This window comes from Pseudomonas sp. NPDC087185 (assembly GCF_044744955.1).
Lineage (GTDB): Bacteria > Pseudomonadota > Gammaproteobacteria > Pseudomonadales > Pseudomonadaceae > Aquipseudomonas.
On sequence record NZ_JBIUZK010000006.1, the window covers coordinates 340747 to 452744 of the forward strand.

Below are 111998 nucleotides of genomic sequence, written 5' to 3' on the forward strand. Positions count from 1 at the left end.
ATCGCGTAGAAGGGCGTGAAGTACCATACCGGCGCGATGTGCTCAGGTGTCTTGAACGCGTTGGCCTGCTCAAAGTTGGGCTTTTCCAGGAAGTAGCCACCCATTTCCGGGAAGAAGAACACCACCGCACAGAACACGAAGAGAAACACTACCACCCCGACAATGTCCTTGACGGTGTAGTACGGGTGGAACGGGATGCCGTCGAGCGGGATACCGTTCTCGTCCTTTTTCTTCTTGATATCCACCCCATCCGGGTTGTTCGAACCCACTTCGTGCAGGGCCAGGATGTGCAGCACGACCAGGCCGAGTATGACGATCGGCAAGGCCACCACGTGCAGGGCGAAGAAGCGGTTCAAGGTAATGCCGGAAATCAGGTAGTCACCGCGGATCCACTGGGTGAGATCGCCGCCGATCACCGGGATTGCGCCGAACAGCGAGATGATCACCTGGGCGCCCCAGTACGACATTTGCCCCCATGGCAGCAGATACCCCATGAAGGCCTCGGCCATCAGCGCCAGGTAGATCAGCATGCCGAACAGCCACACCAGCTCGCGCGGCTTCTGGTACGAGCCGTAGAGCAGGCCGCGGAACATGTGCAGGTAAACCACGATGAAGAACGCCGAGGCACCGGTGGAATGGAGGTAGCGCAGGATCCAGCCGTACTCCACGTCACGCATGATGTACTCGACCGAGGCGAACGCCTCTTCCGCCGAAGGCGTGAAACTCATGGTCAGCCAAACGCCGGTGACGATCTGGTTGACCAGCACCAGCAGGGCCAGCGAGCCAAAGAAATACAGGAAGTTGAAGTTCTTGGGCGCGTAGTACTTGCTCAGGTGGTCTTCCCACATCTTGGTGGCGGGGAAGCGAGCATCAATCCAGTCCATGAACTTGCTCATCATGCTTTCTCCTGGTCGACGCCGATGACGACGATATCATCCGACTCGTAAGAGTGCGGCGGCACTGGCAGGTTGAGAGGCGCTGGCTGCGACTTGTAGACCCGCCCAGCCAGGTCGTAGTGGGAGCCGTGGCAGGGGCAGAAGTAGCCACCCACCCACTTCGGCCCCAAGTCAGCGGGCGCGACCTCCGGGCGGAAGGTCGGCGAGCAACCCAGATGGGTGCACAGGCCGACGAGAATGAGCAGTTCCGGCTTGATCGAGCGGACTTCCGGGTCGACGTAGGCGGGCTGCACCGACGCCTTCGATTCAGGGTCGGAGAGCTCTGCGGTGATCTTCTTCAGATTGCCAAGGATCTCCTGCGTTCGCCGTACGATAAATACGGGCTGGCCACGCCACTCGGCAACCATCTGCTGCCCGGGCTCGACCTTGGCGATATTGACCTTCACCGGTGCGCCGGCCGCCTTCGCCTTGGCACTGGGAAACCATGACCCCACGAACGGTACCGCAGCCCCCACTGCCCCCGCTGCCCCGACCACGGATGTCGCGGCTACGAGGAAGCGGCGCCGGCCTGCGTTGACGCCGTCATTGCTCATTCAGTCCTCTCCCATCAGCTTGCTTGGCCTGTTGGACCAGGCCTGTACTTAGGTAATGTCTGTGGCACTAAAAATTGGTCGCCATGGTAAGAAACAAATCCACACAGTGACAAGGTGATTGGCCTGGGATCGGCTACAACCCTCGCTTTGCTTGATCTGCGTCTATGTGGCGGGCCACCACGGACATGCTGACAGGTTAGTTCAAGACATAAAAAAAGCCCGGTTCCAAGGAACCGGGCTTTTTCGACTGCCGAAGCGGTATTAACGCTTGGAGTACTGAGGACGCTTACGCGCTTTACGCAGACCCACTTTCTTACGCTCGACTTCACGAGCGTCGCGGGTGACGTAGCCAGCACGACGCAGAGCGCCACGCAGGGTTTCGTCGTATTCCATCAGAGCGCGGGTGATACCGTGACGGATCGCACCGGCTTGACCGCTGACACCACCACCAGCAACGGTGACGTAGATGTCGAACTTCTCGGTGGTCTCGGTCAGCTCCAGCGGCTGGCGAACAACCATGCGAGCAGTTTCACGACCGAAGAACACGTCCAGAGAACGGTTGTTGATGGAGATGTTACCAGTACCCGGACGCAGGAAAACGCGAGCGGTTGCGGTCTTGCGACGGCCAGTGCCGTAATTTTGAGTCGCCGACATAATGAACTATCCCGTTAGATCTTCAGTTCTTGAGGCTGCTGAGCAGTGTGTGGGTGAGCAGCACCCGCGTACACTTTCAGCTTACGGTACATGTCGCGACCCAGCGGGTTCTTCGGCAGCATGCCTTTGACCGCGGTTTCGATAACACGCTCAGGGGCTTTGGCGATCAACTTCTCGAAGTTGATTTCCTTGATGCCGCCTGGGAAGCCGGAGTGGGAGTAGTACATTTTGTCGGAAGACTTGGCGCCAGTTACACGGATCTGCTCGGCGTTGATGACGACGATGTAGTCGCCGGTGTCAACGTGAGGGGTGTATTCTGGTTTGTGTTTGCCACGCAGACGGCTAGCGATTTCGGTAGCCAGACGACCCAGGGTCTGGCCAGCGGCGTCGACTACGAACCACTCGCGCTTTACTGTTTCCGGTTTAGCAGTAAAAGTTTTCATTCTCTAAAGCCTCAGAGGCCGCCCAGCGAAAAATAGACGGCGAATCTTACTGGATAGTGCACAGCTTGCCAAGGGCAAGCGCGCAGCCGAACACAGACGCTTTTGGGGGCTCGGGTCGGGCACGCCAATGTTCGACGGGGTTCTTCCTGCGTGGTGGTGCATCACTTCCGCCACACGGAGAGGTGCCGAATTATCCAGATTGCGCGAAAAATTTCAACCTGCTTTTATGGGCTTCTTTACCAAGGAGTGTTTTCCCGATGGAATACCGCAAGCTCGGCCGTACCGATCTCGACGTCAGCGCCCTGTGCCTGGGCACCATGACCTGGGGCGAGCAGAACGACGAGGCCGAGGCCTTCGCGCAGATCAACCGCGCCAAAGCCGGCGGGGTCAACTTCATCGACACCGCCGAGATGTACCCGGTGCCCCCGCGCCCCGAGACCTACGCCGCCACCGAGCAGATCATCGGCAACTGGTTTCGCCAGCACGGCGATCGCGACGACTGGATCCTCGCCAGCAAGGTCGCCGGCCCCGGCAACGGCATCAGCCATATCCGTGACGGCCAGCTCAAGCACAACCGCCAGCACATCGTCGCGGCGCTGGAGGCCAGCCTGGAGCGCCTGAACACCGACCGCATCGACCTGTACCAATTGCACTGGCCGGAGCGCAGCACCAATTTCTTCGGCAAGCTGGGCTATCAGCATCTGCCGCAGGACCACTTCACCCCGCTGGAGGAAACCCTGGAGGTGCTCGACGAGCAGGTGCGTGCGGGCAAGATCCGCCACATCGGCCTGTCCAACGAAACGCCCTGGGGCACCATGAAGTTCCTGCAGCTGGCAGAAAGCCGCGGCTGGCCACGTGCGGTATCGATCCAGAACCCGTACAACTTGCTCAACCGCAGCTTCGAAGTGGGCCTGGCGGAGGTTGCCATTCGCGAGCAATGTGGCCTGCTGGCCTACTCGCCGCTGGCCTTCGGCATGCTCTCGGGCAAATACGAGAACGGCGCCCGGCCGGAAAAAGGCCGCCTGACCCTCTTCAACCGCTTCGCCCGTTATTCCAACCCACAGACCGTGGCAGCCTGCAGCCGCTACGTGCAGCTGGCCCAGGCGCATGGCCTGGACCCGGCGCAGATGGCCCTGGCCTTCGTCACGCGCCAACCGTTCGTGACCAGCAACATCATCGGTGCGACCAACCTGGTGCAGTTGGAGAGCAACCTCAAGAGCGTGGAGCTGAACCTCAGCGATGAACTGCTGGCGGCGATCGAGGCGATTCATCAGGAGCAGCCGAACCCGGCGCCTTGACTGGACGGCCAGCTCAATTCTGCGGGGTAGACACAATCGCCAAAAAATAAGACGATCCAGCCGGTGATTGACCACTCTACCCTATAAGAACAATGACAATGATGTTTACCCAACCCTCCGCGTCGTTGCGGCGCGTCAGCATCCTGGCCATTGACAAGGTGTTCGCTTCGACCTTGATGCAGGCCAAGGACTTTTTCCACCTCGCCAGCCTGCGCTACAGCAAGCAGCTGGGCCTGGGCTTGCAGCCCATGTTCGAGATCAGTTTGGTGAGCCCGGACGGCCAGCCGGTGGACAGCTTCAGCAACGTGCAGTTGCCGGTCGACGGCGGCCTGGACGATGCCGATGTGATCATCCTCCCGGCGTTCTGGGAAGACTTCGACAACCTGCTGCAACAGTATCCACAAGTGCTGCCCTGGTTACGCGAGCAGCATGCCCGCGGCGCCGTGCTCTGCGCCGAGGCCAGCGGGGTATTCTGGCTGGCCGAGTCGGGCCTGCTCGACGGCAAGGAAGCGACCACCTACTGGCGCTTCTTCGCCAGCTTCGCCGAGCGTTTCCCGAAAATCCGGCTGAACCAGGACAAGCATCTGACCGATGCCGACAACCTCTACTGCGCCGGCGGCACCACCTCGGCCTGCGACCTGTACATCTACCTGATCGAGCGCTTCTGCGGGGCCAACGTGGCGCGCGCCGTGGCCCGCGACATCCTCTACGAGGTGCAGCGCAACTACACGCCTGGGCGCATGGGTTTCGGCGGGCAGAAGCTGCACCAGGACCTGATCATCCTGCAGATCCAGCACTGGCTGGAGGAGCACTTCGCCGACAAGTTCCGCTTCGAGGATGTGGCCCGCAACCACGGCATGAGCATCCGCAACTTCATGCGTCGCTTCCAGGGTGCGACGGGCGACAAGCCGTTGCATTACCTGCAGCGGCTACGCATCGAAACGGCCAAGGGGCTGCTGTCGAGCACGCGCAAGAGCATCAAGACCATCAGCTATGAGGTCGGCTATGACGATGCGAGCTTCTTTGCGCGGTTGTTCCGCCAGCACACGGAGTTGTCGCCGAACCAGTATCGGCAGCAGTTCATGCAAGAGGCCTGAAATGGCTGGGGCCGCTGTGGGAGCGGGCTTGTCCCGCGAAGCGGCCAACGCGGTGACTGGCACCGGCTTCGCCGGTGTTCGCGGGACAAGCCCGCTCCCACAACTGTAATGATTACGGCTTGTGCGCGCGCGACAGGAATTCGTGCGACTGCATTTCCAGTAACCGGCTCAGGGTACGCTGGAACTCGAACACCAGCCGCCCGCCGGTGTACAGGTCCTTGAGCTCCACTTCAGCCGAGATGATCAGCTTGACGTTGCGGTCGTAGAATTCGTCCACCATGTTGATGAAGCGCCGGGCAATGTCGTCGGTGGTGACGCTCATCTGCTCGACGTTGCTCAGCAGCACGGCGTGGAAGATCTTGCCCAACTCGATGTAGTCGTTCTGGCTGCGAGGACCGTCGCACAGGGCGCGGAAGTCGAACCAGGCGACATCGTCACAGGTACGCAAGGCGTGAATCGGCCGGTTCTCGATCATCAGCACGTCATTGTCGACGGCCTGGGTGCACTCCGGCGTCAGCGCCTTGAAGCTCGCGCGCATGCTCTGCTCGGCGGCCTCGTTCAGCGGGAAGTGGAACAGTTCGGCCTGCTCCAGGTGACGCAGGCGGTAGTCGACGCCGCTGTCGACGTTCACCACGTCGGTGTACTGCTTGATCATGGCGATAGCCGGCAGGAAGCGCGCGCGCTGCAGGCCGTCCTTGTACAGGCCGTCGGGGACGATGTTGGAGGTCGCCACCAGCGATACGCCGTTCTTGAACAGTTCCTCCATCAGGGTGCCAAGGATCATGGCATCGGTGATGTCGGACACGAAGAATTCGTCGAAACAGATCACCTTGGCTTCTTCACTGAAGCGCTTGGCGATCAGGGTCAGCGGGTTCTTCTCACCCTTGAGGGTCTTCATTTCCTCGTGCACGCGCTTCATGAAGCGGTGAAAGTGCGTGCGCATCTTCTGCTTGAACGGCAGCGCCTCAAAGAAGGTATCGACCAAGTAAGTCTTGCCGCGGCCAACCCCGCCCCAGAAATACAGCCCTTTGACCGGCGTCTGCTCCTTCTTGCCGAACAACTTGCCGAACACGCCGGGCTTGTTGTTCTGCGCAGCCACCAGGTCGTCGTACAGACGCTGGAGGTGACGCACCGCAGTTTCCTGCGCCGCGTCATGGAAGAAGTCGGGACGTTTCAGATCTGCTTGATATCGTTCTAGGGGCGTCATGATTTCGTTAGCGAGGCAACAAAAAACGGGCCGTCACTGTAGCGACCGGCCCGCATAATGGCAATCAGACTTGCGGCGAAATGCCTCAGTCCTGCTGTGGCGCCAAGGCCTCACGCAGGCTCTGAACGGCCGTGTCACGGGCCTCGGCGCTGTCGAACTGCGGCCCGTCGGCAACCTGTTCGCCATGCAGCCACAGGCTGAAGCCCAGGCCTTCGACACGCACGTCAGCCTCGCCACCTTGCTGCAACTGCTTGCTCACCGCACCCGCGCTCTTGCCGTCGGCGAAGCTGCGCGACAGCAGCAATTGCTCGCCATCAGCGGCCAGCAGGCGGAAGCGGAAGCTGCCGTCCTCATCACGGAAGCTGACAAAGCGCGCGCTTTTGGCGGCCTTTTTCTTCACTTCGGTGTTGGCCTGCACACTGCTGCGGAACGAACGCAGGCCAACGGCCTCGCGCAGTTGCTCGAGGAACGGCGTGGCGATCTTGCGGGCCTTGGCGGCGCCGGCCAGCAGGATGTCTTCGAGGTCTGAGGGGCGCGAAATCAGCTGATGGTAGTGCTCGCGCTTCTCGGCCAACTGCCCGTCGAGCAGCTGGAACAGGCGCTGCTTGGCCTCGCCCCAGCCCAGGCCCTGCAGCAGTTCTTCGCGGAACTCGGCGCATTGCGCGGGCGACGAGAAAGCCTGGAACAGCGTGAACAGGTGCGAGTTGTCCGGGTCCTTGGCTTCGCCAGGTGCGCGCGAGTCGGTGACGATACGCGAGATGGCGTCTTTCATGTCTTTGGCGCTGGTGAACAGCGGGATGGTGTTGTCGTAGCTCTTGGACATCTTGCGACCGTCCAGGCCCGGCAACGTCGCCACGCTCTCCTCGATCACCGCCTCAGGCATGGCGAAGAAGTCCTTGCCCTGGCCGAACAAGTGGTTGAAGCGCTGGCCGATATCGCGGGCCATTTCCACGTGCTGGATCTGGTCGCGGCCGACCGGCACCTTGTGCGCATTGAACATCAGGATGTCCGCGGCCATCAGCACCGGGTAGCTGTACAGGCCCATGGTCACGCCCGCATCCGGGTCTTCGCCGCCCTCGAGGTTCTTGTCTACCGAGGCCTTGTAGGCGTGCGCACGGTTGAGCAGGCCCTTGGCCGCGACGCAGGTCAGCAGCCAAGTCAGTTCGGGGATCTCGGGGATATCGGACTGGCGGTAGAAAGTCACCTTGGCCGGGTCCAGGCCACCGGCCAGCCAGGTGGCGGCAATTTCCAGGCGCGAACGCTGGATGCGCAGCGGGTCGTCGCACTTGATCAGGGCGTGGTAGTCAGCCAGGAAGTAGAACGAATCGACACCCGGCTGCTGGCTGGCGACGATGGCCGGGCGGATGGCGCCGGCGTAGTTGCCCAGGTGCGGGGTGCCGGTGGTGGTGATACCGGTGAGAATGCGCGTGGTCATGGGTGTTCGCTTATTCAGGCTTGGCTCAATTCGAAAGGCGCGGCAGCAGCAGATCCTTCAGATCGGTCAGCTTGCCATGGAAGAAGTGTCCGCATTCTGCCACTTTCAGCAGCTCATGGGGGCGCGGCAGGGCGTCGGACCATTCGTAAACCAGCTGCGGCGCGACGACTTCATCGGCGTCGGGCTGCACCACGGTAATCGGGCAGCGCTGCGGCAGCGGGAACTCCGCAGTCAGGCGCATCACCGCCGGGGCAATCATGAACAGCTGTTGCAGTGCGACACCGGCGCTTTCCAGGCGGCCTGCCAGGCTGGTGGCGACAAAGCCACCGAATGAAAAGCCCATCAGCACCAGCGGCAGTTGCGGGTGTTTTTCGCGCAGCCAGGCGGCAGCGGCTTCGGCGTCGGCCACCTCGCCAGCGCCCATGTCATGGCCCCCGGCGCTCTGGCCAACGCCGCGGTAGTTGAAGCGCAGGGTCACGTAACCCGCGTCGCGGGCCGTGCGCTGCAGGGTCGAGACCACCTTGTTGAGCATGGTGCCGCCCTGGACCGGGTTGGGGTGACAGATCAGTACCGCGCCACGGGCGTCGGCCACGTCCAGGTACAAGGCTTCCAGCTGGCCGACGGGGCCATCGATGAACAAGGGGGTTTCGCGGACAAGCAAGGCACTAACTCCGTGACCTCGAAGGGGGTCGATTCGTCTAGGTGAGGAATTCTGTTCTGATTTGCGATCGCTCGCGGTATACAGCGCAGGTCTGAGCCGTTAACGTAAAGCAAAGCCGTTTATAGAGGAAGGACTCGTGGAACTCTCGCTCCTTGTTTGGTTGTTGCCAACCCTGGCCCTGGTCATCGGTGTGGCGGTCGGTTTCATCGTGGCCCGCCTGCTGCCCAATGCGGCGCCCAGCAACACGCAGCGCCAACTGGATGATATCCAGAAGCGCTTCGACAGCTACCAGAACGAAGTGGTCACCCACTTCAACAGCACCGCCATGCTGGTCAAGAAACTGACCCAGAGCTACCAGGACGTTCAGGATCATCTGGCCGAAGGCGCCAACAGCCTGGCCCTTGACGACGTCACCCGCCAGCGCCTGCTGGCTGCCCTGCATTCCGAAGCGGCCCAGGGCCCACGTGACCGCCTGACGCCGCCACGCGACACCGCCGAAGTGCCGCGTGACTATGCGCCAAAGACGCCGAACTCGCCGGGCATGCTCGATGAGAGCTACGGGCTCAAGCGCTGAGCTGCTGACATGAACAAGGCCTCGCGAGAGGCCTTGTTATTGGGCTGGTTTTACCGGCCTCTTCGCGTGCAAGCCCGCTCCCACAGAAAGACCAGTGCCCTTGAGGCCCCCGCTGTACCTGTAGCAGCCGGCTTGCCGGCGATAGGGCCAGCCCAGGCCACTTATCTGCAAGCCCCCAACGCCTGCTCCACATCCGCGATCAAGTCCTCTACATCCTCCAACCCCACCGACAACCGCACCAACCCCTCTGAGATGCCATGATGCGCCCGCTCCTGCGGCGTATAGCTCGAATGCGTCATGCTCGCCGGGTGCTGGGCCAGCGACTCGGCATCGCCCAAACTCACCGCCCGCGCGAACAGCTGCAAGGCATTCATGAAGCGCCGCCCCGCATCGATCCCGCCCTTGAGCTCGAAGGCAATCATCCCCCCCGGCAAACGCATCTGCCGCTGGGCCAATTCGTACTGCGCGAACGACGGCAGCCCCGGATAGTGAATCAGCTCGACCTGCGGCTGACGCGCCAGAAACTCGGCCACCTGCTGGGCATTGGCGCAATGGCGGTCCATGCGCAACGCCAAGGTCTTGATGCCGCGCATCAACAGCGAAGCGTCCTGCGGCGACAGCACCGCGCCGGTCATATCTTTCAGCCCTTCCAGACGAATCCGGTCGATCAGCGCCTTGCGCCCGATCACCATGCCCGCAGTGATATCCCCATGGCCGCTCAGGTATTTGGTCGCGGAATGCACCACCAGGTCGGCACCCATTTCCAGAGGCCGCTGCAAATAAGGGGTGCAATACGTGTTGTCGACCACGATATGCACGTCATGCCCACGCGCGGCGTCGGCCACCGCTGCGATATCGACCAGTTGCATGTTGGGGTTGGCCGGCGTTTCGAAGTAGATCATCCGTGTCTTGCGGTTGATTGCTGCCTTGAGTGCCTTGATATCGTTGAGGTCGACGTGATGAATCTTTACCCCGAACTCGCCGATGCCATGGTGCAGGAAGGCAAACGTGCAGCCATACAACGTACGCCCGACGATCAGCTCGTCGCCCGGCCGTAGTAGCGTCCACATCGTCGAAGTGATGGCCCCCATCCCCGACGCCAATGCCAGCCCCGCCTCGCCCCCTTCCAGTGATGCCATGCGCTGTTCCAGCAACGCCAACGTCGGGTTGGAAATGCGACTGTAGACGTGCCCGCCCTCCTCCCCGGCAAAGCACGCCGCACCGTATTCGACGGTAGAGAAGGCATAAGTAGCAGTCTGATACACCGGCGGCACCAAGGCGCCGCCGTGGGAAAGCGGGTCGTAGCCGTGATGAATGGCACGTGTGGAGAAACCGTTGTTGTTATGGGAGTCGCGCATGGCAACAGCCTCTGGTGGTTTGCTATAAGCTTATGCCACCGAGCTGCCCGATTTTTTCCAAAATTGCCCACGCTTTTGCGGATGTATTGGAACAAAAAAAACAAAAAGTACACCAGGAGGGCAAACCATGCCTGCAAGCCTCGACCGCACCGACCGCGCCCTGCTCGCCGCCCTGCAGGACAACGCCCGCCTCACCGTCTCCGAACTTGCCGATCAGGTAGCACTGACCACCTCGCCCTGCTGGCGGCGGGTCAAACTGCTGGAGGATAACGGCTACATCACCGGCTACCAGGCGATTCTTTCGCCCAAGTCGCTGGGGTTTGGGGTGACCGCCTTCGTCAGCATCATGATGGATTCGCATACCAAGGCCATGGCGTTGGCATTCGAGAAGCGGCTGATGGAAATTCCCGAAATCGTGGCCTGCCACAACATCTCCGGGCGCTATGACTTCTTGCTGGAAATCCTGGCGCGGGACCTGGAATCATTTGGCGAATTTACCCGAGAAGTGCTGCAGCGGTTGCCGGGGGTGAAGGAGATTTATTCGAGTTTTTCTTACAAGGCTGTTAAGGAAAAGCGGTTAATTCCGGTATCTGAATCACATATCTGAATCGGATCTTTCAAAGCGGTGAGATGATTCCCACTGATTGACAGACCGCGCCTGACATACACGAAAAAACGGCCGTAGCACGCTTGCCATGTAGCGATTAGGAAGATGACTACATGGCTCAAAATGAAACCGTCAATTTTGGTGAACCCTTCCGTGATTCGCGCAGTGCGCTGCATCTGAACGAGGGTGTCTGGACGCGCGCGCAAGCTCCAGACCGAGTGTCCTTCAGCCCGTTGCCCCCGTTAACCGGGACCGGCTATGGGGGCTGGGGGCTGGATGCAGGGCGGCCTCGAGGTACTGGAGGGCCTAGCCCTTTCGCCCAGGAGAAAGGCTGGCGAACGGTTTTCGGCGAGGAGTTTACTGCCGTCAACACTATCCACGCCGAACAATATGCACCCGCTCTTGAGCAGCTGCCTGCGCAAATCAGCGTTGAGCGCGCAGCCGTCGAACAACAGGCAATCGCGGGAGCTGCGGGTCACCCTGTCCAGCATCTTGGGCTACGCCAGCAGCTGACCACGACGAGCTTGCAACCCGAACATCGTCGGTCCACTTTCCAAGCCACAAACCGAGGCACTGCAAGACCTCGTCAATGAACAGGCCACCCGCCGTGCCGGCGTGCTTTGGGCGGATTACCACCGGGCACTGACGCTCACAGAGTCCATTCGCTATTTGCAGCAGTTCAGCACGGCCATGGCGAACCTCACTCAGCGAGCAATGGAAGTGGAACAACTGCAGACAAGGCTTGCAGCCGAACGTGCAGCGGCCGAGGAGGCCGTACGTCGTGGCTGTAGCCATTCTTTCGGCAGCATGGCCTTCGACGCTGGGTAACGCAGAAAGGCGCTACCTGATCAGCCCCCCCCTTTCCAGCCTTTCTCCGCCTGGCGGGCCCGACCTGGCAGCCCTTGCCCTTTCGTCAGCAAGCGTAGACGTGCCTTATTTACTGGCGGGTAGTGAAGAAGAAAACGACATCGGCTTATACGTGGTGCCTGGTGGGAAACCGGTCGCCTTAAGGGCGGCGGCCTTTGACGCAGAACGTCAGGTTTACAGCCTTGCGCTCGACAACCCTCAGCGCATCCTGACGTGGACACCGGCCAGCGCGCCTGGAGGTGATGACAACAGCTCCACAAGCCTGCCGTCACTTTTCGAGAAAAACTCTGGAAAATTGTAGCAAATGACCCCGAGCTCTCAGGGCAGTTTTCCAAACAGAACATTATTCGCATGCGGGAAAATGGGCACGCTCCCAGAGCAAGAAACCCCGACGTTTATGGAAAAAAGAAGAGTTTTGAGCTGCATCATGTAGTGCCAATCAGCGAAGGCGGCGAGGTGTATGACATCGACAATTTAAGGGTTGTCACGCCAGCGGCTCATCATAAGATTCATTATTGAGACAAGTCATGAGTATCAAGCCCAACTACAGCGATTATACAGAGTTGGAGTTCATTGAGTTTTTGAAGGAAATCTATCGCGCCAATGCCGAGGAGCCAGATGAGATACTAGATCCATTGCTGGAGCACTTTTCTGCAGTGACCGAGCACCCTAGCGGTACAGACCTGATTTACTGGCCTGAAAATGATGAGCAGGGTGAGCTTGAAGCAGTTCTGAGCATTATCAAAGCGTGGCGTGCAGCTAACGGAAAACCTGGATTCAAGGAAAACTGAACGTACACCCCGCTCCGGCGGGGTGCCTCCCTTTGGAGTGAGAACACTCCTACAAACTCTTCAAAAAGAACCTACATCCAATGTAGCACGGTGAATATTTCCATCCTAAACAAGCACAACCATGATCTCGATATCACTTCAATAGAGAGACGCGGACATGGCATTCCCACTCCCCGAGCACATCGCAAACAAGCTTGCTGAGCAAACCTTCGAAAACTTTGACGATTTCTCCCAAGCCTTCTGGATGGCAATCGCCGAAGACCCCATCTACTCCCACCAATTCATCCCCTCCCAGCTCAACCGCATCAAACAGGGCTGGCCTCCCCGCGCGCCCTTCCGTGATACCGCAAAAGGCCTGCGTTCTTACCAGATCTGCCACCTCACCCCACCCGAATTCGGCGGCCTGATGTATGACGCCGACAACCTGCGCATCATGAGCGTCATGCAGTACGCGCTCTCTTCGGAGGTGGCGTGGTGATCAGCCAGAAACAAAACCTCGCGGACTACACCTATGCCGAGTTCGAGTCCGTAGTGGAAGAATTGCTGCAGGCTGCCGTCACCTAAGCTTGGCAAGATCGCCTGCTGGAGCACTTCATCGCGGTAGCAGGGCACCCCGACGGCTCGGACCTCATCTACTACACCGGAACCGCACACGAATGCTGCGCCGAGCAGGTGATCGCACAGGTGGTGGCTTGGCGAAAATCGCAGGGACTTGCCTTGTTCAAGGATACGAAATGAGAAAAACTGCACTCTTGTTGATCTCGATTTTGTCAGGATGTGTCCATGGGAGACCCTGCTTTTACCTGATAAGCAGGACCTGAAGTTCGCTTGCGACATGGCCCCCGATAAACAAGGGTGCGAGAGGCGAAGCGACTACGATCAGCATTTCAAATCGATTGAGGGCAAGAAGGCCAGCTGGATCGAGGCTGTTGAATAGCGGCTTGGTCAACAGCGTGATCAGATCGGAGAGCGGTCATGAGCAGTGAGGTACAGCGGTATGAAAACGACTTAAAACGAAAGGTACAGCAAGCACTGAACAACTATCCGGAACTGGTGCGACAAATACGGATAGTGAGCGATTGCGGGGATTTCTTTGTGCGCAGCAGTCGTGATGGTACCTCCTCAGGGGCTGAATAGACCCTTCAAGCACAACCTAGACCGAGCCAGCCCTTTCAACTTGTGCAACTGGCAACCCGTAACGGGTAGTGAGCCATGCACGCTTCATAAACAAAAAACCCCGCCGAAGCGGGGTTTTGCATGGCAGCCAGTACTTAGATCGCGCCACGCTGACGCAGCACATCCAGCACCAACTTCACGCCTTCGTCGACACTAGTGTTCTGGGTATCGATCACCAGGTCTGCATCCAGCGGCACATCGAACGGGAAGCTTTCACCCGGGATGTTGTCGCCACCGGCAGCGTACAGGCCCTGCGGGTCGCGCTCACGGCAGGCCATTGGCGAGGCCTGGACGTACACGGTGATCAGGCGCTCCTTGCCGATCAGCGCCTTGGCCTGTTCGCGGCCTTCGGCATCCGGGGCCACGAACGCAGCCAGGGTCAGCAGGCCGGCTTCGTTGAACTGGCGCGCCACATGGGCGGCGCGGCGCCAGTTCTCGGTGCGGCCGGCGCGGTCCTGCGGCAAGCCCTTGTTCAGGTCATGGCGCAGGTTTTGGCCATCGAGCACGTACACCGCACGGCCCATGTCGAACAGCTTGCGCTCGACCGCGTAGGCCAGGGTGCTCTTGCCAGCGCCGGACAGGCCGCTGAACAGCACGGTGGCTGGCTGCTGACCAAAGCGCAGGGCACGTTCTTCAGTGGCCACGTGGGCCTGCTTGCCGTGCTGGCCGGTGCTGCCGTGCGGCAGGACTGGCGGAGCGATGATCATGCCGGCGCCGACGGTGCCGTTGGTCAGGCGGTCGATGACGATGAACGCACCGGTGGTGCGGTTGCTGTCATAGCCGTCCAGGGCGATGGCGCTGTCCAGCGACACCTTGACGCGACCGATCTCGTTCAGCTGCAGCGCACTGGCCGCATCCTTCTCGAGGGTGTTCACATCGACCTTGTGGGTGATGCTGGCAATCGAGCCCGGCACGTAGCTGGTGGCGCGCTTGATGTCGTATTTCTTGCCCGGCAGCATGGGTTCTTCGGCCATCCATACCAGCATGGCGTCGAACTGGTCGGTCACTGGCGGGACGTTGTCGGCATGCACCAGCAGGTCGCCACGGGAGATGTCGATCTCGTCTTCCATGGTGAGGGTCACGGCCTGGCCTGGGCCGGCATTCTCCAGTTCACCTTCGTAGGTGACGATGGACTTGACCCGGCTGCTCTTGCCCGACGGCAGCACGACGATTTCGTCACCCTTGTGCACCACGCCGCTGGCGAGGGTGCCGGCGAAGCCGCGGAAGTTCAGGTTAGGACGGTTGACGTACTGCACCGGGAAACGCAAGTCGGTGAAGTTGCGGTCGGCCGCAACTTCGACGGTTTCAAGAATTTCCATCAACGCAGGGCCGGTGTACCACGGCGAACGCTCGCTGCGGTTGACCACGTTATCGCCCTTGAGCGCAGACATCGGCACGAAGTGCAGGCTGCTCGGGGTCAGGTTGATGGCCTCGGCGAACTTCAGGTAGTCGGCCTTGATTGCCTCGAAGACGCCTTCATCAAAGCCTTTGAGGTCCATCTTGTTGACCGCGACGACGATGTGCTTGATGCCCAGCAACGAGGCGATGTAGCTGTGCCGGCGGGTCTGGGTCTGCACGCCGTAGCGCGCATCGACCAGGATGATCGCCAGGTCGCAGGTGGACGCACCGGTGGCCATGTTGCGGGTGTACTGCTCGTGGCCCGGGGTGTCGGCGATGATGAACTTGCGCTTGGCGGTGGAGAAGTAGCGGTAGGCGACATCGATGGTGATGCCCTGCTCACGCTCGGCCTGCAGGCCATCGACCAGCAGCGCCAGGTCGACTTCTTCACCGGTGGTGCCGGACTTCTTCGAATCACGGGTGATGGCTTCGAGGTGGTCCTCGTAGATCATCTTGGAGTCGTGCAGCAGGCGCCCGATCAGGGTGCTCTTGCCATCATCGACGTTGCCGCAGGTCAGGAAACGCAGCAGTTCCTTGCGCTCGTGCTGGGCCAGGTAGGCGAGGATGTCCTCGCTGATCAGATCAGATTGGTGCGACATGGAGTAACCCTGAAATTAGAAGTAGCCTTGGCGTTTCTTGTCTTCCATGGAACCGGCGCCATCGTGGTCGATGACACGGCCCTGGCGTTCGGACGTTCGGGTCAGGAGCATTTCCTGAATGATGTCCGTCAGGGTCTCGGCTTCCGACTCGACAGCACCCGTCAACGGGTAGCAGCCCAGGGTACGGAAACGCACCTTCTTCTTGACGATGCGGGCTTTCTCTTCCTCGGAGAGGTGCTCGAGGATGCGCTCGTCGTCGATCATGATCAGGGTGCCGTTTTTCTCGATGACTTCACGCTCGGCGGCGAAGTACAGCGGCACGATCGGGATGCCTTCGAGGTAGATGTACTGCCAGATGTCCAACTCGGTCCAGTTCGACAGCGGGAAGACACGGATCGACTCGCCCTTGTTGACCTTGCCGTTGTACACGTTCCACAGCTCGGGGCGCTGGTTTTTCGGGTCCCAGCGGTGCTTGCTGTCGCGGAACGAGTACACACGTTCCTTGGCCCGCGATTTCTCTTCGTCGCGGCGGGCACCGCCGAAGGCGGCGTCGAAACCATGCTTGTCCAGCGCCTGTTTCAGGCCCTGGGTCTTCATGATGTCGGTGTGCTTGGAGCTGCCATGGGTGAACGGGTTGATGCCCTGCGCCACACCCTCTGGGTTGACGTGGGTGATCAGCTCCAGGCCCATTTCCTCGACCATCTTGTCGCGGAAGCTGTACATCTCCTGGAATTTCCACTGGGTGTCGACGTGCATCACCGGGAACGGCAGCTTGCCCGGGAAGAAGGCCTTGCGCGCCAGGTGCAGCATCACGGCGGAATCCTTGCCGATCGAGTACAGCATCACCGGGTTGTCGAACTCGGCTGCCACCTCGCGGATGATGTGGATGCTTTCCGCCTCCAGCTGTTTCAAGTGCGTCAGTTTGTCGACCATGGCTACTCACGAAAAACGATCTTATGGACGGCCTGCGGGCCGTGTTCGAGCGAGCCACTTTATCACAGCGGCTGATTCTATTTAGGCGGCGGGCTAGATCGAAAAGGTCTAACGATATGACTGGGGGTTTGGCCCGCAGGGCGGGCTATTCGCGTGCAAGCCCGCCCCCACAGATTCTGTGTCGCCAACAATCCTGTGGAGCGGGCTTGCCCGCGAAGAGGCCGATGCAGTCCTCAGATCGGGTTCGGGCAATCGATGAACACGTGCTCCACGGCAAACCGCCGGGCCAGGTAATCCCCCAGCGCCTGCACACCGTAACGCTCGGTGGCATGGTGCCCGGCGGCAATGAAGCTGACGCCGTTTTCGCGGGCACTGTGGTAGGTCTGCTCGGACGCCTCGCCACTGATGAACAAGTCCACCCCCGCAGCAATCGCGGTGTCGATATAGCCCTGCCCGCCGCCGGTGCACCAGCCGACTCGACGGATCATTGCCTCACCTTCTACCAGCAGCGGCTCACGCCCCATGACTTCCTGTACCCGACGGGCAAAATCCCGCGCGGTCATCGGCTCGGCCAGCGAGCCGACCAGCCCGACTACCTTGGGGTTCTCAGGGTCAAGCGGCCCTTCCACGGTAATGTCCAGTTGCCGTGCCAGTTGCACGTTGTTGCCGACGTCCGGGTGCACATCCAAGGGCAGGTGAAACGCCAGCAGACTCATGTCGTGCTTGAGCAGTGTTTTCAGTCGACGCTGCTTGATCCCGGTGATGCACGGGTTCTCACCCTTCCAGAAGTAACCGTGGTGCACCAGCACCAGGTCGGCCCCGACCTCGACCGCCGCATCCAGCAGCGCCTGGCTGGCGGTGACGCCGCTGACGATGCGGCTGACCTGCGGCCGGCCCTCGACCTGCAGGCCATTGGGGCAGTAATCCTGGATTTTCGCACTGTCCAGGTAGCGCTCGGCTTCCTCGACCAGGGTATTGAGGGCGACGGCCATGGAAAATCTCCTCGAAATCTGCACGTTCAACGGGAGTAACGCCCGTATAATGGCCGCCATTATGGGCCGTCGCCGGCGTTGGGGAAACCGGTGTATGATCGCGCGCGCTTGCGCCCCGTCGCGCCACCATGGCCCTCGCTCACTCCCAGGATTCGTTCATGTTCAAGGCTTTGCGTTACTTTGGCTGGCCCCTGCTCACCGGCATTCTGATCGCCATGCTGATCATCCAGCGCTTCCCGCAATGGGTCGGCCTACCCAGCCAGGACGTCAACCTGCAACAGGCACCGCAGACCACGCAGATCATGCAGGGCCCGGTGTCATACGCCGATGCCGTGACACTCGCCGCGCCAGCGGTAGTCAACCTGTACACCACCAAGGTGGTGAACAAGAGCTCGCACCCGCTGTTCGAAGACCCGCAGTTCCGCCGCTTCTTCGGCGACAACCTGCCCAAGCAGCGGCGTTGGGAATCGAGCCTGGGCTCGGCGGTGATCATGAGCCCCGAGGGCTACCTGCTGACCAACAACCACGTCACCAGCGGCGCCGACCAGATCGTCGTGGCGCTCAAGGACGGCCGCGAAACCCTTGCCCGGGTGATCGGCAGCGACCCCGAAACCGACCTCGCGGTATTGAAGATCGACCTCAAGAGCCTGCCGGCGATCACCATCGGCCGCTCCGACAATATCCACATCGGTGACGTCACCCTGGCCATCGGCAACCCCTTTGGCGTCGGCCAGACCGTCACCATGGGCATCATCAGCGCCACCGGCCGCAACCAGCTGGGCCTGAACAACTACGAAGACTTCATCCAGACCGACGCGGCGATCAACCCCGGCAACTCCGGCGGTGCGCTGGTCGATGCCAACGGCAACCTGGTCGGCATCAACACGGCGATCTTCTCCAAGTCCGGCGGCTCGCAGGGCATCGGCTTCGCCATCCCGGTCAAGCTGGCACTGGAAGTGATGAAGTCGATCGTCGAGCATGGCCAAGTGATCCGTGGCTGGCTGGGGATCGAAGTACAACCGCTGAGCCAGGAGCTGGCCGAGTCGTTCGGCATGCAGGGGCGCCCGGGTATCGTGGTGGCGGGGATCTTCCGCGACGGCCCGGCGCAGAAAGCCGGGTTGCAGCTGGGTGACGTGATCCTCAGCATCAATGGCGAGCCGGCCGGTGACGGTCGCAAGTCGATGAACCAGGTGGCACGCATCAAGCCCAACGAGAAGATCACCATCGAGGTGATGCGCAACGGGCAGCAGCTGAAGCTGATTGCCGAGGTGGGGCTGCGACCACCACCTGCTCCGGCAGCACCCAAGGAAGAAGAAAAGTAAGACCGTAAATGGGGGCTGCTTTGCAGCCCCCATTGCATCAGTGCAGGATCTGGCTTAAGAACAGCTTGGTCCGGTCACTGCGCGGCCGGTCGAAGAAATCGTCCGGCGCCGCCTGCTCCACGATCTCGCCCTTGTCCATGAAGATCACCCGGTTCGCCACGGTGCGGGCAAAGCCCATCTCGTGGGTCACGCAGAGCATGGTCATGCCGTCTTCGGCCAGGCCGACCATGGTGTCGAGCACTTCCTTGACCATCTCCGGGTCCAGCGCCGAGGTCGGCTCGTCGAACAGCATGATCTTCGGCTTCATGCACAGCGCCCGGGCAATCGCCACGCGCTGCTGCTGGCCACCGGACAACTGCCCCGGGAACTTGTGCGCCTGCTCCGGAATACGTACCCGCTCCAAGTAGTGCATGGCAATTTCCTCGGCCTTGCGCCGCGGCATCTTGCGCACCCACATGGGCGCCAGGGTGCAGTTTTCGAGGATGGTCAGGTGCGGGAACAGGTTGAAGTGCTGGAACACCATGCCCACTTCACGGCGGATCGCCTCGATCTGCTTGAGGTCATTGGTCAGCTCCACGCCATCGACCACGATGCGGCCCTGCTGGTGCTCTTCCAGGCGGTTGAGGCAGCGGATGGTGGTGGACTTGCCCGAGCCGGACGGCCCGCACAACACGATGCGCTCGCCCTGACGCACGTTCAGGTTGATGTCCTTGAGCACATGGAACTGGCCGTACCATTTATTCACGCCCTGCATCTGGATGATGCCTTCGGGGCCGGCAGGCTGCTTGATCGCTTCACTCATTTCGAAACTCCTAACGCTTGTGGCCAGTGTCCAGCTTGCGCTCCAGGTGCATGGAGTAGCGGGACATACCGAAACAGAAGATCCAGAACACCAGGGCCGCAAATACATAGCCCTCGGTGGCCATGCCCAGCCAGGCCGGGTCGGCGGCGGCTTGCTTGACGCTGTTGAGCAGGTCGAACAGGCCGATGATGATCACCAGGCTGGTGTCCTTGAACAGGGCGATGAAGGTGTTGACGATGCCAGGGATCACCAGCTTCAGGGCCTGCGGCAGGATCACCAGGCCCATCGAACGCCAGTAGCCCAGGCCCATGGCCGCGGCCGCCTCGTATTGCCCCTTGGGGATGGCCTGCAGGCCGCCGCGTACCACCTCGGCGATGTACGCCGACTGGAACAGGATCACGCCGATCATGGCCCGCAGCAGCTTGTCGAAGCTCATGCCTTCGGGCAGGAACAACGGCAGCATCACCGATGACATGAACAGCACGGTGATCAACGGCACACCCCGCCAGAACTCGATGAAGGTCACGCAGACCACCTTCACTGCCGGCATCCGCGAACGCCGGCCAAGGGCCAGCAAAATACCCAGCGGCAAGGCGCCGACGATGCCCACGGTGGCAATCACCAGGGTCAGCATCAGCCCGCCCCACTGGCTGGTCGGTACGCTTTCCAGGCCCAGGTACCCGCCGTGCAACAGCGTGTAGGCGAGGACCGGGTACAACACCAGGAAGCCCAGGCCGTAAACGGCCTTGCGCGGGAAACGCTTGATGAACAGCGGCGCCGCGCCAAGCACGGCAAGCCACACGGTCAGGTCCACGCGCCAGCGCAACTCGGCCGGGTAGTAGCCATACATGAACTGGCCAAAGCGCTGCTGGATGAACACCCAGCAGGCGCCCTCCTTGGTGCAGTCGGCGCGGGTGGTACCGACCCAGTTGGCGTCGATCAACGCCCACTGCACCAGCGGCGGCACGATCAGCCATACCAGGTACACCGCGAACAGGGTCAGCAAGGTGTTGAGCCAACTGGAGAACAGGTTGGCACGCATCCAGGCGAGCACGCCGACGGTTTTCACCGGTGGCGGCATGTCAGGTTTGAAAACATGAGCATTCACGGGCGTATCCTCACCGCTCGATCAGCGCAATGCGCTTGTTGTACCAGTTCATCAGCAGCGAAATGCTGATGCTGATGGCGAGATAGACACTCATGGTGATGGCAATCACCTCGATGGCCTGGCCGGTTTGATTGAGCACGGTGCCGGCAAACAGCGAGACCATCTCCGGGTAGCCGATACCGGCCGCCAGCGACGAGTTCTTCGCCAGGTTCAGGTATTGGCTGGTCAGCGGCGGAATGATCACCCGCAGTGCCTGGGGGATGATCACCTTGCGCAGTGTCGGGCCTTCGCGCAGGCCGAGCGAACGGGCCGCTTCGGTCTGGCCATGGCTGACCGAGCGAATACCGGAACGCACGATCTCGGCGATGAACGCTGCTGTATAGATAGTCAACGCCAGGGTGAGTGCCAGCAGTTCGGGGATCAGCACCCAGCCGCCCACGAAGTTGAAGCCCTTGAGCTCCGGAACTTCCCAGTGCACGGGGCTACCGAACAGCAGTGCACACAGGCCCGGAATGGCCAGCAGCAATGCCAGCCCCACCCAGAACTTGTGGAACGGCTCGCCGGTCTCGTTGAAGCGTTTGTTGGCATACCGCACCATCACCACGATGGCCACGATCGCCAGCGCTACGGCAATGACGAACGGCCAGAAGCCGTCGGCCATGGAGGCACCGGGCATGTTCAGGCCGCGGTTGCTGATGAAGAACAGGTCGTCGATGTTGATGCTGCCCCGTGGCCCCGGCAGGGTCAGGAACACCGCGAAGTACCAGAACAGGATCTGTAGCAGCGGCGGGATATTGCGGAAAGTCTCCACATAAACCGTCGCCAGCTTGTTGATCATCCAGTTCGGTGACAGGCGCGCCACACCGATGATGAACCCCAGGATCGTCGCCAGGATGACACCGATGAAGGTCACCAACAGGGTATTGAGCAGGCCGATGACGAACACCCGCGCGTAGCTGTCGGACTCCACATAGGGGATCAGATGCTGGGCGATGCCGAAGCCGGCACTGCGGTCGAGGAAGTCGAAACCGGAGGTGATACCCCGGTGCTGCAGGTTGGTTTGCGTGTTGTGGAACAGGTACCAGCCCAGGCCCACCACGAAGACGATCGTGAGAACCTGGAACAGCCACGCGCGCACACGCGGATCGTTCAGGGATAGCCCCTTTTGTGCGCCGATTCGATTTTGCATGAAGTGCCCCGGACAGTAGGGATTCGAACAGCCTGCGGCGGCGGGATGCCGCCGCAGGGGGCAACCATCAGCGCACAGGTGGCGCGTACTGGATGCCGCCGTTGTTCCACAGGGCGTTCATGCCACGGTCGATCTTCAGGTCGGTGTCTTTGCCAAGGTTCTTCTCGAACACTTCGCCATAGTTGCCGACTTGCTTGACGATCTGCACTACCCAGTCCTTGGGCAGCTTGAGGTCCTTGCCGTACTCACCGTCAGCGCCGAGCAAGCGGGCGTTGTCCGGGTTCTTGGTGGACTTGGCTTCAGCCTCGACAGTCTTCGAGGTGATGCCCGCCTCTTCGGCATTGAGCATGGCGAACAGGGTCCACTTGACGATGCTGAACCACTCCTCGTCGCCTTTGCGCACCACTGGGCCCAGAGGTTCCTTGGAGATGGTTTCCGGCAACACTACATAGTCGGTCGGTGCGGCCAGCTTGGAGCGCTGGGCGAACAGCTGCGACTTGTCCGAAGTCAGCACGTCGCAACGACCGGATTCCAGCGACTTGGCGCTCTCGTCGGACGTATCGAAGGTGATCGGGGTGTACTTCAGGCCATTGGCGCGGAAGTAGTCGGAAACGTTCAGTTCGGTGGTAGTGCCGGCCTGGATGCAGATGGTCGCGCCATCGAGTTCCTTGGCGCTGGAAACACCGAGCTTCTTGTTGACCAGGAAGCCCACGCCGTCATAGTAGGTGACACCGGCAAACACCAGGCCCATGCCGGCATCGCGCGAGCTGGTCCAGGTGGTGTTGCGCGACAGCACGTCGACTTCGCCGGACTGCAGCGCAGTAAAGCGCTCCTTGGCGTTGAGCTGGCTGAACTTGACCTTGGTCGCATCGCCGAATACGGCAGCGGCCACCGCGCGGCAGACGTCGGCGTCGATACCGACGATCTTGCCCTGGGCATCAGGTACCGAGAAGCCAGGAAGACCGTCGCTCACGCCACACTGGACGAAGCCCTTTTTCTTGACCGCATCGAGGGTGGCGCCGGCCTGGGCGGTGCTCACGGCGCCCAGCGCGGCGGCAGCGGTGAGGACTGCCAGGGTGGTTTTCAACATCTTCATTCACAACCTCCAAATCGCTCTTGTTGTACCGAGCCGGAATTGCACCGCACCCTTTTGAGGCGCATCCGACCCGTGTTGGCTTGTTATTGGGTCACTTGGCGCAATGGACTGTTCTGTGACAGCCTTCGCGAGCAAAGGGTGTTACCGTCTGGGTTTATCCCTTCGCAGCGAAGGTTCCATAGCAAACCGCGTACCACAGTTAGACGCTGTAGCGTTTAAGCAGTCGTCAAGTAGGAAAAGTTGTATCGTTGCGACATTCTTTTTCTGACAATCAATACTTACGCCTCTTTTCTACGCACTACGTAACAAGGCACGCACACTTTCGGAGCAGTCATGACCAACCCGCTGATTCTCGAACCACAGAAAACCGCAGATGCCTGTGTGATCTGGTTGCACGGCCTGGGCGCCGACCGTTACGACTTCCTACCTGTGGCCGAATTCATGCAGGAGCGCCTGCTCACCACCCGTTTCGTCATGCCCCAGGCGCCCACCCGGCCGGTGACGATCAACGGCGGCTATGCCATGCCCAGCTGGTATGACATCAAGGCCATGACCCCGGCCCGCGCCATCGACGAAGCCCAGCTGGAAGCCTCGGCCGATCAGATCATCGGCCTGATCGAGGCCGAGCGGGCCAAAGGCATCGATTTGGCGCGGATCATCCTGGCTGGTTTCTCCCAGGGCGGCGCCGTGGTGCTGCACACGGCTTATATAAAGTGGCAAGAAGCGCTAGGCGGCGTGATTGCGTTGTCCACCTATGCCCCGACCTTCAATGACAGCCACCAGCTGAGCGCCTGCCAACAGCGCACCCCGGCCCTGTGCCTGCACGGTGTGCACGACCCGGTGGTAATCCCGTCCATGGGCCGCACTGCCTTCGAGTACCTGAACACCTGGGGCGTGGCCGCACGCTGGCAGGAATACCCGATGGAACACGAAGTGGTGGTCGAAGAGCTGAGCGACATCCACGACTGGTTGAGCAAGCAGCTGCAATAAGCAGGCTCTCATGTAGTTGTGGGCCTATTCCGCTACGCCGCGCCCGGATCTTGCATTACACTGCCCGGCGTACATTCCTTAATCAGTTGATGAGACGATCGTGCTCAAGGCACTTAAAAAAATATTCGGCAAGGGAGACGCCGCGCCTCAGGCCGTCGCTCCTGCTGCCAGCGTCACGCCGCCCGCGCCCGCCGCGGCCCCCGTGGCTCAGCCCGAGCCGCAGCCTGCGCCGCCGCGCGCCAAACCCGCAGCCGCCGCCCACGCCGAAACGGCCGTCGCCGCGCCCGTTGCCGACAAACCGGCCAAGGAAAAACCGCGCCGCGAACGCAAGCCCAAACCCCAGGCCAGCTTGTGGAAGCCTGAAGACTTCGTGGTCGAGCCGCAGGAAGGCAAGACCCGCTTCCACGACTTCAAGCTGTCCAACGAGGTGATGCACGCCATCCACGACCTGGGCTTCCCGTACTGCACGCCGATCCAGGCCCAGGTGCTGGGTTACACCCTGCGTGGCCAGGACGCCATCGGCCGGGCCCAGACCGGCACCGGCAAGACCGCCGCGTTCCTCATTTCGATCATCTCCCAGCTGCAGCAGACCCCACCGCCCAAGGAGCGCTACATGGGCGAGCCGCGCGCGTTGATCATCGCGCCGACCCGCGAGCTGGTGGTACAGATCGCCAAGGACGCTGCTGCCCTGACCAAGTACACCGGCCTGAACGTCATGACGTTCGTCGGCGGCATGGACTTCGACAAACAGCTCAAGTCCTTGGAAGCGCGCCACTGCGACATCCTGGTGGCCACCCCGGGCCGCTTGCTAGACTTCAACCAGCGCGGCGACGTGCACCTGGACATGGTCGAAGTGATGGTGCTGGACGAAGCCGACCGCATGCTCGACATGGGCTTCATCCCGCAGGTACGGCAGATCATCCGCCAGACCCCACCGAAGAGCGAGCGCCAGACACTGCTGTTCTCCGCCACCTTCACCGATGACGTGATGAACCTGGCCAAGCAGTGGACCACCGACCCTGCGATCGTCGAGATCGAGCCGGAAAACGTCGCCAGCGAAACCGTCGAGCAGCATGTGTACGCGGTAGCCGGCAGCGACAAGTACAAGCTGCTGTACAACCTGGTGACCGAGCAGAAGTGGGAACGGGTGATGGTGTTCGCCAACCGCAAGGACGAAGTGCGGCGCATCGAGGAAAAACTGGTGCGCGACGGCATCAATGCCGCCCAGCTGTCCGGCGACGTGCCGCAGCACAAGCGTATCCGCACCCTGGAGAGCTTCCGCGAAGGCCGCATCACCGTGCTGGTTGCCACCGACGTGGCAGGGCGTGGGATTCACATTGATGGGATCAGCCACGTGATCAACTTCACCCTGCCGGAAGATCCGGATGATTACGTGCACCGCATTGGCCGTACCGGCCGCGCCGGGACCAGTGGTGTGTCGATCAGCTTTGCCGGGGAGGATGACTCCTACCAGCTGCCGGCGATCGAAGCGCTGCTGGGGCGCAAGATCAAGTGCGAGATGCCGCCGGATGAGCTGCTCAAGCCGGTGCCGCGCAAGCATCATTGATAGCGGGGGCTGCTTTGCAGCCCAATCGCCGGCAAGCCGGGGCAAGGCCCCGGCCATCCAATCAGGGCTTACCAGCGCCCCGCCGCATCCTGGTCGCTCTGCTTGCCTTCCACCCACCGCGGCCCTTCTTGGGTGTTCTCCTTCTTCCAGAACGGCGCCCGGGTCTTCAAGTAATCCATGATGAAATTGCAGGCATCGAACGCCGCCTGCCGATGGGCACTGGCCACGCCGACGAACACAATCGGCTCCCCCGGCTCCAGTGCACCAATACGATGCAACACCTCGACCTTCAGCAACGGCCAGCGCTGCTCGGCCTCGACCACGATCTTGGCCAGGGCTTTCTCGGTCATGCCTGGGTAATGTTCGAGGAACATCCCCGCCACGTCCCGACCCTCGTTGAAATCACGCACATAGCCGACAAAGCCGACCACGGCGCCCACACCGACATTGGCGGCGTGCATGGCATTGACCTCAGCGCCTGGGTCGAACGCCGTTTGCTGTACTCGAACGGCCATGCTCAGCCTCCGGTGACCGGTGGGAAGAATGCAACTTCATCGCCCTCGCCCACTGGCTCATGAAGCTTGCACAGCTCCTGATTGCGCGCGCACATCAGGTTCTGATCATTCAGGACCTCATAGGCTTCACCCTTGGCAATCAGGGCCTTGCGCACATCGTCCAGCACATCGAACTGACCTTCCAGTACCTTGGCTTCAGCCCCAAGCACTTCACGATAACGGGCGAAGAACACCACATGAACCTTCATCACGCCTCCACCTTGTAGTGGCCGCTCTTGCCGCCGAGTTTCTCCAGCAGGCGCACCTGCTCGATGACCATGCCCTTGTCCACGGCCTTGCACATGTCGTAGATCGTCAGCGCGGCGACGCTGGCGGCGGTCAGTGCTTCCATCTCCACACCGGTCTGTCCGGCCAGCTTGCAGCGGGCGACGATGCGCACGGCATCCGCGCCTTCGGCGCTGAGCTCGACCTTGACGCTGGTCAGCATCAGCGGATGGCACAGCGGGATCAGGTCGCTGGTCTTCTTCGCCGCCTGGATACCGGCAATGCGCGCCACGGCGAACACATCGCCCTTGGGGTGCTCACCGTCGACGATCATCTGCAAGGTCTGCGGCAACATGCGCACCCGCGCTTCGGCAACGGCCTCGCGCTCGGTCACGGCCTTTTCAGTGACGTCGACCATGTTGGCGCGCCCCTGGGAATCAAGATGAGTCAACACTGCTCTGCTCCTGTGAAGGGAACACAGAGTTTAAACCTGTGGGTCAGTTTTTGCTGAAAAATTACTCCTCTGAGAAACTGGCGCACCCCGAAAAAATCAGACGTTTTTATGTGCATTAATGCGTGGAAAACATCCAAGCGCCTGAAATTAATGTTTTTAATATCACGGAAAATTCCTACCCTCCACTCAAAATTTTCCTACCTTCATATACGGTTGACTTCCACAACATGGAAATTATTCTTACCTGCGAAGTCACGCCGACTTCCACAACAAAATTAGGAACTAACTATGAAAAAGGTCACATTGCAGAGCCACCTTAGCGCGTTGTCCAACAACGCCTATCACATCCTTGTAGCTCGATTTGATCATGTAAAAGCACTGGTGGATTAATCCGCAACCTGGGCAGTGCGCGCCTGCCCAGGACCATAAGAAAATAAAAACGAGGGCAAAATGAAAAAATACCAGCTAAACGAAGACATCGTCTTCACTGTGAAAAAAGGCGTGTTCGCTCTATGGAATTTGACGAATGGCGAGCAATACCAGATTTACGACAAAAAATATTTGGATAGAATTTACGAACTAACAACCTTATCAGACTACCGCTCCGCCACTGACAGCATCGACGAAGAACTCATCGACGCTGGCATACTAGAGCTGGCAACGTTTGACAAGGCGAGTGAAAATCCACGCCAACAATGGGGATGGGACGAGATCGCAAAGATCTTCCATTTGGGTACAAAACACAATTTCCCGTGCGACTTGTCTAATGATTCAGAGAATCCAGAGGCTGCTTACATAGATTTTTGCGAGAGTATCTCCGCCAACATACCTCCGATTCACATAGAGCGGACTGGAGCTGTAATAAGCTTACCTAACCCATGTTTAATAGAGCTAGAGTCTTCATTACTGAGCACACTAAAAAATAGAAAAACCAGCCGCCATTTCAAATGTTTAGACACCAATTTAAAAATTGTTTCGGACTTATTATTCACCACTTTTGGCAAGTTTCATGGGGACACGCATGAAGAGGCATTGGCCGCGCGCGGAATAAAAACCATTGGCTATAGACGTTCATCACCTAGCGCCGGTTGCCTACAAGCTACAGAAGCTTATCTCATTGCACTTAACGTCCAAGGGCTTGAGAAAGGTGTTTATCATTATAGACCACAAGATCATGCATTATCCCTCATCAAAAATGATATCGTCGATCTGAGTAAAACATTATGCCATCAAACATTTGCCACAGATGCATCCTTCCTTATAGCCATGACGTCTAGGTTTGACAAGCTCTGGTGGAAATATCCTCACTCAAGAGCATACCGATCAGCTCTAATGGAGGTTGGCCATCTCTCTCAGACTTTCAATTTATCGGCAACAGCGTATAAGTTGAACACTTGGATCAGCGGGTACTTCATCGACGACATGCTCAATAAGTTATTGGAAGTAGACGGTATCAACGAACACTCCCTCTTCGTAATGGCTAGCGGCCCTGGTTATTCAGATCCTATCTCTCCTAATATGCAGAAACTAATATAGGAGCTCGTTCTCACATGGACAATACGCAGCTGCGTCACGAAGCCTCCGAAATCGAACGAAGAGTAGGCGACGGGCTTTTCAACAATCAACAGCTTACTCGTTCAGCAGCGGCATACAAAAAAAGTCTTAGCCTTGACAAAAACAACATAAAGACACTTAACAATTTTGGCGCACTTTGCGAACAAATAGGAGACACAGAAAGATCTATCGAGCTCTACAGAAAAGCCTGTTTGCAATTAAACAACGAAACAAAAAACGCCCACATATACTACAGAAACTTGGCACGTGCCTGCCACTCGATCAAAAAAATCAACCTAGGTCTCTGGGCGTACGAAAAAGCTATAGAGTCAGAAGACTCTACAAGTTATGAAATCGCAGTGAATTATCTAGACCTGCTGTCCAGCGTCACCGTAAATACCATCAATAAGCAAACATTACTAACACTAGAAAAAATTTCCACCATTGAAAAAATTGATTTTGAATTACTGTCACACGTTTACTATAAGCATTTATTCACAGGCTCAACTATAGACTCTTCAGAAGCCAATTGGCCATCGAAACTCGCAGCACACTTGCTCGAATATAAATTTTCATTTCAAGTTCTAAAAACTCAGATCATTACCAACCCTATACTTGAGGATCTACTCGAACGCTCAAAAGAATACTCATCCGAGCTCGACAAACAGACTCAATCCTTGCTATCCGAAGTTATTGACGCTCAACACCACTTATCACAACACACCTTCAACACTTACGACCATAAATCATGCCAGACAACTTCGAGCAACCGAATCACATTAAAATTACATATCCGAAAACCGAGGGGACAGAACCAGTCTCTTAATAGGCTTGTCCACGAGACCACCGGAGACCCTCTTCGATCATTCTACGAATCAAACCCTTATCCAAAATGGACATATTTACCACACCATACACCCAGCACAACTTACGATTACTTCTCCACAACCGGACTGATCAACACGAATAAGCGTTCGCCTAAAGCCAAAATACTGATTGCGGGTTGCGGGACAGGCCGCCATGCAATTCAGATGGCTCTCAACTATCCAGACGCTCAAATATTTGGAATAGACATAAGTTTATCAAGCCTGCAATTCGCCAACGCAATGAAACAGAAGCACGACATTGAAAATGTCAGCTTTATCCATTGTAGCATTTTCGACATATCAACCCTTAAAATAAAGTTCCACATAATTGAATGCATTGGAGTTTTACACCACCTCAAGCAACCTTCCAGATGTATCAAAGCTCTGTTGATGGCGCTACACAGAGACGGAATCATAAAGCTCGGCCTCTATAGCAAGACAGCTAGAACATCCATTGAAACCTTAAAGAAGAAATGCAGCGAACACAAAATAGCGTACTCTCCAGAAAATCTTATGGCAATAAGGAAGCTTGCCCAAACTCAATATCCTAACGAAATGAAGAGCATCATCTGGTCGAGAGATTTTTTCTCTCACCAAGGGTGCATGGATCTCTTATTCAATCCCTATGAAGATAGCTATACCCCAAAAAGAATTTACGACCTTCTCCGGACATACAACCTAGATTTTTGCGGATTCGAAACTTATCACCCCCACGCCCCCTTCTTTACAAAATTTAATAGTGGAGACGACCTGAGAGACTTATTTCACAAGTGGCACATATTTGAGTCGGTGAACCCCACATTTTTTTCAGACATGTACCTGTTTTGGATCAAGCCAAGGAATACTCATGAGAATCGTAAGTTATAATATCGGTCACGATGGTCAAATTTGCCTAATCGAAAACAACAAACTGGTATTTAGTTACGAAGCTGAAAAGGACAATAACCCCAGGTATTCATCCAACTCCCCCAGCGACCTTTTAAAATTCCTCACATCGATCAACAATGAATATGATGCAATAGCCATAAGTGGCTGGGCGAAAGGGCATGACCCTCGAAATGATCCGATCGACGGGGGATATCTTGGCCTAGGCTACAGCACCAAATTCAACAACAACATGACATGGGTCTACTGCAGCCACGAACTCTCGCACATAATATGCTCATATGCATTATCAAAGCATGCAGACATTTCCGACTGTTATGTTCTTCTACTGGAAGGATTTATTGGCAGCCTCTACTACATCAACCAAGACCTACAAGTCAAATGCCTTGAGAATATCATTCAAAGCCCTGGTCTCAGATACTCCTTTGCATTTGGGATAGCTGACCCACATTTCAACCTGCCCAAAGGTTACTGCCGCTTGGGCGACGCGGGAAAAATGATGGCGCTTGCTGGCCTTGGCAACCACTCCCGAACGAGCAGAGACGAACAACGCGTGCTCGACTACCTAATCGCCCCCTCTTCTCCTATAGATACTTTTTCAAAATCCGACTTTATAGACTCCAAATACTATAATATCGGCCCGCACAGCCAACCCTTCTGCGACCTTGCAAAGAAAATATCTAATGCACTATTCGAATATATAAGATCCAAAACACTTCCGCACATAAAAAAGAAAATCCCATTATTAATCTCCGGCGGATGCGGTTTAAACTGCGACTGGAATAGAAAGTGGGAAGAGAGCGGCGTGTTTTCGGAGGTATTCGTCCCACCCTGCACCAATGACACTGGTGTGGCTATCGGGGCAGCTGCGCTGGCGCAGAAACTATTAACTGGACGGTGTGGCTTGAAATGGAGTGTTTATTCAGGTCAACCCTTCTTACTCGAGCAAAACTCTACTACAAGGTCCTCCTATAATCCTTCCCCACTCCAGCCTCACACAATTTGCAAAAAAATGCTTGAAGGGGAAATAATCTGTTGGATACAGGGGCGTTGTGAAATTGGCCCAAGAGCACTAGGCAATCGTTCGATATTGGCATCCCCGTTCTCTAAGACAACCACGCAAAGATTGAACAAACTAAAACAGAGAGGAAACTACCGACCTATAGCACCAATATGTCTAGAGAAAGATGCACCGTTACATTTTGAAAACTGCAAATCCAGCAAGTACATGCTGTCATTCTACAAAGTGATAAACCCAAGACTTCAAGCTATCACTCATGCCGACGGCACCGCTCGCGTTCAGACTGTCACTTCTGAGGACAACCCCACACTTTACAGTCTACTGAAAACCTTCAAAAAACTCAGCGGCACTGGGGTTTTATGCAATACATCACTCAATTTCAGCGGCGCGGGCTTCATTAACAATAGATTTGACTTAGAAAAATTCTGCACTCATAACGATATCTCTACATTTGTAATTGATGACATCATGTATACAAAAATGGAGTGACGGTTATGCAAACCTTGGCAACCAGACAGTATTGCTTTCTGTACGGAATACGGCTGTGTAGCTCTGCGACAGTTTGGCTTGATTTTATCCTGATATTTTCGACGCTCACTTTCATATTTAATGTACATGCCCATACTTTAGCACTTGCAGCAGCACTGTATGGCGTGCCCTCGCTAATATTCGGCCCCTATATTGGATCATTATCTGATCGCTATTCACCACGTGCAATTATCGCCGTTAGCTTTTGCATCAGAGCCATTACTGCAACCTGTCTTCTACTCGCTTCAAACCTTGAAATGTTTTTGCTCTTCATAAGCCTTAAAGGACTATCCAACCTTGGATCAACTCCAGCTGAAATCGTACTAACCACTCGACTCCTCCCCCCCCAAAGCATAATAAAAAATACATCATTAATCAGCATCACCGATCAGACCATTAAAATAATAGCACCCCTTGCTGCTGGATTATCAATCACTTGGAGCAATAGCACTTACGGGTTTCTAATTTCTGCAGGCATCAGCCTAACTGGACTGATCTTCGTATGGCTATTGAGGCCAGAAAAAACACATAAGGAAAATTTTGACGAAACTAAGCAAAAACCCAACCTGCACGAGATACTACATTTTTTTGTATCTCATAAGACTGCTCAAGCATTTCTTTTATGCATGCTAATTCAATCAGCAGCGCTGGGTATTTATGACTCTTTGCTAAGTCTTCTCATGAAAGAACTGAGCCTAAGCTCTGCTTCGTTCGGTCAGATAGTAAGCGCAACGGCAATTGGTGGAATTATAGCTGGGTTTGCTTTCCCGCAGATTTACAGACGGCACTTTCTACTTTGCGCGACTGTCGCCTCCTTTATTTTTGGCGTTTGCTTATGCGTGGTAGCCACTGTAGGTCTAAATCCTGAGATAATCAAACCTTACTCATTTCCGATTCTTTTCCTGATTGCTGGTTTTTCATATGGACTAACATCCCAAGGCTTTACGTCGACCCTCCAACTTACATGTCCCAGCAGAATACTGGGCACAGCATTTTCTACTGCGAGAAGCTGTGCAATCTCCCTGTTTATTGTCCTGCCAGCTGCAGGCGCATGGTTGGCAGGAATCACCAGTACAGCCAGCGTCATCATGACAGCTGGATTATTGACGCTCATCAGCGGTGCCATTTTGCACATCTATTACCTAACACATGAAGCATCGGATGTCGCGTAACGGTTGCAAGCCTGTAGAAACAGGCTTGCAACTTTGGTTACCAATTTACAGATGCGACTCGGCATACTCGGCCAGCACCGAGCGCGGCACGCCCTGCAGGGTGATGTGCACGCCGTGGGGGAAGTCCTTGAAGCGCTCGGTCAGGTAGGTGAGGCCCGAGCTGGTCGCGGACAGGTAGGGGGTGTCGATCTGCGCCAGGTTGCCCAGGCAGACCACCTTGGAACCAGAGCCGGCACGGGTGATGATGGTTTTCATCTGGTGGGGCGTGAGGTTCTGGCATTCGTCGATCAGGATCAGGCTCTGCTGGAAGCTGCGGCCACGGATGTAGTTCAGCGATTTGAACTGCAGCGGTACCCGCTCGAGGATGTACTCGACGCTGCCATGGGTGCTCTCATCATCCATGTGCAAGGCTTCGAGGTTGTCGGTGATGGCGCCGAGCCACGGCTCCATCTTCTCCGCTTCGGTGCCTGGCAGAAAGCCGATCTCCTGGTCCAGCCCCTGCACGCTGCGGGTGGCGATGATGCGCCGGTAGCGTTTGCTGACCATGGTCTGCTCGATGGCTGCAGCCAGGGCCAGGATGGTCTTGCCGGAGCCGGCGGCGCCGGTCAGGTTGACCAGGTGGATGTCCGGGTCGAGCAGCGCGAACAGCGCCAGGCTCTGGTGGATATCGCGCGGCTTGAGGCCCCAGGCCTCCTGGTGCAGCAGCGGTTCCTGGTGCAGGTCGAGCAGCAGCAACTCGTCGTTGCGAATGCCCTTGATCCAGCCGACGAAACCCTGCTCATCGATGATGAACTCATTGATATGCACAGCCGGCAGGTTGTCGATCATCTGCACCCGATGCCAGGTGCGGCCCCGCTCCTGACGGGTGTCGACCTTGCTGACCCGGTCCCAGAACGAGCCAGTGACCGAGTGGTAGCCCTTGGAAAGCAGTGACACGTCATCGACCAGTTGGTCGGTGCTGTAGTCCTCGGCCGCGATACCACAGGCGCGCGCCTTGAGGCGCATGTTGATGTCTTTGGTGACCAGTACCACGTCGAAATCGGTGCGCCGGGCCCGCACTTCGAGCAACTGGTTGATGATGATGTTGTCGTTGAGGGTTTCCGGCAGCAGCTTGTTCGGCTCGTTGCGCGGGGTCATCAGGATGGACAGGAAGCCCTTGGGCCCACTCTTGTTACGCTGGATCGGCACGCCCTGCTCGACATCACTGGGCGAGGCGTCACCGAGCGTCTGGTCGATCAGGCGGATGGCCTGGCGACATTCGGCGGCGATGGTCTGTTTACCGGTCTTGAGCTTGTCGAGTTCCTCCAGCACCGTCATCGGAATGGCGACGTGGTGCTCCTCGAAGTTGAGTAATGCGTTGGGGTCGTGAATCAGGACGTTGGTATCGAGCACATAGAGGATTGGCTTGCTGGAGGAAGGGTTGCGTCCTTGGTCATCCATACTCGGTCACCTTATGTCGAAGCCACACGGCGCGGTCTGCTGCGCCGCAGAGTGACTGCCGTGCTCCCCGTATCCGCGTTGCTACGGGCGGGAAGTGAACCTGGCAAGGTGGGCTTGGATGACGCCACCTGTGCTGCAGGAATCGGCTGTCTGGTTTCTTCATACCGCAAAAACGATGAATAAAAAAAGCATTTTTACGTGTTGGTGAAGTTTATTTTTCCGAATGACGAACAGGCCTTGGCGGTGGCACCAGACGGGACTACAGTCAAAAGTCAGACACGTTATTCTTGATCGCCATATTCGTGGCAATCCCCCCAACCGATGCCGCTTTGCACGGTATTGTGCAGCAACCATTCCACCGCCGGCTGTGCCTTGGGCAGGCTGTCATGGAACTGAATCACGCCTTTGCGCCACAGCAACATCAAGGTCATCACGCGTTGTGCCGAGGCTTGCGCGGTCAACGGGCCGTCATCCTGGGCATCGATATCCCATAGCGACACGCGCAACTGCTGGCTGGCCATGAACGCTTCACCATCGGCCCGGCGCTGCCCATAAGGTGGACGGAACAGCGGCACGTACTGCGCCGGCAGGTCGGCCTGGACCCTTGCCTGGCTGCGCTTGAGCGAGTCCTGCCAGCCATTCCACTGGGCGTGTGAGCGGTATTCCCAGCCCTGGATGCCCACGCATTGCCCTTTATAGAGTTGGCCCAGCGCATTCGCGGCGCCAGCATCGCGGCGCTGCTGCAAACGGTTACCCAACACGAAGAAGGTCCCCTGCAGCTTCTGCTTGCGCAGGTAAGCGGTCAGCGTATCGGTGCTACTGCCTTGCGGGCCGGGGCCACCGACGAAAGTCAGGAGGAACATACGGTCGTTGAGTTCATCGCCGCTGCGCTCGCGGCTCGACAGGCGCTCGACCTCGCTACTGGTCTGCGGCGACAACGCCGCCTTGCGCAACTGTTCATCCAGATAGCGCACATGGAACTGGTGGCTGGGCTCGACCCATGCGGTGTAGAACGTGCCGACATCGGAGGCGAACGTCGCGGCCTTTGTACGCAAATCAGCCATGGAATCGACCAGGTAGCAAAACGACGCGTCCTGCTCGCAACTGCGCTGGGCTTGCTGATAACCCTGCCATAAACGCTGCCACATGCTCGCCCGCAGTGCCCGCACCTTCTGCAGGTTGATCTGTCGCAAGCCCAAACGCGCGGCCAGTGCGCCATCATCGAGCAGCTCGCTTTCGTGCAGCACCTGGGCAAACGACAAGATTTCCGCGCGCGAGGCAACGTCGAACAGCGCCGGGCTGGCCAGCTGCTCCGGCCACAGGCTGCGGTCCAGGCTGGCCGGGGGAAGGGGGGCGGCCTGGGCGGCCAGGCTCAGGAATGAGGCCAGCAAGGCAGCGGCAATGCGCACGATCGGACTCTCCGTGACAGCGAAACGCGCACTATAGCGCCTGCTCAAACGATGGTCTGTGTCTATTGTCGCCATAGTTTGGCGTTACCTCCCCTCAATCCGTAGAATCCCCGGCAACGATTCCAGGAGCCGACCCGATGCTGACGGTGATTTCCCCCGCCAAGACCCTCGACTACGACACCCCGCCGGTGACCGAGCGTTTCACCCTGCCGCAGTACCTGGATGACTCCCAGGAGCTGATCGTGCAGCTGCGCGAGCTGTCGCCGGCGCAGATCAGCGAACTGATGCACCTGTCGGACAAGCTCGCCGGCCTCAACGCCGCGCGCTTCGGCAGCTGGACACCGGACTTCACCCCGGCCAATGCCAAGCAAGCGCTTTTGGCCTTCAAGGGCGACGTGTACACCGGCCTGGACGCTGAAACCCTCGGCGAAGAGGACTTCACCTACGCCCAGCAGCACCTGCGCATGCTGTCCGGCCTATACGGCCTGCTGCGCCCACTCGACCTGATGCAGCCTTACCGCCTGGAAATGGGCACCAAGCTGGCCAATGCCCGCGGCAAGGACCTGTACGCCTTCTGGGGCACGCGCATCAGCGAATGGCTCAACCAGGCCTTGGCCGACCAGGGCGACGACCTCCTGCTGAACCTGGCCAGCAACGAGTACTTCAGCGCAGTGAAACGCAGCGCACTCAAGGGCCGGGTGATCAACGTCGACTTCAAGGACCTGAAAAACGGCCAGTACAAGATCATCAGCTTCTACGCCAAAAAAGCCCGCGGAATGATGAGCCGTTTCGTGATCCAGGAGCGGGTCAATGATCCGGAGCAACTGAAGCAGTTCGATGTGCAGGGCTACTACTACAGTGCCGAGCAGTCCAAGCCTGATCATCTGGTGTTCCTGCGCGATCAGCCTGCCGATTGATCGGCATAGTGCCTGCCTGTGGGGTCCGGCTTGCCGGCTATAGGGTCGCAACGCGGCCCTCCTACGGAACCCACCCATAACCCGCAGTGCCTACCTGCCGCTGTCGCAGCGCCAGCAATGCCTGCCAACGCTTTGGCATTGGCCAGTTCCCCCTGCGTGATGCGTAACCCATCACTCCGCCCAGGCGCCTGCCCCCCTGCAATTGCTCTTCGGCACAGCTCCAAGTGAGCGTCCGATGGGGTTAACGACCACCCCGGTAACCCTTAGCTTTCGCATGGCGTTGCAGTGTTTGCGAATGTGAGCATGCACCACCCATGGGCACGCATCACCGCGCCAAAACGCCAACAAAACGGCGCCAATAAACCGTCGGACTGACCTCTATCGCCAAACGTCATAAGACCGTTCGTGCTTTTTTGACGAATTTTGAAAAAATTTTTTTCATGCTGGCATAAAAACATCTCCCTTCAGGTTCGCCCTTTATATACAGGGGTGAAGCACCCGCGTGCTATCAATATGAAAGTATTTGCCACTGAAGAATTATTTAGAAATCTTTCATCGACGCGAAACCGACCCAGGAACTTCTCCTACAACCTACCGCTCATAGTGCCGTAACGAATTTCATGCCCCATCGGTGTGAGAGATGACTTACAGATGACAACGGCAGGTATCCGCTACCCGCCAGGGAGAAGTTAGACAGGCACTACGGGTGTCCCCGAATGCCCTGTCACTGCAGGAGAGACGCGCCCCCTACAATTCGTCCTAGTGGTTGATTTCAAAGGATTTATCCACTTGAAAGAACAAGCACAGCAACGCGCCAAGTAGCGCTTTGCAATAAAGACGGCTGCATTTTAGGGCACGCCTTTTAATTATTGGCCTTTGACTGCCAACTTTGAGTGCATAACTTTGTGCGCTCCGGACTTATATGCCTGCGCTCGGCGAAGTGTGCATTTCGCCATGGACCCGTGCGCCTGAAAACTGTTGTTAATCAACCCAGTCCGGCTCTTCCCGGAAGAGCTGACGTGATAAACACATGAGGTGATAGCGATGCGTATCAGCATCTTTGGTTTGGGTTATGTGGGTGCGGTCTGTGCAGGCTGCCTGACGGCGCGAGGCCATGACGTGATTGGTGTGGACGTGTCCAGCACCAAGATCGACCTGATCAACCAGGGCAAGTCGCCCATCGTCGAACCTGGCCTGGAAGCACTGCTGCAACAAGGCATCGCCAACGGCCGCCTGCGTGGCACCACCGACTTCGCCGAGGCCATCCGCGCCAGCGACGTGTCGATGATCTGCGTCGGCACCCCCAGCAAGAAAAACGGCGACCTGGGCCTGGAGTACATCGAGTCGGTATGCCGTGAAATCGGCTATGTGCTGCGCGATACCAACCGCCGCCACACCATCGTGGTACGCAGCACCGTGCTGCCGGGCACCGTCAAGAACGTGGTCATCCCGATCCTCGAAGACTGCTCGGGCAAGAAAGCCGGCGTCGACTTCGGCGTTGCGGTCAACCCTGAGTTCCTGCGTGAAAGCACTGCGATCAAGGACTACGACTACCCCCCGATGACCGTCATCGGCGAATTGGACAGCGCCAGCGGCGACGTGCTGCAAAGCCTGTACGAAGAGCTCGACGCTCCGATCATCCGCAAGCCGATCGAAGTGGCCGAGATGATCAAGTACACGTGCAACGTCTGGCACGCCACCAAGGTCACCTTCGCCAACGAGATCGGCAACATCGCCAAGGCCGTCGGTGTCGATGGCCGCGACGTGATGGACGTGGTCTGCCAGGACAAGACACTGAACCTGTCGCAGTACTACATGCGCCCAGGGTTTGCCTTCGGTGGCTCGTGCCTGCCCAAGGACGTGCGCGCCCTCACCTACCGTGCCGCCAGCCTCGACGTGCGTGCGCCGCTGCTCGATTCGCTGATGCGCAGCAACGAGTCCCAAGTGCAGAACGCCTTCGAGCTGATCGAAGCCCACGACAAACGCAAGATTGCCCTGCTCGGCCTGAGCTTCAAGGCCGGCACCGACGACCTGCGTGAAAGCCCGCTGGTGGAACTGGCCGAGCGCTTGATCGGCAAGGGCTACCAGTTGGATATCTACGACGAGAACGTCGAGTACGCCCGCGTCCATGGGGCGAACAAAGAGTACATCGAGTCGAAGATCCCGCATGTCTCGTCGCTGCTCAACGCCGACTTCCAGAAGGTTATCGACAACGCCGACATCATCGTCCTGGGCAACCGTGACGAGCAATTCCGCGCCCTTGCCCAGCAAGCGCCGGCCGGCAAGCAAGTGATCGACCTGGTTGGCTTCATGGGCAAATCGACCTGCTCGACCAGCCGCACCGAAGGCATCTGCTGGTAAGCCCTCGGCCGGGCAGCGCGGGGTGCTCTGTACAGAGCCTGCGCGCTGCCCTTCCCCCAAGAATTCTCCACGGATGCTGAACATGCAAAGGCTCCAGACAGTGCTGTTGCAGTGCGCCGGTTGGCTGCTCTACATGAGCCTGCTCATGTTGATCGCCCTGGCCCTGCCGGCCGATATCTTCGACTCGCAGTCGAAGCACTTCATCTTCCTGGTCGGCGCAGTCGGCATCTGGCGCTACTCCATGGGCGCCACCCATTTCATTCGCGGCATGATCTTCCTCTACGGCGTCTACCCGTACCTGCGCCGCAAGGTGCAGAAGATGGGCGCGGCCGCAGACCCGTCGCACGTGTACCTGATGGTCACCAGCTTTCGTATCGAAGCGCTGACCACCGCCCAGGTGTACAGCTCGGTGATCCACGAAGCGATCAACTGTGGCTACCCGACCACCGTGGTCTGCTCGCTGGTGGAAATGTCCGATGAGCTGCTGGTCAAGAGCCTGTGGGCCAAGTACAACCCGCCCGCCCACGTGAAACTCGACATCGTGCGTATTGCCGGTACCGGCAAGCGCGACGGCCTGGCCTATGGCTTCCGCGCCATCTCGCGGATGCTGCCGGACGAGAACGCCGTGGTCGCGGTGATCGACGGCGACACCGTGCTGGCCGATGGCGTGGTACGCAAGACCGTGCCGTGGTTCAAGCTGTACCCCAACGTCGGTGGCCTGACCACCAACGAATTCTGCGAAGTGCGCGGCGGCTACATCATGAGCGAGTGGCACAAGCTGCGCTTCGCCCAGCGCCACATCAACATGTGTTCGATGGCACTGAGCAAGCGCGTGTTGACCATGACCGGGCGCATGTCGATGTTCCGCGCAAGCGTGGTGACCAACCCCGAGTTCATCGCCGACGTCGAAAGCGACTCGCTGATGCACTGGCGCCTGGGCCGCTTCAAGTTCCTCACCGGTGACGACAAGTCCAGCTGGTTCAGCCTGATGCGCCTGGGCTACGACACCTTCTACGTGCCAGACGCCGCCATCAATACGGTCGAGCACCCGCCGGAGAAGAGCTTCCTCAAGGCCAGCCGCAAGCTGATGTACCGCTGGTACGGCAACAACCTGCGGCAGAACTCCCGTGCCCTTGGCCTGGGCGTCCGCCGCCTGGGGCTGTTCACCAGCATCGTGCTGTTCGACCAGCGCGTGTCGATGTGGACCAGCCTGCTGGGCCTGACCGTGGCGGTGATCGCCAGCCTCAAATTCGGCATGGGCTTCTTGCTGGTGTACCTGCTGTGGATCGGCATCACCCGCCTGATCCTCACCATCATGCTGCTGTGCTCGGGCCACAACGTCGGCCCGGCCTATCCGCTGATTCTTTATTACAACCAGATCGTCGGCGCACTGATGAAGATCTACGTGTTCTTCCGCCTCGACAAGCAGTCCTGGACGCGTCAGCCCACTGCCCTCAAGCGTGACCTCGCCAGTTTTCAACAATGGTTCAACACCTGGTCCTCGCGGACCATGACCTTCTCGGCAGCCAGCATCTTCGTCGCTGTGCTGTTCATGGTCGTGTGAGCCCAACCCGGATCGGATTAACAGGAACAAACCACCATGAATACCGCCGTGAACGTCAATGTCGTGCATGAGTCCGAAGCCCAGCGCCAACACGCCCGGGTGCGCATCCCAGCCAAGCTGCGCTTCCTGGATGCCGAGCGCCAAACCCATGAAGTGAAGGTCGACGACCTCTCCGCCGGTGGCCTGAGCTTCCACACCAAGCAACAGCTGTCGGTGGGCGACGTGCTGCGCGGGCGCCTGCAATTCGTGGTCGACAACCTCGGGCTGTCGATGGACATCGAGTTCCAGGTGCGCTCCTACAACACCGCCAACGGCCGTACCGGTGCCCAATTCCAGAACCTTGAGCCACGCGACATCGCCACCCTGCGCCATATCATCACCAGCCACCTGTCCGGTGAACTGATCAGCATCGGCGATGTGCTTAGCACCCTGCAGCGCGACAATTTCACCAAGGCGCGCAAGCAGAAGGACGGCGGCTCGGGCCTGTCCGCCTTCGGCCGCCTGAAGGCGGTGAGCGTCACCCTCGGCGTATTCGTGGTCGGTGTGGCCGCCTTCGGCTTCGTTGCCAAGTCGCTGTACGGCATGTACTTCGTCAGCCATGCCGAAGCCGGCGTGGTCGCGGTACCGACCACCAACGTCACCATGCCGCGCGACGGCACCGTGAACAGCCTGGTCGAGAGCGGTGGCCTGGTGGTGAAAGGCGCACCACTGGCGAGCTTCAGCACCAGCATGCTGGACATGCTCAAGGGCCACCTGGACGATTCGCAGCTTGAACCGGCCAAGGTCGAGGAACTGTTCGGCAAGCAACTGTCCGGCACCCTCACCAGCCCTTGCGATTGCGTGGTCGCCCGCCAACTGGTGGACGACGGCCAGTACGCCGCCAAGGGCCAGCCGATCTTCCAGCTGGTGCCGCGCACCACCAATCCGATGGTCGAGGCGCGTTTCAGCTACCGCCAGTTCGATGAGGTCAAGCCAGGTACCCGGGTCAACTTCCAGGTGGCCGGCGAAGACGAAGTGCGCACTGGCCAGATCGTCAGCAGCACCAGCCTGGACAGCGAAAACCTGGCCTCCGACATCCGCGTGCAGATCAAACCCGACAGCGGCCTGCCGGCAGAACTCGCCGGGCGCCCGGCCTCGGTCAACAGCGACCGTGGCCCTTCGCTCAACTGGCTGATCGACAAAGCCGTGGCCCGTGGTCTGTAAGAGGATCCTGCGATGATTCCCCATAAGAAAAGCGCAAGCCTGGGCCTCTGTGCCCTGGCCGCGGCGATCGCCCTGGCCGGCTGTGCAGGCCTGCCCGACCAGCGCCTGGCGAACGAGGCCCTGAAGCGCGGCGACACCGCGCTGGCCGAGCGCAACTACAAGGCCTTGGCCGACCTGGGCTACAGCGACGCGCAAGTAGGCCTGGCCGATATCAAGGTCTCCACCGGCGACCCGGAGCAGTTCAAGGAAGCCGAGGCGACCTACCGCGCGGCGGCCGCTACGTCGCCCCGCGCCCAGGTACGCCTTGGCCGCTTGCTGGTGGCCAAACCCGACAGCACCCAGGCCGAGCGCGAAGAAGCCGAGACGTTGCTCAAGCTCGCCGCGCAACAAGGCGAACAGAAAACCCTGATCCCCCTGGCGATGCTTTACCTGCTGTACCCGCAGAGCTTCCCCAAGGTCAACGCCCAGCAACAGATCGACCAGTGGCAGGCTGCCGGCTACCCGGAAGCAGGCCTCGCGCAGATCCTGCTGTATCGCACCCAGGGCACCTACGACCAGAACCTCGACAACGTCGAGAAGCTCTGCAAGCAAGCCCTCGACAGCATGGACGTGTGCTACGCGGAACTGGCCACCGTGTACCAGAAGCGTGGCCAGGCCGACCAGCAGGCCGCCCTGCTGCAACAGCTGAAGTCCGCTTATGCCCGCGGCGCCGTGCCGGCCACCCGCGTCGACAATGTTGCCCGTGTGTTGGCCGACCGCAACCTAGGCCAGACCGACGAGAAAACCGCCAAGGCCCTGCTCGAACACGTCGCCCCAGCCAACCCGGCCTCCTGGGTCAGCCTGGCGCAACTGGTCTACGACTTCCCCGAACTGGGCGACACCGACCAGTTGATGGCCTACATCGACAAGGGCCGCGCAGCCGAACAGCCACGCGCTGAACTGTTGCTGGGCCGCCTGTACTACGAAGGCAAGGCCGTACCGGCCGATGCCGAAAAAGCCCAGCAGCACCTGCAAGCCGCCGCCGCTGCCGGGGAAGTCAGCGCCGACTACTACCTCGGCCAGCTGTACCGCCGTGGCTACCTGGGCGACGTCGAGCCGCAAAAGGCGGTCGACCACCTGCTCAGCGCCGCCCGTGGCGGCCAGAACAGCGCCGACTATGCCCTCGCCCAGCTGTTCAGCGAAGGCCACGGCATCCGCCCCGAACCGACCAACGCCTGGGTGTTCGCGCAACTGTCGCAGGCCAACCCAACGCCGCAATCGACAGAACTGCTGCAACAACTCGACCAGCAACTCACGCCTGACGAGCGCAGCCAGGCGCAGAACCTGCTGGCGCAGGAAAAGCAGGCACGCGGCAGCATGGCCCAGGTCGGCAACAGCACCCTGGCCATCGAGGCCCTGCAAGACGACGACAAAGAAGTAGACGCTGAGGACTCGCTATGACGCTCAATCCCTTCGTGAAAGCCGGCATCGGCCTGAGCTTCGCACTGTTGTGGTCCTGCCCGACCCTGGCCGACATGACCGCGCAGAAGAACTTCGGCCTGGACGTGAAGATTACCGGCCAATCGGAAGACGACCGCGACCTCGGCACCCGCTCCGGCGGCGACGTCAACGGCCTGGGCCTCGACCTACGCCCCTGGGTCTATGGCGAGCGCGGTAACTGGAGCGCCTACGCCATGGGCCAGGCCGTCGCCGCTACTGACACCATCGAAACCGACACCCTGCGCCAGAACGACGACGGCACCACCACCGACACCGGTGACGACAGCCGCAAACCGGACAAGAACTACCTGGCCATGCGCGAATTCTGGGTCGGCTACAGCGGCCTCACGCAGTACCCCGGCGAGCAACTGCGCCTGGGCCGCCAGCGCCTGCGCAGCGACGACGGCATGTGGCGCGACACCAACATCGAAGCGCTGAACTGGACCTTTGACACCACCCTGCTCAAAGCCGACCTGGGTGTGGCCCAGCGCTTCAGCGAGTACCGCACCGACCTCACCGAGCTGGCCCCGGAAGACAAAGACCGCACGCACATCTACGGTAACGTCGCCACGCAGTGGACCCCTGGCCACTGGGTTGGCCTGCGCGCCCACCACACCCATGACAGCGGCAGCCTGAAAAACCCTGGCGAAACCGTCGATGCGCTGGACAAGACCCGCACCGGCGACCTCACCTGGCTGGGCTTGGAAGCCAACAGCGACGCCTACAACTGGCGCAACGATCACACCGTCAACTACTGGGGCAGCCTGACCTGGCTGACCGGTGATCGCGACAAGCTCAGCAGCCAGCAGGTCGGCGACGACCAGGTGGCCACCGGCAAACAAAGCGGTGACGTCAACGCCTGGGCCACCGACCTCGGCATCCGCCTGCGCCTGGACCCCAACTGGCAGGTTGGCGCGGCCTACGCCCGTGGCAGCGGCGGCGGTGGCGACGACGGTTCGAACAACTTCGAGCAGACCGGCCTCGAGAGCAACCGCTCCAACTTCACCGGCACCCGCTCGCGCGTGCACCGCTTCGGCGAGGCCTTCCGCGGCGAGCTGGGCAACCTGCAGGCCGCCACTCTGTTCGCCTCCTGGCAGCTGCGCGATGACTACGACGCCAGCTTCATCTACCACAAGTTCTGGCGTGTCGACGGCTCGCAGAACATTGGTTCCAGCGGCATCAACGCGGCGGTCAACGACAACGGTGTGAGCCGTCCGCTGATCAACGGCGAAAAAGACCTCGGCCAGGAAATGGACGTGGTCGTCACCAAGTACTTCAAGCAAGGCCTGCTACCGGCTTCGATGAGCCAGGCGATCGACGAACCGTCCGCCCTGGTGCGCCTGCGCGCCGGTGTGTTCAAGCCGGGCGACGCTTATGGCAAGGAAGCGGACTCGTACATGCACCGCGCCTTCGTCGACGTGATCTGGCGCTTCTGAGGCCAGGAGAGGAACGAAGCACATGAACCTTCACCCGCACTTACGTCACAGCCTCCTGGCCAGCGCACTGCTGCTGGCCAGCGGCTTGGCCGTCGCCGCCGAACCTGCGGTCATCGCCAAGGAACTGCAGCAAGCCAAGACCTACACCGTGGCCAGCGCGCCGACCGAGCCGCTGCACATGGACCCGCCGAAGCTGCCCGACCTCAGCGGCTACACCGCCGACGCCGTGCAGAAGAAGATCGACCGCCGCCACAAGGGCAAGGTCAGCGTGCGCCGCATGCTGCAGGAAGAGTCGTTGAAGGAATTCATCGGCGGCGACAACAAGGCTGCCGAGTGGGTGCAGCGCCAGCATGGCATCCCGCAGGCGATCTTCGTCGATGACGGCCACGTCGATTTGGTCGAGCTGAGCAAGAAAGTGCCCAAGCAGTACCTCAGTGAAGTCGAGCCGGGTGTCTACCTGGCGCGTTTGCCGATCGTGGTCGGGCAGAAGGGCATCCTCGAAATCGACGGCAAGGTCAAGCAACTGCGCCTGTCCCAGGAAGGCGGCGCGTTTCTGGTCAACGACGGCAAGCTGTTCGTCAGCGACACTCAGGTCACCGGCTGGCGCGAGAAAGACAACGGCCCGGCGACCTTCCGCTCGCCGAATGAATTCCGCCCGTTCCTGTTGTCGTGGGGCGGCACCGAGACCTACATCGTCAACACCAAGATGGCCAGCTTCGGCTACGCCAAGTCCAAGTCGTACGGCGTGAGCATTTCGCAGTACACGCCGAACATGGCCAAGCGCATGGGCCGCCCGGAACCCACCGGCTGGATCATCGGCTCGGAGTTCAGCGACATGTGGTACGGCTTCTACTGCTACGAGACGCAGGACTTCGTGGTCAAGGACAGTACCTACCGAGACAACATCGTCTACGGCATCGACCCACACGACCGTTCGCACCGCCTGATCATCGCCGGCAATACCGTGTATGGCACCAAGAAAAAGCACGGGATCATCGTTTCGCGTGAGGTCAACGACAGCTGGATCATCAACAACAAGAGCTACGACAACAAGCTCTCGGGCGTTGTGATCGACCGTAACAGCGTGAACAACCTGATCGCCTACAACGAGATCTACCGTAACCACACCGACGGCATCACCTTGTACGAAAGCGGCGACAACCTGATCTGGGGCAACAAGCTGATCAACAACCGCCGCCACGGCATCCGCGTGCGTAACAGCGTGAACATCCGCCTGTACGAAAACGTTGCCATGGCCAACGGCCTGGTCGGCGTGTACGGGCACATCAAGGACCTGTCCGACACCGACCGTGACATCGCCCTCGACCCGTTCGACACCAAGGTTTCGTTGATCGTGGTCGGCGGCGAACTGGCGGCCAACGGCTCCGGCCCGCTGTCGATCGACTCGCCACTGTCGGTCGAGCTGTACAAGGTGTCCATGCTCGCCCCGCGCAAAGCCAACGGCATCAGCCTCAACGGCATCCTCGGCGAGCGCCAGGACGAAATCCTCGACCTGCTGGTGCGCCAGCAGAAGGCCGTGCTGATCGACCCGGTCGAACGCCAGACCGAAATGATCGATTAAGGAAGCCCAGACCATGACCCCACACCTGATCAAACTGCTGGGCCTGTCCGCTGCCCTTCTGGCCATCAGCCAGGGCGTGCGCGCCGATGAAGTGAAGGCCCCGGCCTTCACCGCCGAGCCTTGCTGCCAGCTGTGCCCCGAAGCGCATGACGCCAGCCGCTACACCACCCGGTACCAGCAGAACTTCACCACGCTGGTGCAGGCCCAGGGCGACTGGCTGTTCCGTACCCGCGAAGACCTGCGCACCGAATTCAACACCACGCCGGCCGGCTACAAGCGCTTGCAGCAGGTGCACGATGCGTTCAAGAAGCGTGGCGTGGAACTGGTCGTGGTCTACCAGCCGACCCGTGGCCTGGTGAACCGCAACATGCTCAAGCCGGCCGAGAAAGCCGCCTTCGATTACCAGAAGGCCCTGGGCAATTACCAGGCCATGCTCAAGCGCTTCGCCAGCATGGGCTACAACGTGCCCGACCTGTCGCCGCTGACCAACGAGCAATTGGCTGCCGCCGACCAGGGCAAGGACTTCTACTTCCGCGGTGACCAGCACTGGACGCCCTACGGCGCCGAACGCGCGGCCAAGATCGTGGCCGACACCGTGCACAAGATGCCGGCCTTCGAGGGCATCCCACGCAAGGAATTCGAAACCACCAAGTCCGGGCGCATGGGCAAGACCGGCACCCTGCACAACGTTGCCGGCCAGCTGTGCAATACCAGCTACGCGGTGCAGTACATGGACCAGTTCGCCACCGAACCGAAAGGCTCGAGCGGCGGTGGCGACGACCTGTTCGGTGACAGTGGCAACGCGCAGATCACCTTGGTCGGCACCAGCCACAGCGGCAAGAACTACAACTTCTCGGGCTTCCTCGAACAGTACATCGGTGCCGACGTGCTCAACGTCGCCTTCCCTGGTGGCGGCCTGGAAGGTTCGATGATCCAGTACCTGGGCAGCGAAGAATTCCAGAACAACCCGCCGAAGATCTTGGTCTGGGAATTCTCGCCACTGTATCGCCTGGACCAGGAAACCATCTGGCGGCAGATCCTCGGCCTGCTCGACGATGGCTGTGACGCGCGCCCGGCACTGATGAGCGCCAGCACCGCGCTCAAGCCCGGCAAGAACGAGCTGATGGTCAACGGCAAGGGCGGCGTGATCAAGGACCTGATCAACCGCAACCTGCAGATGGACATCAAGTTCGAAGACCCTTCGGTGAAGGTGCTGCAGGCGACCCTCTGGTACCTCAACGGCCGCCACGAAGACATCAAGCTGGAGAAACCGGAGACCTCCGACACCGACGGCCGCTTCGTCTTCCAGATGCGCGAGGACGAAGATTGGGCCAGCCAGAACCTCCTGGCCCTGGAAGTTCAGGGGCCGGAAAAAGGCACCCTGAACGTCGAGGCCAAACTCTGCAAACGCAACAACTTCGCCGTGCCAGCGCAGACCGCGCAAGCCGGCCAGTGAGGCGACCATGACGACCTTCAAGCGAATCTTCCGCCCAACCCTGCTCGCTTTGGCCCTGTTTGGCAGTGCCGCGCACGCCGCGCTGGTACCGCCCCAGGGTTACTACGAGGGGATTGAAAAGCTCAAGACCAAGGACGGTAACTTCCGCTGCGAAGCGGCGCCCAAGCCCTACACCGGCGCGCTGCAGTTTCGCAGCAAGTACGAAGGCTCGGACCAGGCGCGGGCGACCCTGAACCTGGACTCGGAACAAGCCTTCCGCGACTCGACCAAGGACATCACCACGCTTGAGCGCGGCATTGCCAAGATGGTCAACCAGTACATGCGCGACGGCCGCCCGGCGCAGCTCGACTGCGCCCTGACGTGGCTGGGCACCTGGGCGCGCGCCGATGCGCTGATGTCGACCAACTACAACCACACCGGCAAGTCCATGCGCAAATGGGCACTGGGCAGCATGAGCGGTTCGTGGTTGCGCCTGAAGTTCTCCAACTCGCAGCCACTGGCCGCGCACCAGGCCGAGGCCGAGCTGATCGAGAAGTGGTTCGCCCGCCTCGCCGAACAGACCGTGCGCGACTGGAGCAACCTGCCGCTGGCGAAGATCAACAACCACAGCTACTGGGCGGCCTGGTCGGTGATGGCCACCGCCGTGGCCACCGACCGCCGCGACTTGTTCGACTGGGCGGTGAAGGAATACAAGGTCGGCGCCAACCAGATCGACGACCAAGGCTTCCTGCCTAACGAAATCAAACGCAAGCAGCGCGCCCTGGCCTACCACAACTATGCCCTGCCGCCGCTGGCGATGATCGCCAGCTTCGCCAAGGCCAACGACGTGGACCTGCGCAGTGAAAACAACTTCGCCCTGCAACGCCTGGGCGAAGGCGTGCTGTACGGCGCCCGCGACCCGCGCCACTTCGCCGAGCGTGCCGGTGAAAAACAGGACATGAAAGACCTCAAGGTCGACAGCAAGTACGCCTGGCTCGAACCCTGGTGCGCGCTGTACCAGTGCGTCGGCGACACGCTGCAGCGCAAGCACGGGATGCAGCCGTTCGACAGCTTCAGGCTGGGCGGCAACCTGACCCGGGTCTATGACCCGAGCGCGGCTTCGAAGAAATAACGCAAAACCCTGTGGGAGCCGGCTTGCCGGCGATGGGCCGCGAGGCGGCCCCTGACTACCGCTGGGCAAGGCTGTCGCCTTGCATCGACGGCAAGCCAGCTCCCACAGGAATACGAGGTGCCCTCCGGTTCTTGGACTGGGGGGTTTGGGGGGCGCTTTGCCCTGGATGCTGTGAACAACTTAGGAGAACCGGGATGGTCTTCTCGTCCAACGTGTTCCTGTTCCTGTTCTTGCCGATCTTTCTCGGCCTGTACTACCTGAGCGGGCAACGCTATCGCAACCTGCTGCTGCTGGTCGCCAGCTACATCTTCTACGCCTGGTGGCGGGTGGACTTCCTCGCCCTGTTCGCCGGCGTGACCCTGTGGAACTACTGGATCGGCCTGAAAGTCGGCGCCGCCGGCGTGCGCACCAAGCCGGCCCAGCGCTGGCTGCTGCTCGGCGTGGGCGTGGACCTGGCGATCCTCGGCTACTTCAAGTACGCCAACTTCGGCGTCGACAGCCTGAACGCGATTGTCAGCTCGTTTGGCCTGGAGCCGTTCATCCTGACCCACGTGCTGCTGCCGATCGGTATCTCGTTCTACATCTTCGAGTCGATCAGCTACATCATCGACGTGTACCGCGGCGACACCCCGGCCACCCGCAACCTGATCGACTTCGCAGCGTTCGTGGCGATCTTCCCGCACCTGATCGCCGGCCCCGTGCTGCGCTTCAAGGACCTGGTCGACCAGTTCAACAACCGCACCCACACCCTGGACAAGTTCTCCGAAGGCTGCACCCGCTTCATGCAGGGTTTCATCAAGAAAGTGTTCATCGCCGACACCCTGGCGGTGGTCGCAGACCATTGCTTCGCCCTGCAGAACCCGACCACCGGCGACGCCTGGCTCGGCGCCCTGGCCTACACCGCGCAGCTGTACTTCGACTTCTCCGGCTACAGCGACATGGCCATCGGCCTCGGCCTGATGATGGGCTTCCGCTTCATGGAGAACTTCAAGCAACCGTACATCAGCCAGTCGATCACCGAGTTCTGGCGCCGCTGGCACATCAGCCTTTCCACCTGGCTGCGCGACTACCTGTACATCACCCTGGGCGGTAACCGCAAAGGCACGTTCAACACCTACCGCAACCTGTTCCTGACCATGCTGCTGGGCGGCCTGTGGCACGGCGCCAACTTCACCTACATCATCTGGGGCGCCTGGCACGGCATGTGGCTGGCGATTGAACGCGCGCTGGGCCTGGACACCAACCCGCAGCGTTTCAACCCGGTGAAGTGGGCCTTCACCTTCCTGCTGGTGGTCGTCGGCTGGGTGATCTTCCGCGCCGAAAACCTGCACGTGGCAGGCCGCATGTACGGCGCCATGTTCAGCTTCGGCGAATGGCAGCTGTCCGAGCTCAACCGCGCCCAGCTCACCGGCCTGCAAGTGGCCACCCTGGTCATCGCCTACCTCACCCTGGCGTTCTTCGGCCTGCGCGATTTCTACCGAAACGCCAAGCCGACGCCCACTGCGACCCCGGTGCAGGTCAACGCTGACGGCTCGATCGGCCTGGACTGGACCCGGGTAATGACCCGCGCGCTGATCCTGCTGCTGTTCGCCGCCTCGATTCTCAAGCTTTCGGCGCAGAGCTACTCGCCGTTCCTTTACTTCCAGTTCTGAGGTTGATGACCATGACCCGGACATTACGTATCACCTATTCCCTGTCGTTCCTCGGCCTGCTGGTGGGCATGGGCGCCTGGTCCACCGGTGGCCTGCAAAGCTTCCAGCGCACCGAGCAGATGACCCTGCTCAATGGCAAGCTGGCCAAGGCCGCCGAGACCCACTACGACGCTGAATTCCCGATCAAGCGCCTGGGCACCAACCTCTGGGCCGCGCTGGACTTCAAGCTGTTCAACGAAGGCCGTCCCGGCGTGGTGCTGGGCCGTGACCAGTGGCTGTTCAGCGACGAGGAGTTCAAGCCCACCGCCGGCGCCGACCAGCTGATGCAGGAAAACCTGGCGCTGATCCGTGGCGTACGCGACACCCTGCAAAAGCACGGCAGCCAGCTGGTGCTGGCAATCGTGCCGGCCAAGGCGCGGGTCTACTCGGAATACGTCGGCAAGGAGCTGCCCGCCAGCCTGCATGACGACCTGTACAACCAGTTCCATGCCCAGGCCCGTCAGGCCAACGTGTTCGCCCCGGACCTGATGGCACCCATGGAGCAGGCCAAGGCCCGCGGCCAGGTGTTCCTGCGCACCGACACCCACTGGACGCCAATGGGCGCGGAGGTTGCTGCACAAGCGCTGGCCGAGGCGGTCAGCCGCCAGAGCCTGCTCAACGGCGACCCACAGGCCTTCATTACCGAGGCAGGCAACACCGCACCGTACAAGGGTGACCTGACCAACTTCCTGCCGCTCGACCCGCTGTTCAGCAACCTGTTGCCGACCCCGGACAACCTGCAGCAACGCACCACGCGCCCGGTCGAAGCCGAAGGCGACGCCGGCGACGCGCTGTTCGCCGACAGCCAGATCCCGGTCGCGCTGGTGGGCACCAGCTACAGCGCCAACCCGCACTGGAACTTCCTCGGTGCCCTGCAGCAAGCCCTGCGCAGCGACGTTGCCAACTACGCCGAAGACGGCCACGGCCCACTGTTGCCGATGCTCAAGTACCTGCAAAGCGATGCCTTCAAGAACGCCGCGCCACAAGTGGTGGTGTGGGAGTTCCCTGAACGTTATCTGCCCATGAAAAACGACCTCAGCAGCTTCGATCCGCAGTGGATCGCGCAGCTGAAAAACTCCCGTAAATCCGAAGAAAACCTGGCCCTGTCGTCCACCCGGACGAACCACTGATTGATAGAGAGGAACACGCACATGACTACCAAGACTTCCATTGCCAAAGCCCTCACCCTCGCGGCCGGCCTTTCCCTTGCTTCGATGCAGGCCTTCGCCGGCGCCGATGCTGCGCTGTACGGCCCGACCGCACCGAAAGGCTCGACCTTCGTGCGCCTGTACAACGCGGCAGGGGCACCCGCTGCAGCCAGCGTCGGCAACACCCAGATCAAGCAGGTCGGTGCCCAGGCCAGCAGCGACTTCAGCTTCCTGCCAGGCGGTGACTACACCGCCCAGGTCGGCGGCAAGAGCGTGCCGGTGAAGCTGGCCTCGGACAAGTACTACACCCTGGTCAACAACGGCAGTGGCACCCCGCAGCTGATTGAAGAGCCGCCGTTCAAGAACAAGCAGAAAGCCCTGGTGCGCGTGCAGAACCTCAGCGACCAGTCGCTCACCCTGAAGACCGCCGACGGCAAGACCGAAGTCGTCACCCCGGTGGCTGCCAAAGGCCGCGGCGAGCGTGAAATCAACCCGGTCAAGGTCAACCTGGCCCTGTTTGCAGGCGACAAGAAAGTCAGCGACGTCAAACCCGTCGCGCTGGAGCGCGGCGAAGCGGCCGTGCTGTACGTCACCGGCTCCGGCAGCAGCCTGTCGCCGGTCTGGGTCACCCGCCCAGTCTCCACCAACTGATCCACTGCCTCTTTAACGACCTTATTGGAGAAACAACATGATCCCGGTAATTCTTTCTGGTGGTAGCGGTTCCCGTCTGTGGCCTCTGTCGCGCAAGCAGTTCCCCAAGCAGTTCCTGGCGCTGACCGGTGAGCACACGCTATTCCAGCAAACCCTCGAACGCCTGGTGTTCGAGGGCATGGACGCGCCCATCGTGGTCTGCAACAAGGACCACAAGTTCATCGTCCAGGAACAACTCGCCGCCCTGAAGCTTGAGACCCAGGGCATCCTGATGGAGCCGTTCGGCCGCAACACCGCACCTGCGGTGGCGCTGACTGCCATGAAGTTGGTCAACGAAGGCCGCGATGACCTGATGCTGGTGCTGCCGGCCGACCACGTGATCGATGACCAGAAAGCCCTGCAACGTGCCCTGGCCCTGGCCACCGTGGCCGCCGAGCGTGGCGAGATGGTGCTGTTCGGCGTGCCGGCGACCAAGCCTGAAACCGGCTATGGCTATATCCGCTCCAGCCAGGACGCCCTGCTGCCCGAAGGCGTGGCGCGGGTCGCGCAGTTCGTCGAGAAGCCCGATGAAAAACGCGCCGCCGAATTCGTCCAGGCTGGTGGCTATTTCTGGAACAGCGGCATGTTCCTGTTCCGCGCGAGCCGCTTCCTCGAAGAACTGAAGAAGCACGATGCCGACATCTACGACACCTGCGTGCTGGCCCTCGAACGCAGCGACGAAGACGGCGATGTGCTGAGTATCGACGAAGCCACCTTCGCCTGCTGCCCGGACAACTCCATCGACTACGCGGTAATGGAAAAGACCCAACGCGCCTGCGTGGTGCCGATGTCGGCGGGCTGGAGCGATGTAGGTTGCTGGTCGTCGCTGTGGGACGTGCACGAGAAAGACGCGGACGGCAACGTCACCAAGGGTGATGTGGTGGTGCAGGACAGCCGCAACTGCATGATCCATGGCAACGGCAAGCTGGTGTCGGTGATTGGCCTGGAAAACATCGTCGTGGTCGAGACCAAGGACGCGATGATGATTGCCCACAAGGACAAGGTCCAGGGCGTCAAGCAGATGGTCAAGACCCTCGACGAGCAAGGCCGCAGCGAAACCCAGAACCACCTCGAAGTGTATCGCCCATGGGGCTCGTACGACTCGGTGGACATGGGCGGCCGCTTCCAGGTCAAGCACATCACCGTCAAGCCGGGCGCCAGTCTGTCGCTGCAGATGCACCACCACCGCGCCGAGCACTGGATCGTGGTGTCCGGCACCGCCGAGGTGACCTGCGACGAGAACGTGTTCCTGCTCACCGAGAACCAGTCCACCTACATCCCGATCGCCTCGGTCCACCGCCTGCGCAACCCCGGCAAGATCCCGCTGGAAATCATCGAAGTGCAGTCCGGTAGCTACCTGGGCGAGGATGACATCGAGCGTTTCGAGGATGTCTATGGGCGCACGTCCACCCCGGTTGAGCGGGGCGTGTCGGTGAAGACCATCGCGCAGTAAGCAACACCCAGGGGCCGCGATGCGGCCCCTTCTCTTTTGAGGCCTCCACGATTTGGCGCTACGATGGTCAGACCTGCGCAACCAAGGTCTGAACACGCCATGATCATCGGCGCCTTCCTCATCCTCACCTGGCTGGTACTGCTGCTGCGCTACCCGGCCAAGGCCCTGCCGATCTCGCTGGCCGCCATTTGCGGCCTGGCGCTGGTAGCGCTGTTCGTGGTCTGGCAAGACAGCCGCGAAGCCTCGCAGCTGGCGCGTCTGGACTTGCGCCTGAGCTACGCTCCCGAACAATGCCCCACCGACCGCGCCCTGCTCGTGCGCATGAAGAACGGCAACAAGGCGCCGCTCACCGAACTGCGTTGGCGGGTGGGTGCGTACGCACCGGGCGATACAGTCAACCTTGCCGAAAACACCTACAGTGCACCCCGCTATCGCGGCCCGGGCGAGCTGCAACCGGGGGCCGAGTGGAAGGATTGCCTGCCGCTGCCGCCGCTGCGCTCCGGCTATCGGCCGCAAACACTGGAGTTTCGTGCCGAGCATCTGCAAGGTACATTCGCCAATTGATTCAGCGCCTGTGCCGGCGCCTTCGCGGGGCGAACCCGCGAAGAGGCCGGCACAGGCAACACAACGCTCTCAGACTCAAGGCCTCCCCTCATGCCCACCGTCCTGATCACCGGTTGTTCCAGCGGCATCGGCCGCGCCCTGGCCGAAGCCTTCCGCGACGCCGGCCACGAAGTCTGGGCCACCGCCCGCAAAGGCGAAGATGTCGAGCACCTGGCCGCCGCCGGCTTCATCGCCCGGCAACTGGACGTCAATGACGGCGAAGCCCTGACGCGCCTGGCCGAAGAGCTGGAAGCACGCCACGGCCGCCTCGACATCCTGGTCAACAACGCCGGCTACGGAGCCATGGGGCCCCTGCTCGATGGCGGTGTGGAGGCCATGCGCCAACAGTTCGAAACCAATGTATTTGCCGTGATCGGCGTGACCCGAGCCCTGTTCCCGCTGCTGCGCCGTGCCCGCGGGCTGGTGGTCAACATCGGCAGTGTGTCAGGTGTGCTGGTCACGCCCTTCGCAGGCGCCTACTGCGCTTCCAAGGCCGCCGTGCATGCGCTCAGCGATGCCCTGCGCCTGGAGCTGGCACCGTTCGCTATCAGGGTGATGGAAGTGCAACCCGGCGCGATTGCCTCGCAGTTCGCCAACAACGCCCAGCGCCAGGCCGACCAGGTGGTGGCGGCAGAATCTGCATGGTGGCCATTGCGCGAGCATATCCAGGCCCGTGCCCGCGCCTCGCAAGACCGGCCCACCTGCGCTGCGGAGTTTGCTCAGGGGCTGCTGGCCGCCACGCGCAAATCGCCTGTGCCAGCCCTGGTGCGGCTGGGCAATGGCAGCACGGCGTTGCCGTTGCTGGCGCGTTGCTTGCCGCGGCGGTTACTCGACTGGGTGCTGCGCAAACGCTTCGGGCTGCTGCGGCCACTCTGATCCACGGCCCAGGTCGATCACCTGGCCCCACTTGCGCTCGGCCATCCCCCGGGCGTAGTGGCGTTCAAGACGCCGCGCAACGTCGGGCTGAACGTTATTGACCAGGATATCGGTGTGCGGCACCTGCTCCAGCAAGGTCTGCACACCCCGCTCGCAGCCCAGGTCTGCGACGACACCAATGATCCGCGCCCTGGGCAATTGCTCACGGACGGCCTTCAGCGCCGCATCGACCTGTGCCTGGGTGCAGTCGTTCAGCACCACCTCAGCGCCTGCAGTGGCAAGCTCGATGGCCGTGCAAACGCCCTGCCCCGCCATTGAACCGCTGATCAGTGCACGCTTGCCGTTGAGGGAGAGGTGCATGGCTGCCTCCGTTTGCTCACGCCTGCTTCGCCGGCTGCGCGTCGAACGCCTGCCAACCGCCGCCCAGGGCCTTGTACAGCCCGACCAGCGCCTGCGACACCGCCGCCGAACTGTCGATCCACTGCTCTTCGCTGGCCAGCAGCGCACTCTGCACGGTCAGCACATTGAGAAAGTCCACAGCCCCTTCCACGTACTGGCGCTGGGCCGTTTCCAGGGCGATGCGGTTCTGTCGCACGGCCTCGGCCAAATGGTCGCGGCGCAATTGGCTGGCGTTGTACAGGCGCAGCACATCGTCAATCTCGTGCCAGGCACCGAGCACCACCTTGCGGTAGTTCAGCGCCGCCTCCTGCTGCTGCGCCTCACGCAGCTCAAGCGTGCCCTTGAGCCGCCCCCCCTCGAAGATCGGCAACGACAGCTGCGGGCCGAAGGCGAAGCGGCGCGAATCCCAGGCGCCGAAATCCGACAGTTGCATGGCCTGGAAGCCGACGCTGCCGGACAGGCGGATGCTCGGGTAGAAGTCCGCCTTGGCCACGCCAATGCTGGCCGTGGCCGCATGCAGGCGCGCCTCGGCCTGGCGAATGTCCGGGCGGCGTTCGGCCAGTTCGGACGGCAGACCAATCGCGAATTGTTGCTGCGGCGCAGGCAGTTCGCCGCCCTCCAGCAACTGTGCCTGCAGGCTGCGCGGCGGTTCGGCCGCCAACAGGCTGAGGGCGTTGATCAGGTCATCGCGGCGGGCCTCCAGGCTCGGCAGACGCGCTTCGATCGAGGCGACCTGGGCACTGGCCTGGGCGACGTCGAGCCGGGTGGCAACACCTTCGGCCTGGCGATCCTGGGACAACTTCAGGCTGTGCTGCGCCACCTTCAGGTTGTCGCGGGTGACATCGAGGGTGTGCTGCACGGCGCGCAGCTGAATGTAATTGCCGGCCGTTTCCGAGAGCAGCGCCAGCAACACACCACGCCGATCGTTCTCAGCCACTTCCACCGTCGCATCGGCGGCTTCCACCTGGCGCCGCACCCGGCCCCAGAGGTCCAGCTCCCAACCGGCGACCAGGTCGCCCTGCCACAGGTTGAACGCCGACTTGCCGGCATTGCCGGACGGGTCGCTCAAGCCCTCGGCGCTGTTGCGGGCACGGCTGTAGCCGGCATTCACATCAACCGACGGTGCTTCATCAGCCGCCACCGTGCTGCGCAGGGCGCGGCTTTGCAACAACCGCGCGCTGGCGATCTGCAGGTCGAGGTTGCGCTCGGCAACCTGCTGGATCAGCGCGCTCAGGCGGGCATCGTGGAACGTCTCCCACCAGCGCAGTTGCAGCGGTTCGGCCTGTGGCTGGCTTGCGGCCGACTCACCTTGCAACGGCGCCCACTGCTGTGGCGCCTGGCTGTCCGGGCGCTGGAAGTCCGGCCCGAGGGTGCAGCCGGCCATCAGCACGGCCAGCAACAAGGGGCTCAAGCGTAATGCAGGTTTCATCGTGCACTCACCTCTTTGCCGGCAAGTTTGTCGCCGTGGGTGTCGATGGTCGCTTCCACCGACATGCCCACACGCAGGCGCTCGAGCAACGGCTGGCCGTCATCGAAGACGATCTTCACCGGGATGCGCTGCACCACCTTGGTGAAGTTGCCGGTGGCGTTGTCGGGCTTGACCGCAGCGAAGGTCACGCCGGTGGCCGGCGCGATGCTTTCGACATGGCCTTTGAGGGTTTCGCCGGCGAAGGTATCGACGCTGATGCTGACTGGCTGACCCGGTTGCACGTGGGTCAGCTGGGTCTCCTGGAAGTTGCCGACCACATAGGCATGCTGCAACGGCACCACCGACAGCAGGCGCGCGCCCGGGTTGACGAAAGCGCCCACGCGCAGCGCACGCTCGCCAACCATGCCATCCACGGGCGCTGTGATGCGGGTGTAGGACAGGTCCAGCTGAGCTTTTTCAAGGCCCGCTTCGGCGCGTTTCAACTGGCCGTCGGCGCTGGCCACCTGGGCGCTGAGGATGTCCACCTGCTTGCGTGTGGCCACCAGCGCTGCCTGGGTGTTGGCCAGGCGCGCACGGGCCTGGTCGACCCGGCTCCGCGCCTGCTGAGCGTTCTGCACTGTGCCGGCGCCCTGCTCGGCGAGGCGGCTGTAGCGATTGACTTCGTGGTCGGCGAACGACGCTTCGGCCTGGGCCGCCTTCACCGCCGCCTCGGCCTGGGCGATCAGCGCCGCCTGGCGCTCCAGGGTGGCGCGGGCATCGGCGCTCTGCGCCTTGGCCACCAGCAATTGAGCCTGGGCGGCGTCCAGCGCGGCCTGGTAATCGCGGGCGTCGATGGTCGCTAGCAATTGGCCGGCCTGGACTTGCTGGTTGTCTTCAACCAGCACTTCCTTGATGAAGCCAGCCACTTTGGGCGCGACCACGGTGTAGTCGGCGATCACATAGGCGTCGTTGGTACGCTGGCGGTGATCACTGCCGAACATCCAGGGGCCGACGATGCCGGCCAGCACGGCCACGGCAAGCACCGAGCCGATCAAGAGGGTTTTGCGGTTGTTGGTCATGTTCAGTGTCTCGAATTCATCCAGGGTTCAGGCCACCGCACGCGGCGGATAGACCCGGGTAGGCACGAAAGGAATCAGGCAGATCAGCGCCACAGCGATGCAGGCCATGACCAGATAGAGGTCGGCCGAGGTCAGCACCAGCGCCTGGTCATGGATGCGTTTGGCGAGGCCGGCAGCGTTGTCGTCGATCAGCGGGGCATTGCCCAGGCTGTCCACCAGGTGGTTGGAATGAAAGTGCCGACGCAGCGTACCCAGGGCGTCCAGCAGGCCACCGGCGATGACCGCAGCCAGGCCCTTCACGGTGTTGAACCAACTGGAGGCGAACGGGCCTTCCTGTGGGGTCATGCCATTGGTGGACAACATCAGCAGTGGCAACACCGCCATCGGCTGGCCGAACACCTGCAGCAGGTAGAACGGGTAGAAGTCGCCACGGATCCACTCGGAGGTCAGCAGGCTGCTGCCGACGCACGACACCGCCAGCATCGCCAGCCCCGTGGCCAGCACCCAGCGGCAGTCCACTGCGCGGAGGTTGCACAGTGCGGCCGTGAGCGGCAGGGCGATCAACTGCGGCATGGCTACCAGCATCATCAGAGGGCTGGTTTGCGCCGGGCGATAACCCTGTATCTGCGCAAGGTAGGCCGATGGAATGCTGCTCACGCCGGACAACACGATCAGCACGCCGGCCAAGGTCACCAGGGCAAAGCTCAGGTTACGCCGCGACAGCATCCGCAGTTGGAAGAACGGCAGCGGCTCGGACCATTCGTTGTACAGAAACAGCACCAGCAGCAGCAGGCCGCCGCCGAGCAGCCAGCAGATCAGTTGCGAGTCGAACCAACCCCAGCGGTCCCCCAGCGAGAGGCCCAGGACGATGCAACTGATTGCTGGCAGGCCGAGCAGTACACCTCGCCAGTCGAACTGCTTGAACCGCTCCAGGCGCAACGGGTCCTGCGGCAAGCCCCAGCCAACACAGAACATGGCCAGCGCCGAGGGCAGGATGATCTGCCAGAACGCCCACTGCCAACCGACGTATTCGGTCCACAACCCGGCCAATGGCGTGCCAAGGTTTGGGCCAAAGGTGGCGGTCAGGGCATAGCAGGCCAAGCCGTAGACCTTGATGCCCGGCGGCAGAAAACGCAGCGCCACGCTCATCAGCATGGGTGGCAAGGCACCCGAGGCAAACCCCTGGAGAATGCGCAGCAGCATCAGGCTGTGCAGGTTGGGGGCGAACGGTTGCAGCAGGCCGAGCACGGCGAATAGGCCGACCGCGCCAAGGGTGAAGCGACGCAGGGAAAAGGTGGTGGCCAGCCACGGCGCGAAGGCCATCGCCGAGACCGATGCGGCGCTGTACACCGCCAGCAGCCAGGCGCCCTCGTCGGCACCGATGCCCATGGCGCCGCGGATATCGGCCAGGGAAATCTTGGTCACCGACTCGTTGAGGCCGGCACAAAGAACCGCCAACAACACGCCGAACAGCCCCACCACCACCCGCAGGCCGAACGCCGTCTGCGCGGGGGCGGCCGGCGCAGGGGCGGCGGCGATCACGGCAGCAGGCGCGGACAGGGAACTCATGGGTAGACATCTCCAGCAACAAATTTTCAGCTGGAGCAAGTCTAAGAAGGTCGAATGCTTACGAAAACTGACTTCTCGGCAGGTTTATGTTGCGCCTGACGCAATCCGCATCATGGGTCCACGCTGCAACACGCTTTCAAGGTCTGGCGCAACCAGCGGTGCGCCGGGTCATTGTGGAAACGCGGGTGCCATGCCTGCAGCACATTCACCCGCTCCAGCGGCACCGGGATTTCAAAGGAACGCAGCGGCAAGCCCAGCTTGTGCACGCTATTGAGGATGTTGGCCGGCATCGGCAGGATCAGGTCTGAATCCGGCAGCGAGAACAGCGCCGAGTGGAAGCTCGGGGTGATCAGCGCCACGCGCCGCTGCACCTTGAAACTGGCCAGCTCCACATCAATCGGCCCATTGGCGCGGCCACGCCGGGACACGCTGATCTGTGGATAACTGGCAAAGCTCTGTGGCGTGATCGGCTGGTCGAAGATCGGGTGGTCACGCCGCGCCAAGCCCACATAGTAGGTCTGGAACAGGCTCTGCACCTTGATCTCCGGGCCCAGGTCGACGGTCGAGCTGATGATCAGGTCGGTGCGCCCGTCGCGCAGCACGCTGTCGTCATCGCCGCCTGGGCTTTCCGGTACGAAACGCAGCACGGTGCGCGGTGCCTGCTCGTGCATCCGGCGCAACAGCATGGCCCCGTAGAGGGCGATGAACAGGTCGTTGGTGCGGATATTGAACGCCCGGTCGAGCTTGGGCAGGTCGACTTCATCGGCACTGCGGAACACCTGCCCGGCCTGCTCCACCAGCACTGCCACCTGCTCGCGCAACGCCAGCGCCCGTGGCGTCGGCACCAGGCCCCGGCCGGCACGCACCAGGATCGGGTCACCGAGGGCTTCGCGGATACGCCCCAGGGTCCGGCTCATTGCCGCCGGGCTCAGGTTCATGCGCTGCGCCGCACCGACCACGCTGCCTTCATCGAGCAGGGCGTCGAGGGCGACGAGCAGGTTCATGTCCGGGAGATGCATGGCCGATTTCCGTGGCGGTTGTGGGAATGGCGATATTAACAGGTCGGATGATTGCACCAGACGCAATGCGGTCGTGCGTGGTGGGGCATTTATCTCAATACCTCAATAGGCCATAAGTGATGCAGTGACGCTACTGGCCCCTTCGCGGGACAAGCCCGCTTCCACAGGCACATGACTGATCTCAAGGATTATGCAGCTAACTGTGGGAGCGGGCTTGCCCCGCGAAAGGGCCAGTACAGACAACCCATCAGCCTGCTTCAGCAAGGATCCCGCATGCCCAGCCCCGTCCTGATCGCCATCGACGCCTCCCCCGCCTCCACCGCCCTGCTCACCCTCGCCCGCCGCTACTGCCGCTCTGATGAACACGAACTGCATGTGTTGCTGGCCATCGACTCGACCTTCGCCGTGCACGACAAGCCCGCGCCCTACACTGCCGAGGAGCTGGAGGAATACCCCGCTGCCTGCGAAGAACAGCGCCTGGGCGACCGCGCCGTGGCCGAGGCCGTTGCATTGCTGCAACAAGGCGGCTTCGCCAGTCAGGGCTGCATGGTCGCGGGGCAGCCGGTCGAGGCCATTGTCGGCAAGGCGCAGGAACTGCAGTGCGAACTGATCATCATGGGCCACCGGCACCTGTCGCGGCTGGGGCGGTTGCTGGATCCGTCGATCAGCGCGAAGGTGATTGATCGGGTTGAGGTGCCGGTGTTGGTAGCCCCAGCCGTCTAGGGGATACACGGATTGCAATCGACCCAATTGGACCATGCTTCAGGAAATCCATCGTAACGGGTAAGCCAAGGTTTCAAATCGGGGTTTACCCATCCGATGACCTCGAGACAGAGCAGGTGCCGTTGGCGAATGTCAGGCCCCAGCCAAAGCAGGGCACATTTAGTAGAGATACCCAGAACCCGAAGCTCAAATCAGAAATGACTTTGTCCGGCGTGGCCACATGACGTTTGGCCTTGATGGAGTTTTTAGCTTTCTCGATCTCTGAGCGGTCCGCTGCAGTGAACGAATGAGCCATTTCTTTTCCGGAACACTGACAGCGAACGCTCGAGCGCTTGGCGGGCAATGCGGAGACAACATTGTGCAGCGCAACGCGTATGCATCTCATGCCATCTCTGTCCTACCCTTTCGTAGTCCACTTCCCAAAGACATAGTTAGCCCCAATCGAACATTGCTGTTGACCGAGTCATCGCGTGCAATCGAAGCATTCGGCATGACTGAGGGACTGCAGTAGACAATTGATCACCCCTCACTCGGCTTCACCACCACCGTACACGTCGTCCCCGCCGCCAGCAAAAAACCTTCCGGCACTTCATCGATGTGAATCCGCACCGGCACCCGCTGCGCCAGGCGCACCCAGTTGAAGGTCGGGTTGACATCGGCAATCAGCTCGCGGCTCTGCGGGTTGTCGCGGTCATAGATGCCGCGGGCGATGCTCTCCACATGGCCCTTGATACGCTCGCCGCTCATCATCTGCAGCTCGGCCTGGTCGCCGACCTTCACGTGCGGCAGCTTGGTCTCTTCAAAGAACCCATACACCCAGAACGACTGCTCATCGACCACCGCCATCACCGCTTCACCGGTGCGCGCGTAGTCGCCCTTGTGGATGTTGAGGTTGGTCACATAGCCATCCACCGTGGCGACGATATGCGTGCGTTTGAGGTTCAGCTCGGCTGCCGCCAACTCGGCCTGGGCCTGTTGGTAATCAGCCAGGGCGGCGTTGGCGATGTTGCTGGCGTCGTCGCGGTTTTCCTTGGAGATCACCAGGTTGTCCATGTCGGCGCGTCGCCGGGCGTTGACCTTGCGCATCTCCCACGTGGCCTTGCGCGAGGCGACCAGCGCCTTGGCCTGGTCGACGGCCAGCTGATAGTGCTCGGGGTCGACCTGGATCAACACGTCGCCCTTCTTGACCCGCTGGTTGTCCTTGACCGGTACGTCCACCACATAACCGGGTACGTCGGCGGCCACGTTGATGATGTCGGCCCTCACGCGGCCGTCACGGGTCCAGGGCGTGGTCATGTAGTGCAGCCACAACTGGCGACCGATCACCACGGCAGCGGTCAGCACCAGCAAGGTGGCGATCAGGCTGAAGAACTTTTTCATCGAGGGATTCTCACCAGTAGATCGACAGCGCCAGGGCGCCGAACAGGCAGACGAACAGGGAAAGGCGCAACAGCGCCGGGTGCCAGAAGAAGCGGTAGCCGTCATGGCTGGCAATGAAGCGGTCCAGCCCCCAGGCCAGGCCCAGGGCGAACAGGAACATCAAGGTCATGGTGGGCATGTACACGCCATGGAAGGCGATCTCACGGGGCATGGTGCAATCCTTTCGCCGGTGCCAGCGGCGACTGTGGGTCGAGCAGGGAGGAACGGATGAAGTGCAGGTAGCTTTGCGCACGGCGCAGCACCGAGGTATCGAAGTGCCGGGCGAAGGGTTCGTCGGTGGCCTGCACGCGGCTGATGGCATGGTCGACCGCTACCAGCGCGCGTTCGTGGTTGCTGGCGCTGGGCTGCAGGAACAACCGCGCCAGGGCGCGGCCCATGACGCGGATGGCCTGGCGCCACGGCTGCGACTCGGCATACGCCGGGTGGATCGGCGCGCGGGCCTGCTCCTTGCGCAACTCGATGATCGCGTGGCCGATTTCCAGCACAGCGAACATCCAGCCCATCAGCTCGCTTTGTACCTGCGGCTTGCCGGCGGCCAGGCCATAGGCCTGGTGCAGCAGGTCGCGGGTGCGGCTTTCGAAGGCAGAGCCCAGGCCACGCAGGCGACCGCTGATGGCGAACAACACCTGCTCGCGCAGTTCCTGCTCCAGGCGGCTCCACAACCAGCGGCTGTTGGGCGGCAGGACGATCGCACCGGCCGCAGCGCAGACGAACATGCCGATGACCATGCCGATGTAGTCGTTGATGAAGGTGTAGGGGTCGTACACGGTCAGGTTGTTGGGCACCGAACCGATGGCGAAGAACACCAGCAGGCCCAGGCCATAGCCCGCGTATGCCGGGCGTGAGGCGAGGAACGCGCCGAGCACGAACACCGGCGCCAGGACCATGCACAGCAGCGCGAAGCCGTCGATCCAGGGGAACACGAAGAAGGTTTCGAAGAAGCCGACGAAGGCGCCGATCGCCGTGCCGCAGGCCATCTGGAACGACATGCGCTTGGGGTTCGGCGATGCTGCCGACAAACCCACGGTCACCGTGGCGATCAGGGTCATCATGGCGCCACTGGGCCAGTCGCTGAGCAGCCAGTAGCTGCCCAACAGCAACAGTACCGCCGAGGCGCGCACGCCGGCGGCCAGCGATACCAGCCAGCTGGTCTGGGCTACGTAAGGCTCGTCCCACTGCTCGCGCTCGTGCGTGTGCGCGGCCAGGGAAGCATGGGTTTCGGCGTAGCTGTACATCTCGTCGATGAAGCGATAAAGCAGCTCGAAGGCGGTATGGAAGTCGAGCAGGTCGGACTCGCGAGGCTCGGTTTGCAGGTACTCGGCACGCAGGCTGCGGACCTGAGATTGCAGGCCCTCCTTATAGGCCGCCAGCTCCAGGGTGAGGCGCAGCGCGTCGGCGTCGGTCAGCGCCCGGCCAACATACGGCTGCAGCAGTTCGACCAAGGTGTTCAAGCCAGGCTCGATGGCCCCGACGATCTGCAGCGGCCCCCGGGCGCGCAAGCGCTCCAGCAAGCGGTGCAAGGCGTTGAAGCGCGTGGTGATGGCCATGAACTCGCTGTTCATGCGTACCAGCCGGCCAGAGCGCCTGCGCATGTGCGGGTCCTCGAAGGCGGTGACGTTGCGCAGGCTTTCCAACCCGACCGCTTCGGCGACGAAACGCACGTTGCTGGTTTCGAAGCGATCGCGCTGGCTGTCACCGCGCAGGGCTTCGACCACCACCCCGGCGAACACGCCGAAGCGCTGGTACAAGGCGTTGCGCATGGCGGCGCTGGCCGACTGCGGCAGGATCGCAGCGCTGACGAAGGTCGAGACCAGAATGCCCAGGGCGATCTCCAGCACCCGCCACACCGCTGCCATGAACGCCTGGTCGGGGTGCTCCAGAACCGGCAGGCCGATCATCGCCGCCGTGTAGCCGGCCAGTACGAAACCATAGGCGCGGAACGTGCGGTAGCGCATGGCACCCGCCGAACAAAGGCCCACCCACAGCGCCAGGCTGGGCAGGAACAGCTCGGTGTTCTGCGGGAAGACGGCGATCAGCGCGACCATCATCGCCGAGCCGGCCAGGGTGCCAAGCACCCGGTAGAAGCTCTTGGCGAACACATGGCCGCTTTGCGGCTGCATGACGATGAACACGGTGATCATGGCGGTGCGCGGTTGCGGCAGTTCCAGGCGCATGGCCAGCCACAGGGTGATGAACGCGGCGGCCAGTACCTTGAAGATGTAGACCCAGGTCACCCCATCGGTACGCGCCCAGGCAAAGAAGCCCCGGCGCCATTCCAGGCTGTGCAGCCAGCGCAGCGGCAGGCTCGATGTGCTCATTCGGCGTGGTCCGCCTTGCGGTCGAATAGGGCCAGGGTGGCCGGGGTTTTCGGCGCGGCCTGGCGCTCGTCATCAGGCACGTCCTTGCCGGCCTGCAGGCCACCGCCCAACGCGGTCACCAACTCGGCATGGGCGACCAGGCGCGCGGCCTGCACCTGCTGTTGCACCTGCTGCTGGCGGAACAGCAAGGTCTGCGCGTTGAGCACGTTGAGGTAGTCGGTGAGGCCGCGCTGGAAGGCGACCATGGCGATGTCGTAGGTTTTCTGTGCGGCGGCCACCGACTCGGCAGCGAAGTGCGACTGCTCCTTCATCGACTCACGGCGGATCAACTGGTCGGAGATGTTCTTCAGCGCGCCGATCACCGTCTGGTTATAGCGCGCCACAGCCACGTCATAGCCCGCCGAAGCCTCGCCCAGCTGCGAGCGCAGGCGGCCGCCGTCGAAGATCGGCAGGCTGATGGCCGGCCCGACGTTGTAGTTGAATTTGCGCCCGGTGAGGAATTCCAGCGGCCCGCCGCCGGTGGCCATGAAACCGAGGCTGCCGACCAGGTCGACATTGGGGAAGAAGCCGGCGTGGGCGACGTCGATGCCGCGGGCCTGGGCGGCCACCTGCCAGCGGCTGGCGACCACGTCGGGGCGCTGGCCTAACAGCTCGGCTGGCAGGGCCGACGGCAGTTTCAGCGGTGCTGCGAGGACCAGCCTGGGGCGTTGGATCTGCGCGCCGTCGCCTGGGCCTTTGCCCGCCAGCGCTGCCAGCTGGTTGCGGGTCAGGGCGATTTCTTCGTCCAGGCTGTCGAGCTGGCGGTGGGTTTCGGGCAGCGGCGCTTCGGCCTGGCTGACCTCGAAATGGGTACCGATGCCGCCGTCGAGGCGGCGTTTGGCCAGGGCCAGGATCTGCTCCTGCTGCTCGAGTTCGGCCTTGACGATATCGCGCTGGGCAAAGTGCAAGCTCAGCTGGATATAGGCGCGCACCACGTTGTTCTGCAGTTCCAACTGCGCTTGGCGCGCTTCGGCGACACTCATGTGTGCCTGGTCCACGGCCTGCTCACTGGCGTTGCGCTCGCGGCCCCAGAGGTCGAGGGCATAGCTGAAGCCAATGGCGGCGTTGTTGTCCCAGGTATTGGCGCCCGACAGCGCGCCGGGGCCGTAGAACTGGTCTTCGGGCCAGTTATGGCGCTTGAGCGTTGCCTGGCCGTTGGCCTGGAGTTTTTCCGCCGACTCGACCACACCCGCCATGGCCTTGGCTTCACGCACCCGCGCCGCAGCCATGGCCAGGCTGGGGCTGCCGGCCACGGCCAGGGCAAGCCAGCGGTCCAGCTGCGGGTCGCCATAGGCGTGCCACCACTGCTGATCGGGCCAGTGGGCATCGGTGGCGGCTTCGCGAATGGCCGCATCAGTGGTCAAGGTATTGGCTGGCAGCGTCTTGCTTTGCGGGGCAATACCCCAGGTTCCGATACAGCCGCTCAAGGTGAGGCTAAGGGCACAGGCACTGAACGCTTGAAGCGTTCTGATGATGCGACGCGGCACAGCTGCGATTTCCCGAGGAAGAGGTGGAGGGGCCGAGCAATTCTAGGGGGCCGCCGCACTGGCGATAAGCGCAGATTCCTGCGAATCTTTGTTACCGAAACAGCGATAATCCGGCTTTGGTCGAAGGCACATTTAAGTTACTTCGTGACACAATTTCGTCCTCTACCTTGAGAGTGACCCATGGACACCCTGCAAAACATGCGTGCTTTCAGTTGCGTAGCCCAGCTCGGCAGTTTCACTGCCGCCGCGGCGCAACTGGATACGACCACCGCGAACGTGTCGCGGGCGGTCTCCAACCTGGAAGCCCATCTGCAAACCCGGCTGCTCAACCGCACTACCCGGCGCATCGCCCTGACCGAGGCGGGCAAGCGTTACCTGATGCGCTGCGAACAGATTCTTACCTACGTCGAAGAAGCCGAGGCAGAAGCCAGCGACGCCCACGCCCGGCCTGCGGGCCAGTTGAAGGTGCATTCGATGACCGGCGTGGGCCAGCATTTCGTGGTCGATGCCATCGCCCGCTACCGCGAGTCGCACCCGGACGTGACCTTCGACCTGACCATGGCCAACCGCGTGCCGGACCTGCTCGACGAGGGCTACGACGTGTCCATCGTGCTGGCCACCGAACTGCCGGACTCGGGCTTTGTGTCGCAGCGCCTGGGCATCACCTACAGCATCGTGTGTGCATCCCCGGAATACGTGGCCAAGCACGGTTTCGCACACAAGCCTATCGACCTGCTGCAGCATGCCTGCCTGCGCATGGTCAGCCCGGTGATCCCCCTGGAAAAGTGGCTGTTCGACGGCCCGGAAGGCCAGGAACTGGTCAACATCACCAGCTCGCCGTTCCAGGTCAACTCGGCCGATGCGATGAAAACGGCGATCCGCTGCGGCATGGGCATGGGCGTGCTGCCAATCTACTCGGCCATCGACGGCCTGCGTGACGGCAGCCTGGTGCGGGTGATGCCGGACTACCGCCTGCAGGAGCTGAACCTGTATGCGATCTACCCGTCGCGCCAGTACCTGGATGCCAAGATCAAGACCTGGGTCGAATACCTGCGCAACTCGTTGCCGGAAATCCTCGCCGCCCATGAGGCGGACCTGAAAACCCACGAACTGCTGATCGCCACCTGAAAAAGCTGCTGCATTGCGGTGGTGGACAATGGTAGGTTGCTAATCATCGTTGGCCCTTTTGCGGGCTTGCCCGCAAAAGGCGCCGGACCTGACCTCCACCATGCCTTGCAGAGAAGTTGCCCGATGAAAAAGACCGTCCTGGCCTTCAGCCGTATCACCCCGGCCATGGCCGAGCGCCTGCAGCAAGACTTCAACGTGATCGTGCCCAGCCCCAAACTCGGTGACATCAGCGCCCAGTTCAACGAAGCATTGCCCGAGGCCCACGGCCTGATCGGCGCCGGCCGCAAGCTTGGCCGGGCGCAGCTTGAAGGTGCGGCAAAGCTGGAAGTGGTGTCGAGCGTGTCGGTTGGCTACGACAACTACGACGTCGACTACTTCAACGAACGCGGCATCGCCCTGACCAACACCCCCGACGTGCTTACCGAAAGTACCGCCGACCTGGGCTTCTCGCTGATCATGGGCTGCGCCCGCCGCACTGCCGAGCTGGACGCCTGGACCAAGGCTGGCCAATGGCAGGCCACGGTCGGCCCGGCGCACTTCGGCAGCGATGTGCACGGCAAGACCCTGGGTATCGTCGGCCTGGGCAACATCGGCGCGGCCGTTGCCCGCCGTGGCCGCTTCGGTTTCAACATGTCGGTGCTGTATGCCGGCAACAGCCGCAAGGCGGCGCTGGAGCAGGAACTGGGCGCGCAATACCGCAGCCTTGAGCAGCTGTTGGCCGAATCCGATTTCGTCTGCATCGTGGTGCCGCTGTCCGACGCCACCCGCAAGCTGATTGGGGCACGCGAACTGAAGCTGATGAAGCCAAGTGCTTTCCTGATCAACATCGCCCGTGGCCCGGTGGTCGACGAAGCGGCGCTGGTCGAGGCACTGCAGAACGGCACCCTGCGCGGCGCCGGCCTGGATGTGTACGAGAAGGAACCACTCAGCGACTCGCCGCTGTTCAAGCTGCCCAATGCGTTGACCCTGCCCCACATCGGCTCGGCCACCGCCGAAACCCGCGAGGCAATGGCCAACCGTGCGATGGACAACCTGCGTGCGGCGCTGCTGGGTGAGCGACCACAGGACCTGGTGAACCCGCAGGTATGGAAGGGCTGAGGGGGCTTCCCTAGCGTGCCAATACCATTGCCGGCTTGACCTTCGGCTTGCGAAACACCAGCACATTCCCCGCCATCACCGCGACGAGCCCCAGCAACGCTGGGGCCGTCCATTGGTAGCCCTCGGCAAACGCCGACACGTTCAGCGCCACCAACGGGAACAGCACCGTGCAATAGGCTGCACGCTCCGGCCCCATGCGCCCGACCAGGGTCAGGTAGGCGGTGAAGCCGATCACCGAACCCGGGATGACCAGGTACATCAGCGAGCCGATGTAACGGGTGTTCCATTCCATGTCGAAAGGTATGCCGCTGACCAGGCAATACCCTGCCAGCATCGTCGCGCCATAGCCCATGCCCCAGGCATTGGTGGTCATCGGTTTGAGCCCGGCTTTCTGCTGCATGCTGGAGAGCATGTTGCCGGCCGAGAAACACAGCGTGCCCAGCAGCGCCAGGCCAAGGCCGTAGAGGGTTTCGCGGCTGGCCGCATGGTGCGACAGTTCCGGCCAGAACAGCAGGCCCAGGCCCAACAAGCCCAGCGCGCCTCCGCCAAGCACATTGCTGGCGATCCTCTGGCCGAAGAAGACCCGTGCGTTCAGCGCATTCCAAAGCGTCGCGGTGGAGAACACCACAGCGATCAGGCCACTGGCGATCCACTGACTGGCGGTGAGGAAGCACATGAAGTTGACGCAGAACAGGCATAGGCCTTGGGCCAGGCAGATCAGGTGGCCTCGCCGGTTCATCGGTTGCAGGCGGCGGGTGAGCAGGAGGATGGCGAACAAGATGAGCCCGGCCAGGGCGAAGCGGTAGACGATCGAAACCGGGATGGCGACCACCCCCAGCTGCAGTTTGAGGGCGATCCAGGTGGTGCCCCAGATCAGGACGGTCAGCAGGTAGAGGGACAGGTTCATGCGGTTGACTCCTGAGGTATTCGATCATCGGGCCGCCTTGCGGCCCATCGCCGGCAAGCCAGCGCAATCAGTGTTTCCCGCGCGCACAGCCATGCGCTTGCACAAACTTGCGCTTTTCCATCTCAGCTAGCTGTCACCGCCCCACAAGCGCAGTACGATGGGCCCCAGAGGAGCGCCCATGACCCCACTCAGCCAGCTGCAAGTGTTCAACGCCATGCACGCCTCGCCCCACGCCCGGCTGGAGCTCAGCGCGCACCTGGGCGATGGCCTGGCGGCGGCGCTGTGGCGCAACCGTGATGATGCCCGCGATTACCAGGCACCCAGCCATCACACGCTGTCGTGCTACATCGCCGACGGCACCGGCACGTTCCGCCGCCAGCGCCCGTCCGACAAGGGCGCACCGAACAAGTTGTGCATCATGCCGGCCGGCCACGAGTCGAACTGGGTGGTGAACGGGCAGATCCGCCTGGCGCACCTGTACATCAGCGAGGCGCAGTTTTCCCTCGGTTGTGTGCGCCTGCTTGACCGTGAACCGCGAGAGTTGCAGTTGCAGGAGGCGACGTTTCTCGATGACCCACAGCAATCGGCGCGTTTCCGCCAGTTGATCAGCCTCGCCTGGGATGAGCCCGGCGAGCGCTTGCTGGCCAGCAGCCTGGCGCACGAGATCGTCGACCACGCGGTGCTCAGCCAGGTTGGCCTGCGTCAGGGTCTGCGTTTGAAAGGCGGGTTGGCGCCGAACCTGCGGCGGCAACTGGTCGAATACATCGAGGCGCACCTCGATCAACCCATCACCCTCGGTGAACTGGCCGTGCGCTGCAACCTGTCCGAATACCACTTCGCGCGCATGTTCCGCAGCAGTTTTGGCCTGCCGCCGCACCAGTACCTGCTGGCTCGGCGGCTGCATCGCGCTTGCCAATTGCTGCGGCTGGGCCAGTTACCGCTCGGCGAGGTTGCGTTGCTGTGCGGGTTTGCCAGTGCCAGCCATTTCAGCAACCGCTTCCGCCAGGCGCTCGGGGCGACGCCTGGCGACTATCGCGCGGCGTTTACCGGCTGATTGGGGCTGCTTTGCAGCCCCAATACTTCAGAACTCGAAGGTACTGGATAGGCTCACTTGCCGCGCATCACCGATCGCGACGAAGTACTGGTTCACCGCCGAGCTGTAATAGACCTTGTCGAACAGGTTCTTGACGTTCAGTTGCAGGCGCACGTTGTGCGCGTCCAGCTTGGTCTCGTAAGTGGCAAAGGCATCGGCGACGGTGTAGCTCGGCAGGTCGAAGGTGTTGGTAGAATTACCCGCGCGCTCGCCGACATACCGCGCCCCGGCCCCCAAGCGCAGGCGGTCGCCGCCGAACAGGCTGCCGAAGTCATACACCGCCGACAACGAGCCACTGTGCTTGGCCACGTTCTGCAGGCGGTTGCCTTCCAGGTCCGGGTCCTTGGTCACCTTGGCGTCAGTGAAGGCGTAACTGCCAATCAGGCTCCAGCGCTCGCTCAGTTGCCCGGTCAGGTCAAGCTCCACACCCCGCGATTTGACCTCTCCGGCATTGCTGTACACCGTCTCGCCGGTGCCGCTGTCGAAGTTGGCGACCAACACGTTGCGCTTGGTGATGTCGAACAGTGCCAGGGTGCCGGTCAGGCTGCCCGGCATGTCGAGCTTGGCGCCCAGCTCCCACGACTTGCCCTCTTCGGGCGCCACGGAACCATCCAGCACCACACCGCCGGTCAGCGGGGCAATGCTGGAGTTGGGCTTGAACGATTCGCTGTAGCTGCCATAGAACGACAGCTGGTCATCGACCTTGTAGACGATGCCGGCATGCGGCACCCAGGCCTGGCCGCTGCTGTCGGTGTTGGCCGTGAACGGGCGGCCGCGGCCGGCGTACTGGTCGTACTGCTGGAAGCGCGCGCCAGCCACCAGGATCCAGTGTTCGTCCAGGTGCAGTGCGTCCTGCACGAAAAGCGCGTCGGTGCGCAGCTTGTCGGTCTGGTCGCTGTCGCTGGCGCGTACCGTGCTGCCCTCCACTTCCTGCCCGTAGACTGGGTTCACATAGCTGAAGGTGGACTTGGCGGTCTGGCGAATCAAGTCGCCGCGAAACACCTTGCGGTCTTCGTGGTCCATGCCGAACAGCAGGTCATGCCGCATCCCCGCCAGTTCGACGTTGCCATTGAGGCTCAGGGTGGCGAACTGGTCGCGGCTCATGGCGTTGTGGGTACCGTCGATGCTGCGCGTGAGCGTGCCCTTGGCTTCGTTGACGCCGGTCACACGGACCTGGCTGGCGTCGTAAGTTTCGCGGTTGAAGCTGTAGCCGAAGTGCAGCTTCCAGTCGTCGGCCAGTTGATGGTCGACCTCCAGGCGGTACAGGTCGGAGCGCCCCTCCATGTCGTTGAACGGTTCATCCAGGCGGCGCGTGGCCGGGATGTCCAACGGGTGGCCGTTGCTGCCGAACGCCGTGCCGCGGTCGAACGGGTAGAGAAACTCACGGTGCTCGTAGGCCAGCACCACCTGGGTATCCTCGCCCAACCAGGCAAACGACGGCGCTACCAGCGATTCGCGGTGCACGCCGAAGTTGCGCCAGTAGTCTTCGTCCTCGTGATCGATGATCAAGCGGTAGGCAAAGTTGCTGTCGCCCAGCGCACCGGTGCTGTCGAAGCCGCCACCGCTGCCGTTCTTGCCGCTGCCGTAGGTCGAGCCGCGCACGCTCAGGGCGTTGTATTGCTGCAGCTGCGGGCGCTTGCTGACCACGTTGATCACCCCGCCGGGGTCCTGGATGCCATACAGCAGCGAAGCCGGCCCCTTGAGCACTTCGACCCGCTCGGTGCTGGCGTTGAGGCTGCGGCCCTGCACGATCGGCATGCCATCGCGCATGATCGAGCCGTCACGGTTGTCGCCAAAACCGCGCTTCATCACGGTGTCGGAAGTGCCGCCGAAGTTGTTGCCTTGGGTGATGCCGCTGACGTTGGCCAGCGCGTCATCGAGGTTGCGCGGGGCCTGGTCGCGGATGACCTGGGCCGGAACCACGTTGATGGCCTGGGGGATGTCCTGCGAGGGGCCTTGGCCGCGCATGATCGAGGCGCTGGCCGGGGGCTGATAGCTGTAGGCGTCCATCTGCGAGTTCACCGTGGTGGCCTGCAGGTTGAGGGCGCCGGAGGTGTCCAGCGGTTCGAGGGTCAAGGTGCGGGCATCGACGCGGCGCCAGGCCAGGCCGGCGTTGCCCAGCAACTGTTGCAGGGCCTGTTCGGCGCTCAACGCACCTTCGAGGGCCGGCGCCTGCACGGCGGGCAGCTCCAGGGTGTAGACCACGCTTTGCCCACTGGCGCGGCTGAACGCGTTGAGCGCCTGGGCCAGCGGCAAGCTGGGCTGGGCGAAGGTATGCAACTGAAGCTGCTCGGCGGCCAGCACACCAGGGGCAGCAGTAATGGCCGCCAGTGCAGAAAGGCCGAGCCAGAGGGGGACGCAACGCGAGGTGAACTTCATGGACGCTGACCTGTGAGAGGGTTATTACTGCGAATGAATCGCACTTCCACTCATTACACGGATGCCACGTCCTGTTACCTCATCCGCTTTTGAAAATAATTTTGCAGCGCCGACGCCTACCTGATGACCGTCAACCGTCCCAGCACCGTCTGCCGCGAAAAGCCCATGACCTTGCCCAGCGAATCCAGCGCCACCAGCGGCTCCTGCACCGGGAAACTGCCGCTGACCTTGCGCTGCCCCAGTTCGTCACCCAGCAGCACGATCCGCCCTGGGTAATAGCGCCGCAAGTCTTCGACCACCTGTGCCAACGGCACCTGGTAGTAATTGAGCCAGCCCTGGCGCCAAGCCAGGCGGCTGTCGCTGTCCACGCTCAGGGTCTTGCCCGCCTGGCCTTCGGCATAGGCCAGCTGCTGGTTGGCCGTCAGCTCACGGGCAGCCTGCCCCTGTGCCGGTGTGACCGCCACGCGCCCGCTGCGCACGGTGACCTGTGCCCCCTCAGCCTGGTCGCGCACTTCGAATTCGGTGCCGAGCACACGCACCTGGCCCCCCGCAGCGTCCACCACGAACGGCTCACCGGTGTGCGTGACCTTGAAGAACGCCGCGCCATGCAACAGCCGCACATGGCGCTCACCCTGCTGGAAATCGACCGCGATGGCACTGCCCGCATCCAGTGTCACCTGCGACTGGTCGGCCAGGGTCACCTGGCGTAGGGTGTCGGCACTGCTGAAGTCGGCTTGCAGGTCCTGCAGCCAGTAACCCGGGTGCCAGCCTCCCGCAACACTCACAGCCAGCACCAGGCACGCCGCTGCCGCCAGGGCACCTGCCCGACGCCAGCGGCCGCTGGCAGGTGCCTTGGCCATGGCCTCCAGGTAGCGTTGCAGGCCTGCCTGCTCTTGCTCGGCCAGACGCGCGGCGGGTGCCGCACTCATCTGCCAGAGCGCCTGTGCCTGGGCATAGGCTTCGCGATGGCTGGGGTCTGCCAGCAACCAGCGCTTGAACGCCGCGCTGTGCTGCGCCTCAGGGTGCTCGTTGATGCGGCTCAACCAGTGCAATGCCACTTGCGACGCGTCGGCGCTATTGAAGTCTGCATGGCTCATCGACGGGCGCTCCCTGGCCTGCGCATGGGGGTCGCGGGCTCGGCAACACTGGCCTTGCACGCTTCGAGGGCGCGCATCATATGCTTTTCCACGGTGCTCTGGGACAGTTGCATGGCCTTGGCGATCTCGCCGTACTTGCAGCCATGGATGCGGTTGAGCAAAAAGATCTGCCGGGTACGCTCTGGCAAGGCACGCAGCGCGGCTTCGATGCGCTGCAGGTCATGATCGACCTCCAGCGCCTGTTCCGGCGCCTGGGCCGAGCACGTGTCATCCAGCGGCAGCGACGCTTCGGCCACACGTTCGCGGCTGCCTTCGCTGCGCAGATGATCGATGGCCAGGTTGCCGGCACAGCGCAGCAGGTAGGTATCCAGCGCTTCGACCTTGACCTCGGGGCGGCGCCAGAAGCGCAGGAACAGCTCTTGCACCAGGTCTGATGCGGTGGCGCGGCAACCGACCCGGCGGCTGACCAGCGCTTCCATGCGCGCACGCTGGGCCATGAACACCTGGACGAAGCGCGCGCGGGTGCGGTCGGGTTCAGTCAAGGCGTCACCGGGCAAACACGGCCAGCAGCGGGCCTAGCACCAGGCTGATCGCCGCCAGGCCCAGCAGCAGGCGCGGCTGGTATGGCAGGCCGAAGACCCACACCGTCACCCCGGCCATCAGCACCGCAATCCACTCCACCAGCCCATGGGCCCAGCCACGCTGGTGCACCGACAGTACCAGCGACACCAGCAGCAACAGCCAGCCCGCCAGGCGCAGGCCGCGCAGCTGGCCAGGCTTGGGCTTGCGCCCGAGCAGGTCGCTGAAGTGCTTGTCCATCGCCAGGCACAAGGCGGCGAACCCGGCATAACCGATCAGGGCAATGCTCAGCATCCGTTCACCTCGACGGTTTCAGCCGTTGCCTTGGCTGCCCCGGGGGCGCGCTTGGCGACCGGCTTGGGGGCGCGCAGCATCTTGCTGGCAGCCCAGGCCAGGAACACGCCGGTGCCCAGTGCCGTGAGGTCGAACCCGGCCATGGCCCAGTCGCCGGCCGCTACGGAGTGGTTCAGGCCCTGCCCGGTGGTCAGTGCGTTGAGCAACGGCAGCAGGGTAAAGGCCAGCGCCCCCAGCCCCAACTGCTCGCCCCAGGCCCGGCGGCCCGGGCGCAACACAGCGTGCACCAGCGACAACGCCCAGAGCAGGAAGAAGCTGTTGATTTCCCAGTTGGCCCTCCCCGCCAACCCCACCGGCAACAGGCGGTTGGCCCAGAAGAACGCGGCCACGGCGAGCAGCAGGCCGCTCATGCTGGCGATATTGAGCACCTCGACCAGGCGCAGCTCGCCCGGTATGCGCTCGCACTTGGCATGCTTGAGCTGGCGCTTGCCCAGCCACATCACCAGGCCCGTACCGATCACTGCCGTGCCGGCCACACCGAAGGCGAAGTACAGCCAGCGCAGCCAAGGGCCGGCGTAGTTGCCCATGTGCAGGCCGGCAAAGCTGAAGGAGGTCATCATGGCCGCGCTTTCCGGCGCGCCCTGGGTCAGCAGCGCCCCCGTGGCACCATCGAAGGTCCAGCTGGCGCTGCGCTTGTAGGCGACGTTGTCGGCCGAAGACTGGGTGAAGGTGACGCGAGCATTGCGATCGCCGGGGTTTTGCACCTGGATGAAGCCCATGCGTGCACCCGGCACCTGTTCCTGGACCTTGGCATACAGGCTTTCAAACGGCACCAGCGGGCTGGCGACATTGGCCACCTTGGGCACCTCGTCGCGCCCGAACAGGTCATTGAAATAGCCATTGGTACTGCCGCCGTAACTGGCCAGGATACCGGCCGGCATGACCATGTACATGAACAGCACCAGGCTGCTGTAGCTGATCATCAGGTGGAACGGCAGCACCAGCACGCCAATGGCGTTATGGCCGTCCAGCCACGAGCGCTGGCCCTTGCCCGGGCGGAAGGTGAAGAACTCCTTGAAGATCTTCTTGTGGGTGATGATGCCGGTGACCAGCCCGAGCAGCATGATGAAGGCGCAGAAGGTCGACAGCCAACGGCCCCACGGGTACGGCATCTGCAGTTCGAAGTGGAAGCGGTAGAAGAAATCGCCGCCGCGGCTGTCACGCGCCTCCACCGGCTGGCCGCTCTGGGCGTCCAGGCTCTTTCTGACAAACCCTCTGCGCCCCCCCTCTGGATCGCGCCACCCCACGTTCAACGCGGCTTCCCGCTCACTGGGCAGGCGGATCATCCAGCTCGCGGAATGCCCGGCGTTGGTTTCCAGGTAGCGCTGGGCCAGGCCCAGGCTGGCAAGCGGATCGAGCGCATGGCTGCGCACCTCGGGCTGCGACCAGTGGGTGATCTCATCCTTGAAGTAAGACAACGTTCCGCTGAGGAAGATGGCGAACAGCAGCCAGCCGAAGATCAGGCCGGTCCAGGTGTGCAGCCAGGCCATGGCCTGGCGGAAGCCTTCCTTCATGGGTTTTTCATCCAGTAGGCGAGCCCATTGACCATCCCCAGCGCCAGGCTTGGCAGCAACACGCCGAGCCAGGCCCGCCAGGCGCTGCGGCAGGCGAAGCACCCGATGAAGGCCAGCAGGTAGAAAACGAACGAGAGCAGCAAGCCGGTCAGCGTCGCATCGACCTGTGGCAGGGGCGCCAGCAACGCGATGCAGATGCTGACCATAGACGCCAGCAGATAGCCGCCCAGCAACGCAGCCAGGCAACGTGAGGCCACGGCCAGACGATAACTGACGGGAAGTCCGGCGGCAGTGCGCTTCATGGCGAAGGTCCGGGGAAATACGGGGATGCAATAGTAATGATTTCAATTCTCATAAGCAAAGTCTGAACGGTCACTTGCCGATCAATAACCCCATCACTACAATGCGAACAATTCTTACTACCAGTTGCGCGAATTGGCGCCGGAGTATCACGGTGCCCAGCGCCCTCTCATCCACGGTCGAAGGCCTTTACCACGCCCATCACAGTTGGCTGACCGGCTGGTTGCGCCGCCGCCTGGGTTGCCCGCAAAGCGCCGCCGACCTGGCCCAGGACACTTACGTGCGCCTGCTGCAGGCGCGCGAGGCACCACAACTGGTCGAGCCGCGCGCATTCCTTGCCACCGTGGCCAAGCGCGTACTGTGCAATCACTTGCGCCGCCAGGAACTGGAGCGCGCCTACCTCCAAGCGCTGTCTCAAGTCCCGGAACAGATGGCGCCGAGCGAAGAACAGAAGGCGGTCATCTTCGAAACCCTGCTGGAGCTCGACCGCCTGCTCGACGGCCTGCCGCCATTGGTCAAACGCACCTTCCTGCTGGCCCAGGTCGATGGCCTCGGCCAAACCGAGATCGCCCGCGAACTGGGCATTTCCCTGGCGACGGTCAAGCGCTACCTGAACAAGGCAGCCCTGCGCTGCTATTTCGCCCTGTGAACACCTCGTTCTCTTCGCAGGTCGCCGAGCAGGCCGTGCACTGGCTGATCGAATCCCAGGGCGACGGCTTCGACCAGGCCCAGCAACAGGCCCTGCAGCATTGGCTGCTGGCCGATCACGAGCATCAACGCGCCTGGGCGCATATTCAGCAGGTGAACCAGCGCTTGCGTGGGGTCGCTTCGCCGGTGGTGCATGCCACCCTGCAGGCGCCCCCCTCCCCCGCGCGGCGCAGGGCGCTCAAGGCGCTGCTGCTGGTGGGCGTGGCCAGCGCCGCTGGCATGGGCCTGCAATCGCATAACCCTCTACCAGGCCTGATGGCCGACTACCGCAGCCCGGTTGGCCAGCGCCGGCGCACGCACCTGGACGACGGCAGCCTGCTGCAACTCAATACCCGCAGCGCGGTCGATGTGCGCTTCGATGGCCAGCAGCGGGTGGTACGGTTGCTGGAAGGCGAACTGGCGCTGGATGTGGCACGCGACGCGCGCCCCTTGCTGCTGCGCACCGCCGAAGGGGCCCTGCAACTGCACAACGGCCATTTCAACGTGCGCGAGTTCGAGGGGTTCAGCCTGGTATCGGTGTTCAGTGGCCAGGCCAGCTTCGCGGGCCAGCCGCTGCTGCCAGGGCAGCGTGCGCGCTTCACTGCCAAGGGCTGGCAGGCCATCGCGCCGTTGGACCCGAACAGTGGTGCCTGGGTCGACGGCATGCTGGTGGCGTCGCAGATGCGCCTGACAGACTTCCTCGCCGAACTCGGGCGGTATCGCCAGGGGCAGCTGGGCTGCAGCGAGCGGGTGGCTGACTTGCGGGTGTCCGGTTCGTACCCGCTGGATGACAGCGAGCGGATTCTGCAGATGCTCGAGGTGGCCTTGCCGGTGCGCGTGCGGCGCTTCACCCGCTACTGGGTCACGCTCGAACCGCGCCTGAGTTGAAACTTTTTTTCAATTACCTGAGCCATTTCCTGAACCTCGCGTGACAGAGAAGGCAGAACCCCTTATCACAGGATCCGCCCCATGCCTCTGCGCCCCAGCCCCCTCGTCCACGCCCTGCTGCTCGCCACCAGCCTCGGCCTTGCCACGCCGGCCCTGCACGCCGCCGAGGCGCGCACCTATCACATCGCCGCAGGCTCGCTGGAAGAGGCCCTGAACCAGTTTGGCCGTGAAAGCGGCGCGTTGATCTCGTTCGGCTCGCAGCTGACTCAGGGGCTGAGCAGCCAAGGCCTGGACGGCCAGTACGGGGTCGCCCAGGGCCTGGACGCCCTGCTGCGTGGCAGCGGCCTGCAGGCGCGCCAAGAGGCCGACAACGCATTCAGCCTGCAGCCTGCCAACACGGCCACACCGGTGGCTGCCGTGGAGCTCGGTGCTTCCACCGTGGTCGGTGACTGGCTGGGTGAAGCGCAACAGGACAACGTCTTCGAGCACCCCGGTGCCCGCGATGTGGTACGCCGTGAGGCATTCGAACGCAGCGGCGCCACCACCGCGCGTGAAGTGCTCAACCGCATGCCGGGCGTCAACGCCCCCGACAACAACGGCACCGGCAGCCACGACCTGGCATTGAACTTCGGTATCCGCGGCCTCAACCCGCGCCTGGCTTCGCGCTCGACGGTACTGATGGACGGCATCCCGGTGCCGTTCGCGCCGTATGGCCAACCGCAGCTGTCGCTGGCGCCGATCAGCATGGGCAACATGGATGCGGTGGACGTGGTGCGTGGCGGCGGCGCCGTGCGCTATGGCCCGCAGAACGTGGGTGGCATCGTCAACTTCGTCACCCGCGCCATCCCCGAGCAGGCGACCGTCAAGGCCGCCATGCAGAACCAGATCAGCCCATCCTCCAGCCATGACGGCTTCAAGAACAGCGCCAACCTGCTGGTCGGGGGCACCCACGACAACGGCCTGGGCGGCGCCCTGCTGTATTCCGGCGTGCGCGGCGGCGACTGGCGCGCGCACAGCGACACGCAGATCGACGACCTGATCCTCAAGGGCAAGCTGCAACTGGACGAAGCCAACAGCCTGCACGCCATGGCCCAGTACTATGAAGGCGAAGCGGACATGCCGGGTGGCCTGAGCACGGCCGATTTCGACGCCGACCCGTACCAGTCGACACGCCTGAAGGACAAGTTCTGGGGCCGCCGCACATTGTTCAACTTCGGCTACGACTACAAACAGGACGACCGCCAGTTCAGCGTCAACAGCTTCTTCACCAAGACCCTGCGCAGCGGCTACCTGGACCAGGGCAGCTTCGTTTCGCTGTCGCCACGCGAATACTGGGTGCGCGGCATCGAGACACGCTTCTCGCAAGGCGTCGCGCTGGGCGAGAGCTGGCACGAACTGGGCATCGGCTACCGCTACGTCAATGAGGCCGGTCACGAACTGCGCTTCCGCGAGCCGGTCACCGGCAACCTGCCGACCACCGCCAGCCGCAACGACCGCGATACCCGTGGCAGCACCGAAGCCCATGCCATCTACCTGGATGACCGCATCGACATCGGCCGCTGGACCATCACCCCAGGCGTACGCTACGAGATGATCGACTCCGAGCAGAGCAACACGCTCAACGGCCAGCGCTACCAGGGCAGCTACAACACCGCCCTGCCGGCGCTGAACGTGATGTACCACCTGACCGATAGCTGGAACCTCTATGCCAACACCGAGGGCTCGTTCGGCAGCGTGCAGTACAGCCAAATGCCCAATCGCGTCTCCAGCGGCGAAGTGAAACCGGAGAAAGCACGCACCTGGGAAGTCGGCACCCGTTACGACAACGGCGACCTGCAGGCCGAAATCGGCGCGTTCCTGATCAACTTCGACAACCAGTACGAGAGCAACCAGACCAACGATTCGGTGATCGCTCGCGGCGAGACTCGCCACCAGGGCATCGAGACCAGCGTGCGTTATGCGCTCGATGGCCTGAGCCCGGCGCTGGCCGGTTTCGATGTGCACGCCAGCTACGCCTTTGTTGACGCGACTATCCGCGAAGATGGCCCGAACAAGGGCAATCAGGTGCCGTTCTCGTCGCGCCACAAGGGCAACCTGGGCGTCGGTTATACCGATGGACCGTGGCAGTTGAACCTGGATGGCAGCTTCCAGAGTAGCCAGTACGCCGACAACGCCAACACCCGCGCAGAAAGCGCCGACGGCAGCACAGGGCGCATCCCGGGTTACATGCTGGTCAGCACCCGTGCCGGCTATGACTTCGGGGCACAATTGTCGAACCTGAAGGTGGCGGTGGGGGTGAAGAACCTGTTCAACCGCGAGTACTACACGCGCTCGTTCGACGACAACAACAAGGGCAAGTACGTGGGTGAACCTCGGACCTTGTATGTGCAGACGTCGGTCGAGTTCTGATCGCATGTGGGGCCGCCTGGCGGCCACTCCTGCGGATTTACTACAAGAAATTTATTTTCAAAAAGGGCTTGAATTCATTCCGCAGTTGCCTGACCTTAGAGTCAAGAGGCGAAGAAATACCAAGGGCCTCAAGGGCCTAGGCACGCCTCCATGCGAGCAAGCTGAATAAGGATTGAATCATGCAAATCCAGGTCAACAGCAGCAACCATATCGAAGGCAACATCCGTCTCAACGAGTGGGTCCGCAGTACGCTGGAAGCCACGCTCGAACGTTACGAGGAAGACCTCACCCGCATCGAGGTGCACCTGCGCGACGAGAACGGCGCCAAGCCCGGGCCGCATGACAAACGCTGCCAGATGGAGGCTCGCCCGAAAGGCCATCAGCCGATTTCCGTGACCCACACCGCCACTTCGCTGGACCAGGCGGTCGACGGTGCCGCCAGCAAACTGAACAATGCGCTGGAACATTTCTACGGTAAATTGCGCAGCAAGCGCGGCGTGCTGGAGCTGAGTGACCCCGACGCCTGATTCGCCTGTGAACAACAACGCCCGGCCTTGAGCCGGGCGTTTTCGTTTACATCGATCAATGGCCCTGAACCAACCTGGCAGTTACCCGGTCAATCTCTGCAGTCAATCTTCGCAGACCACCGACCATGAACAACCCATTCGAACGCATCAGCGCCGCCTTCGCCCCCGAGTACCGGGTCAACCTGAGCATCGAACGCCTGGACGGCAGCATCATGCTGACCCTCTCCGACGATGCCGGGGTGGTCGCCAAGCGCCTGATCAGCCAGGCCCAGCGCAACGACCCGGTGCGCCTGCAACGGGTCATCGACAGCATTCGCCTGGGCCTGGCCATCGAGCTGGGGCAGAACCCGTTGCAGGTGCTCGCTGCCCTCACCCGCGACCCGCATCACCAGCCCCGGCACTTCATCGCCAACTGACGGCTACTTGCCGTCTTCCACTTCCTTGCCGTTGGCATCCAGCACCTTGGTCGAGGGGTAGCGGTACGAAGCGTAACGCACCACCAGAATCGAGAACGCCAGCAGCAGGATGCCGCCGCACAGGTACAACAGCCCTTCATCCGGCGCCTTGTGGTGCGAGACATCGCCGATCAGCAGGCGGGTCAGTGCGGTGATCGCCACGTACAGCAGGAAGCGGATCGGCATGTGATTGGTCTTGAAGTAGATCCCGACCATCGCCCCGAGCTCCAGGTAGATGAACAGCAGCAGGATGTCATCGACACTGATCCCACCTTTGCCGAGCATGTCCAGGAAGGTCATCACCGCCGCATAGGCGGTTATCGCGCCGATGCCGAACAGCGCGAGGTAGTGAAACCCCTCGACACACAGGTTGCCCAGCGAGTCGGCCGAGCCATGCAGGCCCTTGCGCAGCTTTTCCGCCCATTTGATGTTCACGATATCCAACTCCCCGATACGGCCTGAAAGATGATGCGTCACGTCTGTGACGCTTGTGCCATGCAGTTAAAGGGCCACGCCCCTGCCTTGGAAGGCGACCGATTGCCGCAAGGCACCTGTGCGCTACGCTTTTTTACAGCAAGGCTTGCACCTGAGGTGCGATTGCCATTACTGTATGCGCATACAGTAATCAGTCAACCAACCGCAAAAAGGCACAGAGGTGATGAATGGCCGTCGAAGTGGTGTACCGCAGCAGCCGCGACCCGGAGCGCTTGTTCATGGATAAGGCCGAAGCAGATCGTCACGACAAGATGCTCGAACTGGCAGAGCGCCTGGCCGAGGTGTTGCAGAAGGCGGTGCCTTCGTTGAGTGAACAGCAGGTCGAGGAAGCCGGCATCTACATGGCCAAGAACCGGGATGTGTTCGCCCGGGCGTTCAAGAGCCAGCCGGATGCATTGGCCGAGTTGCTGGATGGTGATGCTGCAGCGTGACAGTGGGGGGCCGGTCAGCGATCACCGTATAACAACCGCTCCGCCAGCATCTGCGCTACCCGTGCCGGCGAGCGCTTCTCGGCCTGGGCATGGGCGTACACTTCGGTCAACCGCTCTGGTATTCGCGCCAGTTGCCCCGTGATAGTGCTCAATTCCTCACCGCGGTGTTTCATCGCCACGTAGATCAAGCCGCCTGCGTTGATCACATAATCCGGCGCATAAAGAATCCCGCGCGACTCCAGCTGGTCAGCCACTTGCAAGGTGGTCAGCTGGTTGTTCGCCGCGCCGGCTACCGCCGCACACCGCAACTGCATCACCGTCTGGCCGTTGAGTACCGGCCCCACGCCGCACGGCGAAAAGATATCGCAGGGCGTACTGATCAGCGCATCGTTGGTCACCGGGTGAGCGTTGAACTGCTCCACCGCCAGCCGCACCCGCCCCGGGTCAAGGTCACTGACCAGCAACTCGGCGCCCGCTGCGTACAGCTGCTCGGCCAGGGCATAGCCGACGTTACCCAGGCCCTGCACCGCCACACGTAAGCCTTTGAGGTCGCTACTCCCCAAGCGCGCCAGGCAGGTGGCACGGATGCCGGCGAACACCCCCATGGCCGCATGCGGCGAAGGGTCACCCGATGCCGTGGTGCTGGTCACATGCGGCGTGCTCTGGGCAATGCAGTCCATATCCAAGGTCGAAGTGCCGCTGTCCACCGCGATGATGAAACGCCCTTGCAAGGTATCGATGAAGCGGCCAAACGCCTCGAACAAAGCCGCACGGTTTTCCACATGCGGGTTGCGCATGATCACCGCCTTGCCACCCCCTAGAGGCAACCCGGCCAGCGCCGCCTTGTAGCTCATGCCTTGCGCCAGGCGAATGGCATCGGCCATGGCGCTTTCGTCATCGGCATACGGCAGGTAGCGGCAACCGCCCAATGCCGGGCCGCGGATCTCGCTATGAATCGCCACCACGGCCTTCAGGCCGGTTTTCGGGTCGGTGAAGAGGTGCAGCGACTGGGTGCGGGTGCTTTGCATCAGCGCGAACATCGGCGGGCTCCCCTGCGAGGTGCTCCTACCAGTATAGGCACCCCCTTTCACCCCACAGGCCGACCGGACCACTGGACGAATCGCGGCGCCAGAGCTAATACTCAAGCGTATGTGGAGATGCCCAGATGAACCCACGCCAAGCCTGCCTGGCCTGCCTGGAACGCGAGCCGGTCGCCCTGCTGGAAGCCGCCTTGTGGATAGCCGCCGAGCACGATCGGAACGTCGAGCCCGCGGCGAGCCTTGCAACCCTGCACCACCTGCACGCTGAGATCAGTGCCAGCCTGCCGATGCTGCCGGTGTGCGAATTGGCCCAGCCGCTGCTGCGCCAGCTGAACACGCTGGGTTTCCAGCAGGATGAATACCACCCCCTGCGCCCGCAGGCGGCGCTGATGGACAAGGTGCTGCAACGCCGCCGTGGCCAACCACTGGCACTGGCGATCATCACCCTGGAGCTGGCCGGCCGGTTGTCCATTCCACTGGAAGGCGTGGCCTTCCCTGGCCACTTTCTGCTGCGGGTACCCGGCGCCGATCACCTGCTCGACCCTTGCGGCGGCAGGCGCTTGTACCCCAATGATTGCCGCGAGCTGCTTGCCCGCCAGTTCGGCCCGCAGGTACCGCTGACCGCCGAGCACCTGCGCGCGGCCAGCCCGACGCAGATGCTGCAGCGCCTGTCACGCAACCTGCGCCAGCTGCACATCAGCAACGACAACCACCTGGCCGCGCTGATCGACGCCGAGCGGGTCATGCAACTGGGCCCGGTACAGGTCAGCGACTACATGACCCGCGCTTCGCTCTATCAACACCTGGAGTGCCCGCAGGCCGAACGTTTCGACCTGGAGCACGCCTTGCTGCTGACCGATGATCCGGTGCAGCGCCTGAAGCTGTCCGAACGCATCGGCAAGCTACCCACGGCAACCCGGTCGATTCACTGAGCCGGGGTATCCGGCTGGCACGAGGGATGAGCCATGGCAAATGCCGGGTGCCCAGCGGCCAACGCCGCCACCCGGCATATACGCGGATAGCCGCCAAGGTCGATGTTGAAGCGCTCGGCTGCATACAACTGCGGGATCAGGTAGACATCTGCCAGCCCGGGTTGCTCACCCAGGCAATAGCCCTCATCACCGATCAGTTGCTCTACCGCTGCCAGCCCTTGGCCGACCCAGTGGGCTATCCACTGGTTGACCTGTGTCTCGTCGTGCCCCAGCTGGCGAAGCTGATTGAGTACGCTGACGTTGTGCAACGGGTGAATATCGCAACCGATGATCGCCGCCACACTGCGAGCCCTGGCCCGTGCTGCAGTACCGACCGGCAGCAGCGCAGGTTGTGGATAAACCTCTTCCAGGTACTCGATGATCGCCGGTGACTGCACCAGCAGCACGGCATCATCGGTACGCAGGGCCGGCACCCGGCCTTGTGGGTTCAGCGCCACATAGTCGGCACTGCGCTGCTCGCCCTTGAGCAGGTTGACCGGCAGCGCCTGGTAATCCAGGCCCTTGAGCGCCAAGGCGATGCGCACCCGGTAGGAAGAGGTGGAACGGTAATAGGTGTACAGCTCCATGGCCCAGCCCCTCAGTTGGCGGCGATGATCTTGCCGCGGCATTCACCGAAACCGATGCTGGCCGCTCCATCGCGCTGGCAACGTGCACGCAGGATGATTTCGTCGCCGTCCTCAAGGAACTTGCGCACCTCGCCACTGGCCAGCTCCACCGGCTGTTTACCGCCCACGGTAATCTCCAGCAGGCTGCCGTATGAATCGGGCGTGGCGCCAGACAGCGTGCCCGAACCGAACAGGTCGCCCGGCTGCAACTGGCAACCGTTGACGCTGTGGTGGGCGATCAACTGCGCCACGGTCCAGTACATGTTCAGCGTGTTGCTCAGCGCCAGGCGGTGTGCCGGCAGGCCCCGCTCGCGCATGCGCTCGGTGAGCAGCAGCACTTCCAGCTCGATGTCGAAGGCGCCCTGGGCCTGGTCACGCGGGTCCAGCAGATACGGCAGCGGTTGCGGATCACCCTCGGGCCGCGCGGGCTGGGCACAACGGAACGGCTCCAGCGCCTCGGCGGTCACCACCCACGGTGACAGCGTGGTGATGAAACTCTTCGACAGGAACGGCCCAAGCGGCTGGTATTCCCAAGCCTGGATATCGCGTGCCGACCAGTCGTTGAGCAGGCACAAACCCGCCAGGTGCTGGTCGGCTTCACCAATCGCAATGGCCTGACCGATGTCGTTGCCCTGGGCTATCCAGATACCCAGCTCCAGCTCGTAGTCCAGGCGCATGCACGGGCCGAAGCTCGGTTCGCTGTGGCCGGCCGGGAGGGTCTGGCCCTTGGGGCGGCGCACATCAGTGCCCGACGGGCGCAAAGTGGAGGCGCGGCCGTGGTAGCCGATTGGCACGTACTTGTAGTTGGGCAGCAGCGGGTTGTCGGGGCGGAACAGTTTGCCGACGTTGGTGGCGTGCTGGATGCCCACATAGAAGTCGGTGTAGTCGCCGACCTTGGCTGGCAGGTGCAGTTGGCAATCGCTGGCCGGGTACAGCGCAGCCTTGAGCGCAGCCTGGTGCTCGCTGTGTTCGCCCAGCAGCGCCAGCAAGCGCTCACGCAGGGCGACCCGGGCAGTGCGGCCGAGCGCGAAGAATGCGTTCAGCGCGCCGCCACGGGTGGCTTCCACGGCGGCCTTGGCCTGGCCCTCGAACAAACCGGCAGCCAGCACAGCCTCCAGGTCGAGGATCGCATCGCCGATGGCGACGCCGCAGCGCAGCGCTTCACCCGGGCGGCTGAAGATGCCCAGCGGCAGGTTCTGCAGCGGGAAGTCGCGGTGCCCATTGGCGTGCTCGACCCAACTGCGGGCAATGGCGGACTGGTTCATGGGTTATCTCCGGTTCGGGTTGAAGGTGCTCGGCAAGGTGGCCCAGCAACTGTCGTAGTCGGCCTGCAATTGCGGGCATTCGAGGGCCTGCTGGCTCGGGCGCAGCACCTGGCTGGTCTCGAACATGAAGGCCATGGTGTTGTCGATCTTGTGCGGTGCCAGGTCGGCGGCAATGGCCTTTTCGCAGGTTTCGGCATCAGGCCCGTGGGCACTCATCACCCCGTGCAGCGAGGCGCCGCCCGGCAGGAAGCCTTCGGCCTTGGCATCGTAGGCACCGCTGATCAGGCCCATGAACTCGTTCATCAGGTTGCGGTGGAACCATGGCGGGCGGAAGGTGTTGTCGGCCACCATCCAGCGTGGTGGGAAGATCACGAAGTCCATGTTGGCCAGGCCGTGCACGCTGGTTGGCGAGGTCAGTACGGTGAAGATCGACGGGTCGGGGTGATCGAAGCTGACCGTGCCGATCGTGTTGAAGCGGCGCAGGTCGTACTTGTACGGCACGTTGCTGCCGTGCCAGGCGACCACGTCCAGCGGCGAATGCTGCAGCTCGCAGGCCCAGTGCTCGCCCATGAACTTCTGCACCAGCTGCACCGGGCCTTGGGCCTCTTCGTAGTGCGCCACCGGGGTCAGGAAATCGCGCGGGTTGGCCAGGCCGTTGCTGCCGATAGGGCCCAGGTCCGGCAGGCGTAGCGGCGCGCCGTGGTTTTCGGCGAGGTAACCGCGTGCCTGGCCATCAAGCAGTTCGACGCGGAACTTCATGCCGCGTGGGATCACGGCAATTTCCAGCGGCTCGACCTCCATCACCCCAAGCTCGGTGGCGATGCGCAGGCGGCCTTGCTCCGGCACCAGCAACAGCTCACCGTCGGCGTTGAAGAACACGCGTTCCATCGAACGGTTGGCGCGATAGATGTAGATGCTGACCCCTGACGGTTTATCTGCTGCGGCATTCGCTACCATCGGCAGCCAGCTTTCGATGAAGTCGGTCGGCTCGCCAGGCAGCGGCTGAGGGTTCCAGCGCAGACGATTAGGCGTGACCGCGCCCAACGGCCCGCTCAGCGGCTGACGCGCCAGGCGCTCGAAGCGCGGGTGCAAGGCCGAAGGACGAATGCGATATAGCCAAGTGCGGCGCAGCTCGCTGCGCGCCATGGTGAACGCCGTACCCGACAGCAGCTCGGCGTACAAACCGTAGGGGGCCTTCTGCGGTGAATTCTGCCCGATGGGCAGTGCTCCAGGCAGTGCTTCGCTGGCGAATTCGTTGCCGAAGCCGCTCAGGTAGTGAAGGTCGGGCGACGCGTCGCGGTTCATCGATGCCTCCGGATTTTGTTTTTATCGTAATCAGATTACGAATAACGTAATTTGCTCCGCATCAGGCGTCAAGCTATAAAGGCGCGACTCGAAGAATCCGGAAGCGTCCTACCCATGGCCAAAGCCAGCTCTCCCACCGACACCGGCAAGCAGAAGGTCCGCTCGGCGGAAGTCGGCACCGACATCCTCAAGGCGCTCGCCGAACTGTCCCCCTCCACCTCGCTGTCGCGCCTGGCCGAACACGTGCAGATGCCGGCGAGCAAGGTGCACCGCTACCTGCAGGCGCTGATCGCCAGCGGCTTTGCCGAACAGGATCCCGCCACCAACCACTACGGGTTGGGGCGTGAAGCCTTGCGTGTAGGCCTGGCGGCGCTGGGCAGCATCGATGTGCTCAAGGTGGCGGCAATGCCGCTGTCGCAACTGCGCGACGCGCTCAACGAAAGCTGCTTCATCGCCGTGTGGGGTAACCAGGGGGCCACGGTGGTGAGCATCGAGCCTGCCGTGCGCGCGGTCACGGTGGTGACCCAGATCGGTTCGGTGCTGCCGCTGCTCAGTTCGTCCACCGGCCTGGTGTTCGCCGCCTACCTGCCCGAGCGTGAAACCCTGGAGCTGCGCGATAAGGAGCTGGCCGTGCTGCAGCATGACGCCAGTGACTATGAGGCGTTGCTGGCCGGTATCCGCGAACAAGGCCTGCACCATGTGCACGGTTTGTTGATGCCTGGGGTGGATGCGCTGTCAGCGCCGGTGTTCAACGCCATGGGGCAGATTGCGGCGGTGATGACCGTGGTCGGGCCGACGTCGATCTTTCACGCCGATGAACATGGCCCTGCGGCGCAGCGTTTGCTGGCGGCGGCGCGGGATACCAGCTGGCGCATGGGCTACTCGACAACCCCCTGAAAAGGCGTTGAGGCACTGTTGCCCGAAACGTAAAGGTGAATGTCATAAGCGGCTATTTTTCCTCCCGGATCAAGCGCTTATTCTTGACTCACTGGCCGGCATGAAGGGCAACTACCCCCCCCCGCCCTTCAGGCCCGCGAGGTTCACCGACGTTGATTTTGAAGCTCCTTGATCTAACGTCTCGATTGGCCGCTGCGCTTTGCAGCGGCCTTTTTTTTGCCTTGGAATAATCACTCCAGCGGATACTTCTGCAGGTTTTCCATCATCTGCTGCAACGCCTGAAAGCTGTCCTGCGGATGCACCGCCTCGGCGAAGTCGCCGATCTGCGCCCAGCTGTCCGCCACCTGCTCAGGCGTAAAACCTTCACGCGGGTCGAAGCCGACACCCAGGCTGCGCTCCCAGCGCACCTTGCCTACCCAGCCGCCTCCCACCTCGAACAGCTGGCCGCTGTCCTGGCACTGCTCACTGCCCAGGTACACCACCAAGGGGCTGACCAGTTCGGGCTTGAGGCGTTCGAACACCTGTGGCGGTATCAGGCCCTCGGTCATGCGCGTGCCTCCGGTGGGCGCGATGGCATTGACCAGCACGCCGTGCTTGCGCCCTTCGATGGCCAGGGTGCGTGTCAGGCCATACAAGCCCAGCTTGGCCATGCCGTAGTTGGCCTGACCGAAGTTACCGTAGATGCCGGAGGTGGAGGCGGTGAAGATCACCCGCCCCCAGTTCTGCTCGCGCAAGTGCGGCCAGGCTGCACGGGTGACCTTGTAGGCACCCTCGACGTGAACCTGGTAAACCTGGTCCCATTCACTGTCGTCCATCTTGTGGAAGGTCTTGTCGCGCAGGATGCCGGCGTTGTTCACCAGCACATCGATCCGGCCAAAGCTGTCCAGGGCCTGCTCGACGATGCGCGCGCCGTCGCTGACCGAATCGTGATTGGCCACCGCCGTGCCGCCCGCGGCACGGATCTCCTCCACCACCCGATCGGCCGCCGAAGCGCTGGCACCTTCGCCGTGGGTTGAGCCGCCGAGGTCGTTGACCACCACCTTGGCGCCACGCGCGGCGAACAGCAGCGCATGTGCGCGGCCCAGGCCACCACCGGCCCCCGTGACGATTACCACACGGTCTTGCAGACGTACCGGCTCGCTCATGCTCATGGCTCCAGGTCAGGTTGAAAGCATTGAGTGTCCGCCAAGCCCCTGCCAGCGGACAATCAAGCTCACTCAGGCTGAATGCCAGGCGATAACACCGAACGATGGTCAGGACCAGGCTACCTTCTGCGGCAGGTAGCTCAGCGGCTGTTCGCGAAAGGCCAGGTAGTGGCGCAATACCTGCACCGGCGCTTCGGTATGCGGGTAATGACCAATGCCTTGCAGTTGCACGGTGTCCGGGTTGGGTACCAGCTGCCGATAGCGCTCGAGCATGTGCGCGCCGGAAAGCGGGTCGACCGCACCGTTGATGAAACGCAGCGGCACGCTCTCGCGTTGCAGGGCGCCGACCCAGCGCTCGCGATGCAACCTGCGCTCGGTCACGAAGCCGACCAACTTGTGCAGGATGCGTGTGCCTCCATGGGTGGCGATCAGGCTCCAGAAGTCATCCAGCGCACTTTCACTGGGGTGCGTGCACGGCCCGTAGACCTGTGTGACATTGCGCACCAGATCGTCGCGCCCAAAGGAACGTGCCACCAGCCAGCCCAGGCGGCTGAGCAGCAGTTTCTGGATCAACAGCACCTGGCAACTTTCAGGAAACAGGCCGCTGTTGAGAAATACGCAGCTAGCGATTTGCGCACGCTGCTCGTGGTGCCGCGCCAGCATTTCCTGGGCCACACTGCCGCCATAATCGTGCGCCAGCAAGTGCACAGGCTGGTCGATTTCGAGGTGGTCAAGCAGCGCCTGCTGCAGGTCGGCTTGCTCGATCAAGCTGTAGGTGTGGTTGAGCGGCTTGGCCGAATCGCCGAAACCGAGCATGTCGCAAGCGATGAGCCGAAAGCGCTGGGCCAGCGGTGTCCAGAGGTAATGCCAATCCCAACTCGCGGTCGGGAATCCATGCAGAAGCAGCAGGGGCTCTCCTTGCCCTGCGGTCCAGTAGCGGATGCTCTGGCCCCGGAATGTGAAACTCTGACTCCGGGTACGCCAGACGCACAATGGTATCTCGGCCAAAGGCATCAGAGTCGTCCCGGGAATGAGGGAGGGGTGCGGGTATAGGGCAAGGCTGCGGTCATTGCATGTCACCTCGGCACATACATGTGCTCTCTATGTCGAGGCTGAGTCTAGTCAGGCGCCAACCCAGTGAAACTTGCGTTGCCAGCCAGCTTGATGACCGAGCGAGTCAGTGGCACGAACGGTCACAGCAGCATGGCCAGCAGGGGCGCGGCAAACAGGTTGAGCAGGCCGGTAAGGACCATGACCAGGCCGGCCACGGAGCCTTCTTCGCGGCCCACTTCCTGCGCCCGGCTGACGCCCGCGCCATGTGCACCGACGCCGAACAGGGCGCCCCGCGCCAAGGGTGTACGCAACGGCAGCCAGCGCAGCAGCACACCGCCGAACATGGCGCCGAGCACGCCGGTGAACATCACGAACACCGCGGTCAGCTCCGGTACACCGCCCAGGTCATGGGCCAGCGGCATGGCGAAAGGCGTGGTGATCGAACGTGGCACCAGTGACAGGCTGATCGCGTTATCCAGCGCCAGCAGGTGAGCCAGCCCCCAGGAACTGCCGATCGACGCCGCACTGCCGGCGACCATGCCCACCAGCAGCGCCGGCCAATGCCGCGCCAGCATTTCCCGCTGCTGCCAGATCGGCACCGCAAAGGCCACCGTCACCGGGCCCAGAACCGTCATCAACCAGTGGGTGTTGCGCGCGTACTCGGCATAGGCGGTGTGCAGCGGTACGGCCACCGCCAGCAACAGCGTGGGCACCAGAATCAGCGGCGACATCAGGTAACGCCCGGTGCGCCGGTACAGCCAACGACTGCCCAGGTACGCCAGCAAGGTCAGCGCCAGCCAGAACAGCGGCATGGGTTCAAGGCTCATGGCGCAGGCTCCAGCGGCATACGAACTCGACCGTCAAGGCGGTTACCACCATGACCATCAAGGTGCTCACGGCAATCACCAGCAGGATGCGCCAGCCTTCATCACGCACCAGGCTGCCGTAATCGAGCAGGCTCATCAGCGCCGGGATAAAAAACAGCAGCATTTCGGCCATGAGCCAGCCGGCGCCCAATTGCAGGGTTGCCGGTTTCACCACGCCGCAAGCGAACAACAGCAGCAGCAGTGCCAGGCCCATCACACCACCGGGGATTGGCCAGCCTGACCAGTCGGCCAACTGGCCACCCAACAGGAACAATGCCCGCAGGACCGCCAACTCGACGAGCAGGCGCAGGGATTTTTTCAATAACGCGGGTTTCATGCGGGTTCCTCGACAGGCCCTCATTCTAAGATTCGGCTGCCTAGGCCAGAAGCGAATTGTTAGACTTGCAGCCATTCCATAATGGAATTCAGGGCATGGAATTCAAACAGCTGCGCAGTTTCATCGAAGTGGTCCACCGCGGGGGCTTCACCCAGGCCGCGCAGACCTTGCACATCAGTCAATCGGCCGTGAGCAAGCAGGTGGCCCAACTGGAGCAAGATGTGGGCCAGCCGTTACTGGAGCGTCAGGCCTCGCAGCTGCACCTGACGGCCGCCGGGCGCATCGTGCTGGAACGTGGCGAAGCGTTGTTGCGCCAGCGTCAGGCATTGCTCAGCGAGCTGGATGACCTCAGCCACATGGCCCGAGGCGAGTTGCGCCTGGGCCTGCCGATGCTGGGTAGCGATGCGCTGTTCGCCGGGTTGTTTGCCGAGTATCGACGGCGCCATCCGAACATCTCGATTCAATTGCTCGAAGGCGGCAGCCGCACCGTCGAGCAGGCTGTGCACAGTGGCGAGCTGGAGTTGGGCGGTAGCCTGACGCCAAGCGACCCAGCGTTCGAATACCAGCCGTTCTGCAACGAACCACTCGATGCACTGCTGCCCGCGGGGCATGCGCTGGCGGACCTGGCGCAGGTCACGCTGCACCAACTGGCCGACACACCCTTTCTGCTGTATCAGCGCAGCTTCGTGCTCAATGACCGGTTGCTCAAGGCGTGCCAGCAGCAGGGGTTTACCCCGAAGGAAGGCGGGCGCAGTGGCCAGGCAGACTTTCTGGTAGCGCTGGTGGCGGCTGGCCAGGGCGTGGTGTTGCTGCCCCGTGTGGTGGCGAAAGCGCTGGAACGCCCTGGGGTGGTGCGTTTGCCGCTGAATGCGCCACAGGGTCTGCGCTGGGACATTGCCTTCATCTGGCGGCGTGGGGCGTATCTGTCGCGGGCGGCGCGGGCTTGGCTGGAGCTGGTGCGGGCAGCCCCAGGCAATGGGCAATAGGCCTCTGCTGATGGCTATTCGCGGGACCAGCCCGCCCCCCACAGGTTCTGCGCAAGGCATGAATGTAGCGGTGAGCCTGTGGGCGCTGGCTTTGCCCCGCGAAAGGGCCGGGGCAGGCGAAGGGAAAACTCAGGCTTTCAACGCTTGGACAAACGTCGCCAACCAGGGCTCGGCATCCGTTTCCGGAGTGACCGTCTCGCTGGCATCCAGCTTGAGCATCGGCTGCACTTCACGCACACCCAACTCGGCAAACAACTCGCGCACCTGCTCGCCACCGCCGCAATAGGTATCGCCGTAGCTTGAATCGCCCAGGGCAATGACCGCCCCCGGCAGGCCCCGCCAAGCGGCGGGAAGCGTGTCGCGAATGGTGCTGTACAGCGGCATGAGGCTGTCCGGCAGTTCGCCCATGCCAGTGGTCGAGGTGACGGCCAGCAGCGCCTCAGGTGCAAAACCTTCGAGGTCCTGCTGGGTGGCGCGGGCCGCGTGCCAGGCCTCAAAGCCTGCAGCCTTGAGCAGCGACTCGGCGTGGCGGGCGACTTCATCGGCGGTGCCGTACACCGAGCCAGAAATAATGGCGACTTTCATCGGGAAGTAGATTCCGAAGCTGAGTGAAAACGTAGGATACTAGCATCCAGCGGTGGCAAAAGGCCGCCTCTACCAAAGTCCCTCCTTTGCCCAATGGCCTGAACATGATCAACGCGCAATTGCTGCAATCCATGGTCGATGCGTCCAACGATGGGATCGTGGTCGCCGAACTGGAAGGCGATGACACCATCCTGATCTACGTGAACGCAGCATTCGAACGCCTGACAGGCTATAGCCGTGACGAAATCCTCTATCAGGATTGCCGCTTCCTGCAGGCCGATGACCGCGACCAACTCGGCCGCGCACGCATTCGCAAAGCCCTGATCGAGGGCCGCCCATGCCGCGAAGTGCTGCGCAACTACCGCAAGGACGGCAGCGCCTTCTGGAACGAGCTGTCGATCACCCCCGTGAAGAACGATGCCGACCAGCGCACGTATTTCATCGGTATCCAGAAGGATGTCAGCCGCCAGGTCGAACTGGAGCGGGAGCTGGCCGAACTGCACGCTCGTCGGAATTTCGACGAGCGCTCCTGAACCAAGCGCCTACGGCACGGTCAATCCCGTTGAAGAAATCGTCACCACCGAGTTCGATCATGCACGCCGATGCGCTTTTGACCCAGGACGAGCTGGATTTCATCCAGGACATGCAGCACTCCCCGCAATTGAACCTGGCCGACCCCATGTCGAGCCTGCTGGTCAATGGCGACCGCCGTATTCAGTCCTTGCTGACCCGCCTGGTCGCCAACGAGCAGGTCACCCTGCAGGCACAGTTCAACAACCAGCAGATCAGCTTCCCGTTGCAACTGGTGGAGGACGAGTTCCACGCCGTGCACCTGCAGATCGGCTCGCCGGAAATCTATGAAGACGGCCCGATGCTGCGCCCTTGGCGCCTGTCGATGGACCAACCGAGTGCGCTGCTGGATGCACAGGGCCACGTCAGTGGGCTGTTCGTGCGCGATATTTCGTTCAAAGGCGCGCTGCTTGAAGTGCGCGGCCTGGCGGAAGCGCCTACACGCTTCGACCTGCGCTTCGCGCCAGCCGGCATCCCGGCCATTAGCCTGCATGGCAGGCTACGCCGACGTATTGGCCCGGACCTGGCGGCCTACGACCTCAGCCGAAGCGCCGATGCAGAAATCGACCGCCTGCGTGAATACATTCTCCAGGCCCACCGTGAGGCCCACCCAGAGCTGCACGCTCAGGTATCGAGCTGACCGGCGAGGTACTGCCGCAACCGCCGCCGCATCAGGTCGCCTTCTGCGCCGAGGCACGCCACCGGGCTGCCCGCCAGGCTCTCCTGGGCGATTTCTGCCGCCTCGCCGGCCAACAGCAACGGGCACTCCAGCCCTACGGCCAGGCGGCTCAAGCGTTTGCCCAGTTCGGCAGTGGGTACGTGATTGGAGAACAGCACCAGCGCATCCGGCCTAAGCCTGCCCGACACCACCGCCAGTTCGTCCAGCGGCTGCCCAGGCATCAGCAAGGTCACCGCCACATCGTCGCTGCACAACAGCAGACCGGTGACCAGCAGTTCCAGCTCGAAACACTGCCCCGGCAGCGGCGCCAGCAGCACGCTGCAGCGGCGCGGCACCCGTGTGAGCTGCAGGCGCGAAAACACCCGGGCACGCAGGAACTGATCGAGGAACAGCCATTCGCTGGCCTGGCCAAAAGCCCCCTGCCCGGCCGCCAGGTCATGCCAGACAGGCATGAACACTTCGGCGAACACCTGATCCTGACTGACAGTGGCGAACACCTGGTCGAACAGCAGGCCCAGGCTGACGGCATCGAAGCGTTGCACCGCCTCGCGCACTTGTGCCTGCCAGTGGGCAGCGGAATCGGCCGCGAGCGTGCCCTGCACATGCGCCGGGCTGCGGGCCAGGATGCTGCCGACCTTGCTGACCGCGACGCCGCGCTCGAGCCAACCCAGAATGCGACGGATATCGTCGATATCCGCCTGCGAATACAGCCGGTGGCCACTGTCGGTACGGGTCGGCTGGATCAGCCCATAACGGCGCTCCCAGGCACGCAGGGTCACGGCATTGACCCCGGTGAGCCGAGAAACTTCGCGGATCGGGAACAAGTCCTGGTGGTCCAGCCCTGCCTCGATTTGCGAGGTACTTCCCTGTTTGTTCATCTGCACTGGGTAACCTGTGCGCGGTAATTGAACGCGCATTCTACTACGAGGCGATACCTCACAGGTTAGCGACCGTTTGCCACTAGATATTTGCCGATCAACGTGTTTAAGCGATAATTCGCGCCCGATTCTTGCATGCAAGCCTGCGTTGCCCACCACCCCGGGCCACGCAGCCAAGGGGCCGGCTACCCGCCAGCCCCGTCGCCAGGAGATACACAATGTCTACCCCACCCGTCACCTTGATGGTGTCGCGCCGCGCCGCCCATGGCCGCTACCAGGACCTGCTGGCCTGGCTGCACGAAGGCGAGCAGCTGGCCACCGACTTCCCCGGCTACCTGGGTTCGGGCATCCTCGCACCGCCCCGTGATGGCGATGAATTCCAGATCATTTTCCGCTTCAGCGACGAACCTACCCTGCACGCTTGGGAGCATTCCGCCTCGCGCCGGGCCTGGCTGCAACGCGGCAACGGCCTGTTCGAGCGCCCCAAAGAGAGGCGCGTGAGCGGTATTGATGACTGGTTTGGCACCAATACAGTGCAAAAACCACCACGCTGGAAGCAGGCAGTGGCGATCTGGCTGGCGTTTTTCCCGGTCTCGCTGCTGTTCAATGTGCTGTTCGGCCATTGGCTGGCCGGGCTCGAACTGGTGCCGCGGGTCATGCTCAGCACCCTGGCCCTGACGCCGCTGATGGTCTACCTGTTCATCCCCCTCTCCACTCGCCTGCTGGCCGGCTGGCTGCACGCCTCGCCTTCCACTGGCGCCGCCCTGCGCAGCCGCTGAGGCCAGGCCATACAAGAGGGAAACAGTTCGGGTATGCTGGGCGGCAACGACAGGAAAGACAAGTTGACCGCCCGCACATGAACAGCCCAATTCTCGTTACCGGAGCCAGCCAGCGCGTTGGGCTGGCCCTGGCCCTTGAACTGGCAGAGGCCGGCCATACCGTGGTCAGTGCCAGCCGCAGCGTCCAGCCACAGTCCGCGCACCCGAATATCGTGCAGTTCCAGGCCGACCTGTGCCTGGCAGCCGACCGCCAGGCACTGATCGACTACCTGCAGCAGCATTACGACGGGCTGCGCGCGATCATCCACAACGCCTCATTGTGGCTCGATGATGGCCTGGACAACCTCGAGACCATGTTCCGCCTCCACGTCGAGGCGCCGTACCACCTGAACCTGGCCCTGGGCGACCTGCTGGCCAAGGTCGACAAGGCCGACATCATCCATATCTGCGATGAAACCTCTTCGCGTGGCAGCAAAAGCCATATCGGCTACGCCGCGACCAAGGCCGCGCTGCAGAACATGGTGCTGTCATTCGCCGAAAAGTACGCGCCCAAGGTGCACGTCAACGGTATCCTGCCGGGGCTGCTGATCCTCAAGGAAGGGGGTGACGAAGCCTACCGCCAGCAGACCCTGAACAAGGCCCTGCTGCCATTCGAGCCCGGCGCCGGGCCGCTGATCGAGACGGTCAAGTACCTGCTCGCCAGCCAGTACAGCACCGGCAGCCAGGTGGTCATCAATGGTGGCCGCCACCTGAAGAATCGCATGACCTGAGAGAAGCCCATGACTCCCCAACAACAGCTCGAACTCGAAGCAGCCGCCTTCCGGCGCCTGGTCGCACACCTGCAGAACCGCACCGATGTGCAGAACATCGACCTGATGAACCTGTCCGGCTTCTGCCGCAACTGCCTGTCCAAGTGGTACAAGGCCGCTGCCGACGAGCACCAGGTCGACATCAGCCTGGATGACGCCCGTGAAGCGGTGTATGGCATGCCCTACGCCGAGTGGAAAACCCAGTACCAGAAAGAAGCCAGCGCCGACCAGCAAGCGGCGTTCGAAAAAGGAAAACCTCGTGACTGATCTGAACACCCTGCGCACCCGCCTGGCCAGCGGCGAACACGCCTTTGCCGACACCCTGGCGTTCATTGCCGGCAACTACAACTACCAGCCACAAGCCTTCAACAATGGCGGCGTGGAAAACGCCGCCGGGCAGAACGAAGGCTCGTGCAAGACCCTGGGCCTGGCCCTGCTGGAAGGCCTGAGCGACCAGGAGGCCCTGCTGGCCTTCGGCGAGCACTACCGCGATGTACTGGCCACGCCTGAAGGCAATGACCATGGCAACATACGTGCGCTGATCAAGCACGGCCTGGCGGGTGTGAAGTTCACTGCTCAGCCGCTTTCGCGCAACGCCTGATAGTGCCGGGGCCGCCATGCGGCCATTCGCCGGCAAGCCGGCGAAGGGGCCGGGCAGGCCACATCAGCTGATGATCTGCCCCGGCCCGTCGGCCAGCAAGCCGCCGCGCTGCAACCACGCCAGCGCAATCGGCCATAGGCTCTCGCGGAAGCGATCATGGAAAAACGCGAAATGGCCAATGTCCTCGACCGAGATATCCACAGGTGCAATGCGCAGATGCTGACGTTCGGCCCCCTGTAAATAACCGAGTAATCGCTCGGTGGCCGCCACCGTACCAAACGGATCATCGGTCAGGCTGATGGCCAATGTCGCTGCTCGCACCTGAGCAAACGGCAAACCGTCCAACTTGCGCCCGCTAGGCCTGTGCTCATAACGCGGCGTACGGGTGGTCCAGTCCTGCACCACGCCTGCTGGCGTGTCTTCCATCCAGCCCAGCCGCTTGCCGGGGAAGTAGCCGAACACACGGGTCAGCAAAGGCATTGCCACGTGCCATTTGCCGAACAGCCGCCAACGCTGATCGGCCGCGTAATCGCGCCAGTAAGCGAACTGTGCCCCCACCATCACCACCCGCCGAACCTGCCCGGCAGAAGGCGCCAGCCCCACGGCGCAACCGCCGAAGCTGTGCCCTACCACATCCACCGGCTGGCCGGGAAACGCCTGGGCAGCGTGCACCAGCATGGCTTCGAAATCCAGGCGGCCCCAGTCGCTCCACGATGCCTGGAACCCCCGCAAGGAAGCTGGCCTGGATTCGCCGATGCCCCGGTAGTCGTAGGTCAACACGTCGCAGCCGTGGGCGAACAGGTAGGCGGCAAAACGGGCGTAATAACGGCAGCGCACGGACGTGGCGGCGTTGATGATCACCAGCGGGCGCTGGGGATTGGCCTGGGCGTGGCGCCAGCAGAAGCCGCCGAGGCTGTAGCCGTCGGCTGTGGTCTGGCGAAAAGGCGTGGCCGGTTGGGTGAGGCTGCTCATGGCGCGCTTCCTGTTGTTGTGCGCCAACGCTAGCAAAAATTCTTGTGTCTGTACTGGCCTCCCCACGGGGCACGCCCCCTCCCACAGGTTTGAGGCAGCGCCTACATTCCTTGTGGGAGCGGGCTTATCGGGGCGCCGAAGCGCCGCGAAGGGGCCAGCCCAGATTCAGCTTACAGCTCGATGCAGTCGAACTTCACATCGGTAGCCACGTCTTCGTCGTAGTTGACGTCAGCGCGCTCGAAACCGAACAGGTTGAGGAACTGCTTCTTGTAACCGGCGTAGTCGGTCAGTTCGAACAGGTTCTCGGTGGTCACTTGCGGCCACATGGCCTTGCAGGCGTGCTGCACGTCGTCGCGCAGTTCCCAGTCGTCCAGGCGCAGGCGGCCTTTCTCGTCGACTTCGGCCGGCTGGCCGTCAGCACGGAACAAGCGCTCACGGAACATACGATCGAGCTGGTTCTGGGTACCTTCGTGAACACCCTTCTCCTGCATGATCTTGAACACCATCGACAGGTACAACGGCATCACAGGGATGGCCGAGCTGGCCTGGGTGACTACCGACTTGAGCACGGCCACATTGGCCCCGCCTTTGACTTCACCGGCCAGTTTCTCGTTCAGGCGCAGCGCGGTATCGTCCAGGTCCTGCTTGGCCTGGCCCAAGGCGCCGTGCCAGTAGATCGGCCAGGTGATGTCGCTGCCGATATAGCTGAAGGCCACGGTGCGTGCACCTTCGGCCAGTACGTTGGCGTCAGCCAGGGCGTCGATCCACAGCTGCCAGTCCTGGCCACCCATGACGGTGACGGTGTCGGCGATTTCCTGCTCGGTGGCCGGCTCGATGCTGGCCTCGATGATGGTGTCTTTGTTGGTGTCGATGGCGGTCGACTTGTACGGCTGGCCGATGGGCTTGAGCGCGGAACGGATCACTTCACCGGTCTGCGGCAGCTTGCGCACCGGCGAGGCCAGGGAGTAGATCACCAGGTCGACCTGGCCGCCCATTTCGTTCTTGATCAGCTCGATGACCTTGGCGCGGGCTTCGTCGGAAAAGGCATCACCGTTGATCGACTTGCTGTACAGGCCTTCTGCCTTGGCGAACTTGTCGAAAGCCGCCGAGTTGTACCAGCCAGCGGTACCGGCCTTGGTCTCGGTGCCTGGTTTCTCGAAGAACACGCCCAGGGTGTCGGCCTTGAAGCCGAAGGCTGCGGTGATGCGCGCCGCCAGGCCGTAGCCGCTGGATGCGCCGATGACCAGGACCTTCTTCGGGCCATCCTCGCGCACGCCCAATTTGCGGGTGGCTTCGATCTGGTCACGGACGTTGAGCTCGCAGCCCTTCGGGTGAGTCGTGGTGCAGATGAAACCGCGAACCTTAGGATGAATGATGGCCAATGTCTGTACCTCGTCAGGTTTATGCTGGGAAGCGCCGCCTTCGGGCGATTCCGATTGATCAGAGGGTGAGACTACCCCCGCAGGTTATCCGACACATATTACGGGGTGTTTGAGGGGATGCAAAACTGCGCTTGCTCGGCCAGCTGGCCTTGCAGCCACTGCACCGCCTAGCGCTGGCGACGGCGCCCGGTGATCATCGACAGCGGCAAATTCTCGCGCAGGCGCACGCTTTCGACGATGGCCGCCAGCACGTGCACGCACACCAAGGCCAGCACGGCATCGGCCAGGAAGCTGTGCACGTCTATCGGCCAGTCGGCGCCCCATAGCGCGTCGACCTCCTGGGAGGCCCAGCCCGTCAGGCCGAGCCCGGTGATGCCGGCCAGCATCAGCAGCATCACCAGTGCGCCAATCGGCGAATGCCCCAGGCGATGATAAGGCTCGCCCCGCACCAACGCCCGGGCATGCGCGGCAAGGCGTGCGGGCGTCGGCCAGAAGTCTGCCCAACGCGCACTTTGCGGCCCGACGAAGCCCCACACCAGGCGCAACACCACGCAACCCAGCGCGTAATAGCCGAGCCATTGGTGCCAGTCGTCACCCTCTTCGTTGAAAAAGTAATCGGCCAAGAACACGGTGGCGAACGACAGGTGGCACAGCCGCAGGAGCGGGTCCCACAGCTGCACCGTTGGCGTCTGCATCAGTCTTCGATCTCGGTCTTGACCGGCTTGCCGGTGACTGGATCATGGTAGATCTCGACCTTCCTGCCATCCTTGTCGAAGCCGTAGATTTCGTAGCAGTTGCCTTTGGTGACCTTGAACTTGTTGATCTTGTAGCCCTGCGCCTTGAGCTGGGCCTGGAACTTGTCCTGGTCTTGCCAGGTACTTTTGTCAGCGGTGGTGCATTGGGTGGCGGCGAATGCACTGCTGCAGCCGATCAGCAGGGTAAGGGCAATCAGGGTACGCATGGCAATGAGCTCCAATCGGATGAATGAAACTGCTAGGCCGAACGTTTCCAGCTTAGCCCAGGGTTGCCCTTGCCTACTTGCCAGGCGGATTGATTTGTTTTCCACATCAATGGCAAAGAAAATCAAACTTAACAAATGAGCCGAAGCGGCCGATGCTGTCGGCACTACGCTCATTGTCCGGAGAACAACAACATGAACGACGTGGTCATCGTCGCCGCAACCCGTACCGCCATCGGCAGCTTCCAGGGCGCCTTGGCCAACGTGCCCGCCGTCGACCTCGGTGCGGCCGTGATCAAGCGCCTGCTGGAGCAGACCGGGCTGGACCCGGTGCAGGTCGACGAAGTGATCCTCGGCCAGGTGCTCACCGCCGGTGCCGGGCAAAACCCTGCCCGCCAGGCCGCGATCAAGGCCGGCCTGCCCTACAGCGTGCCGGCACTGACCCTGAACAAAGTCTGCGGCTCGGGCCTCAAGGCCTTGCACCTGGCGGCGCAGGCCATCCGTTGCGGCGATGCCGAGGTGGTAGTCGCCGGCGGCCAGGAGAACATGAGCCTGGCCCCCTATGTGATGCCTTCTGCCCGCACCGGCCAGCGCATGGGCCATGGCCAGCTGATCGACAGCATGATCACCGACGGCCTGTGGGATGCATTCAACGACTACCACATGGGCATCACCGCGGAGAACCTGGTCGAGCAATACAGCCTCAGCCGTGAGCAACAGGATGCGTTTGCCGCTGAATCACAGCGCAAGGCCGTGGCAGCCATCGAAGCTGGCCGCTTCCAGGACGAAATCACGCCGATCGTGATGCCGCAGAAGAAAGGCGACCCCAAGGTCTTCGAGCGTGACGAGCAGCCACGCCCAGGCACTACCGCCGACTCCCTGGCCAAACTGCGCCCGGCCTTCAAGAAAGAGGGCAGCGTCACGGCGGGCAATGCCTCCAGCCTCAACGACGGCGCCGCCGCGGTGCTGCTGATGAGCGCAAGCAAGGCCAAGGCCCTGGGCCTGCCGGTGCTGGCAAAAATTGCCGCGTACGCCAGTGCCGGGGTGGACCCGGCAATCATGGGCATCGGCCCGGTATCGGCCACCCAGCGTTGCCTGGACAAAGCGGGTTGGCAGCTGGGCGAACTGGACCTGATCGAGGCCAACGAGGCCTTTGCCGCGCAGGCGCTGGCAGTGGGCAAGGCGCTGGAGTGGGACGCAAGCAGGGTCAACGTCAATGGCGGCGCCATTGCCCTGGGGCACCCGATCGGCGCTTCCGGATGCCGGGTGCTGGTGACCTTGCTGCATGAGATGATCAAGCGCGATGCGAAGAAAGGCCTGGCTACCTTGTGCATTGGGGGAGGCCAAGGGGTGGCGCTGGCAATCGAACGTTGATGGCTTGATTCGGCAACGCTCAAGCGGCAACAGCGTTCTGTTGCCGCGAGTCATTCAACGCCTTGGCCAGCACGGCCACTTCCTGGCATTTCTGTACGGCCAGATCCAGCGGACTGTGCGGCAGTGCGCAAGATGGCGCCACCCACAGCCGCTCACCCAGGCGCTCGTGGGCATCGCGCAGCAGATCCAGGGTCTGCTCCAGGTCGCAAGGCGAGGCGTTGCGGCCGTCGACCAGCCCCAGCGACAGCACCTTGTAAGCCGGCAGGCGGTCGAGCATGGTCGTGTACTGCTCGGGCGCCTGCACCAGGTCGATGTGCAAGCCATCGACCGGCAGGTTTGCGGCCAGGCCGAGGTTACCGTCAAGGCCTCCCGCGTAAGTGGCGACCAGCTTCTTCAGCGGTGCGCGCTGAAGGATGTTATAGGCGCGTTCGTAGGCGTTTTTCCAGTCTTGCGGCAAGTCATGGGCGAGGATCGGTTCATCGATCTGTACCCATTCAACACCCAGGGCAGCCAGTCGGTTGAGGGTCTGGTCATACAGCGGCAGCAGGCGTTCAAGCAGCTCCAGCTTGTCAAAGTCGCCGCCCAGCGTCTTGCCCCGCCACAGGTAGCTCAAGGGGCCAATCAGCACCGGTTTGACCGAGTATCCCAAGGCCCTGGCGTGCTCTACTTCTTCGAAGAGCTGCTCCCAGTTCAGGGCAAACTGTAGATCATCGCAGGTCAGGCAGGCCGGCACCTGGTCGTTCCAGGCGAAATCACCAACGGGCAGTAAATCGATGCCGGCGTCTTTCTGCGCCTGCCAGTGGCAGGCACGCAATTCGCGATCAATGCGCGGAAAACCCAGATTGTGTGCCAGTGCCATGTCTTGTCCCGTCAGCTTGCCTTAATGAATGAGGGCATTTTCCAGCTCGCGTTCCATTGAGACAAACTCATTAAATTTGAGATCAACTCAAGATTTTTTCATGATAATGGGGATGTCTCATTCAGAGCATCGCCCTGCGCATCCAGACATGACCCCGCCCGTCTTCTGCCGCACAATGCCTCCCTGACCACACAGGTGTCCGGCCACATGAGCCTCCTGAAAACCGCGCTGCACGAACAGAACTTCGTTTGCGTCATGGAATTCGTCCCCAAGCCCTCGGCGGATCGCTTTGCCGCGATGGACGCGATCATGGCCCGTGGGCAATTGTGCGGCTGGCCGATGACCGTGGCCATCGGTGACCGGGTCGGCAGCCCGCTGGACCTTTCGCCGCTGGACGCCCTGACCTCTTTCAGCAAGCCGGTCCCTGCCTTGCCCCACTTCTCCGGCAAGGACCGCGAACGCCACCACCTGCTGGCCCACTTGCAACGCATGGACGCCGCCGGCCTCGACCAGTTGCTGCTGCTCACCGGCGACCGCCTGCCCGGCCACCAGCCTGGTGAACGCCCGGTGCGCTACCTGGAATCGGTCGCCGCGCTGCAGATCGCCCGCCAGGCCTGCCCGCACTGGCTGCTCGGCGCCGCGCTCAACCCGTTCAAGTACCGTGAGGAAGAAGGCGGCGCGCAATACTTCAAGGCCGAGAAAAAACTGGCCGCAGGAGCGGACTTTCTTACTTTGCAACTGGGCTTCGATGCCAGCAAGCACCAGGAAGCCATGCGGTGGATGAACCGCCAGGCCGCGCCCAAGCCGATGCTGGCCTGCCTGATGAGCCTGACCCATGGCCGCGCCGCGATGCTCGAACATGTCGCTGGCGTGACCGTCTCGCCGTCCATGCGCGACATGCTCGAAGCCGAAGCGGCGGTGTCCAAGGCGTATGCCCAGGCGCGCAGCGTCGATCGCCTGGCGTTGCAGATCATCGGCGTGAAGTTGATGGGCTACGCCGGCATACACGTGTCGGGCATTCACGAACTCAAGCAGCTGCTGGCCCTGGAGGAGCGCCTTGAGGATTGGCAGGCACGCCTGCACACCCTGGAACAGTGGGCCCCGGCCTGGGCCGACAGTTGGCAGATGCCTGGCCTGCCAGCGGTGACGTTTCACCCACCGCAAGCGGCCTGGCGCCAAGGCGAGTCGAAGGTCGGAGCAAGCCGCAAGGAGCAACTGCGCTACCACCTGTTGCACGGTTTTCACGCCCTGCTGTTCAGCCGCAACAACTGGCTGAGCAAGGCCTTCGGCTGGGCCGTACGCCGGCCATGGTGGGCAAGCGCCAGGGGCACCCGCTGGCTGCATGGCCTGGAGCGCAGCGTGAAGCGGCCGCTGCTCGGCTGCGACACCTGCGGCCGTTGCCGCCTGGAAGACACCCTGTACATCTGCCCGGAAACCTGCCCCAAGGGCCTGGCCAACGGCCCCTGCGGCGGCACCGCACTGAACCGTTGCGAGTTCGGCGACCGCGAGTGCATCCACAGCGTCAAGTACCGCACTGCCAAGACCGTGCGCCAGACCGCCGTGCTCACTGAACGGCTGATCCCCTGCATCGAGGTCCAGACGCGCCACCGCAGTTCATGGCCGCAGTGGTTCGACGCAACGAGGCCCCGCCACGTCAGCCCGCAGCCAACGCCTCGAAACCCGCCCGAATCGTCGCCTCAGGCAGTTCATCGGCAATGAACACCATCACGCTCTCGCGGCTTTCGCCGTCGGCCCACTCGGCGTCCCAGTCGAAGCCATAGAGCTTGAGCACGCCTTGGAACACCAGGCGGCGATCTTCCCCGGCGATGTTGAGCACGCCTTTGTAACGCAGCAGTTGCTTGCCATGGGTTTCCAGCAACGCGTTCATGAAGTCGCTGAGGCGATCGATGTCCAGCGGTACCTCGGTGCGAAGCACCAGCGTGGAGATACGGTCCGGCGTAGCGGGCTTGAGCACCGGGCGCAGGGTCGGCTTGAGGTTTGCACCCAGGTCGGGGTTGAGGTTGAAGCCGCGCACATCGAGCAACTCGGCCAGGTCGATACGGCCGTGTTCCACCACACGCATGGCTGCACGGCCATTGATGCGCGCCAGGCGCTCTTGCAGGGCTTGCACCGCCACCGGCTCGACCAGGTCGGTCTTGCTCAACAGCAGGCGATCGGCAAAGCCCACCTGTGCCTGGGCGATGGTCTGGGTGAGGTGCAGCTCGGCGTGCGCCGCATCGACCAGGGTGATGATGCCGTCGAGGATGTAGCGATCACGCAAGTCTTCTTCGATGAAGAAGGTCTGCGCCACTGGCGCCGGGTCGGCCAGGCCGGTGCACTCGATCACCAGGCGGTCAAAGGCGATCTCGCCGGCGTCCAGGCGTTCGAGCAGCAGGTACAGGGCGCGGGTCAGGTCGCCATGGATGCTGCAGCACACGCAGCCGTTGGCCAGGGTCATGACCTGCACCGGCTCGTCACCCAGCAGTTGGCTGTCGATGCCGGCCTCGCTGAACTCGTTTTCGATCACGGCGATTTTCAGGCCGTGCTCGGCCTTGAGCATGTGCTTGAGCAAGGTGGTCTTGCCGGCACCGAGAAAGCCGGTCAGGACGGTTACGGGAATGGGCGTCTGCACGCAGAAATCTCCTGAAGCTGAAAATGACTGTGGGAGCCCACAGGCTCCCACAGGTTCACGCAGTGTGCCGGATCAGCAGCACTTGGGGCCGGACTTGCCGCCGTAACGGGCCTCCTGGCGTTCGCGGAAGAACGCCTCGTAGCTCATCACCGGCTTGTCCGGGTGCTTGGTCTGCATGTGCTCGACGTAGTTGTCGTAGTCGGGCATGCCGACCATCAGGCGGGCTGCCTGCCCCAGGTACTTACCCAGTCGACCCAGGTCGTTGAACATCGCAGCAGTCCTCTCAAGCGTCAGGCAGGGCCTGGAACGGGGTTTCCTTGTCGGTGCGCTCCTTGCGGCCCAAAGCGGCGTAGCCAACCTTGAGGGCGAAGAACAGCACGCTGAACACCACCACCAGGAACAGAATGGTCAGGCCGGCGTTGGTGTAGGCGTTGAAGATCACGTGCTGCATCTGCCCGATGTCCTTGGCCGGAGCCAGTACCTGGCCGGCGTCGAGCGCGGTGCTGTACTTCTTGGCCAGGGCCAGGAAGCCAACGGCCGGGTTCGGGTCGAACAGCTTGATCAGGCCCGCGGTGGTGGTGCATATCAGCAGCCACACAGCCGGCAGCAGAGTGACCCAGACGTAGCGCTGGCGCTTCATCTTGATCAGTACCACGGTACCCAGCATCAGGGCGATACCGGCCAGCATCTGGTTGGAGATGCCGAACAGCGGCCACAGGGTGTTGATACCGCCCAGCGGGTCGATCACGCCTTGATACAGCAGGTAGCCCCACAGCGCCACGCAGCCGGCGGTGCCGATCAGGTTGGCAGTCCACGATTCGGTGCGTTTCAGCGCCGGCACGAAACTGCCCAGCAGGTCCTGCAGCATGAAGCGGCCGGCACGGGTACCGGCGTCCACTGCGGTGAGGATGAACAGCGCCTCGAACAGGATCGCGAAGTGGTACCAGAAGGCCATGGTGTTTTCACCCGGCAGCACCTGGTGAAGGATCTGCGCGATACCGACCGCCAAGGTCGGTGCACCGCCGGCGCGGGCCAGGATGGTGTGCTCGCCGATGTCGCGGGCGACCGCTTCAAGCTGCTCGGGGGTGATCAGGAAGCCCCAGCTGCTGACCGTCTGCGCCACCGAAACAACGTCGGACCCCACCACGGCGGCCGGGCTGTTCATGGCGAAGTACACACCCGGTTCGATCACCGAGGCAGCGACCATGGCCATGATGGCGACGAACGACTCCATCAGCATGCCGCCGTAGCCGATGTATCGGGCGTTGGTTTCGTTGTCCAGCAGCTTGGGCGTGGTGCCCGAGGAGATCAGCGCGTGGAAGCCAGACACCGCGCCACAGGCAATGGTAATGAACAGGAATGGGAACAGGGTGCCCTTCCACACCGGCCCGGTGCCGTCGGTGAACTGCGTCAGCGCAGGCATTTTCAGCTCTGGCGCGATGATCAGGATGCCGATGGCCAGGCCGACGATGGTGCCGATCTTGAGGAAGGTCGACAGGTAGTCACGCGGCGCCAACACCAGCCACACCGGCAGGACGGCGGCGACGAAACCGTAGCCCACCAGCATCCAGGTGATCTGCACCCCGGTGAAGGTGAACGCCGGGCCCCAGACCGGGTCTGCGGCGATCTGGCCCCCCAGCCAGATCGACGCCAGCAGCAGCACCACGCCGACCACCGAAATCTCGCCGATGCGGCCCGGGCGGATGTAGCGCATGTAGATGCCCATGAACATCGCGATCGGGATGGTCGCCATCACCGTGAACATGCCCCATGGGCTTTCGGCCAGGGCCTTGACCACGATCAGCGCCAGCACCGCAAGGATGATGATCATGATCAGGAAGCAGCCGAACAGGGCGATGGTGCCCGGGATGCGGCCCATCTCCTCGCGCACCATGTCGCCCAGCGAGCGGCCGTTGCGGCGGGTGGACAGGAACAGGACCATGAAGTCCTGCACCGCACCGGCCAGCACCACGCCGGCGATCAGCCACAGCGTGCCGGGCAGGTAGCCCATCTGCGCAGCAAGCACAGGGCCGACCAGGGGGCCGGCGCCGGCAATCGCGGCGAAGTGGTGACCGAAGAGGATGTGTTTATTGGTCGGGACGTAGTCCAGGCCGTCGTTGTTGAGTACCGCGGGGGTGGCTCGGCGTGGGTCGAGCTGCATCACCTTGGTGGCGATGAACAGGCTGTAGTAGCGATAGGCGACCAGGTAGAGGGCCACCGATGCGACCACGATCCACAAGGCATTGATCGCCTCGCCGCGACGCAGGGCAACCACACCCAGCGCGCAGGCCCCTATGACTGCCAGCGCCAGCCACGGAATGTGGCGTAGCAGGCTATTATTGTTGTTCATGGTTTGCTTCCAGCTGGTGGATTGGAAAGACCGCCCATCGAGTCTAGGGCCAGTCATCGCGCATTGCCACACTTGCTTTGGTCTAGAGCCTCTGCGGCCAGATTGCGGTACCTGAATAGGCGTACAGGATCAACTATAGTCAGGATCAACCTCGAGGGCTTGCCCATGCGCCAACACGACGAACGCCGCCGTTTCCAACGCATCGACTTCGATGCCCCCACCGAGCTGCGCCAGGGTGACCGCCGCTGGCCGGTAAAACTCATCGATCTGTCGCTCAAGGGCCTGCTGATAGAGCGCCCCCCCACCTGGGATGCCGACCTGACCCAGGATTTCGACGCGATCATCCACCTGGACCGCGTAACGCGCGTTCAGATGCAGGTCGAGTTGCGCCATGAAGAGCCTTTGCGCCTGGGCTTCGTGTGCCTGTTCATCGACGTCGAATCGATGACTCATCTGCACCGTCTTGTGGAATTGAACGTGGCCGACAGCACCGAAATGATGCGCGAGCTGCGACAACTCATCGAATAATGAAATCTCTTAGCTAGCTTAGATTTTTCCCACCTTTCGTTTCCTGTCTACCCAGACAGCTTCACGCCTGGGTAGCAGCGCTTTGTACACAGCCCTCTGGCACAGCTTTTAGCGACTTGGTACGCGAACTGCATTGCAGTCTTGCACACACTGCAAGGCCGCTTGTTCGCGCTCCAATCAAAATATTGTATACAATTCTTGTAGCAATCATTTGTAGGAAGTGTCTACAGTAGCGGCACAACAATAAACAGAGAGCCTGCTCAATGACTACGTCCCCTAGCACGTCTCCCGCCAAGCGCCCCGAGGACGAAAACCTCGGGCTTGGCGCCAACCTGGCTTATGGTCTGCAGCACGTGCTGACCATGTATGGCGGGATCGTCGCAGTACCCCTGATCCTGGGGCAGGCCGCTGGCCTGAACGGTGCCGAGATCGGCATGCTGATCGCCGCCTCGCTGTTCGCCGGCGGCCTGGCCACGTTGTTGCAAACGCTTGGCCTGCCCTTCTTCGGTTGTCAGCTGCCGTTGGTACAAGGCGTGTCGTTCGCCGGTGTGGCGACCATGGGGGCGATTCTCAGCAGCGAGGGCGGTGGTGGCCTGCCGGGCGTGCTGGGCGCGGTCATGGCAGCGTCGCTGATCGGCTTCCTGATCACCCCGGTGTTCTCGCGCATCACCAAGTTCTTCCCACCACTGGTCACCGGTATCGTCATCACCACCATCGGCCTGACCCTGATGCCCGTGGCCGCACGCTGGGTGATGGGCGGCAACAGCGCCTCGCCGGAGTTCGGCAGCATGGCCAACATCGGCCTGGCAGGGCTGACCTTCGCCATCGTGCTGCTGCTGAGCAAATTGGGCAGCGCGACCATCTCGCGGCTGTCGATCCTCCTGGCCATGGTGTTCGGCACCCTGATCGCCTGGGCGCTGGGCATGACCGACTTCAGCAAGGTCGCCGAAGGCCCGATGTTCGCCTTCCCCACGCCGTTCCACTTCGGCATGCCGACCTTCCACATCGCGGCGATCCTGTCGATGTGCATCGTGATCATGGTAACGCTGGTGGAAACCTCGGCAGACATCCTGGCCGTGGGTGAGATCATCGACACCAAGGTCGACTCCAAGCGCCTGGGCGACGGCCTGCGTGCCGACATGGCGTCGAGCATCCTGGCGCCGATCTTCGGTTCCTTCACCCAGAGCGCCTTCGCCCAGAACGTCGGCCTGGTGGCCGTGACCGGGGTCAGGAGCCGCTATGTGGTGGCCACCGGTGGCGTGATCCTGGTGGTGCTCGGCCTGCTGCCGGTCATGGGCCGGGTGATTGCCGCGGTACCCACCCCGGTACTTGGCGGCGCGGGCATCGTGCTGTTCGGCACCGTGGCGGCCAGTGGCATTCGCACCCTGTCGAAGGTCAACTACAAGAACAACGTCAACCTGATCATCGTCGCCGCCTCGCTGGGCTTCGGCATGATCCCGATTGCCGCGCCGACCTTCTACCACCACTTCCCGAACTGGTTCGAAACCATCTTCCACTCGGGCATCAGCTCGTCGGCGATCATGGCCATCCTGCTGAACCTGATCTTCAACCACTTCACGGCCGGCAACTCGGACCAGCAGTCGGTGTTTGCCGCAGCCTACGAACGCACCATCCAGTATTCGGACATCTCCTCGCTGCGTGATGGCGACTACTTCAAGGATGGCAAGCTGTTCGATGCCGATGGCAACGAAGTGCCGGTGCTGGAAATGGACGAGCATGGCAACGCGGCGCCCAGGCGAACACCGGTCGCCGAGCATTGACCGCTGACTGAGCGGTTACGCGGGGGAGCCGACGCGCATCGTCGGCTCCCCTTTTTGTTTACCGGAGCTGGCCTTGTCCCGCGAAGAGGCCAGCTCAGGTGATGATTACTCGAACAAGGCATCCAAGGCCTGTTCCAGCCGAGTCACGGCAATCACCTGCAACCCCGGTGGCGATTCCTTCGGCGCGTTACCCTTGGGCACGATGGCGCGCTTGAAGCCATGCTTGGCCGCCTCCTTCAAGCGCTCCTGCCCACTCGGCACAGGGCGCACCTCACCGGACAAGCCGATCTCACCGAACACCAGCAGCCCATGAGCCAACGGCCGGTTGCGCAGGCTGGACATCACTGCCGCCAGCAGGGCCAGGTCGGAGGCGGTTTCCAGCACTTTCACTCCCCCCACCACGTTGAGGAACACGTCCTGGTCATGGGTAGGGATGCCGCCGTGCCGGTGCAGCACCGCCAGCAGCATGGCCAGGCGGTTCTGGTCCAGGCCCAAGGTAACCCGCCGTGGGTTGGCCAGATGGCTGTCATCGACCAGCGCCTGCACCTCCACGAGCATCGGCCGAGTGCCTTCCCAGGTGGCCATGACCACACTGCCCGGCACTTCTTCCTGGGCCC

General features: G+C 62.0%; 110 protein-coding genes and 1 pseudogene (2 of these 111 only partly in view). 54 read left to right on the forward strand and 57 right to left on the reverse strand.

The window, feature by feature from the left end; translation table 11 throughout:
* From ACIPIJ_RS21745 to rplM, 4 genes are all read right to left on the reverse strand, one after another.
* On the reverse strand, positions 1–896 hold the 5' portion of the coding sequence (locus tag ACIPIJ_RS21745; RefSeq protein WP_401080676.1) for a cytochrome bc complex cytochrome b subunit. 316 nt of this gene lie to the left of the window's left edge; only the first 896 of its 1212 coding nucleotides appear in the window; the start codon lies at positions 894–896; its stop codon lies off the left edge, out of view.
* Positions 896–1489, reverse strand: a complete 594-nt coding sequence (gene petA / locus ACIPIJ_RS21750) for a ubiquinol-cytochrome c reductase iron-sulfur subunit (protein ID WP_401080393.1) — start codon at positions 1487–1489, stop codon at positions 896–898. The genes ACIPIJ_RS21745 and petA overlap by 1 nt, the downstream gene beginning before the upstream one ends.
* A 261-nt stretch (positions 1490–1750) precedes the next feature.
* Positions 1751–2143: a 30S ribosomal protein S9 gene (gene rpsI, locus ACIPIJ_RS21755; RefSeq protein ID WP_264311679.1), complete on the reverse strand. Its 393-nt coding sequence runs from the start codon at positions 2141–2143 to the stop codon at positions 1751–1753.
* A gap of 14 nt (positions 2144–2157) precedes the next feature.
* Positions 2158–2586 (reverse strand): 50S ribosomal protein L13, encoded by a 429-nt coding sequence (gene rplM, locus ACIPIJ_RS21760; protein WP_008097538.1) that lies wholly within the window; start codon positions 2584–2586, stop codon positions 2158–2160.
* 257 nt (positions 2587–2843) lie between these two features.
* On the opposite strand from rplM, the gene ACIPIJ_RS21765 reads away from it, so the two are divergent.
* Both ACIPIJ_RS21765 and ACIPIJ_RS21770 read left to right on the forward strand, forming a co-directional pair.
* Positions 2844–3884, forward strand: a complete 1041-nt coding sequence (locus ACIPIJ_RS21765) for an NADP(H)-dependent aldo-keto reductase (RefSeq protein ID WP_401080395.1) — start codon at positions 2844–2846, stop codon at positions 3882–3884.
* Between the two features lie 176 nt (positions 3885–4060).
* Positions 4061–4981: a GlxA family transcriptional regulator gene (locus ACIPIJ_RS21770; RefSeq protein ID WP_401080679.1), complete on the forward strand. Its 921-nt coding sequence runs from the start codon at positions 4061–4063 to the stop codon at positions 4979–4981.
* A 112-nt stretch (positions 4982–5093) separates the two neighbouring features.
* On the opposite strand, the gene zapE is transcribed toward ACIPIJ_RS21770, so the two are convergent.
* From zapE to ACIPIJ_RS21785, 3 genes are all read right to left on the reverse strand, one after another.
* Positions 5094–6188: a cell division protein ZapE gene (gene zapE, locus ACIPIJ_RS21775; protein ID WP_401080397.1), complete on the reverse strand. Its 1095-nt coding sequence runs from the start codon at positions 6186–6188 to the stop codon at positions 5094–5096.
* A gap of 85 nt (positions 6189–6273) precedes the next feature.
* Positions 6274–7623, reverse strand: coding sequence for a tryptophan--tRNA ligase (locus tag ACIPIJ_RS21780; RefSeq protein ID WP_401080399.1), 1350 nt, complete (start codon positions 7621–7623; stop codon positions 6274–6276).
* A gap of 25 nt (positions 7624–7648) precedes the next feature.
* A complete protein-coding gene (locus ACIPIJ_RS21785; RefSeq protein ID WP_401080401.1) occupies positions 7649–8284 on the reverse strand; it encodes an alpha/beta hydrolase in 636 nt (211 codons plus the stop codon).
* Between the two features lie 136 nt (positions 8285–8420).
* Between ACIPIJ_RS21785 and ACIPIJ_RS21790 the strand changes: the two genes are divergently transcribed.
* Positions 8421–8858, forward strand: a complete 438-nt coding sequence (locus tag ACIPIJ_RS21790) for a YhcB family protein (RefSeq protein ID WP_400799940.1) — start codon at positions 8421–8423, stop codon at positions 8856–8858.
* A gap of 161 nt (positions 8859–9019) precedes the next feature.
* Here ACIPIJ_RS21790 and ACIPIJ_RS21795 read toward each other — a convergent pair whose 3' ends face one another.
* Positions 9020–10216: a methionine gamma-lyase gene (locus tag ACIPIJ_RS21795; protein WP_401080403.1), complete on the reverse strand. Its 1197-nt coding sequence runs from the start codon at positions 10214–10216 to the stop codon at positions 9020–9022.
* A gap of 127 nt (positions 10217–10343) precedes the next feature.
* Between ACIPIJ_RS21795 and ACIPIJ_RS21800 the strand changes: the two genes are divergently transcribed.
* The 6 genes from ACIPIJ_RS21800 to ACIPIJ_RS21825 all read left to right on the forward strand — a co-directional run bounded on the left by ACIPIJ_RS21800 (position 10344) and on the right by ACIPIJ_RS21825 (position 13219).
* Positions 10344–10823 carry an Lrp/AsnC family transcriptional regulator gene (locus tag ACIPIJ_RS21800; protein WP_401080405.1) on the forward strand — a complete coding sequence of 160 codons (480 nt, stop codon included), beginning with the start codon at positions 10344–10346 and terminating at the stop codon, positions 10821–10823.
* Between the two features lie 781 nt (positions 10824–11604).
* The gene (locus ACIPIJ_RS21805) at positions 11605–11991 is read left to right on the forward strand and encodes an S-type pyocin domain-containing protein (RefSeq protein WP_401080407.1); all 387 of its coding nucleotides are present in this window, start codon (positions 11605–11607) and stop codon (positions 11989–11991) included.
* Entirely contained in the window at positions 11985–12209 is a 225-nt protein-coding gene (locus ACIPIJ_RS21810) for an HNH endonuclease signature motif containing protein (RefSeq protein WP_401080682.1), read from the forward strand. The genes ACIPIJ_RS21805 and ACIPIJ_RS21810 overlap by 7 nt, the downstream gene beginning before the upstream one ends.
* Before the next feature lie 8 nt (positions 12210–12217).
* Positions 12218–12481, forward strand: coding sequence for a bacteriocin immunity protein (locus tag ACIPIJ_RS21815; protein ID WP_085675061.1), 264 nt, complete (start codon positions 12218–12220; stop codon positions 12479–12481).
* A gap of 157 nt (positions 12482–12638) precedes the next feature.
* On the forward strand, positions 12639–12959 hold the full coding sequence (locus tag ACIPIJ_RS21820; protein WP_401080409.1) for an S-type pyocin: 321 nt from the start codon (positions 12639–12641) through the stop codon (positions 12957–12959).
* Between the two features lie 104 nt (positions 12960–13063).
* A complete protein-coding gene (locus ACIPIJ_RS21825) occupies positions 13064–13219 on the forward strand; it encodes a bacteriocin immunity protein (protein ID WP_401080685.1) in 156 nt (51 codons plus the stop codon).
* Positions 13220–13752: 533 nt separating this feature from the next.
* Here the strand turns inward: ACIPIJ_RS21825 and cysN are convergent.
* The 3 genes from cysN to ACIPIJ_RS21840 all read right to left on the reverse strand — a co-directional run bounded on the left by cysN (position 13753) and on the right by ACIPIJ_RS21840 (position 17579).
* Entirely contained in the window at positions 13753–15654 is a 1902-nt protein-coding gene (cysN, locus tag ACIPIJ_RS21830; RefSeq protein WP_401080411.1) for a sulfate adenylyltransferase subunit CysN, read from the reverse strand.
* A gap of 15 nt (positions 15655–15669) precedes the next feature.
* Positions 15670–16587, reverse strand: a complete 918-nt coding sequence (cysD, locus tag ACIPIJ_RS21835) for a sulfate adenylyltransferase subunit CysD (RefSeq protein WP_003251799.1) — start codon at positions 16585–16587, stop codon at positions 15670–15672.
* Between the two features lie 233 nt (positions 16588–16820).
* On the reverse strand, positions 16821–17579 hold the full coding sequence (locus ACIPIJ_RS21840; protein WP_401080413.1) for a Nif3-like dinuclear metal center hexameric protein: 759 nt from the start codon (positions 17577–17579) through the stop codon (positions 16821–16823).
* Positions 17580–17737: 158 nt separating this feature from the next.
* Between ACIPIJ_RS21840 and algW the strand changes: the two genes are divergently transcribed.
* A complete protein-coding gene (gene algW, locus ACIPIJ_RS21845) occupies positions 17738–18901 on the forward strand; it encodes a Do family serine endopeptidase AlgW (RefSeq protein ID WP_401080415.1) in 1164 nt (387 codons plus the stop codon).
* 37 nt (positions 18902–18938) lie between these two features.
* Here the strand turns inward: algW and ACIPIJ_RS21850 are convergent, their stop codons facing one another.
* The 4 genes from ACIPIJ_RS21850 to ACIPIJ_RS21865 form a co-directional block, all read right to left on the reverse strand.
* The gene (locus ACIPIJ_RS21850) at positions 18939–19703 is read right to left on the reverse strand and encodes an amino acid ABC transporter ATP-binding protein (RefSeq protein WP_054899237.1); all 765 of its coding nucleotides are present in this window, start codon (positions 19701–19703) and stop codon (positions 18939–18941) included.
* A 10-nt stretch (positions 19704–19713) separates the two neighbouring features.
* Entirely contained in the window at positions 19714–20811 is a 1098-nt protein-coding gene (locus tag ACIPIJ_RS21855; protein WP_401080416.1) for an amino acid ABC transporter permease, read from the reverse strand.
* Positions 20812–20821: 10 nt separating this feature from the next.
* Positions 20822–22000, reverse strand: a complete 1179-nt coding sequence (locus ACIPIJ_RS21860) for an amino acid ABC transporter permease (protein WP_401080418.1) — start codon at positions 21998–22000, stop codon at positions 20822–20824.
* A gap of 67 nt (positions 22001–22067) precedes the next feature.
* Positions 22068–23096 carry an amino acid ABC transporter substrate-binding protein gene (locus tag ACIPIJ_RS21865; RefSeq protein ID WP_401080420.1) on the reverse strand — a complete coding sequence of 343 codons (1029 nt, stop codon included), beginning with the start codon at positions 23094–23096 and terminating at the stop codon, positions 22068–22070.
* A gap of 333 nt (positions 23097–23429) precedes the next feature.
* On the opposite strand from ACIPIJ_RS21865, the gene ACIPIJ_RS21870 reads away from it, so the two are divergent.
* Together ACIPIJ_RS21870 and rhlB are read left to right on the forward strand one after the other, a co-directional pair.
* On the forward strand, positions 23430–24086 hold the full coding sequence (locus ACIPIJ_RS21870; RefSeq protein WP_401080422.1) for an alpha/beta hydrolase: 657 nt from the start codon (positions 23430–23432) through the stop codon (positions 24084–24086).
* A gap of 100 nt (positions 24087–24186) precedes the next feature.
* A complete protein-coding gene (gene rhlB, locus ACIPIJ_RS21875; RefSeq protein ID WP_401080424.1) occupies positions 24187–25653 on the forward strand; it encodes an ATP-dependent RNA helicase RhlB in 1467 nt (488 codons plus the stop codon).
* A 68-nt stretch (positions 25654–25721) separates the two neighbouring features.
* Here rhlB and moaE read toward each other — a convergent pair whose 3' ends face one another.
* From moaE to moaC, 3 genes are read right to left on the reverse strand one after another with little or no spacing between them, the layout of a single operon-like run.
* Positions 25722–26168, reverse strand: coding sequence for a molybdopterin synthase catalytic subunit MoaE (moaE, locus tag ACIPIJ_RS21880; RefSeq protein ID WP_401080426.1), 447 nt, complete (start codon positions 26166–26168; stop codon positions 25722–25724).
* Positions 26169–26170: 2 nt separating this feature from the next.
* The gene (locus tag ACIPIJ_RS21885; protein ID WP_401080688.1) at positions 26171–26416 is read right to left on the reverse strand and encodes a MoaD/ThiS family protein; all 246 of its coding nucleotides are present in this window, start codon (positions 26414–26416) and stop codon (positions 26171–26173) included.
* Positions 26416–26886, reverse strand: a complete 471-nt coding sequence (moaC, locus tag ACIPIJ_RS21890; protein WP_313395558.1) for a cyclic pyranopterin monophosphate synthase MoaC — start codon at positions 26884–26886, stop codon at positions 26416–26418. The genes ACIPIJ_RS21885 and moaC overlap by 1 nt, the downstream gene beginning before the upstream one ends.
* A gap of 450 nt (positions 26887–27336) precedes the next feature.
* Between moaC and ACIPIJ_RS21895 the strand changes: the two genes are divergently transcribed.
* Genes ACIPIJ_RS21895 through ACIPIJ_RS21910 form a run of 4 tightly spaced genes read left to right on the forward strand, consistent with a single transcriptional unit; the run spans position 27337 to position 32912 of the window.
* Positions 27337–28422, forward strand: coding sequence for a SagB/ThcOx family dehydrogenase (locus tag ACIPIJ_RS21895; RefSeq protein WP_401080428.1), 1086 nt, complete (start codon positions 27337–27339; stop codon positions 28420–28422).
* Between the two features lie 14 nt (positions 28423–28436).
* On the forward strand, positions 28437–30173 hold the full coding sequence (locus ACIPIJ_RS21900) for a methyltransferase domain-containing protein (RefSeq protein ID WP_401080430.1): 1737 nt from the start codon (positions 28437–28439) through the stop codon (positions 30171–30173).
* On the forward strand, positions 30154–31701 hold the full coding sequence (locus tag ACIPIJ_RS21905) for a carbamoyltransferase C-terminal domain-containing protein (RefSeq protein WP_401080432.1): 1548 nt from the start codon (positions 30154–30156) through the stop codon (positions 31699–31701). Before ACIPIJ_RS21900 ends, ACIPIJ_RS21905 begins: the two co-directional genes overlap by 20 nt.
* Positions 31702–31706: 5 nt before the next feature.
* Entirely contained in the window at positions 31707–32912 is a 1206-nt protein-coding gene (locus ACIPIJ_RS21910; RefSeq protein WP_401080434.1) for an MFS transporter, read from the forward strand.
* Positions 32913–32957: 45 nt separating this feature from the next.
* Here the strand turns inward: ACIPIJ_RS21910 and ACIPIJ_RS21915 are convergent, their stop codons facing one another.
* Together ACIPIJ_RS21915 and ACIPIJ_RS21920 are read right to left on the reverse strand one after the other, a co-directional pair.
* Entirely contained in the window at positions 32958–34352 is a 1395-nt protein-coding gene (locus ACIPIJ_RS21915) for a PhoH family protein (RefSeq protein ID WP_401080436.1), read from the reverse strand.
* A gap of 281 nt (positions 34353–34633) precedes the next feature.
* Complete coding sequence (locus tag ACIPIJ_RS21920; RefSeq protein WP_401080438.1) at positions 34634–35761, reverse strand: polysaccharide deacetylase family protein; 1128 nt, start codon at positions 35759–35761, stop codon at positions 34634–34636.
* A gap of 137 nt (positions 35762–35898) precedes the next feature.
* Between ACIPIJ_RS21920 and yaaA the strand changes: the two genes are divergently transcribed.
* The 15 genes from yaaA to ACIPIJ_RS21995 all read left to right on the forward strand — a co-directional run bounded on the left by yaaA (position 35899) and on the right by ACIPIJ_RS21995 (position 55331).
* Positions 35899–36678 carry a peroxide stress protein YaaA gene (gene yaaA / locus ACIPIJ_RS21925; RefSeq protein WP_401080440.1) on the forward strand — a complete coding sequence of 260 codons (780 nt, stop codon included), beginning with the start codon at positions 35899–35901 and terminating at the stop codon, positions 36676–36678.
* 1044 nt (positions 36679–37722) lie between these two features.
* The gene (locus tag ACIPIJ_RS21930; RefSeq protein ID WP_401080442.1) at positions 37723–39039 is read left to right on the forward strand and encodes a nucleotide sugar dehydrogenase; all 1317 of its coding nucleotides are present in this window, start codon (positions 37723–37725) and stop codon (positions 39037–39039) included.
* A gap of 82 nt (positions 39040–39121) precedes the next feature.
* A complete protein-coding gene (locus tag ACIPIJ_RS21935) occupies positions 39122–40603 on the forward strand; it encodes a glycosyltransferase family 2 protein (RefSeq protein WP_401080443.1) in 1482 nt (493 codons plus the stop codon).
* A 36-nt stretch (positions 40604–40639) separates the two neighbouring features.
* The gene (locus tag ACIPIJ_RS21940; RefSeq protein WP_401080445.1) at positions 40640–41806 is read left to right on the forward strand and encodes a PilZ domain-containing protein; all 1167 of its coding nucleotides are present in this window, start codon (positions 40640–40642) and stop codon (positions 41804–41806) included.
* 12 nt (positions 41807–41818) lie between these two features.
* Positions 41819–43246 carry an alginate biosynthesis TPR repeat lipoprotein AlgK gene (gene algK / locus ACIPIJ_RS21945; RefSeq protein WP_401080447.1) on the forward strand — a complete coding sequence of 476 codons (1428 nt, stop codon included), beginning with the start codon at positions 41819–41821 and terminating at the stop codon, positions 43244–43246.
* On the forward strand, positions 43243–44721 hold the full coding sequence (locus tag ACIPIJ_RS21950) for an alginate export family protein (RefSeq protein WP_401080449.1): 1479 nt from the start codon (positions 43243–43245) through the stop codon (positions 44719–44721). The genes algK and ACIPIJ_RS21950 overlap by 4 nt, the downstream gene beginning before the upstream one ends.
* A gap of 22 nt (positions 44722–44743) precedes the next feature.
* The gene (gene algG, locus ACIPIJ_RS21955) at positions 44744–46303 is read left to right on the forward strand and encodes a mannuronan 5-epimerase AlgG (RefSeq protein ID WP_401080451.1); all 1560 of its coding nucleotides are present in this window, start codon (positions 44744–44746) and stop codon (positions 46301–46303) included.
* A gap of 13 nt (positions 46304–46316) precedes the next feature.
* On the forward strand, positions 46317–47759 hold the full coding sequence (locus tag ACIPIJ_RS21960) for an alginate O-acetyltransferase (protein ID WP_401080453.1): 1443 nt from the start codon (positions 46317–46319) through the stop codon (positions 47757–47759).
* 7 nt (positions 47760–47766) lie between these two features.
* Positions 47767–48870 carry a mannuronate-specific alginate lyase gene (locus ACIPIJ_RS21965; protein ID WP_401080455.1) on the forward strand — a complete coding sequence of 368 codons (1104 nt, stop codon included), beginning with the start codon at positions 47767–47769 and terminating at the stop codon, positions 48868–48870.
* Positions 48871–49064: 194 nt separating this feature from the next.
* Positions 49065–50522, forward strand: coding sequence for an MBOAT family O-acyltransferase (locus ACIPIJ_RS21970; protein WP_401080457.1), 1458 nt, complete (start codon positions 49065–49067; stop codon positions 50520–50522).
* A gap of 11 nt (positions 50523–50533) precedes the next feature.
* On the forward strand, positions 50534–51691 hold the full coding sequence (locus ACIPIJ_RS21975) for an alginate O-acetyltransferase (protein WP_401080459.1): 1158 nt from the start codon (positions 50534–50536) through the stop codon (positions 51689–51691).
* Between the two features lie 21 nt (positions 51692–51712).
* The gene (locus ACIPIJ_RS21980) at positions 51713–52360 is read left to right on the forward strand and encodes an alginate O-acetyltransferase AlgF (RefSeq protein ID WP_401080461.1); all 648 of its coding nucleotides are present in this window, start codon (positions 51713–51715) and stop codon (positions 52358–52360) included.
* A gap of 37 nt (positions 52361–52397) precedes the next feature.
* Complete coding sequence (locus tag ACIPIJ_RS21985) at positions 52398–53852, forward strand: mannose-1-phosphate guanylyltransferase/mannose-6-phosphate isomerase (RefSeq protein ID WP_401080463.1); 1455 nt, start codon at positions 52398–52400, stop codon at positions 53850–53852.
* Between the two features lie 99 nt (positions 53853–53951).
* Positions 53952–54416: a multidrug transporter gene (locus ACIPIJ_RS21990; protein ID WP_401080465.1), complete on the forward strand. Its 465-nt coding sequence runs from the start codon at positions 53952–53954 to the stop codon at positions 54414–54416.
* 90 nt (positions 54417–54506) lie between these two features.
* The gene (locus ACIPIJ_RS21995) at positions 54507–55331 is read left to right on the forward strand and encodes an SDR family oxidoreductase (RefSeq protein WP_401080467.1); all 825 of its coding nucleotides are present in this window, start codon (positions 54507–54509) and stop codon (positions 55329–55331) included.
* Here the strand turns inward: ACIPIJ_RS21995 and ACIPIJ_RS22000 are convergent.
* The 5 genes from ACIPIJ_RS22000 to ACIPIJ_RS22020 all read right to left on the reverse strand — a co-directional run bounded on the left by ACIPIJ_RS22000 (position 55281) and on the right by ACIPIJ_RS22020 (position 60805).
* A complete protein-coding gene (locus tag ACIPIJ_RS22000) occupies positions 55281–55691 on the reverse strand; it encodes an SDR family NAD(P)-dependent oxidoreductase (RefSeq protein ID WP_401080469.1) in 411 nt (136 codons plus the stop codon). The two genes, ACIPIJ_RS21995 and ACIPIJ_RS22000, sit on opposite strands and share 51 nt — an antisense overlap.
* 16 nt (positions 55692–55707) lie before the next feature.
* Positions 55708–57159, reverse strand: coding sequence for an efflux transporter outer membrane subunit (locus tag ACIPIJ_RS22005; protein ID WP_401080471.1), 1452 nt, complete (start codon positions 57157–57159; stop codon positions 55708–55710).
* On the reverse strand, positions 57156–58217 hold the full coding sequence (locus ACIPIJ_RS22010; protein ID WP_401080473.1) for an HlyD family secretion protein: 1062 nt from the start codon (positions 58215–58217) through the stop codon (positions 57156–57158). Before ACIPIJ_RS22010 ends, ACIPIJ_RS22005 begins: the two co-directional genes overlap by 4 nt.
* Positions 58218–58244: 27 nt before the next feature.
* Positions 58245–59786, reverse strand: a complete 1542-nt coding sequence (locus tag ACIPIJ_RS22015; protein ID WP_401080475.1) for an MFS transporter — start codon at positions 59784–59786, stop codon at positions 58245–58247.
* Between the two features lie 110 nt (positions 59787–59896).
* Positions 59897–60805, reverse strand: a complete 909-nt coding sequence (locus tag ACIPIJ_RS22020; RefSeq protein WP_401080477.1) for a LysR family transcriptional regulator — start codon at positions 60803–60805, stop codon at positions 59897–59899.
* Between the two features lie 273 nt (positions 60806–61078).
* Here ACIPIJ_RS22020 and ACIPIJ_RS22025 point away from each other — a divergent pair, with 273 nt between their 5' ends.
* On the forward strand, positions 61079–61528 hold the full coding sequence (locus tag ACIPIJ_RS22025) for a universal stress protein (RefSeq protein WP_401080479.1): 450 nt from the start codon (positions 61079–61081) through the stop codon (positions 61526–61528).
* Between the two features lie 85 nt (positions 61529–61613).
* On the opposite strand, the gene ACIPIJ_RS22030 is transcribed toward ACIPIJ_RS22025, so the two are convergent.
* The 5 genes from ACIPIJ_RS22030 to ACIPIJ_RS22050 form a co-directional block, all read right to left on the reverse strand.
* Positions 61614–61823 carry a hypothetical protein gene (locus tag ACIPIJ_RS22030; protein WP_401080481.1) on the reverse strand — a complete coding sequence of 70 codons (210 nt, stop codon included), beginning with the start codon at positions 61821–61823 and terminating at the stop codon, positions 61614–61616.
* A 224-nt stretch (positions 61824–62047) separates the two neighbouring features.
* Positions 62048–62908, reverse strand: a complete 861-nt coding sequence (locus tag ACIPIJ_RS22035) for an efflux RND transporter periplasmic adaptor subunit (protein WP_401080482.1) — start codon at positions 62906–62908, stop codon at positions 62048–62050.
* A 10-nt stretch (positions 62909–62918) separates the two neighbouring features.
* Positions 62919–63119, reverse strand: a complete 201-nt coding sequence (locus ACIPIJ_RS22040; protein WP_401080484.1) for a DUF1656 domain-containing protein — start codon at positions 63117–63119, stop codon at positions 62919–62921.
* On the reverse strand, positions 63109–65286 hold the full coding sequence (locus ACIPIJ_RS22045) for an FUSC family protein (protein WP_401080486.1): 2178 nt from the start codon (positions 65284–65286) through the stop codon (positions 63109–63111). Before ACIPIJ_RS22045 ends, ACIPIJ_RS22040 begins: the two co-directional genes overlap by 11 nt.
* Positions 65283–66812, reverse strand: coding sequence for an efflux transporter outer membrane subunit (locus ACIPIJ_RS22050; protein ID WP_401080488.1), 1530 nt, complete (start codon positions 66810–66812; stop codon positions 65283–65285). Before ACIPIJ_RS22050 ends, ACIPIJ_RS22045 begins: the two co-directional genes overlap by 4 nt.
* Positions 66813–66992: 180 nt before the next feature.
* On the opposite strand from ACIPIJ_RS22050, the gene ACIPIJ_RS22055 reads away from it, so the two are divergent.
* Together ACIPIJ_RS22055 and ACIPIJ_RS22060 are read left to right on the forward strand one after the other, a co-directional pair.
* Positions 66993–67940 (forward strand): LysR family transcriptional regulator, encoded by a 948-nt coding sequence (locus ACIPIJ_RS22055; RefSeq protein ID WP_401080489.1) that lies wholly within the window; start codon positions 66993–66995, stop codon positions 67938–67940.
* A gap of 123 nt (positions 67941–68063) precedes the next feature.
* Complete coding sequence (locus ACIPIJ_RS22060) at positions 68064–69038, forward strand: 2-hydroxyacid dehydrogenase (RefSeq protein ID WP_401080491.1); 975 nt, start codon at positions 68064–68066, stop codon at positions 69036–69038.
* 10 nt (positions 69039–69048) lie between these two features.
* On the opposite strand, the gene ACIPIJ_RS22065 is transcribed toward ACIPIJ_RS22060, so the two are convergent.
* Complete coding sequence (locus ACIPIJ_RS22065) at positions 69049–69945, reverse strand: DMT family transporter (protein ID WP_401080493.1); 897 nt, start codon at positions 69943–69945, stop codon at positions 69049–69051.
* A gap of 178 nt (positions 69946–70123) precedes the next feature.
* Between ACIPIJ_RS22065 and ACIPIJ_RS22070 the strand changes: the two genes are divergently transcribed.
* Complete coding sequence (locus ACIPIJ_RS22070) at positions 70124–70999, forward strand: helix-turn-helix domain-containing protein (protein WP_401080495.1); 876 nt, start codon at positions 70124–70126, stop codon at positions 70997–70999.
* A gap of 27 nt (positions 71000–71026) precedes the next feature.
* Here ACIPIJ_RS22070 and ACIPIJ_RS22075 read toward each other — a convergent pair whose 3' ends face one another.
* The 6 genes from ACIPIJ_RS22075 to ACIPIJ_RS22100 all read right to left on the reverse strand — a co-directional run bounded on the left by ACIPIJ_RS22075 (position 71027) and on the right by ACIPIJ_RS22100 (position 77263).
* Positions 71027–73417: a TonB-dependent siderophore receptor gene (locus ACIPIJ_RS22075; protein WP_401080497.1), complete on the reverse strand. Its 2391-nt coding sequence runs from the start codon at positions 73415–73417 to the stop codon at positions 71027–71029.
* Positions 73418–73533: 116 nt separating this feature from the next.
* Positions 73534–74514, reverse strand: coding sequence for a FecR family protein (locus ACIPIJ_RS22080; protein ID WP_401080499.1), 981 nt, complete (start codon positions 74512–74514; stop codon positions 73534–73536).
* Entirely contained in the window at positions 74511–75011 is a 501-nt protein-coding gene (locus tag ACIPIJ_RS22085) for an RNA polymerase sigma factor (RefSeq protein ID WP_401080691.1), read from the reverse strand. The genes ACIPIJ_RS22080 and ACIPIJ_RS22085 overlap by 4 nt, the downstream gene beginning before the upstream one ends.
* A gap of 49 nt (positions 75012–75060) precedes the next feature.
* The gene (locus tag ACIPIJ_RS22090; protein WP_401080501.1) at positions 75061–75387 is read right to left on the reverse strand and encodes a DUF3325 domain-containing protein; all 327 of its coding nucleotides are present in this window, start codon (positions 75385–75387) and stop codon (positions 75061–75063) included.
* Entirely contained in the window at positions 75381–76961 is a 1581-nt protein-coding gene (locus tag ACIPIJ_RS22095) for a PepSY-associated TM helix domain-containing protein (protein ID WP_401080503.1), read from the reverse strand. Before ACIPIJ_RS22095 ends, ACIPIJ_RS22090 begins: the two co-directional genes overlap by 7 nt.
* Positions 76958–77263, reverse strand: coding sequence for a DUF3649 domain-containing protein (locus ACIPIJ_RS22100; RefSeq protein ID WP_401080505.1), 306 nt, complete (start codon positions 77261–77263; stop codon positions 76958–76960). Before ACIPIJ_RS22100 ends, ACIPIJ_RS22095 begins: the two co-directional genes overlap by 4 nt.
* 101 nt (positions 77264–77364) lie before the next feature.
* Between ACIPIJ_RS22100 and ACIPIJ_RS22105 the strand changes: the two genes are divergently transcribed.
* The 5 genes from ACIPIJ_RS22105 (at position 77365) to ACIPIJ_RS22125 (ending at position 82188) form a co-directional block, all read left to right on the forward strand.
* Positions 77365–77910, forward strand: coding sequence for a sigma-70 family RNA polymerase sigma factor (locus tag ACIPIJ_RS22105; protein ID WP_401080507.1), 546 nt, complete (start codon positions 77365–77367; stop codon positions 77908–77910).
* The gene (locus tag ACIPIJ_RS22110; protein ID WP_401080509.1) at positions 77907–78836 is read left to right on the forward strand and encodes a FecR domain-containing protein; all 930 of its coding nucleotides are present in this window, start codon (positions 77907–77909) and stop codon (positions 78834–78836) included. Before ACIPIJ_RS22105 ends, ACIPIJ_RS22110 begins: the two co-directional genes overlap by 4 nt.
* An 81-nt stretch (positions 78837–78917) precedes the next feature.
* On the forward strand, positions 78918–81245 hold the full coding sequence (gene fecA / locus ACIPIJ_RS22115) for a TonB-dependent Fe(3+) dicitrate receptor FecA (protein ID WP_401080511.1): 2328 nt from the start codon (positions 78918–78920) through the stop codon (positions 81243–81245).
* Positions 81246–81424: 179 nt separating this feature from the next.
* Entirely contained in the window at positions 81425–81772 is a 348-nt protein-coding gene (locus ACIPIJ_RS22120; protein WP_016395445.1) for an HPF/RaiA family ribosome-associated protein, read from the forward strand.
* Positions 81773–81897: 125 nt separating this feature from the next.
* The gene (locus tag ACIPIJ_RS22125; protein ID WP_401080512.1) at positions 81898–82188 is read left to right on the forward strand and encodes a DUF3509 domain-containing protein; all 291 of its coding nucleotides are present in this window, start codon (positions 81898–81900) and stop codon (positions 82186–82188) included.
* A 3-nt stretch (positions 82189–82191) separates the two neighbouring features.
* On the opposite strand, the gene ACIPIJ_RS22130 is transcribed toward ACIPIJ_RS22125, so the two are convergent.
* Positions 82192–82662, reverse strand: coding sequence for a phosphate-starvation-inducible protein PsiE (locus tag ACIPIJ_RS22130; RefSeq protein WP_401080514.1), 471 nt, complete (start codon positions 82660–82662; stop codon positions 82192–82194).
* A gap of 227 nt (positions 82663–82889) precedes the next feature.
* On the opposite strand from ACIPIJ_RS22130, the gene ACIPIJ_RS22135 reads away from it, so the two are divergent.
* Positions 82890–83153, forward strand: coding sequence for a YebG family protein (locus ACIPIJ_RS22135; protein WP_401080515.1), 264 nt, complete (start codon positions 82890–82892; stop codon positions 83151–83153).
* Between the two features lie 14 nt (positions 83154–83167).
* Here ACIPIJ_RS22135 and ACIPIJ_RS22140 read toward each other — a convergent pair whose 3' ends face one another.
* The gene (locus ACIPIJ_RS22140) at positions 83168–84193 is read right to left on the reverse strand and encodes a Leu/Phe/Val dehydrogenase (RefSeq protein ID WP_401080517.1); all 1026 of its coding nucleotides are present in this window, start codon (positions 84191–84193) and stop codon (positions 83168–83170) included.
* 125 nt (positions 84194–84318) lie between these two features.
* On the opposite strand from ACIPIJ_RS22140, the gene ACIPIJ_RS22145 reads away from it, so the two are divergent.
* Complete coding sequence (locus tag ACIPIJ_RS22145) at positions 84319–85125, forward strand: SirB1 family protein (protein WP_401080519.1); 807 nt, start codon at positions 84319–84321, stop codon at positions 85123–85125.
* Here ACIPIJ_RS22145 and maiA read toward each other — a convergent pair.
* Genes maiA through hmgA form a run of 3 tightly spaced genes read right to left on the reverse strand, consistent with a single transcriptional unit; the run spans position 85119 to position 88360 of the window.
* Positions 85119–85751: a maleylacetoacetate isomerase gene (maiA, locus tag ACIPIJ_RS22150; protein WP_401080521.1), complete on the reverse strand. Its 633-nt coding sequence runs from the start codon at positions 85749–85751 to the stop codon at positions 85119–85121. The two genes, ACIPIJ_RS22145 and maiA, sit on opposite strands and share 7 nt — an antisense overlap.
* Before the next feature lie 11 nt (positions 85752–85762).
* Positions 85763–87055: a fumarylacetoacetase gene (gene fahA / locus ACIPIJ_RS22155; RefSeq protein WP_401080523.1), complete on the reverse strand. Its 1293-nt coding sequence runs from the start codon at positions 87053–87055 to the stop codon at positions 85763–85765.
* 3 nt (positions 87056–87058) lie between these two features.
* The gene (gene hmgA / locus ACIPIJ_RS22160) at positions 87059–88360 is read right to left on the reverse strand and encodes a homogentisate 1,2-dioxygenase (protein ID WP_401080524.1); all 1302 of its coding nucleotides are present in this window, start codon (positions 88358–88360) and stop codon (positions 87059–87061) included.
* A 114-nt stretch (positions 88361–88474) separates the two neighbouring features.
* On the opposite strand from hmgA, the gene ACIPIJ_RS22165 reads away from it, so the two are divergent.
* Positions 88475–89257 (forward strand): IclR family transcriptional regulator, encoded by a 783-nt coding sequence (locus tag ACIPIJ_RS22165; RefSeq protein ID WP_401080526.1) that lies wholly within the window; start codon positions 88475–88477, stop codon positions 89255–89257.
* 230 nt (positions 89258–89487) lie between these two features.
* Here ACIPIJ_RS22165 and ACIPIJ_RS22170 read toward each other — a convergent pair whose 3' ends face one another.
* From ACIPIJ_RS22170 to ACIPIJ_RS22185, 4 genes are all read right to left on the reverse strand, one after another.
* The gene (locus ACIPIJ_RS22170) at positions 89488–90402 is read right to left on the reverse strand and encodes an SDR family oxidoreductase (RefSeq protein WP_401080528.1); all 915 of its coding nucleotides are present in this window, start codon (positions 90400–90402) and stop codon (positions 89488–89490) included.
* Between the two features lie 108 nt (positions 90403–90510).
* Entirely contained in the window at positions 90511–91416 is a 906-nt protein-coding gene (locus ACIPIJ_RS22175; RefSeq protein WP_401080529.1) for an alpha/beta fold hydrolase, read from the reverse strand.
* A 179-nt stretch (positions 91417–91595) separates the two neighbouring features.
* On the reverse strand, positions 91596–92282 hold the full coding sequence (locus ACIPIJ_RS22180; RefSeq protein WP_401080531.1) for an LrgB family protein: 687 nt from the start codon (positions 92280–92282) through the stop codon (positions 91596–91598).
* Positions 92272–92658 carry a CidA/LrgA family protein gene (locus ACIPIJ_RS22185; protein ID WP_401080533.1) on the reverse strand — a complete coding sequence of 129 codons (387 nt, stop codon included), beginning with the start codon at positions 92656–92658 and terminating at the stop codon, positions 92272–92274. The genes ACIPIJ_RS22180 and ACIPIJ_RS22185 overlap by 11 nt, the downstream gene beginning before the upstream one ends.
* Positions 92659–92753: 95 nt before the next feature.
* Here ACIPIJ_RS22185 and ACIPIJ_RS22190 point away from each other — a divergent pair, with 95 nt between their 5' ends.
* Positions 92754–93644 carry a LysR substrate-binding domain-containing protein gene (locus ACIPIJ_RS22190; protein WP_401080535.1) on the forward strand — a complete coding sequence of 297 codons (891 nt, stop codon included), beginning with the start codon at positions 92754–92756 and terminating at the stop codon, positions 93642–93644.
* Between the two features lie 129 nt (positions 93645–93773).
* On the opposite strand, the gene ACIPIJ_RS22195 is transcribed toward ACIPIJ_RS22190, so the two are convergent.
* Positions 93774–94229, reverse strand: coding sequence for a flavodoxin (locus ACIPIJ_RS22195; protein WP_401080537.1), 456 nt, complete (start codon positions 94227–94229; stop codon positions 93774–93776).
* Between the two features lie 104 nt (positions 94230–94333).
* Here ACIPIJ_RS22195 and ACIPIJ_RS22200 point away from each other — a divergent pair, with 104 nt between their 5' ends.
* Together ACIPIJ_RS22200 and ACIPIJ_RS22205 are read left to right on the forward strand one after the other, a co-directional pair.
* Positions 94334–94762, forward strand: a complete 429-nt coding sequence (locus tag ACIPIJ_RS22200) for a PAS domain S-box protein (protein ID WP_401080539.1) — start codon at positions 94334–94336, stop codon at positions 94760–94762.
* A gap of 59 nt (positions 94763–94821) precedes the next feature.
* Positions 94822–95439, forward strand: coding sequence for a hypothetical protein (locus ACIPIJ_RS22205; protein WP_401080541.1), 618 nt, complete (start codon positions 94822–94824; stop codon positions 95437–95439).
* On the opposite strand, the gene ACIPIJ_RS22210 is transcribed toward ACIPIJ_RS22205, so the two are convergent.
* On the reverse strand, positions 95424–96356 hold the full coding sequence (locus tag ACIPIJ_RS22210) for a MerR family transcriptional regulator (protein WP_401080543.1): 933 nt from the start codon (positions 96354–96356) through the stop codon (positions 95424–95426). The two genes, ACIPIJ_RS22205 and ACIPIJ_RS22210, sit on opposite strands and share 16 nt — an antisense overlap.
* Positions 96357–96574: 218 nt before the next feature.
* Here ACIPIJ_RS22210 and ACIPIJ_RS22215 point away from each other — a divergent pair, with 218 nt between their 5' ends.
* The 4 genes from ACIPIJ_RS22215 to ACIPIJ_RS22230 all read left to right on the forward strand — a co-directional run bounded on the left by ACIPIJ_RS22215 (position 96575) and on the right by ACIPIJ_RS22230 (position 98545).
* Complete coding sequence (locus ACIPIJ_RS22215; protein WP_401080545.1) at positions 96575–97135, forward strand: antibiotic biosynthesis monooxygenase; 561 nt, start codon at positions 96575–96577, stop codon at positions 97133–97135.
* 77 nt (positions 97136–97212) lie between these two features.
* Positions 97213–97905, forward strand: coding sequence for a dihydromonapterin reductase (gene folM / locus ACIPIJ_RS22220; protein ID WP_401080547.1), 693 nt, complete (start codon positions 97213–97215; stop codon positions 97903–97905).
* A 9-nt stretch (positions 97906–97914) separates the two neighbouring features.
* Complete coding sequence (locus ACIPIJ_RS22225; protein WP_401080549.1) at positions 97915–98211, forward strand: DUF1244 domain-containing protein; 297 nt, start codon at positions 97915–97917, stop codon at positions 98209–98211.
* Positions 98204–98545: a HopJ type III effector protein gene (locus ACIPIJ_RS22230; protein ID WP_401080551.1), complete on the forward strand. Its 342-nt coding sequence runs from the start codon at positions 98204–98206 to the stop codon at positions 98543–98545. The genes ACIPIJ_RS22225 and ACIPIJ_RS22230 overlap by 8 nt, the downstream gene beginning before the upstream one ends.
* Positions 98546–98608: 63 nt before the next feature.
* Here the strand turns inward: ACIPIJ_RS22230 and ACIPIJ_RS22235 are convergent, their stop codons facing one another.
* The 4 genes from ACIPIJ_RS22235 to ACIPIJ_RS22250 all read right to left on the reverse strand — a co-directional run bounded on the left by ACIPIJ_RS22235 (position 98609) and on the right by ACIPIJ_RS22250 (position 101860).
* Positions 98609–99517 carry an alpha/beta fold hydrolase gene (locus ACIPIJ_RS22235; RefSeq protein ID WP_401080553.1) on the reverse strand — a complete coding sequence of 303 codons (909 nt, stop codon included), beginning with the start codon at positions 99515–99517 and terminating at the stop codon, positions 98609–98611.
* Positions 99518–99687: 170 nt separating this feature from the next.
* Positions 99688–100899 (reverse strand): enoyl-ACP reductase FabV, encoded by a 1212-nt coding sequence (fabV, locus tag ACIPIJ_RS22240; protein WP_401080555.1) that lies wholly within the window; start codon positions 100897–100899, stop codon positions 99688–99690.
* Positions 100900–101066: 167 nt separating this feature from the next.
* A complete protein-coding gene (locus tag ACIPIJ_RS22245; protein ID WP_401080557.1) occupies positions 101067–101594 on the reverse strand; it encodes a cytochrome b/b6 domain-containing protein in 528 nt (175 codons plus the stop codon).
* A complete protein-coding gene (locus tag ACIPIJ_RS22250; RefSeq protein ID WP_401080559.1) occupies positions 101594–101860 on the reverse strand; it encodes a PepSY domain-containing protein in 267 nt (88 codons plus the stop codon). Before ACIPIJ_RS22250 ends, ACIPIJ_RS22245 begins: the two co-directional genes overlap by 1 nt.
* Before the next feature lie 192 nt (positions 101861–102052).
* Between ACIPIJ_RS22250 and ACIPIJ_RS22255 the strand changes: the two genes are divergently transcribed.
* Positions 102053–103231, forward strand: a complete 1179-nt coding sequence (locus tag ACIPIJ_RS22255) for an acetyl-CoA C-acetyltransferase (protein WP_401080561.1) — start codon at positions 102053–102055, stop codon at positions 103229–103231.
* A 22-nt stretch (positions 103232–103253) separates the two neighbouring features.
* Here the strand turns inward: ACIPIJ_RS22255 and ACIPIJ_RS22260 are convergent.
* A pseudogene (locus tag ACIPIJ_RS22260) lies at positions 103254–104090 on the reverse strand (5-methyltetrahydropteroyltriglutamate--homocysteine methyltransferase); the annotation flags it as partial.
* A 207-nt stretch (positions 104091–104297) separates the two neighbouring features.
* Between ACIPIJ_RS22260 and ACIPIJ_RS22265 the strand changes: the two are divergent.
* Positions 104298–105809: a methylenetetrahydrofolate reductase C-terminal domain-containing protein gene (locus ACIPIJ_RS22265; RefSeq protein ID WP_401080563.1), complete on the forward strand. Its 1512-nt coding sequence runs from the start codon at positions 104298–104300 to the stop codon at positions 105807–105809.
* Here the strand turns inward: ACIPIJ_RS22265 and yjiA are convergent.
* The 3 genes from yjiA to ACIPIJ_RS22280 all read right to left on the reverse strand — a co-directional run bounded on the left by yjiA (position 105745) and on the right by ACIPIJ_RS22280 (position 109072).
* Complete coding sequence (yjiA, locus tag ACIPIJ_RS22270) at positions 105745–106722, reverse strand: GTPase (protein WP_401080565.1); 978 nt, start codon at positions 106720–106722, stop codon at positions 105745–105747. The genes ACIPIJ_RS22265 and yjiA overlap by 65 nt on opposite strands.
* A gap of 72 nt (positions 106723–106794) precedes the next feature.
* Positions 106795–106992 (reverse strand): YbdD/YjiX family protein, encoded by a 198-nt coding sequence (locus ACIPIJ_RS22275; protein ID WP_008094130.1) that lies wholly within the window; start codon positions 106990–106992, stop codon positions 106795–106797.
* A 13-nt stretch (positions 106993–107005) separates the two neighbouring features.
* Positions 107006–109072, reverse strand: a complete 2067-nt coding sequence (locus tag ACIPIJ_RS22280; protein WP_401080567.1) for a carbon starvation CstA family protein — start codon at positions 109070–109072, stop codon at positions 107006–107008.
* A gap of 165 nt (positions 109073–109237) precedes the next feature.
* On the opposite strand from ACIPIJ_RS22280, the gene ACIPIJ_RS22285 reads away from it, so the two are divergent.
* Both ACIPIJ_RS22285 and ACIPIJ_RS22290 read left to right on the forward strand, forming a co-directional pair.
* Positions 109238–109600: a PilZ domain-containing protein gene (locus ACIPIJ_RS22285; protein WP_401080569.1), complete on the forward strand. Its 363-nt coding sequence runs from the start codon at positions 109238–109240 to the stop codon at positions 109598–109600.
* A 263-nt stretch (positions 109601–109863) separates the two neighbouring features.
* Positions 109864–111381: a nucleobase:cation symporter-2 family protein gene (locus tag ACIPIJ_RS22290; RefSeq protein WP_401080571.1), complete on the forward strand. Its 1518-nt coding sequence runs from the start codon at positions 109864–109866 to the stop codon at positions 111379–111381.
* 105 nt (positions 111382–111486) lie between these two features.
* Here ACIPIJ_RS22290 and radA read toward each other — a convergent pair whose 3' ends face one another.
* Positions 111487–111998, reverse strand: partial view of a DNA repair protein RadA gene (gene radA, locus ACIPIJ_RS22295; protein ID WP_401080573.1) — the final stretch only. Its footprint extends 856 nt past the window's final position; 512 of the gene's 1368 nt are visible here — the last part of the coding sequence; the start codon falls outside the window, past its right edge; its stop codon occupies positions 111487–111489.

Bases quoted from the DNA above. Each gene is read 5' to 3' on its own strand.
- algW (WP_401080415.1), top strand. From the start codon at position 17,738: ATGTTCAAGGCTTTGCGTTACTTTGGCTGGCCCCTGCTCACCGGCATT.
- ACIPIJ_RS21780 (WP_401080399.1), bottom strand. From the start codon at position 7,623: ATGACCACGCGCATTCTCACCGGTATCACCACCACCGGCACCCCGCAC.
- ACIPIJ_RS22140 (WP_401080517.1), bottom strand. From the start codon at position 84,193: ATGTTCGCGCTGATGCAAAGCACCCGCACCCAGTCGCTGCACCTCTTC.
- ACIPIJ_RS22055 (WP_401080489.1), top strand. From the start codon at position 66,993: ATGGACACCCTGCAAAACATGCGTGCTTTCAGTTGCGTAGCCCAGCTC.
- ACIPIJ_RS21935 (WP_401080443.1), top strand. From the start codon at position 39,122: ATGCAAAGGCTCCAGACAGTGCTGTTGCAGTGCGCCGGTTGGCTGCTC.
- ACIPIJ_RS22145 (WP_401080519.1), top strand. From the start codon at position 84,319: ATGAACCCACGCCAAGCCTGCCTGGCCTGCCTGGAACGCGAGCCGGTC.
- ACIPIJ_RS21930 (WP_401080442.1), top strand. From the start codon at position 37,723: ATGCGTATCAGCATCTTTGGTTTGGGTTATGTGGGTGCGGTCTGTGCA.
- ACIPIJ_RS22125 (WP_401080512.1), top strand. From the start codon at position 81,898: ATGAACAACCCATTCGAACGCATCAGCGCCGCCTTCGCCCCCGAGTAC.
- ACIPIJ_RS21850 (WP_054899237.1), bottom strand. From the start codon at position 19,703: ATGAGTGAAGCGATCAAGCAGCCTGCCGGCCCCGAAGGCATCATCCAG.
- ACIPIJ_RS22185 (WP_401080533.1), bottom strand. From the start codon at position 92,658: ATGAAACCCGCGTTATTGAAAAAATCCCTGCGCCTGCTCGTCGAGTTG.
- ACIPIJ_RS22005 (WP_401080471.1), bottom strand. From the start codon at position 57,159: ATGAAACCTGCATTACGCTTGAGCCCCTTGTTGCTGGCCGTGCTGATG.
- ACIPIJ_RS22180 (WP_401080531.1), bottom strand. From the start codon at position 92,282: ATGAGCCTTGAACCCATGCCGCTGTTCTGGCTGGCGCTGACCTTGCTG.
- ACIPIJ_RS22070 (WP_401080495.1), top strand. From the start codon at position 70,124: ATGACCCCACTCAGCCAGCTGCAAGTGTTCAACGCCATGCACGCCTCG.
- ACIPIJ_RS21905 (WP_401080432.1), top strand. From the start codon at position 30,154: ATGAGAATCGTAAGTTATAATATCGGTCACGATGGTCAAATTTGCCTA.
- ACIPIJ_RS22020 (WP_401080477.1), bottom strand. From the start codon at position 60,805: ATGCATCTCCCGGACATGAACCTGCTCGTCGCCCTCGACGCCCTGCTC.
- ACIPIJ_RS22225 (WP_401080549.1), top strand. From the start codon at position 97,915: ATGACTCCCCAACAACAGCTCGAACTCGAAGCAGCCGCCTTCCGGCGC.
- ACIPIJ_RS22075 (WP_401080497.1), bottom strand. From the start codon at position 73,417: ATGAAGTTCACCTCGCGTTGCGTCCCCCTCTGGCTCGGCCTTTCTGCA.
- ACIPIJ_RS22200 (WP_401080539.1), top strand. From the start codon at position 94,334: ATGATCAACGCGCAATTGCTGCAATCCATGGTCGATGCGTCCAACGAT.
- ACIPIJ_RS22065 (WP_401080493.1), bottom strand. From the start codon at position 69,945: ATGAACCTGTCCCTCTACCTGCTGACCGTCCTGATCTGGGGCACCACC.
- ACIPIJ_RS22000 (WP_401080469.1), bottom strand. From the start codon at position 55,691: ATGCACCTCTCCCTCAACGGCAAGCGTGCACTGATCAGCGGTTCAATG.
- ACIPIJ_RS22250 (WP_401080559.1), bottom strand. From the start codon at position 101,860: ATGCGTACCCTGATTGCCCTTACCCTGCTGATCGGCTGCAGCAGTGCA.
- ACIPIJ_RS21770 (WP_401080679.1), top strand. From the start codon at position 4,061: ATGCAGGCCAAGGACTTTTTCCACCTCGCCAGCCTGCGCTACAGCAAG.
- ACIPIJ_RS22090 (WP_401080501.1), bottom strand. From the start codon at position 75,387: ATGCTGAGCATTGCCCTGATCGGTTATGCCGGGTTCGCCGCCTTGTGC.
- rpsI (WP_264311679.1), bottom strand. From the start codon at position 2,143: ATGTCGGCGACTCAAAATTACGGCACTGGCCGTCGCAAGACCGCAACC.
- hmgA (WP_401080524.1), bottom strand. From the start codon at position 88,360: ATGAACCGCGACGCGTCGCCCGACCTTCACTACCTGAGCGGCTTCGGC.
- fahA (WP_401080523.1), bottom strand. From the start codon at position 87,055: ATGAACCAGTCCGCCATTGCCCGCAGTTGGGTCGAGCACGCCAATGGG.
- ACIPIJ_RS21950 (WP_401080449.1), top strand. From the start codon at position 43,243: ATGACGCTCAATCCCTTCGTGAAAGCCGGCATCGGCCTGAGCTTCGCA.
- moaE (WP_401080426.1), bottom strand. From the start codon at position 26,168: ATGGCCGTTCGAGTACAGCAAACGGCGTTCGACCCAGGCGCTGAGGTC.
- ACIPIJ_RS21985 (WP_401080463.1), top strand. From the start codon at position 52,398: ATGATCCCGGTAATTCTTTCTGGTGGTAGCGGTTCCCGTCTGTGGCCT.
- ACIPIJ_RS22085 (WP_401080691.1), bottom strand. From the start codon at position 75,011: ATGGCCCAGCGTGCGCGCATGGAAGCGCTGGTCAGCCGCCGGGTCGGT.
- cysD (WP_003251799.1), bottom strand. From the start codon at position 16,587: ATGGTCGACAAACTGACGCACTTGAAACAGCTGGAGGCGGAAAGCATC.
- ACIPIJ_RS21965 (WP_401080455.1), top strand. From the start codon at position 47,767: ATGACGACCTTCAAGCGAATCTTCCGCCCAACCCTGCTCGCTTTGGCC.
- ACIPIJ_RS22205 (WP_401080541.1), top strand. From the start codon at position 94,822: ATGCACGCCGATGCGCTTTTGACCCAGGACGAGCTGGATTTCATCCAG.
- ACIPIJ_RS21885 (WP_401080688.1), bottom strand. From the start codon at position 26,416: ATGAAGGTTCATGTGGTGTTCTTCGCCCGTTATCGTGAAGTGCTTGGG.
- ACIPIJ_RS22195 (WP_401080537.1), bottom strand. From the start codon at position 94,229: ATGAAAGTCGCCATTATTTCTGGCTCGGTGTACGGCACCGCCGATGAA.
- rplM (WP_008097538.1), bottom strand. From the start codon at position 2,586: ATGAAAACTTTTACTGCTAAACCGGAAACAGTAAAGCGCGAGTGGTTC.
- ACIPIJ_RS22290 (WP_401080571.1), top strand. From the start codon at position 109,864: ATGACTACGTCCCCTAGCACGTCTCCCGCCAAGCGCCCCGAGGACGAA.
- ACIPIJ_RS22280 (WP_401080567.1), bottom strand. From the start codon at position 109,072: ATGAACAACAATAATAGCCTGCTACGCCACATTCCGTGGCTGGCGCTG.
- ACIPIJ_RS21980 (WP_401080461.1), top strand. From the start codon at position 51,713: ATGACTACCAAGACTTCCATTGCCAAAGCCCTCACCCTCGCGGCCGGC.
- ACIPIJ_RS21840 (WP_401080413.1), bottom strand. From the start codon at position 17,579: ATGGCCGTCGCCCTCAATACCCTGGTCGAGGAAGCCGAGCGCTACCTG.
- algK (WP_401080447.1), top strand. From the start codon at position 41,819: ATGATTCCCCATAAGAAAAGCGCAAGCCTGGGCCTCTGTGCCCTGGCC.
- ACIPIJ_RS22275 (WP_008094130.1), bottom strand. From the start codon at position 106,992: ATGTTCAACGACCTGGGTCGACTGGGTAAGTACCTGGGGCAGGCAGCC.
- folM (WP_401080547.1), top strand. From the start codon at position 97,213: ATGAACAGCCCAATTCTCGTTACCGGAGCCAGCCAGCGCGTTGGGCTG.
- ACIPIJ_RS21865 (WP_401080420.1), bottom strand. From the start codon at position 23,096: ATGAAGATGTTGAAAACCACCCTGGCAGTCCTCACCGCTGCCGCCGCG.
- ACIPIJ_RS22135 (WP_401080515.1), top strand. From the start codon at position 82,890: ATGGCCGTCGAAGTGGTGTACCGCAGCAGCCGCGACCCGGAGCGCTTG.
- ACIPIJ_RS21915 (WP_401080436.1), bottom strand. From the start codon at position 34,352: ATGGATGACCAAGGACGCAACCCTTCCTCCAGCAAGCCAATCCTCTAT.
- petA (WP_401080393.1), bottom strand. From the start codon at position 1,489: ATGAGCAATGACGGCGTCAACGCAGGCCGGCGCCGCTTCCTCGTAGCC.
- zapE (WP_401080397.1), bottom strand. From the start codon at position 6,188: ATGACGCCCCTAGAACGATATCAAGCAGATCTGAAACGTCCCGACTTC.
- ACIPIJ_RS22105 (WP_401080507.1), top strand. From the start codon at position 77,365: ATGCGAACAATTCTTACTACCAGTTGCGCGAATTGGCGCCGGAGTATC.
- ACIPIJ_RS22165 (WP_401080526.1), top strand. From the start codon at position 88,475: ATGGCCAAAGCCAGCTCTCCCACCGACACCGGCAAGCAGAAGGTCCGC.
- maiA (WP_401080521.1), bottom strand. From the start codon at position 85,751: ATGGAGCTGTACACCTATTACCGTTCCACCTCTTCCTACCGGGTGCGC.
- ACIPIJ_RS22080 (WP_401080499.1), bottom strand. From the start codon at position 74,514: ATGAGCCATGCAGACTTCAATAGCGCCGACGCGTCGCAAGTGGCATTG.
- ACIPIJ_RS21910 (WP_401080434.1), top strand. From the start codon at position 31,707: ATGCAAACCTTGGCAACCAGACAGTATTGCTTTCTGTACGGAATACGG.
- ACIPIJ_RS22100 (WP_401080505.1), bottom strand. From the start codon at position 77,263: ATGAAGCGCACTGCCGCCGGACTTCCCGTCAGTTATCGTCTGGCCGTG.
- ACIPIJ_RS22045 (WP_401080486.1), bottom strand. From the start codon at position 65,286: ATGAGCACATCGAGCCTGCCGCTGCGCTGGCTGCACAGCCTGGAATGG.
- ACIPIJ_RS21895 (WP_401080428.1), top strand. From the start codon at position 27,337: ATGAAAAAATACCAGCTAAACGAAGACATCGTCTTCACTGTGAAAAAA.
- ACIPIJ_RS22265 (WP_401080563.1), top strand. From the start codon at position 104,298: ATGAGCCTCCTGAAAACCGCGCTGCACGAACAGAACTTCGTTTGCGTC.
- ACIPIJ_RS22010 (WP_401080473.1), bottom strand. From the start codon at position 58,217: ATGACCAACAACCGCAAAACCCTCTTGATCGGCTCGGTGCTTGCCGTG.
- fecA (WP_401080511.1), top strand. From the start codon at position 78,918: ATGCCTCTGCGCCCCAGCCCCCTCGTCCACGCCCTGCTGCTCGCCACC.
- ACIPIJ_RS21990 (WP_401080465.1), top strand. From the start codon at position 53,952: ATGATCATCGGCGCCTTCCTCATCCTCACCTGGCTGGTACTGCTGCTG.
- ACIPIJ_RS22245 (WP_401080557.1), bottom strand. From the start codon at position 101,594: ATGCAGACGCCAACGGTGCAGCTGTGGGACCCGCTCCTGCGGCTGTGC.
- ACIPIJ_RS21820 (WP_401080409.1), top strand. From the start codon at position 12,639: ATGGCATTCCCACTCCCCGAGCACATCGCAAACAAGCTTGCTGAGCAA.
- ACIPIJ_RS22040 (WP_401080484.1), bottom strand. From the start codon at position 63,119: ATGCCCCGTGAGATCGCCTTCCATGGCGTGTACATGCCCACCATGACC.
- ACIPIJ_RS22210 (WP_401080543.1), bottom strand. From the start codon at position 96,356: ATGAACAAACAGGGAAGTACCTCGCAAATCGAGGCAGGGCTGGACCAC.
- yaaA (WP_401080440.1), top strand. From the start codon at position 35,899: ATGCTGACGGTGATTTCCCCCGCCAAGACCCTCGACTACGACACCCCG.
- ACIPIJ_RS22030 (WP_401080481.1), bottom strand. From the start codon at position 61,823: ATGGCTCATTCGTTCACTGCAGCGGACCGCTCAGAGATCGAGAAAGCT.
- ACIPIJ_RS22255 (WP_401080561.1), top strand. From the start codon at position 102,053: ATGAACGACGTGGTCATCGTCGCCGCAACCCGTACCGCCATCGGCAGC.
- ACIPIJ_RS21860 (WP_401080418.1), bottom strand. From the start codon at position 22,000: ATGCAAAATCGAATCGGCGCACAAAAGGGGCTATCCCTGAACGATCCG.
- ACIPIJ_RS22235 (WP_401080553.1), bottom strand. From the start codon at position 99,517: ATGAGCAGCCTCACCCAACCGGCCACGCCTTTTCGCCAGACCACAGCC.
- ACIPIJ_RS21960 (WP_401080453.1), top strand. From the start codon at position 46,317: ATGACCCCACACCTGATCAAACTGCTGGGCCTGTCCGCTGCCCTTCTG.
- ACIPIJ_RS22170 (WP_401080528.1), bottom strand. From the start codon at position 90,402: ATGAGCGAGCCGGTACGTCTGCAAGACCGTGTGGTAATCGTCACGGGG.
- ACIPIJ_RS21815 (WP_085675061.1), top strand. From the start codon at position 12,218: ATGAGTATCAAGCCCAACTACAGCGATTATACAGAGTTGGAGTTCATT.
- ACIPIJ_RS22190 (WP_401080535.1), top strand. From the start codon at position 92,754: ATGGAATTCAAACAGCTGCGCAGTTTCATCGAAGTGGTCCACCGCGGG.
- algG (WP_401080451.1), top strand. From the start codon at position 44,744: ATGAACCTTCACCCGCACTTACGTCACAGCCTCCTGGCCAGCGCACTG.
- ACIPIJ_RS21900 (WP_401080430.1), top strand. From the start codon at position 28,437: ATGGACAATACGCAGCTGCGTCACGAAGCCTCCGAAATCGAACGAAGA.
- ACIPIJ_RS21795 (WP_401080403.1), bottom strand. From the start codon at position 10,216: ATGCGCGACTCCCATAACAACAACGGTTTCTCCACACGTGCCATTCAT.
- ACIPIJ_RS22095 (WP_401080503.1), bottom strand. From the start codon at position 76,961: ATGAAGGAAGGCTTCCGCCAGGCCATGGCCTGGCTGCACACCTGGACC.
- ACIPIJ_RS22035 (WP_401080482.1), bottom strand. From the start codon at position 62,908: ATGAAAAAGTTCTTCAGCCTGATCGCCACCTTGCTGGTGCTGACCGCT.
- ACIPIJ_RS21940 (WP_401080445.1), top strand. From the start codon at position 40,640: ATGAATACCGCCGTGAACGTCAATGTCGTGCATGAGTCCGAAGCCCAG.
- cysN (WP_401080411.1), bottom strand. From the start codon at position 15,654: ATGTCGCACCAATCTGATCTGATCAGCGAGGACATCCTCGCCTACCTG.
- ACIPIJ_RS22120 (WP_016395445.1), top strand. From the start codon at position 81,425: ATGCAAATCCAGGTCAACAGCAGCAACCATATCGAAGGCAACATCCGT.
- ACIPIJ_RS21800 (WP_401080405.1), top strand. From the start codon at position 10,344: ATGCCTGCAAGCCTCGACCGCACCGACCGCGCCCTGCTCGCCGCCCTG.
- ACIPIJ_RS22060 (WP_401080491.1), top strand. From the start codon at position 68,064: ATGAAAAAGACCGTCCTGGCCTTCAGCCGTATCACCCCGGCCATGGCC.
- ACIPIJ_RS22015 (WP_401080475.1), bottom strand. From the start codon at position 59,786: ATGAGTTCCCTGTCCGCGCCTGCTGCCGTGATCGCCGCCGCCCCTGCG.
- ACIPIJ_RS22285 (WP_401080569.1), top strand. From the start codon at position 109,238: ATGCGCCAACACGACGAACGCCGCCGTTTCCAACGCATCGACTTCGAT.
- ACIPIJ_RS21870 (WP_401080422.1), top strand. From the start codon at position 23,430: ATGACCAACCCGCTGATTCTCGAACCACAGAAAACCGCAGATGCCTGT.
- ACIPIJ_RS21970 (WP_401080457.1), top strand. From the start codon at position 49,065: ATGGTCTTCTCGTCCAACGTGTTCCTGTTCCTGTTCTTGCCGATCTTT.
- ACIPIJ_RS21975 (WP_401080459.1), top strand. From the start codon at position 50,534: ATGACCCGGACATTACGTATCACCTATTCCCTGTCGTTCCTCGGCCTG.
- ACIPIJ_RS22215 (WP_401080545.1), top strand. From the start codon at position 96,575: ATGTCTACCCCACCCGTCACCTTGATGGTGTCGCGCCGCGCCGCCCAT.
- ACIPIJ_RS21995 (WP_401080467.1), top strand. From the start codon at position 54,507: ATGCCCACCGTCCTGATCACCGGTTGTTCCAGCGGCATCGGCCGCGCC.
- ACIPIJ_RS21765 (WP_401080395.1), top strand. From the start codon at position 2,844: ATGGAATACCGCAAGCTCGGCCGTACCGATCTCGACGTCAGCGCCCTG.
- ACIPIJ_RS22175 (WP_401080529.1), bottom strand. From the start codon at position 91,416: ATGCCTTTGGCCGAGATACCATTGTGCGTCTGGCGTACCCGGAGTCAG.
- ACIPIJ_RS22025 (WP_401080479.1), top strand. From the start codon at position 61,079: ATGCCCAGCCCCGTCCTGATCGCCATCGACGCCTCCCCCGCCTCCACC.